Annotated in this window: 115 protein-coding genes and 3 rRNA genes (2 of these 118 running past the window's edge); 83 read left to right on the top strand and 35 right to left on the bottom strand. The window is 42.3% G+C overall.

The features are described 5' to 3' along the window. Positions 1-215, top strand: partial view of a VOC family protein gene (locus tag EJ103_RS15740; protein WP_054983318.1) — the 3' portion only. The gene continues 136 nt to the left of window position 1, outside the view; the window shows 215 of its 351 coding nt (coding positions 137-351); the start codon falls outside the window, past its left edge; it ends in the stop codon at positions 213-215. Here EJ103_RS15740 and EJ103_RS15735 read toward each other — a convergent pair. Beyond that, positions 190-906: a hypothetical protein gene (locus EJ103_RS15735; protein ID WP_126008532.1), complete on the bottom strand. Its 717-nt coding sequence runs from the start codon at positions 904-906 to the stop codon at positions 190-192. The genes EJ103_RS15740 and EJ103_RS15735 overlap by 26 nt on opposite strands. Before the next feature lie 143 nt (positions 907-1,049). Next, on the bottom strand, positions 1,050-1,304 hold the full coding sequence (locus tag EJ103_RS15730) for a Rho termination factor N-terminal domain-containing protein (protein WP_126008530.1): 255 nt from the start codon (positions 1,302-1,304) through the stop codon (positions 1,050-1,052). 228 nt (positions 1,305-1,532) lie between these two features. Here EJ103_RS15730 and EJ103_RS15725 point away from each other — a divergent pair, with 228 nt between their 5' ends. Next, positions 1,533-1,913 carry a hypothetical protein gene (locus EJ103_RS15725; RefSeq protein ID WP_004589368.1) on the top strand — a complete coding sequence of 127 codons (381 nt, stop codon included), beginning with the start codon at positions 1,533-1,535 and terminating at the stop codon, positions 1,911-1,913. 10 nt (positions 1,914-1,923) lie between these two features. On the opposite strand, the gene EJ103_RS15720 is transcribed toward EJ103_RS15725, so the two are convergent. Continuing rightward, positions 1,924-2,364, bottom strand: a complete 441-nt coding sequence (locus EJ103_RS15720) for a hotdog fold thioesterase (protein WP_004589367.1) — start codon at positions 2,362-2,364, stop codon at positions 1,924-1,926. A 177-nt stretch (positions 2,365-2,541) separates the two neighbouring features. On the opposite strand from EJ103_RS15720, the gene lexA reads away from it, so the two are divergent. From lexA to EJ103_RS15695, 5 genes are all read left to right on the top strand, one after another. Then, on the top strand, positions 2,542-3,159 hold the full coding sequence (gene lexA, locus EJ103_RS15715) for a transcriptional repressor LexA (protein ID WP_004588213.1): 618 nt from the start codon (positions 2,542-2,544) through the stop codon (positions 3,157-3,159). Between the two features lie 472 nt (positions 3,160-3,631). After that, a complete protein-coding gene (coxB, locus tag EJ103_RS15710) occupies positions 3,632-4,768 on the top strand; it encodes a cytochrome c oxidase subunit II (RefSeq protein WP_126008528.1) in 1,137 nt (378 codons plus the stop codon). Next, on the top strand, positions 4,768-6,360 hold the full coding sequence (gene ctaD, locus EJ103_RS15705; RefSeq protein ID WP_004588215.1) for a cytochrome c oxidase subunit I: 1,593 nt from the start codon (positions 4,768-4,770) through the stop codon (positions 6,358-6,360). Before coxB ends, ctaD begins: the two co-directional genes overlap by 1 nt. Beyond that, positions 6,360-6,890, top strand: coding sequence for a cytochrome c oxidase assembly protein (locus EJ103_RS15700; protein WP_126008526.1), 531 nt, complete (start codon positions 6,360-6,362; stop codon positions 6,888-6,890). The genes ctaD and EJ103_RS15700 overlap by 1 nt, the downstream gene beginning before the upstream one ends. A gap of 35 nt (positions 6,891-6,925) precedes the next feature. Then, complete coding sequence (locus EJ103_RS15695) at positions 6,926-7,801, top strand: cytochrome c oxidase subunit 3 (protein WP_004588217.1); 876 nt, start codon at positions 6,926-6,928, stop codon at positions 7,799-7,801. Here EJ103_RS15695 and EJ103_RS20390 read toward each other — a convergent pair. Continuing rightward, positions 7,701-8,012, bottom strand: coding sequence for a DUF2909 domain-containing protein (locus EJ103_RS20390; protein WP_126008524.1), 312 nt, complete (start codon positions 8,010-8,012; stop codon positions 7,701-7,703). The two genes, EJ103_RS15695 and EJ103_RS20390, sit on opposite strands and share 101 nt — an antisense overlap. Before the next feature lie 14 nt (positions 8,013-8,026). On the opposite strand from EJ103_RS20390, the gene EJ103_RS15685 reads away from it, so the two are divergent. The 13 genes from EJ103_RS15685 (at position 8,027) to EJ103_RS15625 (ending at position 20,510) form a co-directional block, all read left to right on the top strand. After that, a complete protein-coding gene (locus tag EJ103_RS15685) occupies positions 8,027-8,767 on the top strand; it encodes an SURF1 family protein (protein ID WP_126008521.1) in 741 nt (246 codons plus the stop codon). Then, positions 8,757-9,251 (top strand): transmembrane cytochrome oxidase associated protein, encoded by a 495-nt coding sequence (locus EJ103_RS15680; protein WP_126008519.1) that lies wholly within the window; start codon positions 8,757-8,759, stop codon positions 9,249-9,251. The genes EJ103_RS15685 and EJ103_RS15680 overlap by 11 nt, the downstream gene beginning before the upstream one ends. 30 nt (positions 9,252-9,281) lie before the next feature. After that, on the top strand, positions 9,282-10,271 hold the full coding sequence (locus tag EJ103_RS15675) for a COX15/CtaA family protein (protein ID WP_126008517.1): 990 nt from the start codon (positions 9,282-9,284) through the stop codon (positions 10,269-10,271). Between the two features lie 12 nt (positions 10,272-10,283). Continuing rightward, positions 10,284-11,213, top strand: a complete 930-nt coding sequence (cyoE, locus tag EJ103_RS15670) for a heme o synthase (protein ID WP_126008515.1) — start codon at positions 10,284-10,286, stop codon at positions 11,211-11,213. Next, complete coding sequence (locus EJ103_RS15665) at positions 11,210-11,827, top strand: SCO family protein (RefSeq protein WP_096740286.1); 618 nt, start codon at positions 11,210-11,212, stop codon at positions 11,825-11,827. Before cyoE ends, EJ103_RS15665 begins: the two co-directional genes overlap by 4 nt. A 163-nt stretch (positions 11,828-11,990) precedes the next feature. Beyond that, a complete protein-coding gene (locus EJ103_RS15660) occupies positions 11,991-12,263 on the top strand; it encodes an STAS domain-containing protein (protein WP_004588224.1) in 273 nt (90 codons plus the stop codon). A gap of 8 nt (positions 12,264-12,271) precedes the next feature. Beyond that, positions 12,272-12,634 (top strand): response regulator, encoded by a 363-nt coding sequence (locus EJ103_RS15655; protein WP_029773320.1) that lies wholly within the window; start codon positions 12,272-12,274, stop codon positions 12,632-12,634. A 14-nt stretch (positions 12,635-12,648) separates the two neighbouring features. Further along, on the top strand, positions 12,649-14,736 hold the full coding sequence (locus EJ103_RS15650) for a chemotaxis protein CheA (protein ID WP_126008513.1): 2,088 nt from the start codon (positions 12,649-12,651) through the stop codon (positions 14,734-14,736). Next, entirely contained in the window at positions 14,733-15,218 is a 486-nt protein-coding gene (locus EJ103_RS15645; protein WP_004588228.1) for a chemotaxis protein CheW, read from the top strand. The genes EJ103_RS15650 and EJ103_RS15645 overlap by 4 nt, the downstream gene beginning before the upstream one ends. Before the next feature lie 48 nt (positions 15,219-15,266). After that, a complete protein-coding gene (locus EJ103_RS15640; protein WP_126008511.1) occupies positions 15,267-17,972 on the top strand; it encodes a methyl-accepting chemotaxis protein in 2,706 nt (901 codons plus the stop codon). Between the two features lie 60 nt (positions 17,973-18,032). Continuing rightward, positions 18,033-18,863: a protein-glutamate O-methyltransferase CheR gene (locus EJ103_RS15635; RefSeq protein ID WP_054983326.1), complete on the top strand. Its 831-nt coding sequence runs from the start codon at positions 18,033-18,035 to the stop codon at positions 18,861-18,863. Beyond that, positions 18,847-19,470 carry a chemoreceptor glutamine deamidase CheD gene (cheD, locus tag EJ103_RS15630; RefSeq protein ID WP_029774194.1) on the top strand — a complete coding sequence of 208 codons (624 nt, stop codon included), beginning with the start codon at positions 18,847-18,849 and terminating at the stop codon, positions 19,468-19,470. The genes EJ103_RS15635 and cheD overlap by 17 nt, the downstream gene beginning before the upstream one ends. 8 nt (positions 19,471-19,478) lie before the next feature. Further along, positions 19,479-20,510, top strand: a complete 1,032-nt coding sequence (locus tag EJ103_RS15625) for a chemotaxis response regulator protein-glutamate methylesterase (protein ID WP_055255281.1) — start codon at positions 19,479-19,481, stop codon at positions 20,508-20,510. Between the two features lie 3 nt (positions 20,511-20,513). On the opposite strand, the gene EJ103_RS15620 is transcribed toward EJ103_RS15625, so the two are convergent. Next, complete coding sequence (locus EJ103_RS15620) at positions 20,514-21,539, bottom strand: polysaccharide deacetylase family protein (RefSeq protein WP_126008509.1); 1,026 nt, start codon at positions 21,537-21,539, stop codon at positions 20,514-20,516. Positions 21,540-21,581: 42 nt separating this feature from the next. Here EJ103_RS15620 and EJ103_RS15615 point away from each other — a divergent pair, with 42 nt between their 5' ends. Beyond that, positions 21,582-22,853 (top strand): MATE family efflux transporter, encoded by a 1,272-nt coding sequence (locus tag EJ103_RS15615; RefSeq protein ID WP_054983329.1) that lies wholly within the window; start codon positions 21,582-21,584, stop codon positions 22,851-22,853. A 9-nt stretch (positions 22,854-22,862) separates the two neighbouring features. Here EJ103_RS15615 and EJ103_RS15610 read toward each other — a convergent pair whose 3' ends face one another. After that, positions 22,863-23,132, bottom strand: a complete 270-nt coding sequence (locus EJ103_RS15610; RefSeq protein ID WP_029774191.1) for a hypothetical protein — start codon at positions 23,130-23,132, stop codon at positions 22,863-22,865. 6 nt (positions 23,133-23,138) lie between these two features. After that, the gene (nfuA, locus tag EJ103_RS15605) at positions 23,139-23,714 is read right to left on the bottom strand and encodes a Fe-S biogenesis protein NfuA (protein WP_096042447.1); all 576 of its coding nucleotides are present in this window, start codon (positions 23,712-23,714) and stop codon (positions 23,139-23,141) included. Between the two features lie 146 nt (positions 23,715-23,860). Here nfuA and EJ103_RS15600 point away from each other — a divergent pair, with 146 nt between their 5' ends. Then, complete coding sequence (locus tag EJ103_RS15600; protein ID WP_186807279.1) at positions 23,861-26,416, top strand: M14 metallopeptidase family protein; 2,556 nt, start codon at positions 23,861-23,863, stop codon at positions 26,414-26,416. Between the two features lie 8 nt (positions 26,417-26,424). On the opposite strand, the gene EJ103_RS15595 is transcribed toward EJ103_RS15600, so the two are convergent. Beyond that, positions 26,425-27,102: a ComF family protein gene (locus EJ103_RS15595; protein WP_126008501.1), complete on the bottom strand. Its 678-nt coding sequence runs from the start codon at positions 27,100-27,102 to the stop codon at positions 26,425-26,427. 73 nt (positions 27,103-27,175) lie between these two features. On the opposite strand from EJ103_RS15595, the gene bioH reads away from it, so the two are divergent. From bioH to EJ103_RS15580, 3 genes are all read left to right on the top strand, one after another. Next, the gene (gene bioH / locus EJ103_RS15590; protein WP_126008500.1) at positions 27,176-27,913 is read left to right on the top strand and encodes a pimeloyl-ACP methyl ester esterase BioH; all 738 of its coding nucleotides are present in this window, start codon (positions 27,176-27,178) and stop codon (positions 27,911-27,913) included. 89 nt (positions 27,914-28,002) lie between these two features. Further along, positions 28,003-28,311 carry a hypothetical protein gene (locus tag EJ103_RS15585; RefSeq protein ID WP_004588240.1) on the top strand — a complete coding sequence of 103 codons (309 nt, stop codon included), beginning with the start codon at positions 28,003-28,005 and terminating at the stop codon, positions 28,309-28,311. A gap of 5 nt (positions 28,312-28,316) precedes the next feature. After that, positions 28,317-29,177 (top strand): putative metalloprotease CJM1_0395 family protein, encoded by an 861-nt coding sequence (locus EJ103_RS15580; RefSeq protein WP_126008497.1) that lies wholly within the window; start codon positions 28,317-28,319, stop codon positions 29,175-29,177. A gap of 83 nt (positions 29,178-29,260) precedes the next feature. Here the strand turns inward: EJ103_RS15580 and EJ103_RS15575 are convergent, their stop codons facing one another. From EJ103_RS15575 to greB, 4 genes are all read right to left on the bottom strand, one after another. After that, positions 29,261-31,582 (bottom strand): Tex family protein, encoded by a 2,322-nt coding sequence (locus EJ103_RS15575; protein ID WP_126008495.1) that lies wholly within the window; start codon positions 31,580-31,582, stop codon positions 29,261-29,263. Between the two features lie 211 nt (positions 31,583-31,793). Further along, positions 31,794-32,375: a CBS domain-containing protein gene (locus EJ103_RS15570; RefSeq protein WP_004588243.1), complete on the bottom strand. Its 582-nt coding sequence runs from the start codon at positions 32,373-32,375 to the stop codon at positions 31,794-31,796. A gap of 50 nt (positions 32,376-32,425) precedes the next feature. After that, positions 32,426-32,737: a hypothetical protein gene (locus EJ103_RS15565; protein WP_126008493.1), complete on the bottom strand. Its 312-nt coding sequence runs from the start codon at positions 32,735-32,737 to the stop codon at positions 32,426-32,428. Positions 32,738-32,868: 131 nt separating this feature from the next. Beyond that, positions 32,869-33,342 (bottom strand): transcription elongation factor GreB, encoded by a 474-nt coding sequence (greB, locus tag EJ103_RS15560; RefSeq protein WP_126008490.1) that lies wholly within the window; start codon positions 33,340-33,342, stop codon positions 32,869-32,871. Positions 33,343-33,526: 184 nt separating this feature from the next. Here greB and ompR point away from each other — a divergent pair, with 184 nt between their 5' ends. Together ompR and envZ are read left to right on the top strand one after the other, a co-directional pair. Then, positions 33,527-34,246, top strand: a complete 720-nt coding sequence (ompR, locus tag EJ103_RS15555) for a two-component system response regulator OmpR (protein ID WP_004587537.1) — start codon at positions 33,527-33,529, stop codon at positions 34,244-34,246. A gap of 5 nt (positions 34,247-34,251) precedes the next feature. Continuing rightward, positions 34,252-35,568, top strand: a complete 1,317-nt coding sequence (gene envZ / locus EJ103_RS15550) for a two-component system sensor histidine kinase EnvZ (protein ID WP_024033891.1) — start codon at positions 34,252-34,254, stop codon at positions 35,566-35,568. Between the two features lie 45 nt (positions 35,569-35,613). On the opposite strand, the gene EJ103_RS15545 is transcribed toward envZ, so the two are convergent. Beyond that, the gene (locus tag EJ103_RS15545) at positions 35,614-37,656 is read right to left on the bottom strand and encodes a glycoside hydrolase family 97 protein (RefSeq protein ID WP_126008489.1); all 2,043 of its coding nucleotides are present in this window, start codon (positions 37,654-37,656) and stop codon (positions 35,614-35,616) included. 159 nt (positions 37,657-37,815) lie between these two features. Between EJ103_RS15545 and EJ103_RS15540 the strand changes: the two genes are divergently transcribed. Then, complete coding sequence (locus EJ103_RS15540) at positions 37,816-38,439, top strand: methylamine utilization protein (RefSeq protein WP_029773675.1); 624 nt, start codon at positions 37,816-37,818, stop codon at positions 38,437-38,439. After that, a complete protein-coding gene (locus EJ103_RS15535) occupies positions 38,429-39,655 on the top strand; it encodes a hypothetical protein (RefSeq protein WP_126008487.1) in 1,227 nt (408 codons plus the stop codon). The genes EJ103_RS15540 and EJ103_RS15535 overlap by 11 nt, the downstream gene beginning before the upstream one ends. 76 nt (positions 39,656-39,731) lie before the next feature. Here EJ103_RS15535 and speE read toward each other — a convergent pair whose 3' ends face one another. After that, positions 39,732-40,595: a polyamine aminopropyltransferase gene (gene speE / locus EJ103_RS15530; protein WP_054983340.1), complete on the bottom strand. Its 864-nt coding sequence runs from the start codon at positions 40,593-40,595 to the stop codon at positions 39,732-39,734. A gap of 197 nt (positions 40,596-40,792) precedes the next feature. Here speE and speA point away from each other — a divergent pair, with 197 nt between their 5' ends. From speA to EJ103_RS15510, 4 genes are all read left to right on the top strand, one after another. Beyond that, positions 40,793-42,673, top strand: coding sequence for a biosynthetic arginine decarboxylase (speA, locus tag EJ103_RS15525; RefSeq protein WP_126008485.1), 1,881 nt, complete (start codon positions 40,793-40,795; stop codon positions 42,671-42,673). A 64-nt stretch (positions 42,674-42,737) separates the two neighbouring features. Continuing rightward, positions 42,738-43,616: an acyltransferase gene (locus tag EJ103_RS15520; RefSeq protein WP_004587544.1), complete on the top strand. Its 879-nt coding sequence runs from the start codon at positions 42,738-42,740 to the stop codon at positions 43,614-43,616. Between the two features lie 28 nt (positions 43,617-43,644). After that, positions 43,645-44,565 carry an acetyltransferase gene (locus EJ103_RS15515; protein WP_126008483.1) on the top strand — a complete coding sequence of 307 codons (921 nt, stop codon included), beginning with the start codon at positions 43,645-43,647 and terminating at the stop codon, positions 44,563-44,565. Continuing rightward, complete coding sequence (locus EJ103_RS15510; RefSeq protein ID WP_029773670.1) at positions 44,562-45,818, top strand: mechanosensitive ion channel domain-containing protein; 1,257 nt, start codon at positions 44,562-44,564, stop codon at positions 45,816-45,818. The genes EJ103_RS15515 and EJ103_RS15510 overlap by 4 nt, the downstream gene beginning before the upstream one ends. Here the strand turns inward: EJ103_RS15510 and chrA are convergent. Continuing rightward, positions 45,778-46,932 (bottom strand): chromate efflux transporter, encoded by a 1,155-nt coding sequence (chrA, locus tag EJ103_RS15505; RefSeq protein WP_126008785.1) that lies wholly within the window; start codon positions 46,930-46,932, stop codon positions 45,778-45,780. The two genes, EJ103_RS15510 and chrA, sit on opposite strands and share 41 nt — an antisense overlap. A 214-nt stretch (positions 46,933-47,146) precedes the next feature. On the opposite strand from chrA, the gene EJ103_RS15500 reads away from it, so the two are divergent. Then, the gene (locus EJ103_RS15500) at positions 47,147-47,779 is read left to right on the top strand and encodes an OmpA family protein (protein WP_126008481.1); all 633 of its coding nucleotides are present in this window, start codon (positions 47,147-47,149) and stop codon (positions 47,777-47,779) included. Here EJ103_RS15500 and EJ103_RS15495 read toward each other — a convergent pair. Then, positions 47,776-49,554, bottom strand: a complete 1,779-nt coding sequence (locus tag EJ103_RS15495; RefSeq protein WP_126008479.1) for an ABC transporter transmembrane domain-containing protein — start codon at positions 49,552-49,554, stop codon at positions 47,776-47,778. The genes EJ103_RS15500 and EJ103_RS15495 overlap by 4 nt on opposite strands. A gap of 91 nt (positions 49,555-49,645) precedes the next feature. Between EJ103_RS15495 and EJ103_RS15490 the strand changes: the two genes are divergently transcribed. From EJ103_RS15490 to EJ103_RS15470, 5 genes are all read left to right on the top strand, one after another. Further along, positions 49,646-50,044 carry a DUF3224 domain-containing protein gene (locus EJ103_RS15490; protein WP_126008477.1) on the top strand — a complete coding sequence of 133 codons (399 nt, stop codon included), beginning with the start codon at positions 49,646-49,648 and terminating at the stop codon, positions 50,042-50,044. A gap of 17 nt (positions 50,045-50,061) precedes the next feature. Further along, a complete protein-coding gene (locus tag EJ103_RS15485; protein WP_126008475.1) occupies positions 50,062-50,244 on the top strand; it encodes a hypothetical protein in 183 nt (60 codons plus the stop codon). Further along, positions 50,245-50,862, top strand: a complete 618-nt coding sequence (locus tag EJ103_RS15480; RefSeq protein ID WP_004589230.1) for a LysE family translocator — start codon at positions 50,245-50,247, stop codon at positions 50,860-50,862. 165 nt (positions 50,863-51,027) lie between these two features. Then, a complete protein-coding gene (locus tag EJ103_RS15475) occupies positions 51,028-53,901 on the top strand; it encodes a TonB-dependent receptor (protein ID WP_126008473.1) in 2,874 nt (957 codons plus the stop codon). A gap of 22 nt (positions 53,902-53,923) precedes the next feature. Continuing rightward, entirely contained in the window at positions 53,924-58,228 is a 4,305-nt protein-coding gene (locus tag EJ103_RS15470) for an alpha-1,6-glucosidase domain-containing protein (RefSeq protein ID WP_126008471.1), read from the top strand. Positions 58,229-58,314: 86 nt separating this feature from the next. On the opposite strand, the gene EJ103_RS15465 is transcribed toward EJ103_RS15470, so the two are convergent. The 3 genes from EJ103_RS15465 to EJ103_RS15455 form a co-directional block, all read right to left on the bottom strand. Then, positions 58,315-59,064: a MipA/OmpV family protein gene (locus EJ103_RS15465; RefSeq protein WP_126008469.1), complete on the bottom strand. Its 750-nt coding sequence runs from the start codon at positions 59,062-59,064 to the stop codon at positions 58,315-58,317. Positions 59,065-59,251: 187 nt separating this feature from the next. Continuing rightward, positions 59,252-60,577 (bottom strand): basic amino acid/polyamine antiporter, encoded by a 1,326-nt coding sequence (locus EJ103_RS15460; protein ID WP_126008467.1) that lies wholly within the window; start codon positions 60,575-60,577, stop codon positions 59,252-59,254. Positions 60,578-60,609: 32 nt separating this feature from the next. Beyond that, entirely contained in the window at positions 60,610-61,527 is a 918-nt protein-coding gene (locus tag EJ103_RS15455) for a homocysteine S-methyltransferase family protein (protein ID WP_206435485.1), read from the bottom strand. Between the two features lie 249 nt (positions 61,528-61,776). Here EJ103_RS15455 and EJ103_RS15450 point away from each other — a divergent pair, with 249 nt between their 5' ends. After that, positions 61,777-62,316, top strand: coding sequence for a PH domain-containing protein (locus tag EJ103_RS15450; protein WP_126008465.1), 540 nt, complete (start codon positions 61,777-61,779; stop codon positions 62,314-62,316). Here EJ103_RS15450 and EJ103_RS15445 read toward each other — a convergent pair. The 3 genes from EJ103_RS15445 to EJ103_RS15435 form a co-directional block, all read right to left on the bottom strand. Continuing rightward, positions 62,313-64,091, bottom strand: a complete 1,779-nt coding sequence (locus tag EJ103_RS15445; RefSeq protein WP_004589223.1) for an alkaline phosphatase D family protein — start codon at positions 64,089-64,091, stop codon at positions 62,313-62,315. The genes EJ103_RS15450 and EJ103_RS15445 overlap by 4 nt on opposite strands. 66 nt (positions 64,092-64,157) lie before the next feature. Then, entirely contained in the window at positions 64,158-64,502 is a 345-nt protein-coding gene (locus EJ103_RS15440; RefSeq protein ID WP_004589222.1) for a rhodanese-like domain-containing protein, read from the bottom strand. After that, complete coding sequence (locus EJ103_RS15435) at positions 64,502-64,663, bottom strand: DUF2892 domain-containing protein (protein WP_277600532.1); 162 nt, start codon at positions 64,661-64,663, stop codon at positions 64,502-64,504. The genes EJ103_RS15440 and EJ103_RS15435 overlap by 1 nt, the downstream gene beginning before the upstream one ends. 126 nt (positions 64,664-64,789) lie before the next feature. Here EJ103_RS15435 and EJ103_RS15430 point away from each other — a divergent pair, with 126 nt between their 5' ends. Continuing rightward, positions 64,790-65,098 carry a metalloregulator ArsR/SmtB family transcription factor gene (locus tag EJ103_RS15430; RefSeq protein ID WP_004589220.1) on the top strand — a complete coding sequence of 103 codons (309 nt, stop codon included), beginning with the start codon at positions 64,790-64,792 and terminating at the stop codon, positions 65,096-65,098. Between the two features lie 6 nt (positions 65,099-65,104). Here EJ103_RS15430 and EJ103_RS15425 read toward each other — a convergent pair whose 3' ends face one another. Continuing rightward, positions 65,105-65,782 (bottom strand): nitroreductase family protein, encoded by a 678-nt coding sequence (locus tag EJ103_RS15425; protein ID WP_126008463.1) that lies wholly within the window; start codon positions 65,780-65,782, stop codon positions 65,105-65,107. Positions 65,783-65,965: 183 nt separating this feature from the next. Between EJ103_RS15425 and EJ103_RS15420 the strand changes: the two genes are divergently transcribed. Both EJ103_RS15420 and EJ103_RS15415 read left to right on the top strand, forming a co-directional pair. Then, entirely contained in the window at positions 65,966-66,847 is an 882-nt protein-coding gene (locus EJ103_RS15420; protein WP_029773142.1) for an ABC transporter ATP-binding protein, read from the top strand. A 9-nt stretch (positions 66,848-66,856) separates the two neighbouring features. After that, positions 66,857-70,435 (top strand): M1 family aminopeptidase, encoded by a 3,579-nt coding sequence (locus tag EJ103_RS15415; RefSeq protein WP_126008460.1) that lies wholly within the window; start codon positions 66,857-66,859, stop codon positions 70,433-70,435. A 264-nt stretch (positions 70,436-70,699) separates the two neighbouring features. Here the strand turns inward: EJ103_RS15415 and EJ103_RS15410 are convergent, their stop codons facing one another. Together EJ103_RS15410 and EJ103_RS15405 are read right to left on the bottom strand one after the other, a co-directional pair. Beyond that, on the bottom strand, positions 70,700-71,386 hold the full coding sequence (locus EJ103_RS15410; RefSeq protein WP_126008458.1) for a TorF family putative porin: 687 nt from the start codon (positions 71,384-71,386) through the stop codon (positions 70,700-70,702). 277 nt (positions 71,387-71,663) lie between these two features. Beyond that, positions 71,664-72,827, bottom strand: a complete 1,164-nt coding sequence (locus EJ103_RS15405) for a hypothetical protein (protein WP_126008456.1) — start codon at positions 72,825-72,827, stop codon at positions 71,664-71,666. 311 nt (positions 72,828-73,138) lie between these two features. Here EJ103_RS15405 and EJ103_RS15400 point away from each other — a divergent pair, with 311 nt between their 5' ends. The 21 genes from EJ103_RS15400 (at position 73,139) to rrf (ending at position 89,766) form a co-directional block, all read left to right on the top strand. Then, a complete protein-coding gene (locus EJ103_RS15400) occupies positions 73,139-75,109 on the top strand; it encodes an AsmA family protein (protein ID WP_126008454.1) in 1,971 nt (656 codons plus the stop codon). Positions 75,110-75,385: 276 nt separating this feature from the next. Beyond that, positions 75,386-75,754: a 50S ribosomal protein L14 gene (rplN, locus tag EJ103_RS15395; RefSeq protein ID WP_004589211.1), complete on the top strand. Its 369-nt coding sequence runs from the start codon at positions 75,386-75,388 to the stop codon at positions 75,752-75,754. Between the two features lie 10 nt (positions 75,755-75,764). After that, positions 75,765-76,079, top strand: a complete 315-nt coding sequence (gene rplX, locus EJ103_RS15390; RefSeq protein ID WP_004589210.1) for a 50S ribosomal protein L24 — start codon at positions 75,765-75,767, stop codon at positions 76,077-76,079. A gap of 16 nt (positions 76,080-76,095) precedes the next feature. Next, the gene (gene rplE / locus EJ103_RS15385) at positions 76,096-76,635 is read left to right on the top strand and encodes a 50S ribosomal protein L5 (RefSeq protein WP_004589209.1); all 540 of its coding nucleotides are present in this window, start codon (positions 76,096-76,098) and stop codon (positions 76,633-76,635) included. A 10-nt stretch (positions 76,636-76,645) separates the two neighbouring features. Then, the gene (gene rpsN / locus EJ103_RS15380) at positions 76,646-76,951 is read left to right on the top strand and encodes a 30S ribosomal protein S14 (RefSeq protein ID WP_004589208.1); all 306 of its coding nucleotides are present in this window, start codon (positions 76,646-76,648) and stop codon (positions 76,949-76,951) included. A 21-nt stretch (positions 76,952-76,972) separates the two neighbouring features. Further along, entirely contained in the window at positions 76,973-77,365 is a 393-nt protein-coding gene (gene rpsH, locus EJ103_RS15375; RefSeq protein WP_004589207.1) for a 30S ribosomal protein S8, read from the top strand. Positions 77,366-77,378: 13 nt separating this feature from the next. Continuing rightward, the gene (gene rplF / locus EJ103_RS15370) at positions 77,379-77,912 is read left to right on the top strand and encodes a 50S ribosomal protein L6 (RefSeq protein ID WP_004589206.1); all 534 of its coding nucleotides are present in this window, start codon (positions 77,379-77,381) and stop codon (positions 77,910-77,912) included. Between the two features lie 9 nt (positions 77,913-77,921). After that, positions 77,922-78,272 carry a 50S ribosomal protein L18 gene (gene rplR / locus EJ103_RS15365; RefSeq protein WP_004589205.1) on the top strand — a complete coding sequence of 117 codons (351 nt, stop codon included), beginning with the start codon at positions 77,922-77,924 and terminating at the stop codon, positions 78,270-78,272. Between the two features lie 9 nt (positions 78,273-78,281). Beyond that, positions 78,282-78,788 carry a 30S ribosomal protein S5 gene (rpsE, locus tag EJ103_RS15360; protein ID WP_004589204.1) on the top strand — a complete coding sequence of 169 codons (507 nt, stop codon included), beginning with the start codon at positions 78,282-78,284 and terminating at the stop codon, positions 78,786-78,788. Between the two features lie 2 nt (positions 78,789-78,790). After that, positions 78,791-78,973: a 50S ribosomal protein L30 gene (rpmD, locus tag EJ103_RS15355; RefSeq protein ID WP_004589203.1), complete on the top strand. Its 183-nt coding sequence runs from the start codon at positions 78,791-78,793 to the stop codon at positions 78,971-78,973. Between the two features lie 4 nt (positions 78,974-78,977). Beyond that, positions 78,978-79,412 carry a 50S ribosomal protein L15 gene (gene rplO / locus EJ103_RS15350; RefSeq protein ID WP_004589202.1) on the top strand — a complete coding sequence of 145 codons (435 nt, stop codon included), beginning with the start codon at positions 78,978-78,980 and terminating at the stop codon, positions 79,410-79,412. 10 nt (positions 79,413-79,422) lie between these two features. Beyond that, positions 79,423-80,751, top strand: a complete 1,329-nt coding sequence (gene secY / locus EJ103_RS15345; RefSeq protein WP_004589201.1) for a preprotein translocase subunit SecY — start codon at positions 79,423-79,425, stop codon at positions 80,749-80,751. Between the two features lie 22 nt (positions 80,752-80,773). Then, the gene (gene rpmJ, locus EJ103_RS15340) at positions 80,774-80,887 is read left to right on the top strand and encodes a 50S ribosomal protein L36 (protein ID WP_002959476.1); all 114 of its coding nucleotides are present in this window, start codon (positions 80,774-80,776) and stop codon (positions 80,885-80,887) included. A 125-nt stretch (positions 80,888-81,012) separates the two neighbouring features. Continuing rightward, complete coding sequence (rpsM, locus tag EJ103_RS15335; protein WP_004589200.1) at positions 81,013-81,369, top strand: 30S ribosomal protein S13; 357 nt, start codon at positions 81,013-81,015, stop codon at positions 81,367-81,369. Positions 81,370-81,381: 12 nt separating this feature from the next. Next, positions 81,382-81,768, top strand: a complete 387-nt coding sequence (gene rpsK / locus EJ103_RS15330; protein WP_002959471.1) for a 30S ribosomal protein S11 — start codon at positions 81,382-81,384, stop codon at positions 81,766-81,768. 21 nt (positions 81,769-81,789) lie between these two features. After that, positions 81,790-82,410, top strand: coding sequence for a 30S ribosomal protein S4 (gene rpsD, locus EJ103_RS15325; RefSeq protein ID WP_004589199.1), 621 nt, complete (start codon positions 81,790-81,792; stop codon positions 82,408-82,410). Positions 82,411-82,434: 24 nt separating this feature from the next. Then, a complete protein-coding gene (gene rpoA, locus EJ103_RS15320) occupies positions 82,435-83,421 on the top strand; it encodes a DNA-directed RNA polymerase subunit alpha (RefSeq protein ID WP_004589198.1) in 987 nt (328 codons plus the stop codon). 39 nt (positions 83,422-83,460) lie between these two features. After that, positions 83,461-83,862, top strand: coding sequence for a 50S ribosomal protein L17 (gene rplQ, locus EJ103_RS15315; RefSeq protein WP_004589197.1), 402 nt, complete (start codon positions 83,461-83,463; stop codon positions 83,860-83,862). 940 nt (positions 83,863-84,802) lie between these two features. After that, positions 84,803-86,338, top strand: a 16S ribosomal RNA gene (locus EJ103_RS15310). A gap of 288 nt (positions 86,339-86,626) precedes the next feature. Then, positions 86,627-89,513 (top strand): 23S ribosomal RNA (locus EJ103_RS15305). Between the two features lie 138 nt (positions 89,514-89,651). Beyond that, positions 89,652-89,766, top strand: a 5S ribosomal RNA gene (gene rrf / locus EJ103_RS15300). Together the 16S, 23S and 5S rRNA genes form the textbook arrangement of a ribosomal RNA operon. Before the next feature lie 982 nt (positions 89,767-90,748). On the opposite strand, the gene EJ103_RS20385 is transcribed toward rrf, so the two are convergent. From EJ103_RS20385 to hslR, 6 genes are all read right to left on the bottom strand, one after another. Next, positions 90,749-90,925, bottom strand: coding sequence for a PepSY-associated TM helix domain-containing protein (locus tag EJ103_RS20385; protein ID WP_241232281.1), 177 nt, complete (start codon positions 90,923-90,925; stop codon positions 90,749-90,751). Between the two features lie 10 nt (positions 90,926-90,935). Further along, entirely contained in the window at positions 90,936-91,331 is a 396-nt protein-coding gene (locus tag EJ103_RS20355; protein WP_277600531.1) for a PepSY domain-containing protein, read from the bottom strand. After that, the gene (locus EJ103_RS20350; protein ID WP_277600528.1) at positions 91,328-91,864 is read right to left on the bottom strand and encodes a PepSY domain-containing protein; all 537 of its coding nucleotides are present in this window, start codon (positions 91,862-91,864) and stop codon (positions 91,328-91,330) included. The genes EJ103_RS20355 and EJ103_RS20350 overlap by 4 nt, the downstream gene beginning before the upstream one ends. Positions 91,865-92,025: 161 nt before the next feature. Further along, on the bottom strand, positions 92,026-93,564 hold the full coding sequence (locus tag EJ103_RS15290) for a phosphoenolpyruvate carboxykinase (RefSeq protein ID WP_126008452.1): 1,539 nt from the start codon (positions 93,562-93,564) through the stop codon (positions 92,026-92,028). A gap of 261 nt (positions 93,565-93,825) precedes the next feature. Further along, positions 93,826-94,671 carry an Hsp33 family molecular chaperone HslO gene (hslO, locus tag EJ103_RS15285; RefSeq protein ID WP_126008450.1) on the bottom strand — a complete coding sequence of 282 codons (846 nt, stop codon included), beginning with the start codon at positions 94,669-94,671 and terminating at the stop codon, positions 93,826-93,828. A gap of 12 nt (positions 94,672-94,683) precedes the next feature. Next, positions 94,684-95,106 (bottom strand): ribosome-associated heat shock protein Hsp15, encoded by a 423-nt coding sequence (gene hslR / locus EJ103_RS15280; RefSeq protein ID WP_126008449.1) that lies wholly within the window; start codon positions 95,104-95,106, stop codon positions 94,684-94,686. A 213-nt stretch (positions 95,107-95,319) separates the two neighbouring features. Here hslR and gspC point away from each other — a divergent pair, with 213 nt between their 5' ends. The 13 genes from gspC (at position 95,320) to EJ103_RS15215 (ending at position 107,320) form a co-directional block, all read left to right on the top strand. Next, positions 95,320-96,264 (top strand): type II secretion system protein GspC, encoded by a 945-nt coding sequence (gspC, locus tag EJ103_RS15275; protein WP_126008447.1) that lies wholly within the window; start codon positions 95,320-95,322, stop codon positions 96,262-96,264. A gap of 23 nt (positions 96,265-96,287) precedes the next feature. Next, a complete protein-coding gene (gspD, locus tag EJ103_RS15270; protein WP_024032557.1) occupies positions 96,288-98,357 on the top strand; it encodes a type II secretion system secretin GspD in 2,070 nt (689 codons plus the stop codon). Beyond that, entirely contained in the window at positions 98,350-99,918 is a 1,569-nt protein-coding gene (gene gspE / locus EJ103_RS15265) for a type II secretion system ATPase GspE (RefSeq protein WP_126008445.1), read from the top strand. The genes gspD and gspE overlap by 8 nt, the downstream gene beginning before the upstream one ends. Positions 99,919-99,920: 2 nt before the next feature. Further along, a complete protein-coding gene (gene gspF, locus EJ103_RS15260) occupies positions 99,921-101,156 on the top strand; it encodes a type II secretion system inner membrane protein GspF (RefSeq protein ID WP_004588448.1) in 1,236 nt (411 codons plus the stop codon). A 79-nt stretch (positions 101,157-101,235) separates the two neighbouring features. Then, complete coding sequence (gene gspG, locus EJ103_RS15255; RefSeq protein WP_004588447.1) at positions 101,236-101,658, top strand: type II secretion system major pseudopilin GspG; 423 nt, start codon at positions 101,236-101,238, stop codon at positions 101,656-101,658. 50 nt (positions 101,659-101,708) lie between these two features. After that, positions 101,709-102,293, top strand: a complete 585-nt coding sequence (gspH, locus tag EJ103_RS15250; RefSeq protein WP_004588446.1) for a type II secretion system minor pseudopilin GspH — start codon at positions 101,709-101,711, stop codon at positions 102,291-102,293. Between the two features lie 2 nt (positions 102,294-102,295). Continuing rightward, positions 102,296-102,667, top strand: coding sequence for a type II secretion system minor pseudopilin GspI (gene gspI, locus EJ103_RS15245; RefSeq protein WP_024032554.1), 372 nt, complete (start codon positions 102,296-102,298; stop codon positions 102,665-102,667). A 3-nt stretch (positions 102,668-102,670) separates the two neighbouring features. Then, positions 102,671-103,291, top strand: a complete 621-nt coding sequence (gspJ, locus tag EJ103_RS15240; protein WP_004588444.1) for a type II secretion system minor pseudopilin GspJ — start codon at positions 102,671-102,673, stop codon at positions 103,289-103,291. After that, the gene (gene gspK / locus EJ103_RS15235; protein ID WP_024032552.1) at positions 103,291-104,277 is read left to right on the top strand and encodes a type II secretion system minor pseudopilin GspK; all 987 of its coding nucleotides are present in this window, start codon (positions 103,291-103,293) and stop codon (positions 104,275-104,277) included. The genes gspJ and gspK overlap by 1 nt, the downstream gene beginning before the upstream one ends. Further along, a complete protein-coding gene (gspL, locus tag EJ103_RS15230) occupies positions 104,274-105,482 on the top strand; it encodes a type II secretion system protein GspL (protein ID WP_126008444.1) in 1,209 nt (402 codons plus the stop codon). The genes gspK and gspL overlap by 4 nt, the downstream gene beginning before the upstream one ends. After that, complete coding sequence (locus EJ103_RS15225; RefSeq protein WP_126008442.1) at positions 105,479-105,952, top strand: type II secretion system protein M; 474 nt, start codon at positions 105,479-105,481, stop codon at positions 105,950-105,952. The genes gspL and EJ103_RS15225 overlap by 4 nt, the downstream gene beginning before the upstream one ends. Before the next feature lie 3 nt (positions 105,953-105,955). Continuing rightward, positions 105,956-106,714 carry a type II secretion system protein N gene (locus EJ103_RS15220; RefSeq protein WP_126008440.1) on the top strand — a complete coding sequence of 253 codons (759 nt, stop codon included), beginning with the start codon at positions 105,956-105,958 and terminating at the stop codon, positions 106,712-106,714. Between the two features lie 18 nt (positions 106,715-106,732). Beyond that, on the top strand, positions 106,733-107,320 hold the full coding sequence (locus tag EJ103_RS15215; RefSeq protein WP_126008438.1) for a UPF0149 family protein: 588 nt from the start codon (positions 106,733-106,735) through the stop codon (positions 107,318-107,320). Positions 107,321-107,352: 32 nt separating this feature from the next. Here EJ103_RS15215 and EJ103_RS15210 read toward each other — a convergent pair whose 3' ends face one another. Together EJ103_RS15210 and EJ103_RS15205 are read right to left on the bottom strand one after the other, a co-directional pair. After that, complete coding sequence (locus EJ103_RS15210) at positions 107,353-107,559, bottom strand: hypothetical protein (protein WP_004588438.1); 207 nt, start codon at positions 107,557-107,559, stop codon at positions 107,353-107,355. Further along, the gene (locus EJ103_RS15205) at positions 107,559-107,918 is read right to left on the bottom strand and encodes a hypothetical protein (RefSeq protein WP_004588437.1); all 360 of its coding nucleotides are present in this window, start codon (positions 107,916-107,918) and stop codon (positions 107,559-107,561) included. The genes EJ103_RS15210 and EJ103_RS15205 overlap by 1 nt, the downstream gene beginning before the upstream one ends. Before the next feature lie 288 nt (positions 107,919-108,206). Between EJ103_RS15205 and ccoG the strand changes: the two genes are divergently transcribed. Genes ccoG through EJ103_RS15185 form a run of 4 tightly spaced genes read left to right on the top strand, consistent with a single transcriptional unit; the run spans position 108,207 to position 111,970 of the window. Beyond that, the gene (gene ccoG / locus EJ103_RS15200; RefSeq protein WP_126008436.1) at positions 108,207-109,637 is read left to right on the top strand and encodes a cytochrome c oxidase accessory protein CcoG; all 1,431 of its coding nucleotides are present in this window, start codon (positions 108,207-108,209) and stop codon (positions 109,635-109,637) included. Between the two features lie 47 nt (positions 109,638-109,684). Next, entirely contained in the window at positions 109,685-110,659 is a 975-nt protein-coding gene (locus tag EJ103_RS15195; protein ID WP_054983931.1) for a serine/threonine protein kinase, read from the top strand. 30 nt (positions 110,660-110,689) lie between these two features. After that, positions 110,690-111,313, top strand: coding sequence for a thiol:disulfide interchange protein DsbA/DsbL (locus EJ103_RS15190; protein ID WP_126008434.1), 624 nt, complete (start codon positions 110,690-110,692; stop codon positions 111,311-111,313). An 18-nt stretch (positions 111,314-111,331) separates the two neighbouring features. After that, complete coding sequence (locus tag EJ103_RS15185; RefSeq protein ID WP_004588433.1) at positions 111,332-111,970, top strand: thiol:disulfide interchange protein DsbA/DsbL; 639 nt, start codon at positions 111,332-111,334, stop codon at positions 111,968-111,970. A gap of 66 nt (positions 111,971-112,036) precedes the next feature. Here EJ103_RS15185 and trmA read toward each other — a convergent pair whose 3' ends face one another. Beyond that, positions 112,037-113,134: a tRNA (uridine(54)-C5)-methyltransferase TrmA gene (gene trmA / locus EJ103_RS15180; protein ID WP_064387293.1), complete on the bottom strand. Its 1,098-nt coding sequence runs from the start codon at positions 113,132-113,134 to the stop codon at positions 112,037-112,039. A gap of 165 nt (positions 113,135-113,299) precedes the next feature. Between trmA and EJ103_RS15175 the strand changes: the two genes are divergently transcribed. Next, a complete protein-coding gene (locus EJ103_RS15175; protein WP_126008433.1) occupies positions 113,300-114,439 on the top strand; it encodes a DUF5610 domain-containing protein in 1,140 nt (379 codons plus the stop codon). 65 nt (positions 114,440-114,504) lie between these two features. Further along, positions 114,505-115,302 carry a glutamate racemase gene (murI, locus tag EJ103_RS15170; protein ID WP_126008431.1) on the top strand — a complete coding sequence of 266 codons (798 nt, stop codon included), beginning with the start codon at positions 114,505-114,507 and terminating at the stop codon, positions 115,300-115,302. On the opposite strand, the gene EJ103_RS15165 is transcribed toward murI, so the two are convergent. After that, positions 115,265-115,343 carry the final stretch of a hypothetical protein gene (locus EJ103_RS15165; RefSeq protein ID WP_004588429.1) on the bottom strand. The gene runs 401 nt beyond the window's last position, so the window shows 79 of its 480 coding nt (coding positions 402-480); the start codon falls outside the window, past its right edge — the gene reads right to left on this strand; the stop codon is at positions 115,265-115,267. The two genes, murI and EJ103_RS15165, sit on opposite strands and share 38 nt — an antisense overlap.

Below are 115,343 nucleotides of genomic sequence, written 5' to 3'. Positions count from 1 at the left end.
TAATTGGTTTGTTCTCGGGTATGTTTGATAAAAACATGCTGACCTTCAATCCTGGCTGGGATCAAAACGCACAAACCGTTACAGAGTTTAAGGATGTTGATGCGCTTAGCGAATATTTTCAAAACGCTCATATCCAGGTTGAACCTGTGGGTGATAAAAGTTTTATTATTACCGACCCAGACGGCAACCCTATTTTGATTGACCAACACGTGTAAGTTTTTTTAGCCTAACGTTTTGTATTAATAAAATAATACCGCATAAACAAAATAGTACGCTGGTGGCTGCAAAACTGATGAGAAGCGGGTTGTTAAAATCTTCACGCTCGTCGTAATCCATTATGTGTAGCATCCAAAAAAAGTCGAATATGTGCCATAGTGTGCTGCGAACGGTGATAACTTTGCCGTTAATTGCATTTAAATACAGCGTAGTATTAAAGGTGTCGTTAAATTGTACTTGCCACACATTTGTTTTGTATCCCACCTCTCGAGTGCCTTGTTTTAAAAGCGTTGTGCTAATTGGCTTAGCATCGATGAGTAAATGCGCTTGTGCATTAGCGGTAATTTGTATTTTAGTCGGTGGCTGAAAAGGGCGGCCCGTTAAACCATTAAAGCTTTGCTGCTCGCCACTATTAATAACAGTAATAAGCGGGGTCGTTAAAAAGTGCTCAAACACTATTTGCGTGGGGTTAGGCACTTGCGCAGTAATATTATCGAGTGATGTGGGGTAGTCTGCTTGAGTAAATGGGTTTGTAAGTATGCGCTTAGCAAGGTGCTTACCGTGTACGTATTCAAGTGGTATCGCGCTCATTACTAAGCCGCCTAAAAGCCAAGCTAAAATTTGTAAGGCAAGTAAATAGCCTAGCCACTTATGTAGTTTTCGAGCGCGCTTAAATAGTTGTTTTCTCATTTTGTGCTTCTTATTATTTTTAGCGTTAGTGTATTACAGCAGCCCATGCTTTTACTGCGGCATTTTGTCGCAGTTATTCATAAGCTTACTCTAACTTTATAAAAATAATAAAAAGGAGCGGTAAAAAATCAGTGAGGCTGTGTTTAATGCTCACGTAAGGCATTTATTAGCCCTTGTTTGCTCATTTTTGAGCGGCCGCTAATGCCGAGCTCTTTAGCTTTATTGTACAGCTGCTTTTTAGTGCGCTGCTCATACTTTGAGGCTTTGCCGCCTTTAACTGCGGTTTTATGAGTATTGCTATTAGCAATGCGCGCGGCTTTTTGTTTGCTCATGCCTTCATCTCGAAGCGCATCGTACTGATCGTCGTTTTTAATTTGCGGGCCATGATCTGCCATAATTGTCCTCCTGAAGCGTTTAATTACACAGTGTGTGTATAACTTTCATACATAAACGGTAAAATTAAGCGTAACTAGCCTAACCCGTTTTATAAGGCAAATTAGATGCCAATGGCGTTTAAACAGGTATTTTCTATTAATAAAGCCATGTTTAGCGCTTAGTTGATTTGGTATAAAAGTAAAACTGCGTTAAAGTTTGCGATGAAACTATAAGAGGGTAAAAAGCAGACAATGTCGGAAATTCAATTTTTAAATGTAGATCTAGAGCTTGAGTCTAAACAAGATATTAGTGCCCTAGTGGCAGACTTAAAGAAAAACGCGATGGTTTTGCATTATGACAAAGACGAATATCGTCAATTGGCGCGTATTGAAGCCTCAGGTGATATAACCACGCCAGACAAAGCAATCAACCACTTATGTGAATTAATAGAGTCGTGTTCACGTAATGCGCTTAAGCAGTGGCTAAGCTGTTCGCGCAGAACGTTTGATATAGGCTTTGAGTCGGGCACGTCACCTAAGTGTTTTAACCAAGCTCTACATGCAGATACACTGCTACGTATATCTGCAATTGGCGCTGGTATGGAAATAACGATTTACCCTATCGAAAAGTAGCCATAGTTAATTATTTGCGCTCGACAACCGCTGCGGTCATTTTTGATACGCAGCAAAGCTCGCCGCGGCTATTGGTTATTTTTATTTCCCATACAGAACTGCGCTTACCAATATGAAATGCACGAGTAACGGCGGTTAAAGTGCCATTTCGAGAGGCCTTTAAGTGGCTGGCGCTAATTTCCTGTCCAACACAATAAAATTTTGTAAAGTCCACTACAAAGTTAGCGGCGTAGCTTGCTACGGTTTCAGCAAGTACCACATTTGCGCCACCATGTACCATACCAATAGGATTATGATGCTCAGGAATAGCAGGCATGGTAGCCACTAGGTAATCATCTCCTATTTCGGTTATTTCTATGCCCATGGTTTTCATCAGCGTGCCTTGGCCGTTTATTCCCTCATCTAACTGTTTGCAAAGCTCTAATGTGATGGGTTGATGCCAAATACTCATAATTACTCCTTTATATTGAAAGCAAATTTATAGCATTTTAAATACTGAACGTCTGTAATTACCTAAAATTTATCCAGGTGCGGTGTATTTAGCTATTTTAAAGCACAATTTAAATTTGCGATTTTTATTTAACTGTATATACTCACAGTTAAATGTACTGTATGGAAAACCAGTTGTATGCGACCATTAACTAAACGCCAAGCTCAAATACTCGAACTAATAAAAGTTTTTATTAAAGACACTGGTATGCCTCCTACACGTGCCGAAATTGCGCAAACACTCGGTTTTAAAAGTGCCAATGCCGCAGAAGAGCACTTAAAAGCGCTTGCCAAAAAAGGTGTTATTAAAATGAAACCAGGCGCAAGCCGTGGTATTCAATTGGTTGAAGAAGAGGAGCCTGAGCAACTAGGTCTACCATTAATAGGTAGAGTTGCAGCGGGTTCGCCTATTTTGGCGCAAGAGCATGTTGAGAGTCACTGTAAAATAGACCCACTTATGTTTAAACCAGCCGCCGACTTTTTACTGCGTGTTAACGGCATGAGTATGAAAGATATAGGTATTATGGATGGCGACTTACTTGCTGTACACCGTACTCAAACAGCAGAAAATGGCCAAGTTGTGGTTGCACGAGTAGATGAAGACGTAACCGTAAAACGCCTAGAAAAAGCAGGCCGAAAAGTATTATTACACGCCGAAAACGAAGAGTTTACGCCAATTGAAGTAGACCTTGAAAACGAGTCGTTTAATATTGAAGGGTTAGCCGTTGGCGTAATAAGAAATGCCGACTGGATGTAATTTTTAACTATTTTTAAGTAATATCTATAAATGCGCACTTTTTAGTGTGCATTTTTGTTTTAAAAACAGACCTTCCACCATCTCAAAACGCCCTAAAATTATTTAGGCTGTAAACTTTTTTTCACTCATACTTTTATCTTCCTAAGCGTGTTACATCCCTTAATTTTGCTCGTATCTTGGCTGTTAAATAACAATTTAATACGCCGTCATTTAGTCAATTTTAAAATATCACTTGATTGTTTTTTATACTAAAACTTGCTTGTTGTACGTTTTTTAGCTAATCATTAATGTGCTGGACTAACAATAACTCACAGCTTTTTAGTTATGAGAACACACAATATACACAAACCTTTTGTTGTCCTAGCGATACCAATCAAAAATAAGATTGGTAAAAAAATAAAAATAACGAATTGGCGTTTAAGCCGTATGCCTCTTCGCTTTGCATTCGCAATAGCATCAAAGGAGCCGTCACATGGGTAAACTGACCTCTACCTTGTGGCTTGTGTTGATTATGTTCCCGCAGCAAGTGCTGGCTAATAGCCAATACAATATGCGCAAGGGCGTAACCGATATAAGTAATAATGTATATCAGCTACACATGACCATATTTTTAATATGTTGTGTGATTGGGGTGATAGTGTTCGCAATAATGTTTTGGGCACTGATTCATCACCGTAAATCTAAAGGGGCAGTTCCTGCCCAATTTCATGAAAGTACCAAAGTAGAAATTCTTTGGACTGCCATTCCGTTTGTTATTTTAATTGCCATGGCAATCCCTGCCACTAAAACCCTCATTGCGATGGAAGATGCCAGTAAGGCTGACTTAACCATTAAAATTACAGGGTCACAGTGGAAGTGGCATTATGAATATATGGGCGAAGACGTAGAGTTTTACTCTATTTTATCTACCCCTCAAGACGAAATAGCCAACCTTGCTAATAAAAACCCTAATTATTTACTTGAGGTTGATAAACCTTTAGTACTGCCAATTAATCAAAAGGTGCGTTTTTTAATGACCTCTGATGATGTTATTCACTCTTGGTGGGTACCCGATTTTGCCGTTAAAAAAGATGCCAATCCGGGGTTTATCAACGAAACGTGGACCAACATCAACGAAGAAGGTATTTACCGAGGGCAGTGTGCAGAGCTGTGCGGTAAAGACCATGGTTTTATGCCCGTGGTGGTTGAAGCTAAATCGCAAGAGGACTTTAACGCATGGCTTGCAGATGCTAAGCAAGCTAAGCAAAAAGCCGCACTTGCTGATGCAGCATTGCTTGATAAAACAATTCCTAAAGAAGAGCTAATGACACTAGGTGAGCAAGTGTATATGGCAAGTTGCGCTGCGTGTCATCAACCTACAGGTATGGGGTTACCGGGCGTATTTCCTGCGCTAAAAGGCAGCCCCATTGTTTTGGGTGATATAAAAGATCACATTGATGTAGTGATTCATGGCCGACCAGGAACTGCAATGCAGGCATTTGCAAAGCAGCTCTCAATTAAACAACTTGCAGCGGTAATTACCTATAAACGTAATGCGTGGGGTAATGAAACGGGTGATGTCATCCAACCTAGTGAAATTCAGGCAGCACTTGATGCGGAGGCGAACTAATGAGTAGCATAGTAGAACAACCTAACGCCAATGATGCTCACCACGGCCATCACCCAGCCAAAGGTTTTAAACGTTGGTTATACACAACAAACCATAAAGATATTGGCAGCATGTACTTAATTTTTTCGCTGACTATGTTTTTAATTGGCGGTGCAATGGCCATGGTTATTCGGGCTGAGTTATTTCAGCCAGGATTACAATTGGTAGACCCACACTTTTTTAACCAAATGACCACAGTACACGGTTTAATTATGGTGTTTGGTGCTGTAATGCCAGCCTTTACGGGACTTGCTAACTGGATGGTACCGCTCATGATTGGCGCGCCAGATATGGCACTGCCCAGAATGAACAACTGGAGCTTTTGGATTTTACCCTTCGCTTTTTTAATTTTATTGGCCTCGTTATTAATGCCTGGAGGCGGCCCCGCATTTGGCTGGACGTTCTATGCGCCGCTTTCAACAACGTACAGTAACGATAACACTGCAATGTTTGTGTTTGCAGTGCACATTATGGGGATTAGCTCAATTATGGGCGCAATAAACGTAATTGTGACCATTGTTAATTTACGGGCCCCAGGCATGACATGGATGAAGCTACCATTATTTGTTTGGACATGGCTAATAACCGCATTTTTATTAATTGCTGTTATGCCCGTACTGGCCGGAGCGGTCACTATGGTACTCACCGATAAATACTTTGGAACCAGCTTTTTTGATGCGGCAGGTGGCGGCGATCCGGTGATGTTTCAGCACATATTTTGGTTTTTTGGTCATCCCGAAGTGTACATCATGATTTTACCCGCCTTTGGTATTATTTCGACCATAGTGCCTACATTCTCACGTAAAAAACTATTTGGTTATGCCTCAATGGTTTACGCAACCTCCTCTATTGCATTACTGAGCTTTATTGTGTGGGCGCATCATATGTTTACGACCGGTATGCCCGTTGCTGGCGAGCTATTTTTTATGTACGCGACCATGCTGATATCGGTGCCTACAGGGGTAAAAGTATTTAACTGGGTAGCCACTATGTGGCGAGGGTCAATAAGTTTTGAAGTGCCCATGCTATTTAGTATTGCCTTTATTGTGCTGTTTACTTTAGGGGGCTTTTCGGGGCTGATGTTGGCTATAACCCCTGCTGATTTTCAGTATCACGATACTTACTTTGTGGTGGCGCACTTTCATTACGTGTTAGTTACGGGGGCAATATTTTCGATTATGGCGGGGGCTTATTATTGGCTGCCTAAGTGGACGGGCAACATGTACAACATTGCCTTGGCTAAGTGGCACTTTTGGTTGTCGCTGGTAAGCGTAAATGTATTGTTTTTCCCTATGCATTTTGTCGGGCTGGCAGGCATGCCGCGCCGTATTCCCGATTACGCCCTGCAGTTTGCTGATTTTAACGCAATCATAAGCATAGGTGGGTTTGCCTTTGGTTTATCGCAGTTACTCTTTGTGGCGGTGGTAATTAAATGTGCCCGAGGGGGCGATAAAGTCCCTGCAAAAGTGTGGGATGGTGCTGAAGGTTTAGAGTGGGAAGTGGACTCTCCTGCGCCGTATCATACTTTTTCTACGCCGCCGGAAATTAAATAATGACACATGCACCGCTATTAAAGCGCCTAATTCTTATTTGTATAGGTATGTTTGCTTTTGCATTTGCCTTAGTGCCCTTATATGACGTGTTTTGCGACATAACTGGGCTTAATGGCAAGCCGTCGCTTGAACAAGCTAAGCAAAGTACACAGGTTGCACAAAATCGAGAAATAGGTGTGAGCTTTACAACCCATGCGCAAAGTGGTGCGCCGTTTATTGTTAAATCTAAACAATACAGTGTTGATGTGAAACCAGGTGCCATGCGTGAGGTGATGTTTAGCGCAAAGAACACCAGTGATATCGATAAAGTAATGCAAGCGGTACCTTCTGTATCGCCCGGAAAGGCAGCCAAGTACTTACATAAAATAGCGTGCTTTTGCTTTGATCAACAACCCCTAAAAGCGGGTGAAGAGCTTGAGTTTAAGCTGCTTTTTTATGTTGATACCGCACTGCCGAGCGATGTAGAAGAGCTAACTTTATCGTACACCGTATTTGATATTAGTGAGCAGCTAGTAGCAAGTAATAACTAGCCTGCATGTCTAGTGTAAAACTAGGAGCAAGTAACATGAATCAAGATTATGAAAACTACTACGTACCCGAGCAAAGTCCTTGGCCCATAGTGGGCGCGGTGGCGTTATTTTTTATTGCAGTGGGTGCGGCTTTAACAGTCATGAACTTAGAAAGTGAAGGGGGCAGCGGTGTGTACCTGCTATATGCAGGCATTGCAGTGCTGCTGTATATGATTTTTAGCTGGTTTAAAAATGTAATTAGCGAGTCTGATCAGGGCTTATATTCAGCGCAAATGGACCGCTCATTTCGACAAGGAATGAGCTGGTTTATATTCTCTGAAGTTATGTTTTTTATGGCCTTTTTTGGCGCATTATTTTACGCCCGCATATTGTCGGTGCCTTGGCTTGGCGGCGCTGGGAATAATGCGATGACCAACGAGGTGCTTTGGCCTACCTTTGAGGCCGTATGGCCACTACTAACCACACCAGCAGGTGAAACCACGCAAGCTATGGGGTGGCAAGGCTTACCCCTTATTAATACGCTTATTTTATTAGCGTCTTCGGTTACTTTGCATTTTGCTCACGTAGCCATTGAAAACAATAAACGTAAACCGCTAAAAGTGATGCTAGGGGCAACCATTTTATTGGGTGTGTGCTTTTTAGCATTGCAGGTGGAAGAATATATTTATGCCTACAACGACTTAAACTTAACACTAGATGCAGGCATTTACGGGAATACATTCTTTTTGCTGACAGGTTTTCATGGCATGCATGTGACCCTTGGCGCCATCATTTTGTTTGTTGTATTTGTGCGTATTTTAAAAGGCCACTTTACGAAAGATAAACATTTTGCGTTTCAAGCAGCGGCTTGGTACTGGCATTTTGTTGATGTGGTGTGGCTGTGTTTATTTGTTTTTGTGTATGTGTTGTAACGGCTAATGGTGAGTGATTAGCCTTTATAAAACCAAGTTTTACAGCGGCTATCACCATCACCAAAACCACCACAGAAAACAGCACGCGACGGCCTAAAAAATGCGACATAGGCCGACCGCCAGATTTATCGGTCACCATAATAAATAGCGCTCTAAACAAGTTGAAAAGTATAAATAGTAACAGCAGCACAACAATAATTTTAATAATCACTGGGTTGACCCTTTATGCAGTTAATTTTAAGGCGTAAACAAAAGCTTAGCTCATTTATCGCACTTTGCGTTGTGGTAGCTGTGGTGCTGGTATGTGTACGTTTAGGGTATTGGCAATTAGCAAGGGCTGAGCAAAAGCAGCAACAGCTAACAGCTATAGCTAACATGCAAACCCAAGGCGTAATGAGCTGGCAGCAATTACAGGCAATGCCTACAAAGTGGAATAAAACAGGTGTAGTGGTTGAGCTTGCCGGAAAAATAATAAATCAGCAATACTGGCTTTTAGATAACCAAGTTTACCAAGGGCAAGTCGGTTACGATTTATTGGTGTTATTTAAGCCAAGCCAAGCAAGTGACGCTTTACTCGTTAATTTAGGGTGGGTAAAAGCGCCTATTTCACGCAGCGAACTACCTAACATCCAACTTCCTAAACGTAATATTACGTTTAAAGCGCAGATAAAAGAGCGAAATTTAACGAGCTTTAACTTACAAACCAATGCGACAAAACAAGACCTTCAAAAACGAATTCAATCAATAGATTTACAAAAGCTAAGTGAGCAGAGTAATCAATCGTTATTTAATTTTATGGCTTATCGTCAAGGTGCTGGAGATGCGCTAGCTATACCGCATTATAAAGCGGTGGTGATGAGTCCGCAAAAGCACCAAGCGTATGCAGTGCAATGGTTTTTAATAGCCTTAGCCTGTGTAGTGGTGGCCATTTTTGCCAGCAAAAAGAGGACTAACAATGAAAAATAACCCCTTAGTTTTGTTTGTTGTATGTTGCGCTGTACCGCTAGTACTTGCATACGGTGCGCTAAAACTAGACTGGTTGCCGAGCGCCATTACCAATAATGGCGAGTTTTTACAGCACGAAGTAAAGCTTGAAAACTGGCAGCAACATAACCCTAAGCAATGGACAATTGCGCTTAATTACTCCAATAAATGTAACGCTTCGTGCAATGAGCAGCTCAATGCGCTTAATAACTTATATATCGCCTTAGGAAAAAATCAGGGCAAGGTTGATATGGCTGTAATGGGAGCGCCTAAAGTTAAAAACATTCCTTGGAAAACCTTTAACGCGCAACAAAATTTGCAGCCCGCTAGCCTATATTTAATCGATCACATGGGGTTAGTGGTGCTTGAGTATCCGTTTAAAGAGCAGCCACAAGAAAACCGTTTAGTGCAAAAAGGTTTATTAAAAGATTTAAAAAAATTGCTTAATTATTCTCGTTCAAGCTAATTAATAGCGCATTGTTAATGGGAGATTCCTATGTATAAAAATTATAAAAACTGGGTACTTGCAACGGGGTTACTTGCGCTGCTGGTGGTAGGGCTAGGTGCTTATACACGTTTAAGTGACGCAGGTCTTGGTTGCCCTGATTGGCCCGGTTGCTATGGCTTTTTAACTGTACCAAAGCATGAAGCCGATATCGCATTGGCTACCCAAAGTTATCCAGATATGATGTTTGAAACCGCCAAAGCGTGGAAAGAAATGATCCACCGTTACTTTGCAGGCGCGCTGGGGTTGCTTATTTTAGCGCTATTCGTATTGGCTTTTGTAAAGCGCCATTACTCAAACACGCCGGTTAAATTACCGCTAGCCTTATTATTGTTAGTTATATTTCAGGCTGCGCTGGGTATGTGGACCGTTACTATGAACTTGCAACCACTTATTGTGATGGGGCATTTGCTGGGGGGGTTTAGTATTTTATCGCTAATCACTCTTTTATACCTACGTTTAACTACTAAACCCATAGAGGGCGGAGATAGTAGCGCTAAAGGCTATTTTTCATTGAGCTTAGTTGCATTGGCTGTGTTGGTTATTCAAATTGCATTAGGAGGATGGCTTGCAGCAAATTATGCAGCGCCACACTGCAATGGCTTACCGCTGTGTAGTTATGCGCAGCCATTTTCACTCAGTAGTGTGTTTCAGCTGCCGCTTGAGCACAGTAATTATGAGTACGGAGTGCTATCGCAACAGGCGCGTATGTCTATTCATCTACTACACAGAATTTGGGCGCTAGTTACATGTGTTGTGTTGGCGCTAATTATGTGGCGTATATACAGTCAGGCGCAATCTGCAAAAATAAAACACTGTACTGTCAGCGTGCTTGTTGCGCTACTTTGCCAAATTAGTTTGGGGCTTGCAGTGGTGCATTGGCACTTTCCGCTTGGAGTGGCGCTGGCACACAATTTAATGGCAGCTATCTTGTTATTGACTATGGTTAGGTTGTGTTACTACCTAAAAGCACGCACTTAAAGGGGAATAATTATGGCACTCACACTCGACAAAAAAGAACTACAGGTTATTAGCGCACACCCTTTTATTCAACGTGCTTATAATTTACTGCAAGATTACTTAGCTATTAGCAAGTTTAAAGTAGTGGCTATGTTGGTACTTACTGCCTGGGTTGGCTTGGCACTGGCGCCTGATGTAGGGCGAGGCATTGCAGTACAATTTATTAGTTTATTAGGCATTGGTTTGCTCTCTGGCGCTGCGGCGGTAATAAATCATGTTGTTGATAGCGAAATAGATACAAAAATGGCGCGTACACGCCACCGCCCTGTAGCCAAAGGCCGGCTTAGTAAAACCCATGCGCTAAGCTTTGCAGGCGTGATAGGGGTTGCTGGTTTTATAATGCTAATGCTTTGGGCAAACACTCTAACAGCCGTACTTACTTTGTTTGCATTAGTTGGGTATGCTTTTATTTATACCTCTTTTTTAAAGCGTGCCACACCGCAAAACATTGTGATTGGTGGCTTAGCTGGGGCAATGCCGCCTTTATTGGGTTGGGTTTCTGAAACCAATCAAATGGCAGCCGCGCCATGGTTACTCGTAATGATTATATTTACGTGGACCCCACCGCATTTTTGGGCACTGGCAATAGCACGCAAAAGCGATTACGAACGCGCTAAAATTCCTATGCTGCCAGTAACTCACGGTATCGACTTTTGTAAAACTTGTGTTGTGGCTTACACCATATTACTGGCGCTTGTATGTGTATTACCTTATTTAATTGGTATGTCGGGCGGTATTTATTTAGTAGGCGCATGTGTACTCAACGCACTCTTTTTGTATAAAGCGGTTAAGCTTAAATTAGCCCCTCGCGATGACACCGCAATGGACTTATTTCGCTTTTCAATTGTGCATTTAATGGTACTCTTCGTGAACTTATTTATAGATAAATGGCTCCCTTTATGAAGCAGTTACGGATTAGCTTAGTTGTAATTTTTTCGTTTTTATTAGTCGCTTGCTCAGAGCAAAATAGTGCACCCGATGTGCAAGCCTTAGTGTATGAGCAAGCAAAGCCTCTTTCTGATTTTACACTTAACGACCAAAACGGTGAGTTAGTCACCAAAGCGCAATTTTTGGGGCAGTGGAACTTAGTGTTTTTAGGCTATACCAGTTGCCCAGATATTTGCCCATTAACGCTTGCTAAACTAAACAGCGTGTATAAAAAGTTACATAACGAATACCCACTGCAAATTTGGTTTATGTCGGTAGACCCTCAACGCGATACGCCGGAAAAACGCAAAGCGTATATTGATTATTTTAACCCTGACTTTTTAGCTGTTTCGGGTGAGCACAAAAACCTATTCCCGGTGGTTAGAGAGCTTGGCCTAATTTATGCCATTAGTGACTCACAAGAATCAGAATATGCGGTCGATCATAGTGCTTCTGTGGCTTTAGTTGATGAAAATGGAGCGGTAAGAGCCATATTTAAGCCTGAGTTCCAACAAGGAAATGTGCCCCTTATTAATACCACTCAACTCATTAGCGAATTTAAACAAATAGCGGATTACTATAAAAACTAGTTTTAAACTTTTCACGCATTTTAAAAGGAGCTTAGGCTCCTTTTTTGCTTTTTAGCGCCACTTTTAAAAGTTTTATTAATTTTTTTGAGCCTTTTATGGCAATTTTAATAACTAAGGCTAAGCTTTTGTTATGAATTGAATTGACAGGGAAAGTCCTGAAAAAATGCTAAAACTTCCAAGCGAACTTGCGATTATGCAAGTAGAGACTCTTCACCAAGATTTATTACAAGAACTCAATAGTAACAACGATATTTGTTTAGATGTCAGTGAGGTTGTTTCAGCCGATACCGCGTCAATTCAACTTTTGTGTGCCTTACAAAAACACCTACTTACCATACACCATAAAATTGTATGGGTAGGCAGCAGTGATGCACTTCAAAACGCCATTAATCAACTTGGCTTAAGTCAATATTTAACACTTGAAAGTAAAGGTTAGAGGTTTATATGAAGAAAATTTTAGCGGTTGATGATTCTGCGTCAATGCGTCAAATGGTGAGCTTTACGCTTAAAACCGCAGGGTTTGATGTTACCGAAGCAAAAGATGGCAGCGAAGCCCTCGCGATTGCCAAGCAGCAAAGTTTTGATGCGGTAATTTCAGATGTAAATATGCCCATTATGGATGGCATTACGCTTATCAGAGAGCTCAGAGGCCTTCCTGATTACAAATTTACGCCGCTACTTATGCTAACTACAGAGTCAGGATTAGATAAAAAAGTAGAAGGTAAAGCAGCTGGCGCAACAGGCTGGATTGTAAAGCCTTTCAACCCGGATCAGTTACTAGCGGTACTTAAAAAAGTAATTCGTTAACTGAGGAGTGCGGCGTGAGTATAGATTTAAGTCAATTTTTTGAAGTGTTCTTTGAAGAAAGTTTTGAAGGCCTAGATACAATGGAGGCCGAGCTATTAAATTTAGAGCCCGGCGAAGAAGACTTAGAAACAATAAATACTATTTTTAGAGCTGCGCACTCAATTAAAGGGGGCAGTGGCACCTTTGGCTTTAACTCTGTTGCTGAGTTTACCCATGTGCTAGAAACCCTACTGGATCAAATACGCCAAGGTGAGCGCGAACTCACCACCGAGCACGTTAATTTATTGCTTAAAGCTGTTGATTGCTTGCGTGGGTTACTCGGTGAGCTGCAAGCAGAGCAAGAGCCTGATTTATCACACGCTACAACCTTAAAAAAACAGTTTGAAATTGTACTCGAAATGCAAGCCGATTCAGCCCCAAGCGAGGCAAGCGAAGTAACGGCTGCTGCTGAGGTAAATACCTTTCAAATTGATTTTAAACCGCATCATCACCTTTTTAAAACAGGCAACGAGCCTTTATTTATGATCAGCGAATTAGCTGAACTCGGTGAGCTTGAAACACAGGCATTTTTAGACGATATCCCAGATATTAAAGATTTAAGCAGTGACGAGTGCTACTTACACTGGCGCTTTTTTTTAAATACCAGCGAAAAAGAAGCCGCCATTAAAGAGGTATTTGAATGGGTAGAAGATGATGCCGATATAAAAATAGAGCTTTGTGGCGGGTTATTTGATGAAGACACTTCTCACACCGCAAACGCTGATGAAAAGAGCAACGATAGCACAGCTCAAACACAGCCTATTAGCGATGCTAAAAAAGCACCCGACAAACCTAAAAGCAAACCCACAGCCGATAAAAAGCCAACATCAGCACCAGAGTCTACCTCCATAAGAGTAGGAATAGACAAAGTAGACTCGTTAATAAATATGGTTGGTGAGCTGGTAATAACACAAGCCATGTTAAATCAGTTGAGCGAGCAAGAAATTAGCGAATCAACCATTACGTCATTACAAGAAGGTTTGGCACAACTGGCGCACAATACCCGAGACCTGCAAGAAAATGTTATGCGTATTCGTATGTTACCGATTAACTTTGTATTTAGCCGGTTTCCGCGTTTAGTGCGCGATATAGCGCAAAAACTAAATAAACAGGTGGAGTTAAAATTATTAGGCGAGCAAACCGAGCTAGATAAAACGGTAATGGAAAAAATATCTGACCCCATGGTGCACCTAGTCAGAAATTCGCTCGACCATGGCCTTGAAACAATTGAACAGCGGGTTGCCGCAGGTAAAGACCCAGTGGGCACCGTGACCTTAAATGCCTTTCATCAAGGCGGCAATATCGTGATAGAAATAATGGACGATGGGCAAGGCTTAAATACGCAAAAAATTAAAGAAAAAGCCATTGCTAATGGGCTGATCACCGCTGATTGTAATTTAACAGATGATGAAATTAACGAGCTTATTTTTATGCCCGGCTTTTCTACCGCCGATGCGGTTAGCGACTTATCTGGGCGTGGTGTAGGAATGGATGTTGTTAAGCGCAATATTCAATCTTTAAATGGCTCGGTTGAGGTTTCATCAGCGCCTGGCGTTGGCTCTACCTTTACAATTAGGCTGCCCCTTACACTTGCCATTTTAGATGGTCAATTAGTTAAAGTTGCCCAGCATACTTATATTATTCCGCTTATTTCTATTGTTGAATCACTACAGATTGATATCACTAAAGTAAGCCGAGTGGGTAAAGACTTAGATGTACTAAGGCTGCGTGACGAATACATTCCTATTTTACGCTTATATCAAATTTTTAATCATCAAAACGCCATAGAGTCATTAGACAAAACCTTGCTGGTGGTTGTTGAAACCGACAACCAAAAAGTGGGTTTGCTGGTTGATGACTTACTTTCGCAGCAGCAGGTAGTCATAAAAAGTTTAGAGGCCAATTACCAAAAAGTAGATGGGGTGTCTGGAGCAACTATTTTAGGCGACGGGCGTGTATCGTTAATTGTTGATATTAGCGGCTTAATAAAATTATCAGGGCTTAAAAAACCAGGTAGCCAAGAGCTAATCATAGAATCAAAAACACCTCTGGAGGCTTCATGATTAGTGAACAAAGCGAGCTAAACAACAAAATTGATTTAGGGCAACAGCAAGGCGTTAAGCAGTTTTTAACCTTTATTATGGCTGGCGAAGAATACGGCGTAGATATATTAACCGTGCAAGAGATCAGAAGTTGGGAAGAAATTACCGTACTGCCCAACGCGCCGGATTTTGTTAAAGGAGTGATAAACCTTCGCGGCACTATAGTGCCAATAATAGATTTACGCTTACGTTTTGGCCTGCCAAGCACTGAATATGGGCCATTAACGGTTGTTATTGTTGTAAAAGTTATTTTTGAAAACGATTCAAAAATAATGGGCATCGCAGTAGATGCGGTGTCAGATGTTTACAGCATTGCAGAGCAAGACGCCAAGCCCGTCCCTAGCCTGTCTGATTCGAGTAATTGTGAATATGTCGCAGGGTTGGTGAACGTGGGCGAAAAAATGGTCTCGTTAATTGATTTACAAAGAACAATGGATATATAGCCACAGCGCTATGTAGCAACAAAAACAAACATAAAGGTGGTGATGGGCATGGGATGGTTTAGTAATCCGAAGCAGTCAGAATCAAGTAATGACTTAATCGTTAATGCATTAAATAAATCATTAGCGGTTATTGAGTTTGAACCCAGCGGCAGAATAATTACGGCTAATTCAAACTTTTTAAATGCAATGGGATACCGTTTAGAGGAAGTGCAAGGGCAGCACCACTCTATGTTTGTTGAACCAGATGAAGCACAGAGCAGCGAGTATAAAAATTTTTGGCAACGCTTGCGCGGTGGTGAGTTTATTTCTAATGAGTTTAAGCGTCTTGCTAATGGAGGGCGAGAGGTATGGATCCAAGCTACCTATAACCCAATTATTGATAGCCAAGGGCAAGTGCTAAAAGTAATTAAATTTGCTACCGACATTACCGAACAAAAGAAACAGGCCGCTGAAGCGCAAGGCCAACTTGAGGCAATTAGTAAATCTCAGGCGGTGATTGAGTTTAATCTTGATGGCACAATCATTACTGCCAATGACAATTTTTTAAATGGTTTAGGCTATCAACTTAGCGAAATAAAAGGCCAGCATCATAAATTATTTGTCGACCCAGAATACGCTAAAACAAACGAGTATAAACAATTTTGGGATAAGTTAGGACGAGGCGAGTACGACTCGGGCGAGTACATGCGAATAGGCAAACAAGGGCAAGAAATATGGATTCAAGCCTCTTATAACCCTATTTTCGATTTAAACGGCAAGCCTTATAAAGTTATTAAATACGCCAGTGATATCACCGCGCAAAAACAGCTAGAGCGCGAGTCTAAAAAGGCTGCCGATTTAGCAAGTGCGTTAACTGTTTGCCAAGCTAATGTAATGATTGCCGATAAAGACCTAAATATTGTATTTGTAAACGATCAGGTTAAGTTAATGCTCAAAGCGCGAGAAACTGAGTTGCAAGGTGTGCTACCTAGTTTTTCTGTTGATAATTTAATAGGCACGTGTGTTGATGATTTTCATAAGCACCCAGCTCATCAACGCGAACTATTAAAAAACTTAAAACAACCTTATAAAACTGAGTTACGTTTAGCGGGGCTTATTTTTAGTTTAATTGCTACACCGTGGATAAATCATGAAGGTAAGCATTTAGGCACCATTGTTGAGTGGGAAGATATTACCGATAGCGTAGCAAAAGCAGAGCAAGAACGTGCTGAAGCACAAGAAAACTTACGAGTAAAACAAGCGCTTGATACCGTAGCAACAAACACCATGATAGCCGATGCTTCAAATGTAATTGTATACATGAACAACGCGGTTAAATCGATGATGAGTATTGCCGAAGATGATTTGAAAAAGGAGCTGCCAAACTTTGATAGCACCAATTTAATGCAGCAAAACATAGATATATTCCATAAAAATCCGGCTCATCAACAAAACCTACTAGCTAAACTTACAGCAACTTACCGAGCCGAAATAAAAGTAGGCGGGCGCACCTTTGGTTTAGTTGCAAACCCTATTTTTACACCAGAACAAGAACGCATAGGCACCGTAGTTGAGTGGGAAGATAGAACGGGCGAAGTTGCAATAGAAAAAGAAATTGCACAATTAGTCAGCGATGCAGGAAATGGCGATTTAGAAACCCGAGTAGATGAAAAAGGTAAAGAAGGCTTTTTCTTACGCTTAGCGCAGGGCTTAAACAGCTTAGTTGAAATTGTGGATGATGCCGTTAGTGATACCGCGCAAATGCTTGATGCAATGGCCAATGGCGACCTATCAAAACGCATAGAAAAAGAGTATCAAGGCTCGTTTGATAAGCTCAAGCAAGATGCTAATACCACAGCAGATAAATTGACCGATGTGATTAACCGAATTAACTCATCGGCCACGTTAGTGGCCAGTGGCGCAGAGGAAATTTCGCAAGGCAACGCCGATTTAAGCCAGCGTACCGAAGAACAAGCTTCATCACTTGAAGAAACGGCGTCAAGTATGGAGGAAATGACCAGTACCGTAAGGCAAAATGCAGATAACGCAAAAGTCGCTAACGATTTAGCCGAAGAAACCTGTGAGAAAGCAATTCAAGGTGGTGAAGTAGTTAATAGGGCTGTAACGAGTATGTCGGCCATTAACGAGTCGAGTAAAAAAATTGCAGACATTATTGGCGTGATTGATGAAATTGCCTTTCAAACTAATTTACTGGCACTTAACGCCGCCGTTGAAGCAGCCAGAGCGGGTGAGCAAGGCCGTGGCTTTGCCGTTGTTGCTGGTGAGGTGCGTAATTTAGCGCAGCGCTCAGCTGGAGCAGCCAAAGAAATTAAAGAGCTTATTAGAGACAGCGTTGCAAAAGTTACCGATGGCTCTGTGCTTGTAAATGAGTCGGGCGAAACACTCAGAGAAATTGTTTCAAGCGTACAACGTGTTACGCAAATGATTTCGGATATAACCGAGGCCTCTGAAGAGCAAAGCGCAGGCATTGAGCAAGTTAATAAAGCGGTTGCCCAAATGGATGAAATGACCCAGCAAAATGCGGCGCTTGTAGAAGAAGCGTCTGCGGCGGGCGAGTCAATGGCTGAGCAAGCAAACGAGATGCGTCAGTTATTGCACTTTTTTTCACTCGGGCAGCAAGGCATGAACACATTGCCAAATACGCACTTTGAACGCTCAGCGCCCCCTGCGCGCCAACCTAGTGGCTATTTAAAAAATACCCAACCCAAAGGCGAAAACTTTATAGACTCAGCAGATGAATGGGAAGAGTTTTAGTCATTACTGGCTTGCTAGTTAATACCCTAGCAAGCCTGCTTTACAAGGGATGGTATGACAATGAAAGAATTTTTATGTACCGATAAAGATTTTAAAGACATTGCCACTTTAGTTTATAACGCGTGCGGAATTGTGCTTGGCGATCATAAACGCGAAATGGTGTATTCCCGCTTAGCAAGAAGGGTAAGAGAGCATAAACTTAAAAACTTTTCTCAATACTTAGAGTACTTACACAATAATAAAGAGGCTGAGTTTGACGCATTTATTAATGCTATTACCACTAACTTAACCTCCTTTTTTAGAGAGCCCCACCACTTTGAGTTTTTAAAAAACACCATAGTGCCGCAGTTACTTAGCAGTAACAAAGTAACAAAACGAGTACGCGTATGGTCAGCGGGTTGCTCTACAGGCGAAGAGCCTTACAGCTTAGCAATAACCCTTGCCGATTTATTCCCAAGTTCTTGGGATGTAAAAATTTTAGCAACCGATTTAGATTCTAATGTATTAGCCAAAGCACAAGCGGGTATTTATACCGCGGCTAATGTAAATGGCTTAGAAAACAATGTACTTAAAAAGTGGTTTTTAAAAAGCAAAGACGGGCAAACATATAAAGTAAAACCACAGTTAAATAAGCACATTTTTTTTAAACGCCTTAACCTTTTACAAGAATGGCCTATGAAAGGGCAGTTTGACTTAATTTTATGTCGTAACGTGGTTATTTATTTTGATAAAGAAACAAAAGACACCTTGTTTAAACGTTATGCAAATGCACTTAATCGTGACGGTTATTTGTTTTTAGGGCACTCAGAGAGTATGGGAAAAGAGCATTCTGAGTTTAAAAATTTAGGGAAAACCATGTATCAAAAGCAACACAATGCACGCACAGTTTAGGCCGGTGCTCCCAGGGTTTGAACATATAAAACGTTACTGGGATGCAGGGCGCACAAGCGTGGTGGCAAAAATATTACCTGGCGAATTTTATGTCTCAAAAAATGATGAGCTTATTTCTACAGTGCTTGGGTCGTGCATAGCCGCGTGTGTTTACGATGAAAAAGCCGGTATAGGTGGCGTAAATCATTTTATGTTGCCAGTAAAAAAAGGCCTAGAATTAAACAGTGCCCATAGTTTGAGCTGCCGCTACGGAAACTGGGCAATGGAATACCTGATCAACGAAGTACTCAAAGGTGGTGCTGCGCGAAAAAATTTAAAAATAAAACTCTTTGGTGGCGGCAAAATAATTAGCGCAATGACCGACATAGGGATAGGTAATATTAGCTTTGCCAATGCGTATATTCAGGAAGAGTCGCTCAATCTTGTTGCACAAGATATGGGAGGGCCGTGGCCTCGAAAAATTTTTTTTCATCCGCATACGGGCAAAGTCCACGTAAAAAAGCTGAAGAATTTGCACAACAATACAATTGAAAAACGCGAAGTGCGCTACCTGCAAAACCTTAAGCAACAAGATAAAGCCACCGAGACTAACATAGAGCTGTTTTAGGAGCCGTAATGGTTAAAGTTCTGATAATAGATGATTCACCACTGATAAGGCGTTTGCTGAGCGAAATATTATCTCAGGCTAGCGATATCGAGGTTGTTGGCTGTGCTGAAGACCCTTATCAAGCACGAGAAATGATTAAATTGCTCAATCCGGATGTGCTTACCCTCGATGTAGAAATGCCAAAAATGGACGGCATTAGCTTTTTAAGAAACCTAATGCGCTTAAGACCTATGCCCGTTGTGATGATTTCTACACTAACCCAGCAAGGCTCGCCTATCACCTTAGAAGCGCTTGAGCTTGGTGCAGTGGATTTTATTGCTAAGCCAACGGTGAATGTTAAGCAGCAAATGAGTCAATATGCATATGTTGTGCAGCAAAAAGTGCGTGTGGCGGCAGGTGCAAGGGTAAGAAGTTTTAAAAAGGTAAGCACCGTAAGTGAGCCTTTACCTAGCAATGCACAATTTTTATTAAACAAGGTAATAGCGATAGGGGCTTCAACAGGGGGCACAGAAGCAATAAAAGAAGTGCTTATAAAAATGCCGACCAATTGCCCTGCGATCGTGATTACCCAGCATATTCCTCCGGTATTTAGTACCTCGTTTGCCCAGCGTATGGACCGCACCTGTGCAATTAACGTAAAAGAAGCGCAGCACGGCGACAAGCTAACTGCAGGATGGGCTTATATAGCCCCTGGTGGTTTACACTTAAGCATAAAAAAAAGAGGGGCAAGTTTATATTGCGAGCTTGATGATTCTGAGCCTGTTAACCGCCATAAACCGGCAGTAGATGTATTATTTAACTCGTTACTTGAGTGCGGTGCAAAAAACATTGTGGCAGCGTTACTAACCGGTATGGGGAGCGATGGAGCAAAGGGCTTGCTTAGCATTAAACAAGCGGGTGGCTACACCATTGCACAGGATGAGTTTTCTTCTGTGGTGTGGGGAATGCCCAAAGCGGCGGTTGATTTAGGTGCCGCTCACGAAATTGTTGCGCTTGATAAAGTAACCCAGCGCTTATTGCATCAGGCTATAAAGGTGTAATTGCTACTGAATAACCCATGGCTGCGAAAACCAATAGTAACTACCAGGGAACTCAATAGAAGGGGCGGTACAATTAAAGCGTGAACGGCCTTTATTTAGCGCCTTTGGCGAGTCAATTTTTACAGTTGTGTCGTTTATCCAAGTTAACTTAGCCTGCCCAACACTTGAGACATAACACGCAAACTGACTTTTATGAAAATCACCCATTTCAAATTCAATGCTGAGCGTTGGTGGGTTTTGTGAGGTTACACTGTCTTGGTAATCTAGGGTTTTAATACTAAACGCCCGAGAGTTTAATTTTGTAATTAACGTATCTAATTTACTGTAAAAGCCAGAGGCTGGAAAACGCGGTAAGCGGGTAAAGTTAGCGTTTTTATTTACAGCGCCTGAGTGCTGACCAATGCCAATAAAGCCAAGCTCTTCTACAAGCGCTTGTAGTTTGTTATTAAACTCACCATACGGGTACGCTAGGTATTTATAATCGTGGCCTATTTCTTCTTTAATACGCTGTTGAGAATGCAAAATATCTTGTTTTATACGTGCTTGCCACTGTGCATCGCTCTCATCTTTTAGCTTAATATGCAGGTAGTCATGCTGGGCAGTGTGATTGGCAATTAGCGCCCCTTTGCCTGCGAGCTCTTTTAATTTATCCCACCCCATTACGTAGCCTTTGCCTTCATCAATAAGGGTAGGGTTTACAAAAATAGTATAGGGGTAACCAAATTTTTCTAAAATAGGCGCTGCTTGTTCGTAGTTATTGTTGTAACCATCGTCAAAGGTGATAGCGACTGTTTTCTCAGGTAAGGTTTTGCCTTGTTGTATAGCGCTTATTAGCTCATTTAGTGCAATAACATTAAAATTATGCTCTTTTAAGTAGCTCAAATGCTTGGTAAACGTATTTGCGCTTACACTGGTCACAGCCGGAAGGGTTTCGCTTACATGGTGATACTGTAAAATAACCGCCGCATGAGCACGTACAGATAAACAAATGAGAGTAATTAAAACTAAATGAAACAATTTCTTAAACATAATAAGGCACACCATAAAAGCTTGCTGTTGCTAGCGGGTCCAATGATATTATCAAATATTACTGTCCCACTGTTAGGAATTGTTGATACCGCTGTTATTGGCCACTTAGGTAGCGCACATTACTTAGCGGGTATCGCACTTGGCTCAGCTGTTATTTCTATTTTATTTTGGCTCGCCGGTTTTTTACGTATGAGCACCACAGGGTTAGTGGCCCAAGCATACGGGCAAAATAACTTAACACAGTTAGCAGCGCTTTTAAAACGCAGCTTATTACTTGCCGTGTGTGTGGCGTTAGCGCTTATTGCCTTATCGCCCTTGATAAAACAAGCCATTGCATTTTTATCAGGCGCAAATAGCGAGGTTCTTGCTCAAGCATATCAGTATTTTAGTATTCGTATATTTAGTGCCCCTGCCGCACTTTGTAATTTAGTGCTGCTTGGCTGGATGCTTGGCGTACATTATGGGCGAGGGCCATTTTACTTGCTGTTAGTGACCAATATTACCAACATAGTGCTCGATATATATTTTGTGGTGTATTTAGACTGGGCAGTAGCGGGAGCAGCATGGGCGTCGTTAATTGCAGATTACAGCGCGTTGGCTTTTGCGTTGCTACTAGTGATTAAGCTCGCTAAAAAGCAAGGCGTGGAGCTAAGCGTGCCCAACTGGCTCAGTGTTAGCAAAATGGCAGAGCTACTTAGTTTAAATAGAGATATATTTATTCGCTCTTTAATTTTGCAATTATGCTTTAGCTTTATGACCTTTTATGGCGCCCGCATAGGCGAAACAACGCTTGCAGCAAATGCCGTGTTACTTAATTTTTTAATGTTAGTAAGCTTTGCACTTGATGGAATAGCCTATGCAAGCGAAGCCAAAGTTGGTCAAGCTAAAGGCCAGCGAAGCGTTAATAACATTAGATTGTGGGTAAAAATAAGTGTGTTTTGGGGGATGCTTTTTGGCGTGTTATACAGCGTATTTTTTGCTGTGTTTGGCAGCGCTATTATTAAGCTTTTAACCAATGTACCCGAGGTGATAGAAGCTGCGACAAATTACTTACCGTGGGTAATAGTATTGCCTATGTTAGCAATGAGCTGCTTTTTGTTTGATGGCGTATTTGTAGGGCTTACACGGGCAAAAAATATGCGTAACAGTATGATTCTTTCTGCTGCTGTTGGCTTTTTTGGGGTGTTTTGGGTGTTTATAGAGTGGCAAAATAATGCGTTATGGCTGGCTATGAGTTGCTTTATGCTTATGCGCGGCGTTACGTTAATTATTAAGTATTTGCAGTTAAAAGCAACTAATCAGCTGCTAGATTAAGCGAACATGTCATTTCCATAGGTCGGGGTCGTGATCTTTTGGCCCCATATCTTTTAAAACTTGCGAGAAACGATTGGCAAAAATACCGCTATAACCCCATGCAGCAAAAAATAATGCCGGGATTAAAATAACCACACCTATAATTTGTAAGCTAAAGTGGGTGTAGTAGCCAAGGGCAATAAATATCACGGCTAGCACAAACAGTGCTAAGCCGCGAAAAAAGCGCGTTAAACTCAACTTAGGGTTACTCCCTAAGCGATAAATAAGCGGCTTTAACATTATTGCTTAGTAATAAGAGTGATCGCCCGCTTGGTGCTCGGTAATGTCGGCAACACCGGTGATTTCATCAAACTTTGCAATCATTTCTTTCTCGATGCCTTCTTTAAGCGTTACATCGATCATAGAACAGCCATTACAACCACCACCAAATTGAAGTACTGCAATACCTTCAGCGGTTACTTCAACTAGGCTTACTTGGCCACCGTGGTTAGCTAGCTGCGGGTTTACTTCGGTTTCTAGCATGTGTTGAACACGCTCATTTAGCGATGCGTTATCGCCTAGTTTACGTGCCTTTGCATTAGGCGCTTTTAAAGTTAACTGAGTGCCCATTTTGTCGGTAACAAAATCAATTTCAGCTTCTTCTAAAAAAGGAGCGCTTTCTGTATCTACTACGGCATCAAAACCATTAAAGTTAAGACGAATATCGCTGTCTTCTACGGCGTCTTCTGGGCAATAAGAAACACCACATTCCGCTTGTGATGTACCAGGGTTTACAACAAACACACGAATATTAGTTTGTTGTGCTTGATCTGCTAAAAGTTTAGCAAAATGCGCTTGTGCTGTTTCGGAAATAGAAATCATAAAACCGTCTATACTTGACTAAATTACTCGGATACTGCATATCATACTCCGCTCATCGTGTTGCGGCTAGTGTTGAGCGTAAAAAGTTGGCATCTATTTTAAGCAATGCTAGCGTGCAAATAACAAACATTTTTAGAGTGATTTATATGCGCTGGATAGTAACTATAATGGTGGCAATGCTTAGCTTTTCAAGTATGGCAAAACCACTTTCGTATTATTTTGAACAAGATGTAGAGTTTGATAAAACAATACCCACCCCACAAGACGTACTTGGTTACGAAGTAGGTGAGTGGCATGTAAGGCACGACCAACTGGTGCGTTACATGGAAATTCTAGCGCAAAAAAGTAATCGTATAAATTTTGAAGTAATAGGGCGCACACACGAGCAACGTCCGCTTGTGATGCTAAGTATTAGCAGCGCTGAAAAACTAGCTAACTTAGAGCAAATTCGCCAAGCGCACTTAGCCCGTTTAACAAACAGTGAGCAAGCTAAAAACACACAAAATGAGCCTGCTGTAGTTTGGATGGGGTACAGTGTGCATGGCAATGAGTCATCAGGCAGCAATGCCGCTTTATTGGTTGCGTATTACCTTGCTGCAGCGCAAGGCCCAGAAATAGAAAAACTATTAAATAATACCGTTATTTTGCTCGACCCTTCACTTAACCCCGATGGCTTGGCTCGCTTTGCTAATTGGGCTAATAGTAATCGGGGGATGAACTTATCAAGCGACCCTAAAACGCGTGAACACGTAGAAAGCTGGCCAAGTAGCCGTACAAATCACTATTGGTTTGATTTAAACCGCGATTGGTTGTTACTACAACACCCAGAGTCGCGTGCACGCATTGCTAAGTTTCATCAATGGAAGCCAAATATTCTTACCGACTTTCATGAAATGGGCCCAAACAGCAGCTACTTTTTTCAACCTGGCATTGCCAGTCGCAAGCACCCAATTACCCCAGATGAAAACGTAACGCTTACTAAAGCCATAGCCAATTACCATGCTAAAACTTTAGATAAAAATAATGCCCTTTATTTTACCGAAGAAAGCTTTGACGACTTTTATTACGGCAAGGGTTCAACCTACCCCGATGTAAACGGCGGTATAGGTATTTTATTTGAGCAAGCCAGCTCACGTGGGCATGTACAAGAAACCATAAATGGTACGCTTACGTTTCCTTTTACTATTAAAAATCAGTTACTAACAAGCCTATCAACCTTTAAAGCAGCGGTAGATAACCGCGAGGCGCTATTAACCTATCAGGCTAAATTTTATAACCAAGCAATTGATTTAGCACATGATGAAAGTTTTGAAGGCTATGTGGTTGAGGGCGCTAAAGACAACACCCGGATTAAACTATTTTTAAACCTGTTAAAGCAGCATCAAATTAACGCCTATCCACTTACAAAGGCACTAAAAGCCAATGGCAAAAACTTTAGCACCCAGAGTTATTTTGTGCCGTTAGCTCAGCCACAGTTTCGTTTAGTAAAAGCTATTTTTAGTGAGCAAAAAAGTTTTGCCGATAACACATTTTATGATGTGTCAGGCTGGACACTCGCCCATGCTTTTAATTTAGAGTTTGCACAAGTAAAAAGTAGCTGGGGCTTAGAAGTAGCCAGCACTGCGTGGCAAAAAGCAGTTAAACCATCATTTGCTGCGTTAAAGCAAAGTTATGCATTTGGCTTTGCCTGGGACGATTACTTAGCGCCTAAAATGCTAAATAGCTTGCTAAAGCAAGGTATTAAAGCGCGTGTCGCGTTAAGCGCCTTAACAGCTAAAAGCAGCACCACCGAAATAGACTTTGCACCTGGCAGCATTATTGTCCCCGCAGGGCTGCAGACGAACCCTGATTGGGTGGCTATTTTAAACGATGCTCAAACCCAGTTTGGTATTGCGATAAAGCCTATTACCACTGGTCTTACAGGGAAAGGCGCCGATTTAGGCTCGCGCACTATGGCGGTATTAAACGAGCCAAAAGTACTGCTTGTGGGCGGTAAAGGCGTAAGCCAATACGAAGCGGGTGAAGCATGGTATTACCTTGACCGCTTTGTTGGTATTTCTCCGACCATAGTAGAAATGGAGCGTTTAGGTAGCTTAGATTTAAATAATTACAGCCACATTGTACTAGCTAATGGCAATTATTCGGGCTTACCCGATAGTGATAAAGTTGCTATTAAAAGCTGGGTAAGAAAAGGCGGCGTAATTTGGGGCCACAAAGGCGGCGCTAAATTTTTAGCTGATCAGCAATTACTCAAGGCTAATTATTTATCTAGGCAAGATGTAGCCAGCGCTTTTAATACTCAAGGGCTAAATTACGCAGATAAAGATCATTTAGCTGGGCGACAACGTATAGCCGGCGCTATTTTTAATACCGATGTAGACACCACGCATCCACTAACGTTTTCGCTTAATCGCGAAACGCTGCCTGTATTTAAAAATAGTACCTGGTTATTAGAAAAATCATCCGCCCCGTTTGTAAACATACTCACTTACCCGCAAAAACCACTATTAGCAGGGTTTACCGATGGCGTAAATGAGCAGCAAATTGCCGGTGCAGCAGCCATGATGGCCCACTCATACGGGCGTGGCAGTGTTATTGCGATGACAGATAACCCTGTATTTAGAGGATACTGGTACGGCACAAGCCGATTACTTAGTAATGCTTTATTTTTTGGCCACACATTTAGAGTAAGAGGTGATTAACTACCCCTTTAAAGTGGCGTTAAACACGTAGCAAAAGCCCAGACTTGTTTAGCGCCGGCTTGTTTTAATACTCGGGTAGCCGCGTTGAGCGTGGCGCCTGTGGTCATTACATCATCTACAATAACCACCGTTTTACCGCTCATATCTTGTGTGCATACAAAGGCATTTTTTACATTTTTAATCCGCTTGGCTCTAGATAATTGTGACTGTGCTTGCGTGGCTTTATTGCGTATTAGCGCATTACTTATACAAATATGTTTTGCCAAACACGGTTGCCACACTTGGCTTACCTGATTAAACCCGCGTGTTAAAAAGCGCCCTCGGTGCAAAGGTAAAATAATAGCTATGTCGGGCTGGGTAGTTAAATTTTCAAAAAACACCGATAGTTGGCGTTTAATTACTTGTTGCAGCGCTTTTTTATAGTGAATTTGATTATTAAATTTGAGCCGTTTAAGCCAATGCTCAAAAGGGGGCTGATAAAAAGCACAGGCAAAGAGCTTATCAAATTCGCAATGCGGAAACATTTCTACAATATCCGGGCGGTGCAATAAATTACTGTGTTTATTTAAATCAAACACGCTTAAATCCGTTAAGCAATAGTCGCATAATCCCTCTTGAGCACTAATTACTCCCTGACATTGCACGCAATAAGAGGGAAATAACCAATTAAAAAATGAGTGTTGCATTGGCTGCTCCTTGCGTTGCTTTCGTCAATGTAAGCGTTATGATGTGGCTAAGTTTGGTTAAGGTTAGGCAAATATGCAAAGCGAGTTAGTTTTATTACATGGTTGGGGCATGAACCAAGGCGTATGGCAATTAGTGCAGCCAGAGTTAACGTTTTTATACAGTGGCTCGGTGCGCAGCATTGACCTGCCTGGCTTTGGCAACAGCAATAGCTGCCCAAGCCCTTATAATTTACACGATGCAGCTGAAATCGTAAGCGAGCAACTTAGCCCTGGCTCTATTGTAATGGGCTGGTCGCTAGGAGGATTGTTTGCACTTTATATTGCTAAACATTGGCCAAATAAAGTATCAAAAGTCATTTTAGTTGCCTCAAGCCCTTTTTTTGCCGAGGCAGATGATTGGCCCGGAATAAAAACCAGCGTGCTTGAGCAATTTAAAGAGCAATTAGTTAATCACCGAGAAAAAACCATAGAGCGCTTTTTAGCTATTCAGGCCATGGGTAGTGAGTCGGCACGCGATGATATAAAGCAGCTAAAGCACTTGCTAAATCAGTACAGCGCCCCTAAAAGTGAGGCGTTAAGTGCGGGTTTAAATATTTTACAAAATGATGATTTACGCAACGTATTTGCGCATTGCCCAGTGCCTATAAAAGCGATATTTGGCCGTTTAGATGCGCTGGTACCTTACAAAGCAATTAATAAAATGGCAGCACTAAATACTGAGTTTGAATACGAAGTACTAGACAAAGCCTCCCATGCACCGTTTATTTCTCATAAAAAAGAGTTTTTATCTGCCGTTAAATCAATGCTTTAAAATAGCCTAAAGAAAGGTGCTGTTTAAAGCTTTATTTTGCCCATGAAGTGAGCGATAATTAAACAATATTTATTTTTTGGAGGTACAGCATGGCTATTGGTTCAGTATTTAATAGTGGTGTAGAAGGGTTTAATCGTGCAAGCCAAGGTATAGAACGAGCAAGCGCAGAGATAAACCGTGCCACCATTGAAGAGCAAGACGATACGCAACTAGCCCAACAGCGCCAGTTAACAGCTGCGCGACCTGAAGAGGCTGTAACAGCGCCTGTTGCACAACCAGCTCGGGTTGACGAAGCGCTTGTTAATTTAAAAGTTGAAGAGTTTAATGCCAAGGCAAACACGCAATCTATTCAAACTGCAGATGAAGTGCTTGGTACGCTAATCGATATTAAAGTTTAAACGTTATGAATATTGTCACGCCATTTCCGTCTATCAATATAAACACCGCCAATGTTTATACGGAAACCGCTCGGCGTGACAACCAACTGCGCGAAGTTATTCCTGCTCCTGCACCCAATAGCGCCAGTAATACCGAAACCAAAGCGCAAAGCGATGCTGATAAAGCAAAACTGCCAAGCAGTGCAGAAGCTGCCACCTATGATGCAACCGGTAAACTCAGTGATGAGCAAGCTGTTGAGCAGCGCCAGCAAGGCAGCGAAGATTCAGATAGCGAACAGCAACAAAACCAACAAGCAAGCGAAGACACCCCCGAAGAAGAGCAAGATCAACAACAGCTAGAATTAGAACAGCAGCAAATTGAAGAGCTTAAAGCGCGCGATACTGAAGTGCGCGTGCACGAACAAGCTCATGCATCGGTGGGTGGGCAGTATGCAGGCTCACCAAGTTATGAATACCAACGTGGACCAGATGGCACTAATTACGCTGTTGGCGGTGAGGTACAAATTGATGTATCTGAAATCCCCGGCGATCCGCAAGCCACTATAGATAAAATGCAAACGGTACGAGCAGCCGCACTTGCCCCTGCTGAACCTTCTAGTGCCGATAGAGCCATTGCCGCTGATGCAACCCACAAAATGGCCGCAGCGCAAGCTGAATTATCAGCCCCTGCTGACGATGAAGCGCAAGCACAAGAGCCACAAAGTGCGTTATCAATAAACGAAACCAGTACCGCTGAGTCTCAAAACGATACTAATACCGAGCAAGCACGCGACCCAGAAGTAGACGCACGAGCTGGCCGTATTGCTAATTTTTATCAAATGACTAGCTCCCCCCAAAACGAGAGTGGTTTTTCTGCGTTTGGTTAAAACCAGCTAAGCATAATTAAAAAAGCCGCTCAATGAGCGGCTTTTTAGTTTAAGGAGACATCACTTAATGAAGCAAAAGGGTATTATTTTTTTACTTTTGCATTAGCAAATGCATCGGCAAAGGCATTACCCATCATGGCGTTACCGTTATCGCGCTTTGGTTTTGCTGCACGCGGTTGCTGGCCCTGATTACTGCGTTGCTTTTGCGGCGCGGCAGTTGGTTTATTGCTTGTGTCTATTTCATCATCTAAGCGCATAGTAAAGCTAATGCGTTTACGTGGGGCATCTACCTCAACCACTTTTACTTTTACAATGTCACCGGCTTTTACTACTTCGCGCGGATCAGAGATAAACTTATTAGTAATTGCCGAAATATGCACTAGGCCATCTTGGTGAACACCTACATCAACAAACGCACCAAAGTTAGCAACGTTAGAAACCACACCTTCTAAAATCATACCGGGTTTTAGGTCTGTGATTTTTTCTACACCGGCTTTAAATTCAGCAGTTTTAAACTCAGGACGAGGATCGCGCCCAGGCTTATCTAGCTCTTTAATGATGTCGGTAACGGTAGGTAAACCAAACTTCTCGTCGGTGTAGTCATTAGCAACCAGCTTATTTAAAAACTCGCTATTGCCTATTAAGCTATTTACATCAAGGTTGTTACGCTCACAAATAAGTTTAACAACAGGATAAGCCTCAGGGTGAACTGATGAGTTATCAAGTGGGTCTTTACCCTGATTAATACGCAAAAAGCCTGCTGCTTGTTCAAATGCCTTTGGTCCTAAACGCTCAACTTTTTTAAGTTCGCTACGCTTAGTAAACGTGCCGTTAGTGTCGCGGTAATTTACTATATTTTGCGCTAAGGTTTTATTTAACCCCGATACGCGAGTAAGAAGCGGCACCGAGGCCATATTTAAATCAACACCCACAGAGTTTACACAGTCTTCTACCATTGCGGTCAGTGTTTGGCCTAATTGACTTTGCGATACATCGTGTTGGTATTGGCCTACACCAATTGATTTTGGCTCAATTTTAACAAGCTCGGCAAGTGGGTCCTGCAGGCGACGCGCAATAGATACCGCGCCACGCAAAGACACATCTAAGTTAGGAAATTCATTCGCTGCAAATTCAGACGCAGAGTAAACAGACGCGCCGGCTTCGCTTACCATAATTTTGTTTAATTTAAGCTCAGCATTGGCCTTAATAAGTTCACCTACTAGCTTGTCAGACTCGCGTGATGCGGTTCCGTTACCAATCGCAATAAGTTCTACTTTATGCTGGCGACATAGTTGCTCTAATGTACGTAACGATTTTTCCCAGTGATTTTGTGGTGCGTGGGGGAAAATAGTTTGGGTTGTAAGCAATTTACCTGTGCCATCAACTACGGCAATTTTACAGCCAGTTCGCAAACCAGGATCTAGACCAAGCGTGGTACGCGGCCCAGCAGGGGCGGCCATAAGTAAGTCTTTTAAGTTTTTAGCAAATACATCTATAGCGCCGGTTTCGGCTTTTTCTCGCATGGCTGCTAAAAATTCATTTTCTAGGTGTAGGCCAAGCTTTATTTTCCATGCCCATTGCACAACACTTAATAGCCATGCGCTAGCTGCTTTATATTTCACATCTAAGCGGTAGTGATCAGCAATCATTTGCGCGCATAGCTGGGCTGCATTTTCGCTGCTTGGCTCTGGGTTAATACTCAGCTGCAAAATACCTTCGTTACGCGCGCGCAACATAGCAAGTGCGCGGTGAGAAGGGACCTTTTTAAGAGGTTCTTGATGGTCAAAGTAGTCGCGGTATTTGCTACCGGCTTGCTCTTGGCCGTCAATAAGTGTGCTTTGTATAGCGCCGTGTTGGCTAATGTGGCTTCTAAATTTAGCTAATAACTTGGCATCTTCTGCAAAGCGTTCCATTAAAATAAATTTAGCGCCATCAAGGGCTGCTTTGGTATCAGCAATGCCTTTGTCGGCATTTATAAACTGCTGCGCTTGTTGCTCTGGCTCTAAGTTTGCGTCGTTAAATAGCGCATCGGCAAGTGGCTCAAGGCCTGCTTCAATGGCTATTTGCCCTTTGGTACGACGTTTAGCTTTATAAGGAAGGTATAAATCTTCAAGCTCAGTTTTACTTTGTGCGCTGGTTATATCGGCACTAAGTGCTGGCGTTAATTTATTTTGTGATTCGATGGTTGATAAAATAAAGCTGCGGCGCTCTTCCAGCTCGCGCAAGTACGACAAACGTTGCTCTAAAAGGCGTAATTGCGTGTCGTCTAATCCACCGGTAATTTCTTTACGGTAACGCGCAATAAAAGGAACCGTTGCGCCTTCATCAAGTAATTTTGTAGCAGCAACAACTTGTTGCTGTTGTGCATTTAGCTCAGTGGCTAAACGTGCAGAGATATCGCTCATGCATAAACCTTTTAATACAAAAAATAAAACCAGAAAATCCCTCTGGTACTGTTATACCCAGCTTATTAAAGTTGCTATTTAATGAGTTTGGTAGGTATTTATTAGTTGAATAATATCACAGCAGGTTGTAATAAAAAGCTCTTAAAGCAAGCAATTTTGCTTGCTTTAAGATGGTTGGCTTGGCTGAGCTTACAAAGCGTAAAAGCGCGCTTTAGTGAGGGTGCTCTACGCTTTCTAAAACATCACTAAACGTGTGAGCAATAGGGGTAATATGCACTGGAATATGCAATGTTTTAGCTATTTGACGCGCCGAGATTAACCCGCATATTTCGTTATTAGTGGTTGTTGCTAATAAAAACATGCTGCCTTGATGCTCCATTGTTTGTAGTGCATCGCCAATACTTGCATAGCTTAGGCTTTGCATACTTACGCCATTAAGTTGGCTAATAGGTGTCATAATGTAGCGTAAGCTCACTTCATTGCGGCTGGTATTTAAACGCTGTGCAATGGCCGTAATTTTAGCGCTTTGTAGGTCAGCACTTGAAACAATACCAATTAATTTTTGCGCATCATCAGTCACTAATACATAGTCAGAGTGCTCAGCTAGTACTTGTTTAAGCGCCTCGCTAATAGGAGTGTCGTATTGAGCGCGAATTGGCGTTTTTTGGGTAAAGTTATTGATTACAGTTAAAGCCGGAGATGTTAAATCAATAGTGGCTTGTTGATCTTCAAATGTACTTGCAATAACGCCATGAGAAATATTTTGGGTACGTAATTCTTTAAAGTTAGACATAGTAGTCACCTTATTAGTTATAAAATTTAATCAAAAAGTAAAATTGTGAATTAAATTAAATAGCTAGGTGGACCACGTTGATATGCCGTACTAAAAGGACGGCTTAGGTTTGTACTTTGGTAAAAAGATGAAACAGCATTAGGTAGCGGTTGAAACAACCTAATAGCAAATGCATTAACATGAGAATCTAAGTCAATGTCGGGGGTTGCTTGGTCAGGAAATTCACAAGCGATAAAATGATTAGATATACTGGCGTTATCTATACTTACTTCGGTGGTATTGGCATGCAGAGTCAAACTCACACTCATTAAAAGTGCAAACAATACGGCATTACTACATATGCGCTGTACTAAGTTTGACATAGCCACTACCTTAAAAATCAGGTTAAAGATAAACCTGCTAAACCAATATATATCCTACTGAGATATATTACACAATAAAAAATTTACCTGATCTGAATCAAAGTAGTTATTTATTAATAATGTTATGGGGACTATTTTTGATATTCAATACTATTTACATACCATTTTTTTTTACCTTGCGGTGTAGGTACCTCAAAATCATCGTCTACTTGTTTTTTTATCAGGGCGCGCGCCATAGGTGAGTCAATTGATATGTAGTCTTTACGGTCGTATATTTCATCAGGCCCTACAATTCTAAATTTTTTAACCTCGCCTTGCTCGTTTTCTATTTCTACCCATGCGCCAAAAAATACTTTACCGTCTTGCTGCGGCGAGTAATCAATAACTTTTAAATCGGGTAAGCGTTTGCGCAAATACCGAACACGACGATCAATTTGGCGCAGTAAGCGTTTATTATATTGATAGTCTGCATTTTCTGAGCGATCGCCAAGGCTTGCCGCCCAACTCACTATTTTAGTGACTTCAGGGCGTTTAACGTTCCATAAATGGTCATGCTCTTGCTGTAATTGTAAGTAACCTTCGCGGGTTATTAAATTTGTTTTCATGGGCTTTTATTCATTAACTCTAATGCTGTGCACGTTATTAAAATTGCTAAAATTTGTCGAGTGTAAACTTTAATATTATAACTTTGAAATGTTCAGTAACAATCTAAGCGCGCAATTAGATTTTGATTATTAAGTTTTTCATTTATATTAACTATTAATTGGAAATAAAAATAAGAAACACGCAATGGGACACGAAACCACAAAAGTATTAGTTGTAGATGACGATATGCGCCTGCGCAGCTTACTAGAGCGTTATTTAGTAGAGCAAGGCTTTATTGTTAGAACCGCCGCAAACTCAGAGCAAATGGATAGACTCATTGAGCGAGAGAACTTTCACTTAATGGTGCTTGATTTAATGCTACCTGGCGAAGATGGTTTATCTATTTGCCGCCGGCTACGCCAAAAAGAAAACGAAATCCCTATTGTGATGCTGACAGCAAAAGGCGATGAGGTCGACCGTATTATAGGCCTTGAACTAGGCGCAGACGACTACATCCCGAAACCGTTTAACCCGCGCGAATTACTGGCTCGCATAAAAGCTATTTTACGCCGCCGCGCCAAAGAAGTGCCGGGCGCACCCGCAGCGGAAGAAAACTTAATAGCCTTTGGGCAATTTACGCTTAATTTAGCCACGCGCGAAATGAGCGAGGGCGATAAAACCATTTCACTCACCAGCGGTGAATTTGCCGTACTTAAAGCCCTTGTATCGCACCCGCGCGAGCCACTGAGCCGCGATAAACTAATGAACCTTGCCCGTGGGCGAGATTACAGTGCGCTTGAGCGCAGTATTGATGTGCAAGTATCGCGACTGCGCCGCATGATAGAAGTAGATGCTGCCAACCCGCGCTATATTCAAACTGTATGGGGTTTGGGTTATGTGTTTGTTCCTGACGGTGATAAGTAGTTTATATGGGATTTTTTCCGCGTAGTGCGTTTGGCCAAACTGTATTTTTAGTGGCCGCTTTACTGCTAATTAACCAAATAGTGTCGTATGTAACGGTAAGCTTTTACGTTGTAAAACCAACCATAGAGCAAGTAAATTTAATGCTCGCAAAGCAAATTAAAACGGTATTTATAGACTGGGAAGACGGCGTAGAAATAAACGACGAAGTATCTGAAAAGTTTTTTGAAATTACAGGTATAGAAGTGATGACGCAGCGCGAGGCAATGCGCCAAGGGCTGGGTCAAACCCGAGAATACTCGATGCTGTCGCGCAGTATGTCTGAGCAATTAAATGGTTCTGCTCGGGTGCGTATTAGTCAAACCGACCCGCTGATTTATTGGGTAGAAGCGCCGCAAGCACCCGGTTACTGGGTAAAAGTACCGCTTAGCGGGTATCAAGAAAATAACCTCGAATTTTTAACGTTTTACTTATCAAGTATTGGTTTTTTAAGTGTGTTAGGCGGCTGGCTATTTGCTCGGCACTTAAACCGCCCATTAAAGGCGTTGCAGCAAGCAGCCGTGAAAGTGGGTAAGGGCGATTTTAGTAGTAAGCTTGAAGAAGAAGGCTCCAGTGAAGTTATAGAAGTTACCCGTGCATTTAACCAAATGTCGCGCGGTATTGCCGCTCTTGAAAACGATCGCCGTTTACTCATGGCCGGTGTTTCTCACGATTTACGCACTCCGCTTACTCGTATCCGCCTTGCCACCGAAATGATGAACGATGAAGATGACTACCTTCGCGAAGGCATCATTTACGACATTGAAGATATGAATGGCATTATCGATCAGTTTATTGAGTATTTACGCCACCACAAAACAGATGAGCTTGCTTGCGAAGATATAAATGCGCTAGTGACTGAAGTGGTTAATTGTGAGCTTAAACAGCAACGCGTTATTACCTTTAAAGGCAACCCCAGCGTAGGGCTTGTCCCGTTAAGTAGTGTGGCTATTAAGCGTGTAATTACTAACATGATTGAAAACGCGCTGCGCTATTCAGACGGCGATATAGAAGTATTAAGCTACTTTAATTCAAACAAAAAATACGTTGTGATAGCGGTAAACGATAACGGCCCCGGTATACCAGAAAGCGAACTAGAATCGGTGTTTGAGCCTTTTAAACAAGGTGACACTGCGCGTGGTAGTGAGGGGAGTGGTTTAGGCCTTGCCATTATTAAGCGTATTATTGATATGCACGATGGTAAAGTTAAGCTAGAAAACCGCCCAGAAGGCGGCCTAAGTGCACAAATTTATTTACCTATAAAAATACAAAACTCTGCACAGTAAGCTGTGCAGAGTTGGCTATTTCCATAACGTTAATAGTATTAAAACTTAAAGTGCTTTAAAGCGGATTGCTGTACCACCACTTGTTGCTAGTTTTAAAGTTAGCTTATCGTTTGCGCTAACTACGCGCTTTTCGATATCTAAATCGTACGGATTGTTTTTCCATTCAGCGTTTTTACCGTCTTGGTATATGTGCGCTTCAAACTTTTTACCCTTTTCTAAAAAGTCGAGTTTTACCTCAATAGTTCGGGCTTTCTCGTCGGTTACGGCGCCTAAGTACCAATCGTTTCCTGAGTATTTATCGTGTTTGCGCTCTTTACGGGCAAAAACAATAAAGTCGCCCACTTCGCCATCAAGCGCAATACTTTGCTGCCAATCGGTTGGTACGTCTTGAATAAATTGAAATGCATCAGGCTTGGCTAAATAGTTTTTAGGTAAGTCGGCGGCCATTTGAATCGGGCTATACAGCACAACATAAAGTGCAAGCTGCTTGGCAAGCGTTGTTTGTGGGCGGTTTGTATCATCGCCTAAGCCATTAAAGCCCATATCGAAAATGCCAGGGGTAAAGTCCATAGGCCCTGCCAGCATACGGGTAAACGCCAGCATAGGAATGTGCTCTGGTGGGTTGGGCGGCGTGCCCCATGCATTAAACTCTTGGCCGCGTGCCCCTTCGCGCGCAATCCAGTTTGGGTAGGTACGGCGCAGGCCGGTGTCTTTTATCGGCTCGTGGGTGTTAATACTAATTTTATGTTTAGCAGCCAGCTTTACGTTGTAAAGGTACTCGTTAACCATAAATTGGCCGTCGTGCCACTCATGACGGGCAATGCCGTTTTCGTCAATGCGTTTTATGTTTCCGCCATCCGCTACATAGCCCGTTTTAACTTGGCTTACGTTTGATTTTTCGTAAAGGGCAAAGGCATCCTCCATTTGGTCACGGTAGTTACTTACATTACCCGATGTTTCGTGGTGGCCAATTAACTGCACGCCTTTTTGTTTGCCGTATTGAGTAAGAGCCGCTATATCAAAGTCGTCGTAGGGTTGTGTAAAACTAAATACATCGCCATTAAAAAACCAGTCACCATCCCAGCCTATGTTCCAGCCTTCTACTAGTACGCCATCAAAGCCATATTCTGCGGCAAAATCCATGTAGTACTTAGTGGTTTGTGTAGTGGCACCGTGTTTTTCGCCGCTGCCCCAGGTTTGCGTGTTTATATGCATGCCCCACCAAATACCCACGTATTTGCCAGGTTTTACCCACGACACATCGCCTAGTTTATTAGGCTCGTTTAAATTTAATATTATGTCTGAATTGACTAAGCCTACCGCGCTGTCGGCAATTTGAATGGTGCGCCAAGGGGTATTAAACGCACCTTGTTTTTTAACGGCAATGCCGTCTGACCACGGTGTTAAATCGGCATTAAATGTACCTGGGCGGCGTTGATTAAGCACCATGCCTGCGTAATCAATTAAGGCTGCTTCATGAATGCTTATATGGGTACCGTCATTGGTTTTTAAGGTAAACGGCGTGTGTGCAAGGGGGACGTCATTTAATGCGGTGGTGTTGTAAACGTATTCGTATCGGTTCCAGCCGCGGGCGGGTATCCACCAGGCGGTGGCATTGTTGTTATTGTTAATGGCAAATTCGGTGAGCTCTTTGGTAATGTGTGTTTGCTCAAAGCCTGCTTGTTTTGGTACTTCGTATCTAAACCCAACGCCACTATCAAAAGCTCTAAAGCGCACTGTGTAGGTTGCACCATTAGGCTCGTTTTTTGTAAACGTAACCGCAACTTCGTTGTGTTTATCAGTAACCGTTTGTCGCTCGCCCCAAGGTTGTTGCCACTGGGTATTTACGCTTTGCTGCTTAACATGGGTAATTTTAAAACCATCGCTAAATGCGGCTTGGGTTTTAAATTCAAAACCCAAGCGCGATGCGTTTATAGCTGGTTTGTTTTTAAAGCTAATAGCGTAGCTGGGTGTGCTATTTTCATCTGAAATAGTCACTTTTATTTGTGAGTTTGGTGATTCAACTACAGCGGTTTGTGCAAAGCTATTGCCAGCAAACGCCAGTAGTAAAAGTGCGGATGTTCTCATTGTGTGTCCTTTGATGAGTCGGTGGTGACCTTTAAGGATAATGGCAGTGAGTTGTTAATACGACTGTCTACATACGTATTCAATGTTTTAAAAAATAGAAAGAATTTAACGGTTTAATCGGTCTATAATGTAAACAAATTGATAATAGCGATTAGCCCCATGATAAAACCCTTACTAAGTGTGTTACTGCTATGTATGAGTACTTGCGCAGCAGCAACAACAATAACTATAAAAAATGCCAATAATCAGCCTTTAGCAAATGCGGTTGTGTGGCTAAGCGGGGCATCAATTCAGGCCGGCAATCAAGCAAGTAAAACCTACGCAATGAGCCAACAAAACCGCGAGTTTACGCCGCGTACGTTAGTTGTTCCGCAAAATGCAAAGGTAGAGTTTCCTAATGCCGACTCTATCATGCACCACGTCTATTCGTTTTCTAAAGCTAAAACCTTTGAGTTGAAACTTTACAAAGAACAGCCTAAAGCGCCCATAACGTTTGATCAAACAGGGGTGGTTGAGCTTGGCTGTAATATTCATGACTGGATGCTGGGCTATATTGTGGTGGTTGATAGCACCGTTTTTGCAATTACCGACGACAACGGTATGGTTAATTTAACTGCCCCTAATGGGCAATACAGCATGAGTGTATGGCATTCTGGCTTTAGCGATATAAGCAACGTAGAAACCCACAGCGTTAATGTAAGCGAGTCACCTATACACTACACCGTAAAGCAGGCCATAGCCGAGCAAATAGACTTTGCTACGGATGAATTTGATGACTATTAAGCGCAAAAATACAGTATTACTTGGCTTACTTTTTATGAGCCTACCGGCTTTTTCGCAAGTTAAAGGGCTTATTCAGGTACGTGCGGTTGCAAGCGATGATACACAAAGCTTTCAAGATGGCGGTATTGGTTTATATCGCCATGGAGATAGCAGTGATAGCATTTTGTTATCGCAAGGAATTATAGACTTTAAGGCCGATTTAAGTAGTGCGTGGAGCGCACATGCCGTTGTTAATGCTAATCAAGAGCCGAAAACCACATTAGGTTTAAGCCAAGCGTATTTACAGTATCAGCCGTTAGTAAACAGCCGTTATAAATGGCATGTAAAGCTCGGTGGGTTTTATCCTAGTATGTCGCTAGAAAACCCCGATATAGGCTGGACCTCGCCTTACAATTATACTAATTCGGCCATAAACAGCTGGCTTGGCGAAGAGCTTCGCACCATAGGTGGTGAGCTTAGTATTAAGCGCCCAGGTAAACGTTTTAATTCTAAGCATAGTTTTAGTGTGAGCGCTGCTATTTATAAAGGGAACGACCCAACAGGGACGCTGCTTTCGTGGCGCGGATTTGCGCTGCACGACAGGCAAACAACATTTAACGAAAGTGTACAATTTGCACCTATTGCGGCATTAAATAGTGACGAATTACGTTGGCAAGCTAACCAAGTACTGCCTTTTGAAGAAGTAGATGGCCGCTTTGGCTACTATGCCGGTGTGCATTGGGATTATTTAAAACGCTCGCAGTTTAGGTTTTATTATTACGATAATAACGCCGAGCCCAGCATTTTTAATCGCACAACAGGGCAGTATGCTTGGCATACTCGCTTTGGCAGCTTAGCGTGGTTATATAAATTTACAGGTAAAACTCGTTTGATTGCCCAGCTACTCGATGGTAAAACCGAAATGGGGGCTAATAAGCTTATTTATAACCGTTTTTATAGCCATTATTTAATGCTCAGCCATAAAGAAGGTAAGCATAGGTTATCGCTTAGGTATGATTATTTTAAAGTAGATGACGATGACACCACCGCTTTTGACCCTAACGCCAGCCACGGCGAAGGCTTAACAGCTACGTGGCGTTACCAATTAACCGATATGGTACAAATAGGTGTTGAAGGCTCGGCGCTGCATAGCTTTGTACAAAATAGGCCGGGTAGTGGGTTTGCTCAGCGAATATCGCAGCAGCAACTTATGGCTAACGCTCAATGGCGCTTTTAACTGTGGCACTTTTAAAAAATAGATTTTAAAAAAGGGAGCTTTTAAAGCTCCCTTTTAGTTTCAAAAAAAGTGTGAATTATTTTTTATCAAATGCGCGTTTCATAAAGTTTGGTGTAGCAAGTGCGCCGTGATGAATGCCGCTGTTGTAGTATTCGCTTTGCTGTGCAACTTGCTCAGCATCGGCTTCTCTAAAGCCATTAAATGCTTGTGATTTACGAGCAAGCGTTACTGACCATAAACCGCTTGGGTAAATTGGCTGTGGAAATGGCAGTGTTTGTAAGTCGTTAAAGCCCACACTTAGCATGGCCTCGCGCATTTCTACTAGCAGTGGCATATGCATTAATGGCGATTCGCTTTGCTGCACTAAAATACCACCAGGGCGTAATGCGTTTAAGCAGCTAGTGTAAAACGCGTGGTTAAATAATCCCTCGCCTGGGCCTACTGGGTCTGTACCATCAACAATAACAACATCAATAGACTCGCCCGCAGCGTCACGCATGTATTTAATACCATCATCAAACATAACAGTTGCGCGTGCATCGTTGTTAGACTCACAAAGCTCTGGGAAGTATTTTAACGACATTTGCGTGACTACTTCGTCTATATCTATTTGCGTTACGGTTTCTACACCTGGGTGTTTTAAAACTTCACGTAATGTACCGCAATCGCCACCGCCAATAATTACCACGTTTTTAGGATTTGGGTGCGCTAAAAGTGCAGGGTGGCTAATCATCTCATGGTAAAAAAAGTTTTCGCGGGTAGTTACCATAGTACAGCCATCGATGATCATTAAATTACCAAAGTCTGTGGTTTCGAACATTTCTACCTTTTGAAAAGGAGACTGTTTTTCATCCAACTTTTTGTTGATACGTAATGAAAATGCGCTGCCATCGCGGTCGCTAATTTCTGTAAACCACTTACTTTGATCTAAATTTGCCATAGTTGCTTTTACACTTTTTAAGTTGAGTATGAAAAAAGGGCAATTCTGCCAGTGCTTCGCGTTTTGCTCAATGAAATTTTAACTGCTTTGCCAATAAAGTTAGCCAGTATCGAGTTAAAGTTCAATTTTTGTTAGCGTAGGGGGTAGTGACGTATTAAAATGCGCCTTTATAGCTAATTGATTAAAGAAGAGTTGCCATGACTTGGGGTTTAGAAACAGCACGCGCTACATATAATGTTGCTCATTGGAGCGATGGCTATTTTGATATTAACGCACAAGGCGAGTTGGTTGCCTACCCAGATGGTGACCAATCTAAAAATGCGATTTCTTTAACGCAGCTCACAGAGCAATTTAAGCAGCAAGGTTTAACATTGCCGGTGTTGGTGCGCTTTACCGATATTTTAAAAAATAGAGTAGATACACTCACTCATGCATTTACCTTAGCGCGCAGCAGCCGCGAGTACCAAGGCAAGTACACGTGTGTATACCCTATAAAAGTAAATCAGCAACGCTCGGTGGTCAGTAAACTATTGGCGCACCCAAGTGGTTTAGTTGGCCTAGAGGCCGGTTCAAAACCTGAGCTTATGGCAATTTTAGGGGTAGCCGATAAACCCATTACTATTGTGTGCAATGGCTATAAAGACAGTGAGTTTTTACGTTTAGCCTGTATTGGTCAAGCCATGGGGCACAGCGTTAAAATAGTCGTCGAAAAACTCTCAGAGCTGACGACCTTACTTGAAGAAATAGATAACCTAGGCATAGAGCCTGCCATTGGTATACGTATCCGCTTAAACTCAGTAGGCAAAGGTAAGTGGCAAAATACCGGGGGCGAAAAAGGCAAATTTGGCTTAACTGCAGGCCAAGTGCTTAGTGCTGTTGAGGTGCTTAAAAAGCATAATAAATTACATTTAATGCAAATGGTGCATTTTCATATTGGCTCTCAAATTGCCAACATACGCGATATACACCGCGCCCTGCGTGAGTGCGCGCGCCACTTTGCTGAACTTACCCAGCTAGGAGTGCCGCTCAATACAGTTGATGTAGGCGGTGGCTTAGGGGTTGACTACGAAGGCTCAGGCTCACGCAGTGCTTGCTCGATGAACTATACCGTTGAAGAATACGCACGTAATGTGGTTAATGCTCTTGCTGAGGTGTGCGACCAACATCAACTTACGCACCCAGCCATTATCACCGAATCAGGGCGTGCTTTAACAGCGCACCACGCGGTGTTAATTACCGATGTAATAGACGTAGAAAAAGCGCCAAATCATCCAAATCCAGAACCGCCACTTAAAAACAGTGCGCTAGTGCTTGATGAAATGTGGCAGTGTTTACAGCGTTTAAACCCGCGTATGGCGCTAGAGATTTACCACGATGCGATGCACTTATTTAGCGAAGCGCACGACCAATACGTGCATGGGTTAGTAAGCATGCTAGAGTGGGCGAAAATAGAGCAATTATACTTTACTATTTTGCACCGAGTACGCGCATCACTTAGCAATAACGCGCGAGCACACCGTGAGGTACTTGACGATTTACACGAAAAGCTAGCCGATAAGCTATTTGTTAACTTTTCACTGTTTCAGTCGTTACCTGATGTATGGGGCATTGAGCAGTTGTTTCCAGTTATGCCAATCGAAAATTTAGATAAACCGCTTACCCAGCGCGCTATTATTCAAGATATTACCTGTGACTCTGATGGGCAAATTCGTGAGTACGTAGAAGGCGCGGGCATAGAAACCAGTTTACCTATACCTGAGTACCAGCATGGCGAGCAATACCATATAGCCATGTTTATGGTAGGGGCTTACCAAGAAATTTTAGGTGATTTACATAACTTATTTGGTGACACCGACTCAGTGCATGTAGAGCTTAACGACAACGGTTATGTATTAACCAATGCCATTAAAGGTGATAGCGTTAAGGATGTATTAAAGTTTGTTGACTATGATAGCGCCATTTTGGCACAAAACTTTGAATTATTGGTCAACAAGCTAGCAGTGTCTGAGCAGTGTAAAGCAGGGTATTTAGCCGAGCTTAATGCCGGGCTTGAAGGTTATACTTACTTCGAAGATTAACCGTACACTCTCAGAATTAAAAGCGTCGCTGTTTGGCGCGCATTGTTTAAAGGAAAGTAAATAAATGTCAGTAATCCGCAGTGTATTAAGTATTATGCTTTATACAATAAACACACTTATTTGGTTTGTGCCTATTTTTGTTTGTGGGCTATTAAAATTAATCCCTATCAAGCCTATGCAAAAGCTTTTAAGCTGGGTTGCTAAACAGTGCGCCACTATTTGGGTGTCGGTTAATAGCATTAACCAACGCTTATTCACGCCAACCAAAATTAACGTTACCGGCCTTGAAGAAACCAAATTAAAAGACTGGTACTTAGTGATTGCTAATCACCAAAGCTGGGTAGATATATTAGTACTGCAACGTGTATTTAATCGTAAAATACCTTTTTTAAATTTCTTTTTGAAAAAAGAGTTAATTTACGTGCCAATTTTAGGTCTTTGCTGGTGGGCGCTCGACTTTCCGTTTATGACCCGTACCAGCAAAGCGCAGCTAAAAAAGAACCCAAAGCTACGTGGTAAAGACATAGAAACAACCCGCAAAGCCTGTGAAAAATTTAAAGAAATGCCAGTAAGCATTGTTAATTTTGTAGAAGGTACACGTTTTACAACACAAAAACATGCTCGCCAAAATAGCCCTTTTCCGCATTTATTAAAGCCAAAAGCAGGCGGGATCGCATTTGTAATGCAAGCCATGGGTGAGCAGATATCTAAAGTGGTTAATGTGACCATTCATTACCCCGATGGCATCCCTACGTTTATGGACTTTGCCGGCGGCAAAGTGAAGCAAATTAATGTGCATGTAGACATTCGCCCAGTAAGCGAGGAGTTGATTGGTGATTACACTGGCGACTCTGAGTTTAGAGTCGGCTTTCAAAGTGAATTAAACCGTTTATGGGAAGAAAAAGAGCACACGCTTTTGCAGCTCGAACAAAACCATAAATAATAAGGTAATAAAAAATGGGCTTACAATTATGCTAAAAAAGTGGTTACCAAATTGGCTCAATGGCTTAATTGTAGGCTGCGTGATTTTTTCAAATGTAATCATTTTTGGCACCTTAGTATTACTGCTAGGCTTAATAAAGCTTGCCCTGCCTTTTTCTATAATTAACACCATACTGCATAGCGTGTACCGAGGCTGGTGTAACGGCAATCGGTTTGGCTTGTGGCTGGGCTGCGCCAACATAAAAGTAAACATTAACGGCGATGTAAACCCAAAAAGTTGGTACTTACTAATTTGTAACCACATGAGCTGGTTAGATATTGTGGTACTTAGCTCAATTAATGCTTTACCTGCACCAAAGTTTTTTTTAAAAGACGAATTAAAGTATGTGCCATTTATTGGCTCTGGTGCATGGGCTATGGGCATGCCTTTTATGAAGCGCGTAACTAAAGCGCAGCTTGCTAAAAACCCCAAGCTTAAAGGGCTAGATGTTGAGCGTACCAAACAAAGCTGTCGTAATTTTAGGAATAATCCCACCACTATAATTAATTTTGTTGAAGGTACCCGCTACACGCACGCAAAGCATGCAAGCCAGCAAAGCCCGTTTAAACATTTACTCAAGCCCAAAGCGGGCGGCATTGCCTTTGCACTTGAGGTACTTGGCGAGCAATTTGACGCCATGCTAAATACCAGTGTGGTGTACAGCGGCAGCACAAGCCATGTTTGTCGTAATATTTTAAAGGGCGAGCTTGATTCAATTTATGTTTCTATTGACGTGGTTGCTATAAACCAGCAAATGTTAGGTAGCTACCAACACGACAAAGCATTTAGAAGCCACTTTCAAAAGTACGTTAATGAGCTATGGGTTGCTAAAGACGCGCAACTTGCCAGCATTTATGCCCAACACGATTTACCTGAGCCACCCATTTGTAAGGAAATAGAAACACTATGACCAATACCCACCTGCAGGAGCTAATCGCTCCTTGGTTTGAAAAAGTACCCGACGCAGATTTTTTAAGTGCAATTACTGCAGCCTCTATTGGTGTTTTTTCGTTGTTAGTGGTGTATTTATTTACACGCCGATTAATGCTGCCAGGCATTCAAAAAGTGGTAACTAAATTATCTCCAGAGCGCATAGGGTTACTTTCTCCGTTGCTCACAAAACTTAATAAGCGCATAGCCGGTATGCTATGTAGCGTGCTTTTTTTAGCAACCTTCGACAGCGTTTACCCTGTTAATGAGCTCAGTGCCGAAATACTAAAAACCATTGGCCAAGGTATATTAATTATTCATGTAGGCTTTATTTTTAGCAGCATTGTAAGCATTGCCGGCGCTATTTATAACCAGCTAGATTTTGCCCGCGAAGTGCCAATTCAGGGCTTATTACAAGTTGTTAAGCTGATCACCTTTATTGTGTGTGCAATTTTAATAGTCAGCATTGTGCTTGAAAAATCGCCTACCTATATTTTGTCGGGTTTTGGTGCGATAGCCGCTGTTACTTTATTGGTTTTTAAAGACACTATTTTAGGCTTTGTAGCCAGTATTCAAATTGCGGCAAACCGATTAGTTACTTACGGCGATTGGATTCAAGTAGAAAACTACGGCGCCGACGGTGAAGTAATAGACTTAGGGCTAAACACCGTAAAAGTGCGTAACTGGGATAACACTATTACGACTATTCCTACTTATATGCTGGTAGCAGGGTCGTTCAAAAACTGGCGAGGAATGCAAGAGTCTGGCGGCCGACGTATTAAGCGCTCACTTAATATTGATATGCACAGCATATGCTTAGTAAGTGACGAATTTAGAAAACAAATAGATGCAGCTATACCACTGCATGAATATATACGTGTTGCCTCGTTGCCTGATCCGGTCTCTAACTTAGGCTTGTTTCGCCGCTACGCCGAGGGCTATTTAAAGCAGCATAACAGAATAAATACCTCACTGACGCTCATGGTGCGTGAGCTACAACCAATGAACCACGGATTACCGATTGAGTTTTATTGCTTTAGTGAAGACAAACGCTGGATATCTTACGAGCATTTACAAGCCGAAATTATGGATCACTTATTGGCAGTGTTGCCAGTATTTGGTCTTAGAGCGTATCAAAGTGTTAGCGGGCAATTAAGCCCGCCAAATGCACAGCAAACCGATAAGCCGACCTTTAAAGTAATGGCAAATAGTGCTGAACAAGGCCCACACTAATAAATAAAGCTAATAGCCACCAAATAGGTGGCTTTTTCATTCTTAGCCATGCAAAAGCGGCAATAACCAGTGCAACCTGCCATAGGCTGTGAACGGCTGATGTCCAAATAGGTGAGTACAAAGCCGCCGCTAAAAAGCCGACTACGGCAGCGTTAAGCGCAGCAATAGAGCTTGCAAAGCGAGGTTTACTTGCCAGGTTTAACCAGCTTTTTTGAAACGCCAGCATTAATAAAAAACCCGGTGTAAAAATAAGTAGGGTTGCAGCTATGGCCCCTATTAAGGGTTGCTCTGAAGAGAGTTGCGCGCCTAAGTAAGTAGCTATTGTAAACATGGGGCCAGGGATAGCTTGAGCACTGGCATACGCACTTAAAAATTGATCGTTACTTAGCGCTGGTACGCCAGCTTGCAATACAGGCAATACCACGTGTCCGCCCCCAAATACCATAGCGCCCGCTTGGTAAAAAGGAGCAAACAAAGCAAGGTCATCACCTAAAGGTATAAAGCTAATAGCGAGTAGTAATACAAATAAGCCTAAAGGGAGCCACCTAAACGCGCTTTTAGTATCTGCTTTAGGATCAATCTGGGTGTTGAGTTGTAACAGAGGCCAAATTGCGCCTATAGCAGCGGCACTCACTAAAATAGCTATTTGCGTGCCAAGTAAAGGAAATAGTAATAAAGCCAAGGTACTCATTACTGCGATAAGCTTGAGCGCAGCGCTTGTACAAAAGCTTTTTGCCATAGTGAGTGTTGCATCGGCCACAATAACAACCGCAAACAGTTTTAAGCCCGCAATAATAGCAAAGTAAACAGCATCAAACTGATGCGCGCTTACCGCTAATAACAACATGATTAAAAAAGACGGTAAGGTAAAGGCTATAAATGCGGTAATGCCACCAATAACCCCCGCCCGCTCAACACCAATTGCAAAACCCACTTGGCTTGAACCAGGCCCGGGCAGCGCTTGGCTTAAACTAATAAGCTGCGCGTAGCGGGTATCGCTTAACCAGTTTAATGTGTCTACAAAGTGGCGTTTAAAATAGCCTAAATGGGCAGCAGGGCCACCAAAACTCATGCAGCCAAGTAAAAAAAACTGTCTAAAAATAGCGACTAACATTGAGCTCATATCCTTTTAAAAGTTCATTAAATTGTCACAAAGGAGTATGACACTTTTATTAAATGCATACATTAATTCGTAATCTACAAATAATACCAATCCACTTAATTAAGTGGATTGGTATAAAGCGAACTGCTTTTAACATGCTCTTCATAGTTTGTTCATACATGTATTTGCATACTCGCTTTATAATTCTTAATGAATAGGACATCACATGACTTTAACTAAATCACTTTTGAGCGTAACCGTAGTAGCTGTATTACTAAGTGGTTGCGAAATGAACAACACAGGCAAGGGCGCCGCAATTGGCGCAGCCGCAGGTGGCGTATTAGGTAAAGCAACGGGTAATCATAAAGACAAGCGTATCTTTATTGGTGCAGCTATTGGCGCACTAGCGGGTGCTGCTGTAGGTGATTACATGGATAAGCAAGAAGAAGCGTTTCGTGATGAGCTAGCAGGCTCAGGGGTTGAAGTTGTACGTGAGGGCGATAACTTACGTTTAGTTATGCCATCTAATATTACCTTTGCGACAGACCAATCTTATATTTCATCAGGTTTTAACGATACTCTAAACGCCATTGCTAAAGTGATGAACAAATACGAAAAAACCTACCTAAGCGTGGAAGGTCACACAGATAGCACAGGTAAAGACAGCTACAATATGAACCTGTCGCGTGAGCGCGCGCAAAGCGTTAAAAATTACTTAGTGAACCAGCAAATTATGGCTGCACGTATTAGCACTACAGGCTACGGCGAAACCCGCCCAATAGCCACTAACGATAACGCTAACGGCCGTGCTCAAAACCGCCGTGTAGAAATTCAAATAGTGCCAAACACAGAAGGTTAGTTTTTGTTGAATTGCAATTCACAAAGACGCTGATACAAAGGGGAGCTTGCTAGCAATTGCTGGTGGCTCCCTGTTGCTTTTATTTCCCCATTTTCCATTACTACAATCACATCGGCATGTTTAACCGTTGCCAGCCTATGGGCAATAATCAACGTTGTTCTATTTTGCATTAAATGCTCAAGCGCGGCTTGTACGTGGTGCTCACTTTGCGCATCGAGTGCACTGGTGGCTTCATCTAAAAGCAGTATTTCTGGGTCTTTTAAAATAGCGCGTGCCAATACAATACGCTGCTTTTGCCCACCCGAGAGTCTTACGCCTTGCTCACCTAAAAAGCTGTTATAACCTTGCGGTAATTGCTTAATAAATTCATCGGCATGAGCATGTTTTGCGGCCGCATATACTTGCTCGTCAGTGGCGTTTGGGTTGCCGTAACGAATGTTGTGCATTACATCTGAGCTAAATAAAATAGGGTTTTGTGCCACCATGCCCATTTTGTTCCTCAGGGTGGTAAGCGATATGTCTTTAATATTTACATCATGAAATTTAATCGCGCCGTGAGCAGGGTCGTAAAAGCGCTGTAGTAATTCAAATAACGTCGTTTTACCTGCGCCAGAGGGGCCTACAATAGCCACTGTTTTACCTTGCTCTATAGTTAAACTTATTTTATTAAGTGCGCTTACATCGGGGCGAGATGGGTAATTAAAGCTAATATTTTCAAGTGCAATAGCGGGGCTATCAGTCTTTATTAATAGCTTTTCGTCTTGTGGAGTGACAGGGTTTTCTATTTCACTTTTAACGGCCAGTAATTCAAGTAGGCGCGCTGCCGCCCCAGCAGCTCGTTGTAGCTCGCCGTAAACCTCGGCTACGGTAGCCACCGACATTGCTACCATAATGGCGTAAAACACAAATGCACCTAGCTCGCCACCTGTCATGGTGCCTGCCAGTACGTCGCTGCCGCCTACCCAGAGCATTACGCTAATCGCACTAAAGGTTAAAAATATTACCGCAGCAATTAAAAAAGAGCGCTGTTTAATACGGCTCTTGGCAACGTTAAAGGCTTTTTCAGTTTCAAGTGCAAAGGCGTGTTGCTCACGCTGTTCGTGGCTATAGCTTTGTACTACTTTAATGTTTTGAATGATCTCGCCGGCATAGGTGCTTATATCGGCTATTGCATCTTGGCTAGAACTTGCAAGTTTGCGAACCTTTTTGCCAAAAACCATCATCGGCACTAATACTAGCGGCACACACGCAACCACTACGAGCGTAAGCTTTAAGTTAGTCACTAACAGCATTACCAAGCCACCCACTAACATTAATGCACTGCGCAGCGCCATAGAAAAGGAAGAGCCAATAATCGATTGCAGCAAGGTGGTGTCGGTTGTTAAACGCGACATAAGCTCGCCACTGCGGTTTTCTTCAAAGTAACTTGGGTGCAAGGTAACAATGCGATTAAACACTGCTTTGCGAATATCGTTACTAACTCGTTCGCCAATCCACGACATTAAATAAAAGCGGCTAAAGGTGCCTACAGCCAATAAGCTAATTAAACCAATAAGTACCAATACAGCTTGTTGAAGTTGCGCTTGAGAGCCAGCAATAAAGCCATGATCTATGACAAATTTAACCCCTTGCCCTAATGATAAGTTAACACCAGCGGTGACTAAAAGGGCGCCAAGTGCGGCCACTACCATCCATTTATACGGTTTAATAAACGCAAAAATAGGTAATAAACTACTAAAAGCGGCTTTTTCGGGCTTAGGGCTTGTTTTTGACATAGTGGATTCTTTTTAAAGGTTAAGGTATAGATATGGCACTAAGATAATAAAAATCAATACTTTTAAACATTAGCATCAATAAGGAAACGTTATGACTACTGCAACCGTAAGTGGAGAATTTAATGTAAATCTGGCCCCAATAGAAGGCTACGCAAGCGGCCAAAACGGCGTTAATTTAGGGCGTATGTCGATAGATAAAACATTTAAAGGTAGCTTAAATGCCACCAGCCAAGGCGAAATGCTAAGCGCCATGACTCCTACACAAGGCAGTGCCGGTTATGTTGCCATAGAGCAAGTAATAGGCGAGCTTGAAGGTAAACAAGGCAGCTTTGTTTTACAGCATTTTGGTACTATGGATAAAGGCCAAGACAGTCTGATTTTAAATGTAATTCCCGACTCAGGCACTCATGAGTTAGATGGGTTAACGGGCAGTATGAAAATACGTATTGAGCAAGGGGTTCACTACTACGATTTTGAATACACGTTATAAAATACACAAGGATTAAAATGCAAAAAGTAATCGAATTTAGGAAGACCCGTTTTTTGGGTGGCGTAGATATAGCCGCATTGAATGACCGCATACAGGAATTAAACCAAGATGGCTGGAAAGTAATAAACGCAGTGCCATTGACAGGTTTTTATGGCCAAGTGCACGGTTATACATTACTTATTGAAACTGACGAGCTTTAAATGACATTTACAGTATGGTTAAGCCTAGCGGCTATTTGTATGATGGGCGCAATGTCGCCAGGGCCAAGTTTAGCGGTGGTTTTAAAGCACTCACTTAACGGCAGTATGAAAAACGGTATGCTTGCAGCGCTCAGCCATGGTACTGGTGTTGGGTTATACGCAGGTGCATCGTTATTAGGGCTAGGCGCTTTAATGATGCAGTTTCCGACTGTTTATCAAATACTGGTGTATTTAGGCGCAGCTTATTTGGCGTATTTAGGTATAAAAATATTGCTAGCAAAACCCAGCAATAACGAACTTGAAGTACAAAAAAGTGAAGTAAGTGCGGGCCAAGCTTTACAAGATGGTTTTGCTATTGCCTTTTTGAATCCCAAGCTCGCTATTTTCTTTTTAGCCTTGTTTTCGCAGTTTATTGACCCTCAGCTACTTACTTTAAGCGTGGGCATAATTATGTGTTTAACCGTGTTTGTAATTGATACCGGCTGGTATTTGCTGGTGGCGTTGCTGACAGAGGTTTCAAAGAATCGCTTTGGCTTTACCAAGCAAAGTCCGTGGCTTGATAAAATACTAGGAGTCGTATTTATTGCCCTTGCGATAAAAGTGGTGCTAAGCCTTTAAAGCGCGTTCCCGATGCAGGGCGCGAGCCTACATGCTCCTGCAGCCTAACCCTCATGCCCTGCATACGTATTCATCACATTATTTTTACCTTTTAGTTACAATTTGTAGGTTGTGTTTTAAACAACACAGCAACACCTGACAACAATAACTCAAAGGTTCACACACATGGACAAGTTTAAACTAAGTGCACTTATGCTGGCTTTATTTGCCGCTAATAGTGCATTGGCTGCAAACGAAGACTCAACAAATCAATCACCCAGCACACAAGCTGAAGATTTAGAAATTATTGAAGTGCGAGGCTTTAGTCGCAGTTTAATTCAATCTTTAAATCAAAAGCGTTTTAGCGATACGGTGTCAGAACAAATTTCTGCCGATGATTTAGGGGCACTGCCTGATATTTCAATGGCCGATGCACTTACCCGATTACCCGGTATTTCAGCGGTACGAACGGGCGGACAAGCGGCGCAAATTAATATACGCGGGCTGTCGGGCGGGTTTGTATTTTCAACACTTAATGGCCGCGAGCAAGTATCTACAAGTGGCAGCCGCAGTATTGAGTTTGACCAATATCCGTCAGAATTAATTAGCTCTGCGGCGGTATACAAATCGCCAAAGGCATCACTTATTGAAGGTGGCGTGGCCGGTACGGTAGAGCTTGAAACCGCCAGCCCACTTAATAATGATCAAACGCATAAATTTGTAGCTAATGTGCGCGGTATGTATAACGACCGCGCCTCAGAGGTATCGGATGCCACTGAATTTGGCGACCGAATTAGTTTTTCGTATCAAGGCAAATATCTAGACGACACGTTAGGCGTAGCGCTGGGCTATGCGCGTTTGTTTCAGCCAAGTGTAGCAACGCAGTTTATTGGCCTTGCGTACAACGACACAAAAGACGTTGATGGCGCAGCTAACGACACCAATGGCCCTTTAGCTAACCCAGAAAACGAATACATTAGCGAAGGCTTTGAGCTACAGCATTTAGGCGGCGAAGAAACCCGTAATGGTTACTTAGCAGCTATAGAGTGGGCGCCGGTAGATAACTTTAAATTAAAAGGTGATGCGTTTTTATCGCGCTTTGATAAAGAGTCATTTGCCCGCGGCCTGAGGGTTAAATTAGGCGGGCCAACAGCTGCATATGCTAACGCTCAGCTCGATGGTAATGCCGTAATAGGCGCAGCGGTTAACCGCACTTCGCAAAGCTATACCCGCGTTGAAATAGTTAACGACGACAACCAAGACTTTGACGAAGTCGACAGTTTTGGTGTTAATGCCGATTGGCAGGTAACCGATAGATTAAGCGTAAATGCCGATGTGTCGCTTTCTCGCGCAAAAAGTAATTTTAGAAATGGCTTACTGTGGAGCTTAGTAGCAGAAGATGCCAATGCAGAAACGCCAGTATTTGATAACAACGTAGCAATTAACTATCAATTAAACGGCTTAAATTTACCTGACGTTGGGTTTAATCAGGCGGCCGCCTTTAGTGATATAGACCGTGTAATGGTCAGTAAATACGGAATTTACCCAGATCAAACAGAAGATGAAGTAACTGCATTTAGGCTCGACTTTAAATACGAGCTAGAAAGCGACATATTTAGCTCAGTAGAGTTTGGTGCGCGCTACTCAGATAGAGAGTACAGCCGTAAACGATCGGTATTTGAGTACGGTAACGACGGGGCGTTTTCAGCAACGCAACCCCCTTTGCGTTTAACCGACGATATGGCCTCTGTGGTTGACTGGCAGGGTGAGTTTAGTTATTTCCCATCGTATTTAGCCATTGACTTAGACAAAGCACTTAACGCATGGTTTCCAGATGGTACGCCAGAGCCTGTTCAAACATGGGGCAACGCCGATGGCGTAGACGACGCGCAAGGTTACACAACTAACTATTCGTGGTCAGTGCTGCAAAGCGGCTCGGTGTTTGAAGATGTGCTAGCTGCGTACGTTATGGTAAACATTAACACGCAAATTGCCGGGCTCGACCTATCGGGCAATGTGGGTGTGCGCCGCGTTGAAACCGACCAATCTGCAACGGTACTAGAGAACGTAGCAGGCGATGCACGCTTAGGTGCGCAAAATATTGTTGATGAGAACGGCATTGTAAATAATTTATACGCACCTAATGTATTAGGCACTAAATACACCGACTACTTACCATCATTAAATTTAAACCTGCAACTTAACGATAATTCACTTGTACGCTTTGCTGCGGCTAAAGTAATGTCGCGTGCGCCAATTAACCGCTTAGCGGGCGATGCCAGTGCAAATGTGAGTGATGATGGGATTATTAATGGTTCAAGTACTAATAACCCATTTTTAAAACCCTTTTATGCCGACCAATACGACTTATCTTACGAATATTATTTTGAAGAAGGTAATGGCACTATCGCTGCGGCGTTATTTTATAAAAATATAGACTCGTTTGTTGAAACCTTATCAATCGAAAACTTCGACTTTAAAGGTAATGGCTTTAATGTACCCGACTTTATAGAAGACCCTGTCAGTGGCGAGCAAGTTGCCACAACTAACGGTATTTACACCACGGCAGTTAATAACGGTGAAGGTGGCTACATTAGAGGGCTAGAGCTTGCGTATACGCAAGTGTTTACCTTTTTACCTTCGCCATTTAATGGCTTAGGCGCTAACGCAAGTTACTCATACACCGAAAGTGAAATTGAATCGATTACCAGTTTAGGGGGCGACACATTAGCGCAATCTTTACCTGGGCTGTCTAATAATGTGCTTAATGCCACGGTGTTTTACTCAATGGATGATTTTGAAACCCGCCTTAATGTGCGTTACCGCGATGAGTTTGTATCAGAGCAGGTTGCCATTAACGAGCAAGTGGTTAATTTTGATGCCGAAACCGTAGTCGACTTTCAAACCTCTTATCGCTTTAGCGACTCGCTAACAATGCTTTTGCAAGTTAATAACTTAACCGATGAACCAACCCAAAGTTACTTTGGCTCAGAGCAACGAACAGGGACGACTCAGTACTTTGGTCGTCAGTTCTACCTTGGTTTTACATACAGTCATTAATTAGCAAACGGAGCGTTTAAAAATGAAAATTATAACTATGTCTAAATATTTGCTAATAACGTTAGCGTTAATGCTATTAGCAGCGTGTGGTGGAACAGATGATGTTGAATCTGGTGAACCATTACTTACCTGTAATGTGCCACAAGTCCCTAATGAAGCGGGAACACAATGTGTCGATCCTGAACCTATATCGTGCCCCGCACCGACAATACCTGATGAAAATAACGAAAGCTGTGTGGTTGGCGCCGACCCAACCCTGCCAGACCCTGTGGTATTTGCAGGGGAAGGAGAGGCGGTTTTATTTTACAACCGCTTAGCCGATGATAACTACGAAGGCTACCGATTACATTCGTGGAATAACGAGGTATGCGATGCTTATGCACCGCCATTTGATACCAGCGATTGGGCTAACGGCCACGAGTACGATGGTATTGACCCTAACTATGGTGCGTACTGGATAATTAACCTTAAAGAGGGTTATAACGAATGTGCCAATTTTATTATTCATATTGGTACAGAAGGGTCAGGTAAAGCGTTTGGTGATGTGGATTTAACCATGCCGCTGATGCAAGACGATGAAACCTTTCAACGTATGAACTTTACCATTCATGGTGAGCCTTCGGTGTTTGAATATCCTATTTTAAGTTTGGGCGAACGCGCAGTCGCTATAGCAGGTGCTTCAGCGCATTGGATTGATTTAAATACTATTTTGTATAAACCAAGTAACGAGCTTACAAGCCTAATTAAGTTGCATTCATCAGCTACGGCTCAGCTTGAAGTGGATATTGATACTGGTTTAAACGGCGATACTGTTACGCTGCAATCAAGCAGTTTAACTGATGAGCAAGCGGCAAAAGTACCGCATTTAACCACTTGGAACGCATACGAAGGAAGTTGGGATACAAACACGGCTAAAGCGCTTATAAAATCGCAGCTTGTTATTGCCGGTTACGATAGTGAAGGTAAGCTGCTAGAAGCAAGCTATGTACAAACCGCTAAAGCTCTCGATGCCCTTTACACACAAGGCGAAGACGACGCTAACGAAGCTGTACTTGGCGTAACTTATGGCAATAACGCGATTGATGTGACTGTGTGGGCACCCACCGCTAATAACATGGTGCTAAACGTGTTTGATGATGCAAAAACACAAGTGCACTCTATACCAATGACATTAAATACACAGACAGGTATTTGGCAAGCAAGTTTAGATATGCAATACGACCGCCACTACTACCGCTTTAATTTTGATGTTTACCACCCACTGACTCAGCAAATAGAGTCGCTTTGGAGTACAGACCCTTACTCACTCAATGTATCTACCAATGGCTTATACAGCCAGCTGATTAATTTAGCCGATGATGACACTAAGCCAGAAGGCTGGGATGAGCGTATCGTGCCTACTATTACTAACCCAGAAGATGCGGTTATTTATGAAGGTCATGTACGTGATTTTAGTGTGCGTGATCAGTCAGTAAGCGAAGCAAACCGCGGTAAATACCTTGCATTCACTGAGCTTGAAAGCGTGCCAATGCAGCACCTTAAGCAATTAGCAGATAAAGGCTTAACACACTTTCATTTACTGCCAGTGACTGATATTGGCACCATTGAAGAGGATGCCTCGCAGCGTGTGGAAATTACAGACACCTTAGGTAAATTATGTGAGCGTATTAACGATGAAGCTGATGCATGTAAAATCGAAGATAAAAACAGCACCATTGTCGATATTATGCAAAGTTACCTACCTGGCTCAGACGATGCACAAGCATTAGCCAGTGCGATGCGTGATTTAGATGGCTTTAACTGGGGTTACGATCCGCATTACTTTATAGCGCCTGAAGGCTCGTATGCCTCAAGCCCAGAGGGCATTGCCCGCGTTAAAGAAACCCGCGCCATGGTGCAATCACTGCAAGAAGTAGGACTTCGTGTTGTACTGGATGTGGTTTATAACCACACAACATCATCGGGTATTTGGGATAAGTCGGTATTTGATAAGCTAGTACCGGGTTACTACCATCGCTATAACGAAGTAAGTGGTGAAATAGAGCGCTCAACGTGTTGTGAAAATACAGCTACAGAGCATGTAATGATGGATAAGTTTGTTACTGATTCATTGGTTATTTTAGCGCGTGAATTTGGCTACGACAGTTTTAGATTTGATGTAATGGGGCATATGCCTAAATCATCAATATTAGCTGCGCGTGAAGCCGTGCAAGCAGTTGACCCTGATAACTATTTTTACGGTGAAGGCTGGGATTTTGGTGAAGTAGCTAACAATCGTTTATTCACACAAGCTAAACAGGCTGATATGGCAGGCTCAGAGGTGGGTACATTTAACGACCGTATTCGTGAAGCCGTGCGTGGTGGTGCAATGTTCAGCAATAACCCGACAGATGGCAACCTAGCCGAACAAGATACGTTACGGTTATCGCTGGCGGGCAACTTACAAAATTACATTTTAAAAGACTTTAAAGGTAACTCATCTAAGGGCAATAGCTTTACTTGGAATACTCAGCCAACAGCGTATGCACTAGACCCAGCGGATAGCATTCATTACGTATCAAAACACGATAACGAAACACTGTGGGATCAGTTGCAATACAAACATGCATCAAGCATGAGTATTGAGCAACGTGTGCGCGCGCACAACATGGCATTGTCTATTCCACTTATGAGCCAAGGCATTCCTTTTATGCAATTGGGCGCTGATTTACTGCGTTCTAAGTCAATGGATCGTGATAGCTATAATGCCGGTGATTGGTTTAATGCTGTTGATTTAACCAAAGAGAATAATAACTGGAACATTGGTTTACCAAACGCAGAGAAGAACCAAGAAAAATGGTCTGAAATTATGCCTATATCTGCTAATCCAGATGCACAGGCAATGCCGCAAGACATAGCTTATGCAGGTGATGTATTTAACGAGTTTTTACAAATACGTAGCAGCAGCCCACTATTTAGATTAACCACAGAGCAAGATGTCATTGAGCGAGTGGGTTTTCATAACGTAGGTAAAGCGCAGCAACATGGCTTAATTGTAATGAGCATTGATGATGGCGAAGGACTCACAGACTTAGACCCAGCATTTGACGCGCTTGTAGTGGTGATTAACGCAACCGAGCAAACCCTTAGCCATACTATTGCCACCGCGGCGGGTTTTGAATTACACGATGTATTAAAAAACAGTGTTGATGCAAGCATGGCCAGCGCCAATTTTGCCCAAGGCGATAACGAAGGCACATTTACTGTACCGCCTTACACATTAGCTGTTTTTACTAAAAACCAAGGTGAGAGCCAAGGTGTTGGTTTAAGTGCAAATGCAACCGTAGGCGCGCCTGATGTAGTACCTTATGGCAGCACCGCTGTGTTTGTGCGCGGAACTTTAAACGACTGGGGCACACGTGATGTATTTGAATATATTGGTGAGGGAGAATACCGTATAGCAATTGCACTAAGCGCTGGCGATTACGAATTTAAAATTGCCTCAGAAGATTGGTCTACAGTTGATTTTGGTGCGCTTACTGACGCTGATAAAGAGGTAGTTGAAAATCAAAGTGAGCCATTAACGCGCTCAGGTGCAAACATGACCTTTAGCGCTGCTATTGATGCAACCTATGTATTTTCGCTTGACGCTTCAAACCCTGAAAATCCAACGCTTACTTTATACAACGAAGAGCCATTTGTAGGCACCGCTATTTATGTGCGCGGTACGCTTAATGATTGGGGAGTAACCGATGAGCTAAGTTATAAAGGTAAAGGCATTTACACCTTTACTAAAACACTGAGCGCTGCAAGCTATGAATTTAAAATCGCATCAGAAGATTGGAGCACGGTTGATTATGGCTCGGCTGAGGGTGATGCCAGTGTAATGGTTGGCACCGCTGAGCAGTTGTCGGTTGCGGGGGCAAATATGACCATAGACATTGCCGAGCAAGGTGAATACCAATTTATATTTGACGCCAGTGATTTAAATAACGTATCGCTAAAAGTGCTCAACGGTGAAATGTTTGCACAAACACCGGTGTTTATTCGCGGCAGCTTAAATGACTGGAGTACTGATAACCCACTTATGTACGAGGGTGATGCAATTTACTCTGCTTCTATTGAATTAGAAGTGGGCGACTACGAATTTAAAGTAGCGTCTGAAGATTGGAGCACAGTGGATTACGGTGGAGCAGGCGATACGCCGGTAGTGGTAATTGATGAACTAACACCACTTGAAGCGGTAGGTGCCAACATAACACTGAATATTACCGAACAAGGTACCTACACGTTTAATGTAATAGGCCCAGATAGAGAAAATGTAAGCATACTTATCAACAAGCAGTAGCAGTTATATTTTCCCAAACCTAAGCCGAGCATAGCCCTGTATGCTCGGCTTTTTTAATGCTTAATTAATGCCTAACAAAAGGGGCATTAAAAACGATAGTTAACCGACATCATCACAGTCGTGGTGTTATCGGTATCAATAATGGGTGAGTTTTCAATATCAGAATCGAGCTGCTTATAGTTAAGCATGGCATTTACGTTCCAGTTTTTATTAATGTAATACATTAAAAATAAACCCGCATTGTAGTTAACCGTAGAACTAAGTTCGTAAGGCGCATAGGTGGTAGATTCGCCCTGTGCTACACCATAATAATAGTTAGATACATCACTGCTATTTAGCTCAACACCCACAGAAGGAACGAGCATTAGTTGTTTAGATAACTTAATAGGGTAACTGTAATTGGTTTTAAATTTAGCGCCATCGCCGTGGCCTATTACATCATGGGTAGCACTGGCGCTTATTTTACCAAAGCTTGCAGTGTAACTAACCTGCGTACCAGCGTAGAGTGATAGCTTTCTATCGTCTAAGGCTTTTATGGCTGCAAGGTCTGAATCTGAGGTATCAAAGTTATCACCTGGCTCTAAAACTAATGACCAGTTAAAACCTTGCTGCTCCACTAATTTATAATCAAGCGACAAACCTTTAAAACTAAGCCTTTCGCCTTCGTAAGTAATGATAGGTAAAAATAGCGTTTCACTGTCGGTACCTGCATAAGGTGAGCTGGTAGAAATGACACCGCCCCCTAATGAAAACTGCGACTCAGCTTGAGCAGTAATACTGCCAAGTGCAAGTGTGCCAACTAATAACCGTAGTGAGTTTTGTATATAAGTGTTCATAGGAGCCTTGGTGTTAAGTAAAAAGTGAAAATTGTTTGCGATAAGTAAAGTGTGCCGCAACGCTATTAGGCTTTAGTGTAGCTATATTTTTGATTGGCGTTTGTAAGAGAGTGTATGAAAGTTTATCTGAATGTAAGTGGATTAATACTCAGGCTTTTAATAAAGATAAAACCTGAGTATGGGTGCTTTAAGCGTGTTGATTTAATTTAAATTGTTTACGGCTATACATAAATAATAGCGTGCCTGGAATATATAAAATAAGTGAAAGCGCTAATGTGTTTAGCCCCGCAGCATAAACAAGCCATAAACCATACACACTTGCGCCTAAACCCATTAGCTTAATGGGTACCGAGAGCTTTTGTGCAAAGGCGACTTTTACCATATAGGCGGCAACTAAAAAGTACGGCACCAATATCATAGACGTTGATACAAGCACTAAGGTGTTATAACTCTCGCCAGTAAATAAAATAAGCACTAAGCAAAGTTGCACTGTAAGGCTGGTTAAAGTTAATGACGCTATAGAGGTTCCGTTATGATTTTGCTTTTTAAAAACGTTAGGAAATGCGCCGTATTTAGCCGCGCTGTTAGGCACTTCGGCGGCGTAAATAATCCAACTTAAGTAAGAAGCCAGTACCGACACAATAAGCCCCGCATTTATAATAACTTTGCCTGTAGTGCCACTCATCATGGCCATAATGCCCGCCATTGAAGGGTTACTAAGTTGGGCAATAGTGCTTTGGTTCATTATCCCAAATGACAGCATGGTAATAGCAATATATAAAATAAGCGCTGCAACAACGCCTATCACCGTGGCTAGGCCAATATCTTTACGGTTTTTGGCACGAGCAGAGAGCACAGCAGCCCCTTCAATACCGGTAAATACCCATAAAGTAATAAGCATGGTATTTTTTACTTGATCAATAAAGTCTGTTTGCACACTCACATGGCTTTGATTTGCCTTAAATACGTTAGGGTCAAAATAAGCATAAGCAAAGCCGATAAATAGCAACAGCGGGATCACTTTAGCGATAGTGCCAAGCAGGTTGATGAAAGAGGCCTGTTTAATGCCCTTAACAATAATTAAATGCACAGCCCATAAAATAATAGATTCGCAAATAAACGCCATAAGGGTATTACCCTGGCCAAATAGAGTGAATGTTGGCGTATCTACAAATGCGCCTAAAGCAGCAAAAGCCACGACTAAATAACCCACCACCCCAATGGTGGCGCAAAGCCAATAGCCCCATGCAGATAAAAAGCCCGCTAGTTCGCCAAAGCCTTCTCTAGCATAAATATAAATGCCGCCGTCGAGCTCTGGCTTAGCGCGAGATAATTGTAAAAAACACCCTGCAAGCAATAAAATACCTACACCGGTGATAAGCCAGCCTACTAAAACAGCATTTACACCAGCCACTTCGGCCATATTTTGTGGCAGACTAAATATCCCAGCCCCTACCATTGCACTAAATACCAGCGCGGTAAGTGCGACTAATCCAATTTTATTTTCTTTCATTTTACTACTTACATGTAAGCTAATAATTAGCGTTATAAAGAGGCAAAGTGCTGATTTAACGTTGCAATGTGTTCAGGGCCTATGCCGCAGCAGCCACCAATTATGCTAGCACCTTGTTGTTGCCATTGCTTAGCCCATTGCAAGTAAGAAAGCGGGGTTAAGTCTTTGCGAACCTCATCTAACCCTTCGTTAGCTGTGGCTTCTTTAGTTTGTGGCGCAAATGCATTTGCGTAAGCACCCACTTGAACATGCTCTGCTTTTTGTGCTTTTAGTTCCTTTTGGGTTAGAACTAAAGCTTGCTCTATTACCTCAGGCTGGCAGCAATTAAATAAAATGCCTTTTACATTTTCTTTTAGCATTGCAGTGACCGCATCTTGCACCGACTCGCCCGAGCGCAGCTTGGCTTGCTCGTTGGGGTTTTCATCGTCAAGGGTAAAGGCAACCCACACAGGTTTTTGATTATCACTTACTTTACTGATTAGTGCTTTAATATCGAGCGCTTCTTGAATGAGGCTTTGGGTTTCTATTAACCACAGGTCGGCATAAGGTGCTAGGCCTTCTATTAAAGGCGTGGCAATGCGTGTTAGTTGCTCTGCTTGGTATAAATCTGGGCGATATGAGCCAAACATAGGAGGTAAACTTGCCGCTATTTTTGTGCCTTTATTGTGTTGCTCGACCGCTTTTTGAGCTGCTAGTCCGGCGGTTGCAGCCAGTGATTTAGCAGATTGGTTAAAGCGTTCTTCGCCAATATGAAAAGGCACTAATGCATAGCTATTTGTGGTAATAACAGTGGCACCACTTTGTATAAAGTTACTATGAGCCTGCGTTACTTTGTCAGGGGCTTCTATTACTGCCAATGCTGACCACTCAGGTTGCTGAAATGGCGCACCAATACGAGTGAGCTCTCTGCTCATGCCGCCATCGAGTAAAGTTAGAGTATGAGTTGTCATTATGTTCCCTTTGTATGAGATAATTTCACTTTGGATGTTTAGACGTCTATAAAGCCATTAGCCAGAATATAAAGCACACAATTAGGTTAAACAACCCTATAAATTAAAATAATGGGCGTATTAACTAAGCGTTATCATTGCTTAACAACCTCGTTAAATTGCATTGAAGTAATTGATCACGTAACTTAAACAAGCAGTGTATTTTACTAGCAGTAAAGCGCTGTGTTTGAGTAGATTAAGGATAAACCAATGAGCAACTCTATTTTAAAAAGTGCCAGCTTTGATCCCAAAGTGAAGCAATATTGGATGACCATGGCATGCTTTTTTAGTGCCCTTGCATTAGTGACCATTCCACTTATACCTGTGGTGTTATTTGTTGTATGGCTGGTGGCGGGTAAAATATTGGCCGCTATGTCGGCGCAATTACTCACGCAAAAGCTGGTTGTTAAACGCGGCATTTTATTTAAAGAAGAAAAATCTATACCGCTTGAAAAAATAACCGATGTGGGGCTGAACCAAGGGCCGCTTATGCGCTTTTTTAGGTTATACCGCTTAAGCTTTGAAACCGCAGGGCAGTCGGGTCATGGTGCATTAGTGTCATTACTTGGTGTTGAAAATGCCAGTGAGTTTAGAGAAGCCATACTTGAGCAAAAAGATAACTTAGCTGCGCAAACCCCTAAAACACAGGAGCTTGCTGAAGAACACCTCAACCAAGCATTACTTGCTCGCTTAGTTGAGGTAGTAGAGCGCATAGATACGCGTTTGGCAGCTTTAGAGGCGAAGCGTTAAGCGTTTTGTAATTGAGCCTGACCAGCCAGCATACTTAGCTCTTTGGTACGGCTTTCAACAACCTGATATTCGCGCGCTTTAATTGTACTTATATAATTCCACTTAGCACTGGCTTTTGCAGGTGTAAATGTAACGGTTAAATAGCCGCGCTCCACTAAATTATTATAAGCAAGGTCATCAACTAATAAGGCAATTACTTGCTCTATTTGCGCTACGGTTTGCGCATCTTGTGTGTTTAGCGCTAAATATTCTTCAAGCCCTGGTGATGAAACCGATGCCGTTGCAAATTCCACCCCAGCATTTTGTGAGGCTGCAATAGGGTTACTGGCATCAGTTTTAAGCTGTCCAGCCCACCCGTTATGAGTATCTCCGGCTAAAACTACTAAGTTTTTTTGTGCTGCAATAGCGGTACCTAATAATACTTCTCGCTCGTAGGCATAGCCATCCCACGCATCAAGGTTATACGGTATGGTGGTTTGAACACGGGCAAGCTCTGCCTCGGTTACACTTGGGTCGCCCGCTAATACACGGCCTTTAATTTGCGCCAGCTCTGCAAATAATACATTGGCCTGTGCGAGCAATTCACTTGGATCGCCTCCGTTTGCCTGTGCACTTTGTAAGCTAGCAAGTAGTAACATGACCTCTACTGGTAAGTGCATTTTTGTCATTAGCACCTGTTGCCCTAGCACTTGCCACTGTGTGCTTGAGGTAGTGATGGCATCGCTAAGCCAGGTAAGTTGTTCGCTGCCTAATAATGCACGGTCAGTTGCACCTATTGCTGCAGCAAATGCGCTTTGCCCTGCAGGGGAGGTAAGGTCAAAATCACTATAGTTAAGCTGCTCATCACGCGCTAATACACGAGTATCTAGCATGTATAAAGAGACTAAATTACCAAACTCAAAGCGTCGGTAAATACGTTCTTTGTCGGCTACATTACGAATTGGCATCCACTCAAAGTAGGCTTGTAGTGCATTGAGTTTACGTTGGCTAAATTCGCCTTCACCTTCGTTATGGTTTTCTGCGCCTTCGCGCCATGTGTCGTTGGTGATTTCGTGGTCGTCCCACACTGTTATAAATGCACAGTGGCTATGGGCTGCTTGTAAGTCGGCATCGAGGCGATAATTTGCATAGCGTTTTCTATAATCGGTCAGTGCGATAATTTCGCTGCTGTTATCTAATGGTAGCAGGCGGTCTAACTGTGCGGCGTCTTCGGTTGCATAACCCGTATTGCTGTATTCGTATATGTAATCACCTAAGTGCAGTACCGCATCTAAATCGCTTTGCTTAGCAATTTCGCCATACACATGAAAATACCCGGCAGGGTAATTTGCGCACGATACAACGGCTAATTTCACCTGATCAACCGCACCGACAGGAAGCGTTTTTCCTTGTCCGATAGGGGAGGTTTTTCCGTGTGCATTGAAGCGATAGTAATAAACGGTGTTGGCATCAAGCCCTTGTAAATCAACTTTAAGAGTAAAGTCGGTGGTATCACTGATATGTGTTTCACCATCGTGAACAATATTTGTAAAGCTTTGGTCGGTGGCGGCTTGCCATTGTACTTTTAACGATTTAGTTGTTACATCGAGTGGGGTTACACGGGTCCAAATAATTAAGCTATCGCTTAGCGGGTCGCCGCTGGCAACGCCGTGGTCAAAGCTAACGGGTGTGTCGTCATCATCGTCAAAACGACAACCTGTTAAACCAAGTGATAATACGGCAGCGCCAAATCCTGCTGCCGATGCTTTTAAAAAACTTCTCCGTGTAAATGCCATTGCTTTGTACCTGTAAAGTGTAAAAAGCAAAGTGTAGGCAATTTAGGTTACTTTTTTGTGAAGCAATTAAAAAACTTCACTTACTTGCGTTGCATTACACGTAATAACGGTAACGTTTTCGTAGCCTACGCGGGTTAGCGCTTCTGCACCTAAGGTGGCGCGGGCACCGCTGGCACAATGTAAGTAAATAGGGCGTGCAGCGTCTTTTTCTATTTCCATTAGCTTCATTTCGAGTAATCCGCGTGGAATATTTATTGCCCCTACCGCAGCTACATTGGCATGCTCAGCGGGTTCGCGTACATCAATAAGTAAACCTTTATTTTGTTCTAGCTCTTGCTTTGCTTGCGCTGCATCAATACGGCGTTGGTTAGGTGTGATAATTTTTAGTAAATCAGGAATTGAAGTAAGCATTAGTCTGTAAATCCTCTTTTGCGCAAAAAAGTCATTAATGGGCACCATTTAGTGTAGGCGGATTGCACTAAGTTAATACCAATAAATAACGTTAAAAATTGAAAGTTACTATCAACAAAGTAGCTTAAAAGCACAGAAATTGTAACGGCACTTCCGCCAATTAAGAGTATGGCGTCACTTATTTACATGAATTGATCTTAATATTAGTTTTTTCTAATGTTAATTATATTAGAACTTGCTAATGTAAAAGTCTATAATTAAAACACCCAAAATAATTAAGTATCGCAATGAATATTGAACAACTTGCAGAAAACGCTCAGCAGGCAGAGCAATTTTTAAAATTAATGGCAAATAAAAACCGTTTAATGATTTTATGTAGTTTATTGCAAGGTGAACAAAGTGTGGGTGAGTTAAATCAAAATGTTCCGTTGGCACAGTCTGCTTTGTCTCAGCATTTGGCGAGTTTACGTAACGCCCAGCTAGTGGCAACTCGCCGTGAGGGACATACAATTTATTATTCGTTAATTGACCCAAAGGTTGAGTCGATTATTACGTTACTATACGAATGGTTTTGTAAGCAAAGTACGGCTGAGTAATTTGCTTTAAATAAAAGTGGCAATCTCATCAAGCGACTTTTTATCAAGTGCATGGGCAGGTACAGTTGCATCGTCACTTGGGTAGCCCGCAATAAGTAACATGTAAGGACGTTCGTTGTCTTTGTCGCGCTTACAAATGTCGGTTAAAAAACTCATTGGTTTAGGTGTATGGGTAAGCGTAGCTAAGCCGCAGCGGTGCAGGGCTTGTATTAAAAACCCAGTAGCCAGCCCTACTGATTCGTGCACATAATAATTGGTGTTTTTATCATCCGTATTCACACCGCCTTTTTTTTGACTAAATACGGCAATAAGCCAAGGCGCATACTCTAAATAGGGTTTATTGGCGTCGGTACCTAACGGCTTTAGCGCATCAAGCCACTCTTCTCCTGCTCTGCCTTCATAAAAAGAGCGCTCTAGTTTTTCGGCGGCCTCTCTTATTTGTTTTTTTACATCGCTACTGTTTATAGCTACAAAATGCCACGGTTGATGATTCGCTCCACTTGGCGCGGTACCTGCTGCTTTTATACAGGCTTCAATTATATTTTTAGGCACAGGTCGGTCGCTAAAGCTGCGAATACTATGGCGGCGCTGGCTGGTTTGTAAAAATTCGTTTGCGCGTTTTAGCATTTCATCGTGAGGGTATTCTATAAAATCGTTTAGTGGTTGGCTTTGATGTTTTTGCATGGCTTTACGCTTTTTATAAAGTGTGTGTGGTTTTTATACCGACTGAATAAATGCGAGGCAAGTATTATTACCTGTTGTGTTTATTTATTGTTACAAAATTAACCATGGTGTAACTTATGTTCCTTTTTTTAATGTGGTATAAAAAGCGCAATAAAAAAACTATTAAAATTCAAGGAAGTAAAAATGCTATCAATAACAGGGTTATCTAAAACCTACGATAATGGCGTACATGCACTACAAGGTGTTGATTTATCTATAGGAAAAGGAATGTTTGGGCTGCTTGGGCCAAATGGGGCCGGTAAATCATCACTAATGCGTACTATTTCTACGTTGCAATCTGCCGATTCGGGTTCAATCACGTTTGATGGTATTGATGTTTTTAAAGACCCACAGGCTTTGCGCCAACGTTTAGGTTATCTCCCGCAAGATTTTGGTGTATACCCACGTGTTAGTGCTTACGACTTGCTAGACCATATGGCTGTTTTAAAGGGCATTCATAATAAAGGCGAGCGTAAAGAGTCGGTAGAAGGCTTGCTTGCACATACTAATTTATATCAACATCGCTCAAAAGCGGTAAGTGGCTTTTCGGGCGGTATGCGCCAGCGTTTTGGTATTGCACAAGCCTTACTAGGTGACCCTGATTTACTAATTGTTGATGAACCAACAGCAGGGTTAGATCCTGAGGAGCGAAATCGTTTTCATAACTTGCTAGTAAGCTTAGGCGAGCAAAAAGTCGTTATATTATCGACTCACATTGTTGAAGATGTGGCAGAGCTGTGCCCAAACATGGCCGTACTGGCAGGCGGAAAAATACTATTAGAGGGTAACCCCATTGCCCTTACCGATAAACTCCAAGGTCAAATTTGGCGCAAAGCCATGAGCCAAGAAGAAGCACTAGAGCTTGAGCCGCAACTGCCTGTTATTTCAAAACGCTTATTTGCTGGGCAAACCATATTACATGTATTAGCCAATGAAGCCCCTGAAGGTTTTGAGCTCAGCAGTGCAAACCTAGAAGATGTGTATTTTTCTACGTTGCTTAATCATCGTAACAGCCAAGTAGCATAAGGGGGCGCTATGTTTTTTAATATGCTCGCGTTTGAGCTGCGCTATTTTGTGCGCCAGCCTTCGTTTTATGTGACCTCATTAATATTCTTTTTTATGGCGTTTTTTATAAGCTCCAGTAGTAAGTTTCCGCTAGGTGGGGCTAATGTTCATATGAACTCGCCTTATACCATTATGGTTTTAACGGTTACCTTTTGTACGCTTGCTATGTTTTTAGTGGTTAACTTTGTTGCAAGCTCAGCGATTCGCAACAGCGAGACCAAAATGGATGAGCTGGTGTTTAGTAAGCCCGTTAACCCGCTTGCTTATCAATCAGGGCGTTTTTTTGGTGCTTATTTGGTTGTGCTCGTTGTTTTTTTAACTGTGCCACTAGGCGTATTTTTGGGATCTCAGTTTGGCTTGTTGGTTGGCTGGCTCGATAGTGAGCTAGTAGGCCCTAATAAGTTTATATATTACACTGCGCCTTTTTTATATTTGGCGGTGCCAAGCTTATTGGTGCTCAGTGCTATTTTTAATAGTGTGGCGGTTTATTTTAAAACCATAATGGCGGTATATGTAACGGCCGTGGTGATCTATATAAGTTACCAATTGGCGAGTATCTATTTTGACGATTTAGCGTTTAGAAATATTGTTGTTTACGCAGACCCATTTGGCACTGGTTCATTAATTGACTTAACCCGTTACTGGACTGTAAGTGATAAAAATACTGAAGTGTTAACGCTTTCGGGCGATTTTTTAATTAACCGTATTTTATGGGTAGCAATAAGTTTAGCGATGTTTTTTGGCCTCGGAAAGTTAGGTAATCGCGTAGTCACTAAAAAGCAAAAAAAGCAATTTGCTGTTTCTACGTTTGTAAAAAACAAACAAGCAGCACTTATTAGCAGCGCTAAAAATTACAAGTCAAAAGGGGTCAATACGCAATCGCAATTAGTAATGCGCAGCTTATTTGAGCTTAAGCAGGTTATATTAAGTGCTCCTTTTATGATTTTAGCGGGTGTCAGTATTATTACATTACTCGCACCTCTTTTTGCGCCTATTGGCGCATATGGCACAACAGATTGGCCGCTCACACAAAACATGGTGGGCATTATTCAAAACGCCTCCGCTATATTTATGTTTATTATTATTGCTTATTACAGCGCAGAGCTGGTTTGGCGAGAACGCCACAGTGGTATGGGCGATATTGTTGACAGCTACCCGGTGCATAACAGTGTGTTTTGGGTATCTAAAATTATTGCGCTAATCACTGCAGTTTGTGGCCTTTATTTAGTAGGCATGATGTTTACCATTGCAGTGCAACTATTTAAGGGGCAATTTAACCTAGAGCTTGGCCAGTACTTATTTAGGTTGGGCTACCTTACATTACTGCCTTTAATTATGATGGCTATATTGGCGTTCTTTTTACAAATAATTAGCCCTAATAAATACATAGGTATGGGTTTATTTATTCTGTATTACATTGCTCAAATGGTAATGGGTGCTTACGGGTTTGAGCATCATATGTATCATTTTTCACAAAGCAGCAGCGTACCGTATTCAGACATAAACGGTTACGGGCATTTTTTACAAGGCGCGCATTGGTATACCCTATATTGGGGTGCATTGAGTGTGTTTTTAGCTATTGTAGGGTTTGCTTTATGGCACCGTGGTCCATCGCAAACATTACGTACGCGTTTATCTTTAGTGCGTTACAACATGTCTTTAAAAGGCCAGGTTGCAGCCGTTATAAGTTTATTGGTATTTGTGGGCGCGGGTTATAACATTTATTACAACACTCGTGTAATCAACGAGTTTGTAACAAGTGATGATAACGAAGCGCTACAAGTAAGGTATGAGCAAGAGTTCTCACAATACAAAGACTTGCCACTGCCTATAATAACTGATGTTGATTTACACATTGATATTTACCCTAAAAAGCGTGCTTTAAACGCTGTGGCTAAAATTAAGTTTACCAATACCGCAAACGAGCCAATAACCCGTGTGTTAATTATCGAGCCTAGCCAATCTAAAAGCTGGGATGTAAAAATGGCGGGCGGAAAAATAGTTGAGCGTTTAACCGATTTTGGCATGGTATGGTTTGAGTTTGAACAACCGCTAATGCCTAATGAAGTACGCGAAGGTGAGCTTTCAGTTTCTCGTGAACACGACGGTTTTGTTGATAGAGGATCTGATACTCAACTCGTGCATAACGGTACATTTGTAAATAATAGAGAATTATTACCAAATTTTGGTTATCAAAAGTATTTTCAAATTGCGGATAAGTATGAGCGCCGTAAGCACGATTTACCCGAGCTTGAACGTGCACATAAACTAGAAGACAGCCGCTATTATACGCAAAATGAGTTTGGGCCTGCTAATGGCTTTATAAACTACAAGGCAACAGTAACCACCGATGAGTCACAATTTGCTATTACACCTGGTTACTTAAAAAGTGAAAGTGTAAAAGACGGACGACGTACTTTTGTTTATGAAATGGATTCCCCTATTATAAACTTTTATTCTGTGCTTTCGGCAGAGCTTGAAAGCAAAAAGGTTGAGCACAGCGGTGTAAATATTGAGGTGTACTACCACAAAGATCATGCATGGAATGTTGACCGTATGATTGAGTCAGTACAAGACTCAATAGATTACTACACGCAAGCCTTTGGGCCATATCAGCATAAGCAGTTACGTATTATTGAATTTCCTAAGTATCGCTCGTTTGCGCAAAGTTTTGCCAATACGGTACCTTACTCAGAAAGTATTGGCTTTATTACAGACTTAAGAGATGAGAGTAAAGTTGACCTACCTTACTATGTAACCGCACATGAAGTTGCACACCAATGGTGGGGGCATCAAGTATCTGGGGCTAATGTAGAAGGCAGCGCCGTTATTTCTGAATCGCTCTCCCAATACAGTGCGCTTATGGTGCTAAAAAAACGCTTTGGCGCCGAGAAGCTTCGTAAATTCTTAAAGTACGAGTTAGATAAATACTTAATGGGCCGCACAGGCGAAGCCTTTGAAGAAATGCCGCTGTATAAAACGCAGTCTCAACAATATCTTCATTACAATAAAGGCTCAGTTACGATGATGGCTTTGTATGACCGATTAGGTGAAGAGCGCTTAAATGCCGCACTTAAAGCGTTTTTGAATGAGTTTAAATACCAATCAACGCCATACCCAACCACACTTGATTTACTTAGCTATTTAAAGCGAGATACAACACAAGCTGAACAACGTTTTATTGATGATCAGTTTAAATATATAACGCTTTATGAGCTTGAAATGAAAGCAGTGACGGTTACAGATGATGTTGATAGCGAAGGTTTTTATACAGTAACACTGAGCGTTGAAGCAACTAAGCAGCATGCCGATGGACAAGGTGAAGAAACCGAGCAGCCGCTCGATGAGCTAATTGATATTGCATTATTTAGCGATGATCCTGAAAACCTACTCGCTGAAGACTTTGTGATTTACTCGCAAAAGCATCAAATAGTCTCTGGTACTAATGCTATTGAGCTAAAAGTAAAAGAAAAGCCAGTGTACGCAGGGGTAGACCCATACATTAAGCTTGTAGATAAAGACAGTAAAAATAACCTAGCTAAGTTTTAACGATTAGCTGAAAGGCCGCATTTAATGCGGCCTTTTTTGTTTTGGCGAATTGCTAATACCAATGCGCAATAAAGCTTAATAAAGCGAATTAGCATATTGGTAAAAAGAGGTAATAGCAGCGAGGAGCTCGGCGGTTAACTGAAGTGGGTTTTATAGTAAGGTGCTTTAGTCGCTAAAATTAAAAGGCGCTGTGAGTATTTAGGTGCCCTAAACGAGAAAAGGGCCAAAAGGCCCTTAGTGTTGCAGCAAGTAACACATTTTGTTTTAAAGCGTAAAGTCTACAGCGTAGCCTACGTAAACTTTAACATCTGACTCATCCATGTCGGTGTCAGATACGCCAAAAGTAAAACCATCTTTTGATACAGAGATACCGTAATCAATAATATTATCATCACCTATAAAGTCGCCAGAGTAGTGACCTAAGTGCAGCGCAACCTCAGTACCATTGCTGCCAACAGCAAAGCTGTAATCGGCATTTAGGTATAATGAATCGCCAAAGTCGGTGCCATCTCCATCTGCCGCTGAAGTGGCAAGGATTGCAGCGCCAAAGGTGAAACCTTCTGAGCTGATGCTACCGTAAATTTCAGAGAAATCAGCATCTGCCTCAGAAGCTGCATCTGGGTAAGCGTAATAAATGTAACCTACATCGTAGCTAAATGTGTCGTTAATATCGCCACCAAAACCCGCGTAAACATCAAGCTCATAAGTCATTTCATCGGCCCATGAAGCATTTGATGCCCAAGTACCTACATAAAAGCCTGACTCGTCAGCGTAATCAATACCGCCAGAAATAGCAGCATCGCCCCCAGTTTGCTCTTGACCACGCCATAAGTAGTTAGACGTAGCCGCTGCGTTTGCTGTTACTTCTGCATGTACGGCTGTTGATGTTAAAGATGTAGCACCTAATAAAGCTATTGCGCTAATTGCGATGGTTTTTTTTAGTTTTAGCATGTCCATTTCCCGTTATATGATTTTTATCGCCTAGGTTTTTATTCTCTTATTGGCAACCCTTTGACTGGCGGTGTTTTATTGTTTAACTGGGAATGCAATTGCACTGTATGTGCCAGCTTAAAATAATTTCTATAAAACTGGTTTTTTACTTTTATAAAACAATATGTTGAGAAGTTTTAGAAGAGGGAATGATTGAGGAGGTTAATTAAAAAACGCACACTGCTGGTGCATAAATTAACCTAACTGCACCAGAAAAATACAGTTAGGTTAGGTAGATTTAGCCAAATATAGTGCGCATAAGACTAATTGTTTCGTTTACTCCGCGGCCTTTTTGTACTTCGCTAATAATAGAGTCGCGTTTGCTACGAATATGCTCGGGAATGTCATCGGCTGCAAGTGCACGGTCTACAAGTATTTCGGCAGACTCTTTACCTCTACGCTGTGGTTTTCCCGCACTTGTTGTGCTGCGTTTAGGTTTATTTAATAGCTTAATATAATTTGAGTTGTCGGCCGTACTGGCATCTGCATAGTAAAAAAAGCATGGTAATAACGCTTTTATACTAACTAGTTGCTCTTCTAGTTCATTGCTGCCATTAGCCATTTTAAACCACGACATAGCATGAATGCTTTGTACTATATCTTGCCAGTAGCGCTCAAAGTCGCGATTGTTTAATTTTGTAATACCTAAAGCTGCGCATAATGCATCAAGACGGCTATTACTAATCGGCGTAAACACATCTGGGCGGCGCATTGCTAATAAACGTGTAGCAGGGGCAAGGGTTGGTTTTTCATCGCTACCGTTAAAGGCAAGTAAATAAGCAACGACAAACTGTTGGTAATCAGCTTCGCTCACATCACCTTCAAGCGGGATGTTAGCAAGTGCTTCGTCAAACGCGCCAGGCAAGTCGGCTAGCATTTGATGAAAACCCTTTGCACTTTTTGTTGATGCGAACCATTCAACATCAAAGTTATAGGTGCTTGGGTCGAGCGTGGCAGTGTGTTTACCACTAAATGCCAGTAAATCCTCTGGGATCATATCTTTTAGTGCTTGCTCACGAATGCTGTGCATATACGTGGTAAGGCGAAGCTGTTCGTCCAGTGCAATAAGTTCTTTGTGTTGCTCTACAAACATACTAATAACAGGCCAAGGTGCTACACGTAGTGTTTTGAGCTGTAAAAAGCTAATTGCTGAGGTTAGCTGGTCGTGCAGCTTTTTTAAAACTGGCAGTTGTTGTGGCTCTAGTAAATCGTAATTTATACGGTCTTTACTTGCACTTAGCAGCTCATAACACCAGCCTAAGAAATCCTCTGGGTGGTTTTCTACTTTCACGGCCATTAGGTTTAGGCTTAGTTCTGAAGCTTGCTTCAAGATGTTTTGGTAAATTTGACTTTCTTGTTCGCCTAGCGCCATTTTTGACGGTGAAATTAGCAGTTTTTTCATGCCTTGTAGAGTCTCCGAGTAGATACATTTTTTAGCTGCTTTATTTTAGCGCAAATACGCCAATAGCAACAGGGCCGTGCATCATACCTAACAATTCAAGGGATGCAATGTTGTAGGGTTTAATACTTGGTTAGATTTAAACTTGATGAGCTTTCCTTTTAGTCACCAATTTCGCAACGTTTACTTTTAAGCATAAATTCATTTCAAATTAAATAAATTACAATAAAGTGCTTTTTTGTCACAACGACAATGATTTTAAAGCTAACACTCGCTATGATAAGAACATTATTTGCACGTTTGAAAGGATGATCATGAAGACCTTACTCAAAATTGTTGGTGTAATACTCTTACTTTGTATTGCGTTAATTATTGCCGCTCCGTTTTTAATCCCAACCGATACTATTTTTAATAAAGTATCTGAGCAGGTTGAAAAAACAACAGGGCGCACACTTACTATTAAAGGTGATAAAACGCTTAGTGTATTTCCTGCATTAAAGTTAGAGCTTAACGATGTGCACTTTGCAAACATGCAGACAGGCTCACGCGACGACATGGCAAGTATGGAGCAATTAGCTGTACATATACCATGGTTATCGTTATTTGGCGGCGAATTCAAACTAGATAAGTTTGTTATTAACGAGCCCAATATTTTATTAGAAACTGATAAAAACGGTAAAGCTAACTGGCAGTTGTTTGATGCTGTAGCAGAGCAGCCGCAAGAGCAAACTCAATCAGGCGAGTCAGTTAAACTACCAGAGAACTTTGATGTAGAGTTAGGTGAAGTGGCTATTTACGGTGGTACGTTTACTTACCTAGATGGGCAAACAGGCGCTAAACAACAAATTAGTGACTTGGAATTGGCTATTTTACTTCCTTCACTACGTAAGACACTAGAGATCAAAGGCGGCATTACATATATGCAAGAGCGCTTTGAGCTTGATGTAAAACTTGATACGCCGGCAAAGGCAATTGAAGGGGCGACATTTGAGGTTACTCAAAGCGTAGACTCTCGCTTGGTCGATCTTACTTTTAACGGCAGTATTGCTCGCCAAGGTAAAGATATAAAAGGCGAGTTAGCGCTAAGTGGCGACTCTGTTAAGGAGCTAGCAACTTGGCAAGGGGTAGACTTAAACGCTAAAGAAAATGCGTTTAATGCGTTTAGTGTAAACGGTAAAATGCATCTTATAGATGATACGTTTAACTTAGAAGAGCTGATTGCTACCCTAGATGAATTAGAGATTAAAGGAAAAAGTGAAGTAAACTTAGGCAATAAACTAGCGGTTAATGCCAATATAGACCTAGGTATGCTTGATTTGAATCCCTACTTACCGGAGGCAGTCGCTAAGCAGCAAGCACCGCAAAGCGAAGAACCTAAAGCCGCGCAGCCGATTGTTTGGGACGATACTAAAATTGATTTAAGCGCATTAAATGCACTTAATGCTAATGTAGTTATTCGCTCAAGCGGTTTAAAAGCTAACGATATTGAGCTAGGTGCTAATCAATTTACAGTCGATTTAAATAACAGCGTTGCTAAATTAAGCTTAGATAGCTTTAAAGCATATGAGGGCATTGGTAAAGGGGTTATCAACATAAATGCGCAGCAAACGCCGTATAAAATAAGCACAAATTTTGATTTAGCCGACATAGACGCACAACCGTTACTCACTGATGCGGCTGGCTTTGATAAGCTCATGGGTAAAGGGTCATTAAATTGGAATTTAACCACAACTGGGCAAAGTCAAAAAACCTTTATTAATGCATTAAATGGCAATGTTAGCTTTGAATTTGCCGATGGTGCTGTTAAAGGCGCAAACGTGGCTGAAATGGTTCGCAAAGGCAAAGAGCTTATTACGGGTAACCTTGGTGCTGTGAGTGAAGGGCTTGATACAGGCTTTGAAAAATCAGAGCAAACAGATTTTTCTGCGCTCACCGGTAGCTTTAACTTTACTAATGGCGTGGGCCGTAATAACGACCTATCGCTGATGAGCCCACTTATTCGTATTACAGGTGAAGGCGATGTAGATTTGCCTAAAACGAATGTTGATTATCGCTTAGTGACCGGCATTGTTGATTCGATTGAAGGGCAAGGCACTACAGATGATAGTACAGGCTTTAAAATCCCACTGCGTATAGAAGGCCCATTTCATGACGTTGGCTTTAAGCTAGATGTAAGCAACGCGCTTAAAGATGAAGCAAAGCAGAAGCTCGATGACGCCAAAGAGAAAGCAAAAGAAAAAGCCAAGGACAAGGTCAAAGATAAACTAAAAGGCCTATTTGGCTAACTATTAAACCCCACTAATAAATAATTAAGGCGCTATTTGCGCCTTGATTGTTTTATAACCACTTGTAAAATAGCTACATAGCGGTTTTTATTCAGTTTTAATCTGTTCTTCCCTTAAATTAATTAAAAAATAACCTACCACTCACTAGCCAATGCTGGTACAATTGCCCGCCCTTAAGAGACAACTCTGTTGTTTTTTGAGTGGGATTTAATCGAAGTGCCTTGATTTTAAACAAATTTAAGGCAAGTTGTAATTACTACACCGGAGGTCATTAACATGATCCAAATGCAAACTCAGCTGGAAGTTGCTGATAACAGCGGCGCTCGCAAAGTGCAGTGTATAAAAGTCCTTGGTGGTTCACACCGTCGCTATGCGGCAGTTGGCGATATCATTAAAGTTTCTGTGAAAGAAGCTATTCCTCGCGGTAAAGTGAAGAAAGGTGATGTTAAAAACGCGGTAGTTGTGCGTACCAAAAAAGGCGTTCGTCGTCCGGACGGTTCTCTGATCCGTTTCGATAGCAATGCGGCTGTTATCTTAAATGATAACTTGCAGCCAATTGGTACTCGTATCTTCGGCCCTGTGACTCGTGAACTTCGTAATGATAAGTTCATGAAAATTGTTTCACTAGCCCCAGAAGTACTGTAAGGAGTCTATCATGGCAGCAAAAATCCGTCGTGATGACGAAGTAATCGTACTAGCAGGTAAAGACAAAGGTAAGCGCGGCAAAGTGCTTTCAGTTGTTACCGAGTCTGGTCGAGTATTTGTCGAAGGTATTAACTTAATCAAGAAACACCAAAAGCCGGTTCCACAATTGAACCAAGCTGGCGGCATTGTTGAGAAAGAAGCGTCTATCGACGTATCAAACGTTGCGATCTACAACTCGGAAACGAGTAAAGCAGATCGTGTAGGTTTCAAGATTGAAGATGGTAAGAAATTACGTATCTTTAAATCTACTGGTAAAACTATCTAATAGTTGGAGTAGAATGATGGCGAAACTGCATGAAGTATATAAAGACAAAGTAGTTGCTGAGCTTCAAGAGAAGTTTGGTTTCAGCTCTGTCATGCAAGTCCCTCAGATCGAAAAGATCACATTAAATATGGGCGTGGGCGAAGCCCTAGCTGACAAGAAGATTTTAGATAACGCTGTTGCGGATCTAGAAGCTATCGCTGGTCAGAAACCTTTAATCACTAAAGCACGCAAATCTGTTGCTGGCTTCAAAGTGCGTGAAGGCTACCCAATAGGCTGTAAAGTAACCTTACGCGGCGAGCGTATGTGGGACTTTTTTGAGCGTTTGGTATCAATCGCTATCCCACGTATCCGTGACTTCCGTGGTGTGAGTGCTAAGTCTTTTGATGGACGTGGTAACTACAGCATGGGCGTACGTGAACAAATCATCTTCCCAGAAATTGATTACGATAAAGTAGACCGTGTACGCGGTATGGATATCACAATCACAACTTCTGCGAAATCTGATGAGGAAGGCCGTGCGTTGTTAGAAGCGTTTAACTTCCCATTCAAGAAATAAGGGTAGGGTTATGGCAAAGAATTCTATGAAAGCGCGCGAAGCAAAGCGCACTAAACTAGTTGCTCAGTACGCTGAAAAGCGTGCAGCACTAAAAGCTATCATCAGCGATGTTAACGCATCTGAAGATGATCGTTGGGACGCGGTACTTAAGCTTCAAGCTTTACCACGTGATTCTAGCCCTGCACGTCAACGTAATCGTTGTAACATTACGGGCCGCCCACATGGTTTCCTTCGCAAATTCGGCATGAGCCGTATTAAAGTTCGCGAAGCAGCTATGCGCGGTGAAATTCCTGGCCTTAAAAAGGCTAGCTGGTAATAGTATCACGGGAGTAAGACTATGAGCTTGCAAGATCCTATCGCGGATTTGTTTACACGTATCCGTAACGGTCAATCAGCGAAGAAAGTATCTGTAACGATGCCAACTTCAAAGCTGAAAGTAGCAGTAGCTAAAGTATTAAAAGACGAAGGTTACATCGCAGATTTCGCTGTAAACAGCGAAGCGAAACCTGAGCTTTCTATCGAGTTGAAATACTTCGAAGGCAAAGCTGTAATTGAAAATATCCAGCGTGTTAGCCGCCCTGGTCTACGTATCTATAAGAAACGTGACGAATTACCGAAGGTAATGGGTGGTCTTGGTATCGCTATCGTATCAACTTCTAAAGGCCTAATGACAGACCGCGCAGCACGTAGTGCTGGTGTTGGTGGTGAAATCATTGGCTTTGTAGCTTAATCGGAGGGGAACTATGTCTCGCATAGCAAAGGCACCAATCAATGTTCCTGCCGGTGTAGAAGTTACATTAAAAGGCCAGGACATCACAGTTAAAGGCAAAAACGGTGAACTTACTCGTACTATCAACAACGCTGTTGAAGTACAAGTTAACGACAACGTTATTACAACTTTACCTCGTGAAGGCGTAGCTAATGCATGGGCTCAAGCAGGTACTGCTCGCGCTCTAATCAACAACATGGTTGTTGGTACGCATGAAGGTTACGAGAAGAAACTTCAGTTAGTAGGTGTTGGTTACCGTGCTGCAGCTAAGGGTAAAGTTTTAGACTTAACACTTGGTTTCTCGCACCCGGTTAATTTCGAAGTTCCTGAGGGAATTACGATTGAAACTCCAAGCCAAACAGAAGTTCTAGTTAAGGGCGTAGATAAGCAGTTAGTTGGTCAAACAGCTGCTAACATTCGTGCATACCGTAAACCTGAGCCTTATAAAGGTAAAGGTGTTCGTTATTCAGATGAGAATGTACGCCGTAAAGAGGCTAAGAAGAAGTAAGGTAAGACGATGGATAAAAAAACAGCTCGTCTACGTCGTGCTAAACGCACTCGTAGAAATTATATTGAACAAGGCACAACGCGTCTTGTTATCCACCGCACGCCACGTCACATTTACGCTCAAGTAGTTAATGCTGAGGGTACTGTACTGGCTGCTGCTTCTACTGTTGAGAAAGCTATTAGCGAAACAGTTAAAGGCACAGGCAACGTTTCAGCTGCACAAGCAGTTGGTAAAGCGGTTGCAGAACGTGCGGCTGACAAAGGCATCGAAAAGATTGCTTTTGATCGCAGTGGCTTTAAATATCACGGCCGTGTGAAGGCGCTAGCTGATGCTGCGCGTGAAGCCGGTTTGCAATTCTAGGAGTAGACAATGGCTAACGTAGAAGCAAAGCAACAACAGCCTGATTTAGCTGAAAAGCTAATCGCGGTAAACCGTGTGTCTAAAGTAGTTAAAGGTGGTCGTATCTTTAGCTTCACTGCACTAACTGTAGTTGGTGATGGCGCAGGTAAAGTAGGTTTTGGTTATGGTAAAGCTCGTGAAGTTCCAGCTGCTATTCAAAAAGCAATGGAAAAAGCACGTCGCAACATGATCAATGTAGACCTAAATGGCAACACATTACAGCATCCTGTTAAAGGACGTCATGCTGGCTCACAAGTGTTCATGAAACCAGCATCTGAAGGTACTGGTATCATCGCAGGTGGTGCTATGCGTGCAGTACTAGAAGTTACTGGTGTGCAGAACGTACTTTCTAAATGTTACGGTTCTACCAACCCGATCAACGTAGTACGTGCAACGATTCAAGCTCTAGAGAACATGAACTCTCCTGAGTCAATCGCTGCTAAACGTGGTCTGCGCGTAGACGAAATTCTGGGGTAACCATGGCAAATAAAACTGTAAAAGTAACACAAGTAAAGAGCTCTATCGGTCGTTTACCGAAGCATAAAGCTACATTACGCGGTCTTGGTTTACGTCGTATCAACCACACTGTTGAGTTAGAAGACACAGCATGTGTACGTGGTATGATCAACCGAGTTTCTTACATGGTTAAGGTAGAGGGTTAATTTCATGCATTTGAATACACTTTCACCTGCTGCAGGTTCTAAAACTGCTCCAAAACGTGTTGGTCGTGGTATCGGTTCTGGTCTTGGTAAGACTGGTGGCCGTGGTCACAAAGGTCAAAAATCACGTTCTGGCGGTAAAGTACGCGTTGGTTTTGAAGGCGGTCAAATGCCTATGCAACGTCGTCTACCTAAATTTGGTTTCACTTCACGCAAATCGTTAGTATCTGCAGAAGTAAACCTTTTTGAAATCGCTAAAGTTGAAGGCGATGTGGTAGACCTAAACGCGTTACAAGCAGCTGGTCTAGTTAAAAAGAACGTTCTGTTCGTTAAAGTTGTTAAATCTGGCGAAGTTTCACGCGCTGTTACCGTTAAAGGCCTTAAGGCTTCTAAAGGTGCTCGCGAAGCTATTGAAGCTGCCGGAGGCAAGGTAGAAGACTAAGGAAGTACTAATGGCTAAACCAGGTCAAGATACACAAAGTGCACAAAGTGGACTTTCGGAATTGAAGCGTCGATTACTATTTGTTTTAGGTGCTATCATTATTTACCGTCTAGGTTCATTTGTGCCAATCCCTGGGATTGACGCCGCTGTACTTGCCGATTTCTTCGAGCAACAAAAGGGCACCATTGTTGAGATGTTCAACATGTTTAGCGGTGGTGCGCTTGAGCGAGCTTCAGTGTTAGCACTGGGTATTATGCCGTATATCTCGGCTTCGATTATTACGCAACTATTAACGCATATGTATCCTCCGTTTATAGAGCTTAAGAAAGAAGGTGAGCAAGGGCGTAAAAAAATTAGCCAGTACACACGCTACGGCACGCTTGTGCTTGCTACTATCCAATCAATCGGTATTGCAACTAGCTTACCGGGCATGATGGAAGGGTTAGTTGTTAACCCGGGTCTCGGTTTCTATTTCACCGCAGTGGTGAGTTTAGTAACTGGTACTATGTTCCTAATGTGGTTGGGCGAACAAATAACAGAGCGCGGTATCGGTAACGGTATCTCAGTTCTAATATTTGTTGGTATTGTAGCTAACCTGCCGTCTGCTATTGGTTCGACAGCCGAAATGGCGCGCCAAGGTGATTTGAATGTTTTTGTACTGTTGATGGTTGCGGTTATAGTATTCGCTGTTACTTATCTTGTAGTGTTTTTCGAACGTGGACAACGTCGTATCGTTGTTAACTACGCTAAACGCCAACAAGGTCGTCAAGTATTTGCTGCTCAAAGCACGCATTTACCACTAAAAGTAAACATGGCGGGTGTTATTCCACCAATCTTCGCTAGCAGTATAATTCTGTTCCCTGGTACAATTGCAAGCTGGTTCGGCCAGGGTGAAGGTCCGGTCGCTGATGTGCTACAAGCTATTGCAACAACGTTGACTCCAGGTCAGCCTTTGTATGCGATGGTGCTAGCAGCAGCTATCATCTTCTTCTGCTTTTTCTACACAGCGTTGGTTTTTAACCCGCGTGAGACAGCAGACAACCTGAAGAAATCTGGCGCATTTATCCCAGGTATTCGTCCAGGTGAGCAGACATCTAAATACATTGATAAAGTGATGACACGCCTGACATTGGCAGGTGCTTTGTATATAACCTTTATCTGTCTGGTGCCCGAATTCATGACTATGGCATGGCAAACGCCATTCTATTTCGGCGGTACATCAATTTTGATTATCGTTGTAGTAATCATGGACTTTATGGCACAAGTACAGACTCACCTGATGTCACATCAGTATGATTCTGTGCTGAAAAAAGCGAACCTTAAAGGCTACGGCCGATAAGGTCAGTTTACGGAGTTGAGCAATGAAAGTACGTGCTTCCGTTAAGAAAATATGCCGTAACTGTAAAGTTATTAAACGTGCTGGTGTAGTACGCGTAATTTGCAGTGAGCCTAAGCATAAGCAAAGGCAAGGCTAAGTAAACAGTCGTGCAGGCTGAGATTTCTCGGCCTGTGTTTTTAGTTGTGATTTGGTCTTCGTTTGAGTATCCTTACGGGCTTTTCAAACTTTTGATTACCAAATTCAAATATAGGAGATGTGTTAGTGGCCCGTATCGCTGGCATTAACGTCCCTGATCATAAACATGCAGTTATTGGTTTAACAGCTATTTATGGCATAGGTAAGACTCGCTCTAAGGCTATCTTAGAAGCGACTGGTATCGCCGAGACCACAAAAATCGGTGAACTTTCAGACGAAACTCTTGACGTACTGCGTGATGCAGTTGGCAAGTACACTGTAGAAGGTGACCTTCGTCGTGAAGTTACTCTAAATATCAAGCGCCTTATGGACCTTGGTTGTTTCCGTGGCCTACGTCACCGTCGCTCTTTACCACTACGTGGTCAAAGAACAAAGACTAACGCGCGTACCCGTAAGGGTCCTCGTAAGCCTATTAAGCGATAAGGGGATAGTATTATGGCTAAGACACCAATTCGTCGTAAAAAGGTTAAAAAGCAAGTTGCTGATGGTATGGCTCATGTTCATGCGTCTTTCAACAACACTATTGTAACAATTACCGACCGTCAAGGTAATGCACTATCATGGGCTACTGCCGGTGGTTCAGGTTTCCGTGGTTCACGTAAATCTACACCATTTGCTGCTCAGGTTGCTGCAGAGCGTGCAGGTACTGCTGCTCAAGAATACGGTTTAAAAAATCTAGAAGTTTTCATTAAAGGTCCAGGTCCAGGTCGTGAATCTGCTGTACGTGCTTTGAATGCTGCTGGTTACCGTATCACCAACATTACTGACGTGACGCCAATACCACACAATGGTTGTCGTCCACCGAAGAAACGTCGCGTTTAACAATAGGTTAGGAGAAATAACATGGCAAGATATTTGGGCCCTAAGCTCAAGCTGAGTCGTCGTGAAGGTACTGACCTGTTCCTTAAGAGCGGCGTAAGAGCTATCGACTCTAAGTGTAAACTTGAGACTGCACCTGGTCAGCACGGCGCTCGTAAAGGTCGCTTATCTGATTACGGTTTACAATTACGTGAAAAGCAAAAAGTACGTCGTATCTACGGTGTATTAGAAAAGCAATTCCGTAATTACTACAAAGAAGCTGCTCGCCTTAAAGGTAATACAGGTGAAAACTTGTTACAGCTTTTAGAGCAACGTTTAGACAATGTTGTATATCGCATGGGTTTTGCTAGCACACGCGCTGAAGCACGTCAGTTAGTAAGCCACAAAGCGATTTTAGTTAATGGTCGTGTTGTGAACATTCCTTCATACGTAATTGCTCCAGAAGATACTGTAGTAATCCGTGAGAAGTCTAAAACACAAGCACGTATCATCGCTGCTCTAGAGTTGGCTGAGCAACGTGAAAAGCCGACTTGGGTTGAAGTTGACGGTAAGAAATTGGAAGGTAGCTTTAAGCGCCTACCTGAGCGTTCAGATCTGTCTGCGGACATTAATGAACAACTAATCGTCGAACTTTACTCTAAGTAAAGTTAAGAGTTAAGAGAGGATAAAATGCAGGGTTCTGTTACAGAATTTCTAAAACCAAGGTTAGTCGATATCGACGCTATCAACCCAACGCGTTCTAAAGTAGTTTTAGAACCACTAGAGCGTGGCTTTGGCCATACTCTGGGTAATGCCTTACGCCGTATACTGTTATCATCTATGCCTGGATGTGCAGTAACTGAAGTTGAAATCGACGGTGTATTGCATGAGTACAGCGCGAAAGAAGGCGTACAAGAAGACATCATTGAAATACTACTAAACCTAAAAGGTCTAGCAGTAACGTTAGAAGGCAAAGATGAAGTTTTTCTGACCCTGACTAAATCTGGTGTAGGCCCTGTGACTGCGGCTGATATTCAGCACGATGGCGATGTAACAATTGCTAATCCAGATCACGTTATTTGTCATTTAACGACAGATAGCAGCGAGATCAGCATGCGTATTCGTGTTGAGCGTGGTCGTGGTTATGTGCCGGCATCTAGTCGTTTATCCTCTGATGACGATGAGCGTCCAATTGGTCGATTGCTGCTTGATGCATCATTCAGCCCAGTTGAACGTATTGCGTACTCGGTTGAATCAGCCCGTGTTGAGCAACGTACAGACTTAGACAAGTTAATCATTGATATGGAAACAAACGGCACTTTAGATCCTGAAGAAGCGATCCGCCGTGCGTCTACTATCTTAGCTGAGCAATTAGATGCATTCGTAGATTTACGTGATGTAACTGAGCCAGAAGAGAAAGAAGAGAAGCCAGAATTCGATCCTATTCTACTTCGTCCAGTTGATGATCTTGAACTAACAGTACGTTCAGCAAACTGTTTGAAAGCCGAGCAAATTCAATATATCGGTGATTTAGTTCAGCGCACTGAAGTTGAGCTTCTTAAAACGCCTAACCTAGGCAAGAAGTCTCTAACTGAAATAAAAGACGTGCTAGCTTCACGTGGTCTTTCTCTAGGCATGCGCCTAGAAAATTGGCCGCCTGCAAGCCTAGCTGAATAATCTAAATCACTATATTAGTTTAGTTAGAAGGATAGGGTCATGCGCCATCGTAAGAGTGGTCGTCAATTAAACCGTAACAGTAGCCATCGTAAAGCGATGTTCAGCAATATGGCAGGTTCTTTGGTGAAACATGAAATCATCAAAACTACTTTGCCTAAAGCGAAAGAGTTACGCCGTGTAATTGAACCTTTAATCACACTGGCTAAGACTGACAGTGTAGCAAATCGCCGTTTAGCGTTTGCTCGCACGCGTGATAATGAAGTAGTTGGTAAATTGTTCAGCGAAATCGGTCCTCGTAATACAGACCGTCCAGGTGGTTACACTCGTATTCTTAAGTGTGGCTTCCGTGCTGGTGATAATGCACCAATGGCTTATATTGAACTAGTAGGTCGCCCAGCGACTAACGAAGAAGTTCAAGAAGACGCGCAGTCTGCAGAGTAAGTCTTTAAAGAGACACCAAAAAGCCGAGCTTAATGCTCGGCTTTTTAATGCCTAAAATTTGACATCCCTCCAAATAGTTACTTGATAATTACCTATTACCTATTACCTATTACCTATTACCTATTACCTATTACCTATTACCTATTACCTATTACCTATTACCTATTACCTATTACCTATTACCTATTACCTATTACCTTCATTCTGTTAAACCGACTTAGTTAAACCAATGTAGTTATAAAGCCTGCATTCTCAAAAAGCTTAATTAAGCGGTAACCCTCTAAGTAGAGCTTATAAGGTTTGTAAAACATACCCCAGACTGTAGATGTACAGTGTAATTTGGATAGTGGTAAAGCAAATTAGCCAATCAAACAGAGATATTTAATTTTAACTCGCTAATTTAGTGGGCTTAAGGCTACTTTTAGTAGGGTTTTTGAGCATTTAGCTCAAATACTCAGCGAACAGTCATTTATTTCAAGTTTTCTTCAAAAAAGGGTTGATCTGTTTTCGGATCCCCCTATAATGCGACCCCACTGAGACGGCAGAGCGCAACGCATAACGAGGCACGAGCTACTCAGTGAGTCGAGTAAAACTTAGTTTTAAAAACTTTCAAGTTTAACAAAATTAAGTGTTGACAAAAAAATAGGAAAGCGTAAGATGCGCAGCCCTAGCGAGATAAAGTTTAACGCTTTAATCGCAACGTTCTTTAACAATATAAAGCAATCATCTGTGTGGGCACTCGTACAGATTGAGTTCTAACAGCCAAGCTACTTAGGTAGTGAGGCAAACAAATTTAGAGTCTCAATTGAAACTGAGTGACCAACAGCAATAACTTACTTAGGTTTTACTTAAGAAAAGAATTGCAGCACAGTCAATTCAATATCGAAAGATATTAAATAAATTCAGAATTCATTGAGCTGTCGAAAGACATAAAACTTTTTAATTGAAGAGTTTGATCATGGCTCAGATTGAACGCTGGCGGCAGGCCTAACACATGCAAGTCGAGCGGTAACAGAGAGTAGCTTGCTACTTTGCTGACGAGCGGCGGACGGGTGAGTAATGCTTGGGAACATGCCTTGAGGTGGGGGACAACAGTTGGAAACGACTGCTAATACCGCATAATGTCTACGGACCAAAGGGGGCTTCGGCTCTCGCCTTTAGATTGGCCCAAGTGGGATTAGCTAGTTGGTGAGGTAATGGCTCACCAAGGCGACGATCCCTAGCTGGTTTGAGAGGATGATCAGCCACACTGGGACTGAGACACGGCCCAGACTCCTACGGGAGGCAGCAGTGGGGAATATTGCACAATGGGCGCAAGCCTGATGCAGCCATGCCGCGTGTGTGAAGAAGGCCTTCGGGTTGTAAAGCACTTTCAGTCAGGAGGAAAGCGTGGTGGTTAATACCCATCATGTGTGACGTTACTGACAGAAGAAGCACCGGCTAACTCCGTGCCAGCAGCCGCGGTAATACGGAGGGTGCGAGCGTTAATCGGAATTACTGGGCGTAAAGCGTACGCAGGCGGTTTGTTAAGCGAGATGTGAAAGCCCCGGGCTCAACCTGGGAACTGCATTTCGAACTGGCAAACTAGAGTGTGATAGAGGGTGGTAGAATTTCAGGTGTAGCGGTGAAATGCGTAGAGATCTGAAGGAATACCGATGGCGAAGGCAGCCACCTGGGTCAACACTGACGCTCATGTACGAAAGCGTGGGGAGCAAACAGGATTAGATACCCTGGTAGTCCACGCCGTAAACGATGTCTACTAGAAGCTCGGAACCTCGGTTCTGTTTTTCAAAGCTAACGCATTAAGTAGACCGCCTGGGGAGTACGGCCGCAAGGTTAAAACTCAAATGAATTGACGGGGGCCCGCACAAGCGGTGGAGCATGTGGTTTAATTCGATGCAACGCGAAGAACCTTACCTACACTTGACATACAGAGAACTTACCAGAGATGGTTTGGTGCCTTCGGGAACTCTGATACAGGTGCTGCATGGCTGTCGTCAGCTCGTGTTGTGAGATGTTGGGTTAAGTCCCGCAACGAGCGCAACCCCTATCCTTAGTTGCTAGCAGGTAATGCTGAGAACTCTAAGGAGACTGCCGGTGATAAACCGGAGGAAGGTGGGGACGACGTCAAGTCATCATGGCCCTTACGTGTAGGGCTACACACGTGCTACAATGGCGCATACAGAGTGCTGCGAACTCGCGAGAGTAAGCGAATCACTTAAAGTGCGTCGTAGTCCGGATTGGAGTCTGCAACTCGACTCCATGAAGTCGGAATCGCTAGTAATCGCGTATCAGAATGACGCGGTGAATACGTTCCCGGGCCTTGTACACACCGCCCGTCACACCATGGGAGTGGGTTGCTCCAGAAGTAGATAGTCTAACCCTCGGGAGGACGTTTACCACGGAGTGATTCATGACTGGGGTGAAGTCGTAACAAGGTAGCCCTAGGGGAACCTGGGGCTGGATCACCTCCTTATACGATTTAGAACTTATTTGTTCGTAGTGTCCACACAGATGATTGTTAGTTAGTTTTACCCTTTGGGTTTAACTGATTAATATGTTCTTTAAAAATTTGGAAAAGCTGATAATAAAATTCTGATAAATATTCGTATTTATCAAGAGTTTTCAAAAGTAAAAAAGAATGATAGCAGTATCATTCAGTGCCAATTTAATCATTCGTGATTAATTGGTGTCTACTTTAGTATTCAATATTAACTTCTGGCGAAGTTAAACTGTCACTAACAAAGACCCGTTTGGGTTGTATGGTTAAGTGACTAAGCGTACACGGTGGATGCCTTGGCAGTTGGAGGCGATGAAGGACGTATTAACTTGCGATAAGCCTAGTCAAGCTAGTAAAAAGCGCTTGAGACTAGGATTTCCGAATGGGGAAACCCACCTGCTTGCAGGTATCGTTAACTGAATACATAGGTTAACGAGGCGAACGCGGAGAACTGAAACATCTAAGTACCCGTAGGAAAAGAAATCAACCGAGATTCCGATAGTAGCGGCGAGCGAAATCGGAACAGCCCTTAAGCTTATTATGTGTTAATGGAAGGCTCTGGAAAGTGCCACGATACAGGGTGATAGTCCCGTACATGAAAAGACATTTTAAGTGAAATCGAGTAGGTCGGAGCACGTGAAACTTTGACTGAATATAGGTGGACCATCATCTAAGGCTAAATACTCCCAACTGACCGATAGTGAACCAGTACCGTGAGGGAAAGGCGAAAAGAACCCCTGTGAGGGGAGTGAAATAGAACCTGAAACCGTGTACGTACAAGCAGTAGGAGCCTACTTGTTAGGTGACTGCGTACCTTTTGTATAATGGGTCAGCGACTTATATTTTGTAGCGAGGTTAACCGTTTAGGGTAGCCGTAGGGAAACCGAGTCTTAACTGGGCGAATAGTTGCAAGGTATAGACCCGAAACCCGGTGATCTAGCCATGGGCAGGTTGAAGGTTGAGTAACATCAACTGGAGGACCGAACCCACTAACGTTGAAAAGTTAGGGGATGACCTGTGGCTAGGAGTGAAAGGCTAATCAAACCGGGAGATAGCTGGTTCTCCCCGAAATCTATTTAGGTAGAGCCTCGGACGAATACTTACGGGGGTAGAGCACTGTTAAGGCTAGGGGGTCATCCCGACTTACCAACCCTTTGCAAACTCCGAATACCGTAAAGTAATATCCGGGAGACACACGGCGGGTGCTAACGTCCGTCGTGAAGAGGGAAACAACCCAGACCGCCAGCTAAGGTCCCAAAGTCATAGTTAAGTGGGAAACGATGTGGAAAGGCCCAGACAGCCAGGAGGTTGGCTTAGAAGCAGCCATCCTTTAAAGAAAGCGTAATAGCTCACTGGTCGAGTCGGTCTGCGCGGAAGATGTAACGGGGCTAAACTATGCACCGAAGCTGCGGATTCATCTTAGGATGAGTGGTAGGGGAGCGTTCTGTAAGCGGTTGAAGGTGTACCGGGAGGTATGCTGGACGTATCAGAAGTGCGAATGCTGACATGAGTAACGATAATGCGGGTGAAAAACCCGCACGCCGGAAGACCAAGGGTTCCTATCCCATGTTAATCAGGGTAGGGTAAGTCGACCCCTAAGGCGAGGCCGAAAGGCGTAGTCGATGGGAAACGGATTAATATTTCCGTACTTGGTATAATTGCGATGGGGGGACGGAGAAGGCTAAGCAAGCATGGCGATGGTTGTCCATGTGAAAGTGAGTAGGCTAGTGACTTAGGTAAATCCGGGTTGCTGTTAGGCTGAGACACGAGACGAGCACCCAAGGGTGTGAAGTTGCTGATGCCATACTTCCAGGAAAAGCCTCTAAGCTTCAGATTATACCGAATCGTACCCCAAACCGACACAGGTGGTCAGGTAGAGAATACTAAGGCGCTTGAGAGAACTCGGGTGAAGGAACTAGGCAAAATCGTACCGTAACTTCGGGAGAAGGTACGCTCCTATCTGTGATGAGACTTGCTCTCTAAGCGGACGGGAGCCGCAGTGACCAGGTGGCTGGGACTGTTTATTAAAAACACAGCACTGTGCAAAATCGCAAGATGACGTATACGGTGTGACACCTGCCCGGTGCCGGAAGGTTAATTGATGGGGTTAGTTTTCGGACGAAGCTCTTGATCGAAGCCCCGGTAAACGGCGGCCGTAACTATAACGGTCCTAAGGTAGCGAAATTCCTTGTCGGGTAAGTTCCGACCTGCACGAATGGTGTAACCATGGCCACGCTGTCTCCACCCGAGACTCAGTGAAATTGAAATCGCAGTGAAGATGCTGTGTACCCGCGGCTAGACGGAAAGACCCCGTGAACCTTTACTACAGCTTGGCACTGAACATTGAACCTACATGTGTAGGATAGGTGGGAGACTTTGAAGCAGCGACGCTAGTTGTTGTGGAGTCGTCCTTGAAATACCACCCTTGTAGTTTTGATGTTCTAACGTTGGCCCCTGAATCGGGGTTACGGACAGTGCCTGGTGGGTAGTTTGACTGGGGCGGTCTCCTCCCAAAGAGTAACGGAGGAGCACGAAGGTTGGCTAAGTACGGTCGGACATCGTACGGTTAGTGTAATGGTAGAAGCCAGCTTAACTGCGAGACAGACACGTCGAGCAGGTACGAAAGTAGGTCATAGTGATCCGGTGGTTCTGAATGGAAGGGCCATCGCTCAACGGATAAAAGGTACTCCGGGGATAACAGGCTGATACCGCCCAAGAGTTCATATCGACGGCGGTGTTTGGCACCTCGATGTCGGCTCATCACATCCTGGGGCTGAAGTCGGTCCCAAGGGTATGGCTGTTCGCCATTTAAAGTGGTACGCGAGCTGGGTTTAGAACGTCGTGAGACAGTTCGGTCCCTATCTGCCGTGGGCGTTTGAGAATTGAGAGGGGTTGCTCCTAGTACGAGAGGACCGGAGTGAACGAACCGCTGGTGTTCGGGTTGTCATGCCAATGGCATTGCCCGGTAGCTACGTTCGGAACTGATAAGCGCTGAAAGCATCTAAGCGCGAAGCAGGCCTCGAGATGATTTCTCACTAGACTTTTAAAGTCTCTGAAGGGCCGTTGAAGACTACAACGTTGATAGGCAAGATGTGGAAGTGGTGTGAGCCATTAAGCTAACTTGTACTAATTACCCGTGAGGCTTAACCATACAACGCCAAACGCGTTTTGTGACAGAAACAAGCGACAGAAGTTAATAGCTAAAGTAGATAGATACTTAGACTTAAAAAATATTATCAGAATTTTCCAAATTTAGTTGGTACGTGAAAACGGACTGACACCTAATTTGCTTGGTAACCATAGCGTTTTGGACCCACCTGACCCCATGCCGAACTCAGTAGTGAAACGAAACAGCGCCGATGATAGTGTAGCATTTGCTATGTGAAAGTAGGACATTGCCAGGCTCCAAATAAGAGAAACCCGTTACAGCGATGTAACGGGTTTTTTGCTGTCTGGGATTTAATAAATAGCCAGACCCATGGCTAACTCATCAGAGAAGTAAAACAGCTCGAAGGCGAGCCCCACGGAAGGCCGCCCCGACACAATGATAGTGTAGCATTTGCTATGTGACTCTCTACCGCTGTGGGCACTACGACATCGCCAGGCTCCAAATACAAGAAAGTCCGACTCGAAAGAGTCGGGCTTTTTTACGTCTGCAGAAAAGTGAAGTGCGGACAATTAATGTACACTCATCTACTTCTAGAATGTAGGTCGGGCGAGCGTAGCGACTCCCCGCAATGATAATGTAGCATCTGCTATGTGACTCTCTACCGCTGTGGGCACCACGATATCGCCAAGCTCCAAATACAAGAAAGCCCGACTAGTAATAGCCGGGCTTTTTTACGTCTGCAGAAAAGTGAAAAATACATTCCAGATATTATTCGCACAGTCTCCACCACCTCCGTAGCGTGGGTTGAGTATCACGAAACCCGCGGATAAGGCTCACCACACATCTTTGTATGGTAAATATAGTGTTTTTATATATGCGTACCTTAGTCCGCACGACATTTGACAGCGTAGCACACCGACTCCTAATAGCAGATCGCTGCTTAAGAAATGAAGCATTTTTTCTACGTCTCTAGAAAAGTGAAATACCTGCCTTTATATAGTTCCGCCACTCCTTTGTAGCGTGGATTGAGGATCTCGAAACTCGCGATTAAAGCACGCAATATAACTTAAAGTAATGAATTAATTTTAAACAGTTCATAGGGCTTAGCTTATTATCAAGCGTAGCACCTTAAGTTTGGTATAAAGCGGTTTGACTATCTATATAGCTTTTGCTTTGATTTACGCTGGGTAAGCAGCTAGTAACTTAGGACTTAGCTAGCTATACAAGCAGGTTTAGATTGTGAAAAGCTCGTTTGATATATTAAATAAGCTTTGTAATTAGCTTATAGTGTACTTAAATCGTTTCGTTTTAATGAGCCACCTAAAAAGGCCCAGTGCAAATAACAAAGCGGTGGCTATACCTGATAAAACCCACTGAATTCGTAATGGCTGATCGCCAATGCTGCCATTGTGAAGCGGATGCAACCAGTTTTTAAATTTACTGGCAACGCTCATCTTATCTATATTAAAAACACTTATGAGCTCTCCTGTGCTTGCATTTACTTGCACATAACTGTGGAAAGCGATAAGAGGGATCGTTTTTGGTTTTGAACCTAAACCGATATACCGCATTGTGATTTGACGGGGTTTCTACCCATGCTAGCCGTGTATTTGGCATGGCTTTTTGTGCTGTACTAAGAGCTGCTAATAAAGAAATACTGCGCTGGGGCTTTATTATTGCGCTGTTAGGTTTATCTATATTTCCAAGCAGGGCTGTTATTAAAGGATCGGTTTGCTTGGGTATTGCTAGCATTATGCCGGTTGCTGTTAATAAGATTAAAGGCAAAGCAAAAATTAAACCAAGCAACTTGTGCCAGTCATATAACACGCCCAGTAAAGAGCTGCGCGCTTTAAACTTTATAGCCTTAGTCCATAGCCCTTTTTTAGGCCACCAAGCGCATAGGCCTGATATGATATGAGGAGTATAAGGCTACCTATTCCTATATAACCTATAACGATTGTACCAGCGCTACCTGCAAGTAACGAGAAGTGTACGTTATAAATCCAGGTAACAAAGTAGTTACCCCATACATCCTCACGTAATATAAGCCTGCCATCAGGGCTCAGCCAAACCATAAGTGGTGCAAAAGTGTGATCCACTGTTTCGTTTGGGTTGTAATATCTTGCGGGAATATAATGTTTATTTTTAGTGCTTTCTAAACGCCACGAGCCTTGTTTATCTGGGTAGTGAGTTTTTAGTGTTTGATATGCGGTATCCCAATTTATAGGCCTCGCTGTTTCTGTACTTAAACTACTTATATTTTCATCTAGTTCGGGGTAATAAACGAGTATAGAACCTGTTAGAGCAATGAGTGCGAGTACACCCCCGATAGATAAGCCTAGGTATAAATGTACACGTCTTGCTATTTTTCGCCATGAACCATTAAAACGCATAAAAGGGTGACCATTAAAAATATGCAGTAAAGGGATGGCGCATTGTATCTTTGTTTACTAGAAATGAACTGCGACAAAATGTCGCAGCAATAAAATAATTAGCTTAGCAAACAAAAACGCCAGCTTTATAGGCTGGCGTTTAAATCAGGCTTGGTAATTAATTATGCTTTTGGGCCTGCATTTTTTATATCATCTGACACATCGTATTTAGCGAAGTTTTCAGTGAAGTCAGCGGCAAGTTTTGCTGCATATTCGTTATATTTTGCTTTATCTTCCCATGTATTAATTGGGTTAAGTAGCTTGCTATCCACACCAGGGACTTCCACTGGTACGTCTAGATTTAATACATCGATATGCTGAGTTTCTACATTGGCTAATTTACCAGATACGATTGCATCTATTAGAGCGCGGGTTGTTGGAATATCAAAACGTTCACCAGTACCGTATGGGCCGCCTGTCCACCCTGTATTAACAAGGTAAACCTTTGCGCCAAATTCGCGTACACGCTTCATAAGCAGCTCAGCGTAAACACCTGCAGGGCGAGGGAAGAAAGGGGCGCCAAAACACGTTGAGAATGTAGATTCTATATCGCTAGTTGAGCCAATCTCTGTAGAGCCTACTTTAGCCGTGTAACCACTTAAAAAGTGAAAAGCAGCGGCTTCTTCGCTAAGTACAGAAACCGGCGGTAAAACACCGCTCACATCACAGGTTAAAAATACAACAGCTTTCGGCTCGCCAGCACGGTTTTCAACTTTGCGCTTTTCTACGTGCTCTAGCGGGTAAGCAGCACGGCTATTTTGCGTTAAGCTTGTATCGTTAAAGTCAGGTGTGCGTGTTTCATCAAGTACAACGTTTTCTAAAATTGTACCAAAGCGAATAGCATTCCAAATTACTGGCTCATTTTTTTGTGAGAGGTCGATACATTTTGCGTAACAGCCACCTTCGATATTAAATACGCTTCCTGGTGCCCAACCGTGTTCGTCGTCACCAATTAAAAAGCGTGTTGGGTCGGCCGATAAAGTTGTTTTACCGGTACCCGATAAACCAAAGAATAGTGCTGTATCACCCGCTTCTCCTACGTTAGCAGAGCAGTGCATTGGTAATACACCTTTTGCTGGAAGAAGAAAGTTTTGAACGGAGAACATCGATTTTTTCATTTCACCGGCATAACGCATACCAGCAAGTAACACTTTGCGTTGAACAAAGTTAATAATAACAGTGCCGTCGCTGTTGGTGCCATCACGTTGTGGGTCACAAACAAACGAAGGCACATTCATTACCTGCCATTGGGGTAAATCAGATGCATTATAGTTTTTAGGCTCAATAAACATGTTTTTAGCAAAAATATGGTGCCACGCTGTTTCTGTAGTAACAACTACAGGTAGATAGTGCTCAGGGTCTGCGCCAACTTCTAGGTGAGAGGTGAAGTGGTCATTACTTTGCACATGTGCTTCTACGCGAGCCCATAAAGCGTCAAATTTGTCAGCATCGAATGGGCGGTTTACATTGCCCCATTGGATATCATCTTGCGTTGTTGCTTCTTTTACAATGAAGCGATCTTTAGGAGAGCGACCAGTGCGCTTGCCTGTAATTGCAACAAAGGCTCCATTTGCGGCTAGTGTCCCTTCGCCACGACGAATCGCATGCTCGACAAGTTCAGCTGCGGTTAAATCGACAAAACGTGTTGCGCTTGTAGTCATGTTTATACCTAACTATGTGTGAGAGTTTGAACGGGATAGCTCTGGGTTCTTAGTTCCCTTAAGCTGAAATTATAGTAACAGAAGGATTTGAGATATTCGAGCCTGTAAAGGCCCTAAAAACACATATATTTGCTAAAAAACATGAATAATTTCAATGATACCGGTGTCAGTAAATTAACAAAATTCATGACACCGGTATCATCATTTTATAATATAAAACCGCATATTTTGCGGCTTTATATTTGATTATGAGGTGGGGGGCTAATTAAAAATGTTTTTAATATCTTGCTCGTCAAAAACATATTCTTTTAGGCAATAATGGCAGCTAATGTTAACAGCGCCATTTTCAGCAACATCATCAAGTAATGCTTGTTGGCCTACATTAACTAAAGCAGTAATGGTTTTCTCTCTACTACAGCCACATTTAAATGTAATAGCTTGCGGGTCAAATACGCGCGGGTTATCTTCGTGATATAAGCGCGTTAATACGGTATTGGCATCAAGCTCTAATAGCTCTTCGCGTTTAATTGTATCGCTTAAGGCTTCTAAGTGAGTAAAGTCATTAATTGATTTTTGTTTATCAACAGGCAGTACTTGTAAAAACAACCCACAGGCTTTGGCTTTCCCTTCTGTTGTGTCGGTTGCAAACCAAAGGCGTGTTTTTAGCTGTTCTGATTGCTCAAAGTAGCTTTCAATACATTTACTTAATGTATCGTGCTCAAGAGGCACTATGCCTTGATAACGTTCGCCTTTGGTTGGAGTAATGGTAATCACCATATAACCTTTACCTACAAGCTCTTTTACCGTTGAGCCGCTAATCTCGCTTTGCATGCGCGCAATACCACGCATATTTTGTTTATCGTCGCCGTTAATAACAGCGTATTTAACAGGGCCATCGCCTTGTAGCTGAACGGCTATTTCACCCTCAAACTTTAAAGTAGCAGTTAATAAACACGTTGCAACGAGTAATTCACCTAATAATGCTTTAACTGGCTCAGGGTAATTGTGATTAGCTATCATCTCGTTGTAGGCGTGCTCAATTTGAACGAGTTCGCCACGAACATCGAGTTTGTCGAATAAATAACGGTGAAGTAAATCTTGTTGCATGAGCGGCTATACCTAACTTGATTTCATTTTTAAAAGTTCGCGTCGTTGCTTTTTATCGGGCTTTTTATCCGGATGTGGAGCAAAGAAGCTGTTATTTTTGCGTGCGATGGCGTTTTCTTCGCGTTTTGCAATACTTGCATCAGTTTCTTGATACAAGGACTGTGCAATGGGGGCGCTTTGGCGTTTTTCAAGCACTTTAAGTACCTTGATAAGCTTTTCATCAACGCCTTGGGCAAGTTTTATGGTTGCGCCAACCTCCACAATTTTACTCGCTTTAGTACGTTGCCCATTATAATGTACTTTGCCGCCTTGCACCATTTCGCGTGCAAGCGCACGGGTTTTATAAAAGCGCGCAGCCCATAACCATTTATCTAATCGAACTTTTGGCTCACTGTTGTGGTCTGAGTCGGCATTAGTATTATTTTTTTTACTCATTAGGCTTCTTCAATCGACTATTTATATATCGTAAAATTTATCATGAAATCATCGTAGGATGAAGGTATTACGGCGCATGCTGGTTTTTTAGTCAACATTACATTGTTATATTAATCTGTTTACAAAGTTTAATATTAGTGTGCTTGTTGAATGAAAAATGAAAGGGTACTATGGGTACGCGCTTATGCAGTAAATTAAAATAAGAACATTATTATGGAACAGCAAATTCAACAGCTTAAACAATTTTTAACACGGCTACCCCATGCTAAATTAAGCGCAGTAGTTACGCTGTTAGTCGTTGTTTATCTTGCTTATTTACTCTCAAAATTAGTTTGGCTGGTATGGCCACAACCGGTCTCTACACCGCTTACTCCATCTCACTATTCAGCCGCATCGAAGGCTTCTTCTAGTACTACCTCAGTACAAAATATTATAGAGCAATTTTTATTTGGTAAAAAAACTGTAACAAATAAAACCAATACTGCGCAGCAAAACGAAGTAATTAATAATGCACCAGAAACACGCTTAAGTATTAATCTAACCGGTATTGTTGCTGTAAGTAACGACGATAAGGCAGGTATTGCTATTATTGAGTCACAGGGGCGGCAAGTTAGTTACTTAGTTGAAGAGGTTGTACAAGGCACCCGTGCAGAGGTTGCGCAAATACTTCCCGATCGCGTTATTTTAAGTGTAAACGGCCGATTTGAAACGCTAATGCTAGATGGTCTCGACTTTAGTAAAAAAGTATCTATGCCTGTGCTTGCCGCTCGCGAAGCACAAGACATGGGGCCGCAAAAAATAGAACAAAGCGAGTTGCAAATTAACGCAACCGCTGACCCAGATGTAAAAGAAGCAATAATAGAAACACGAGAAGAGCTACTAAGTGAGCCTGGTAAGTTATTTGATTATATTCGTGTTTCACAAGCAATGAGCGATGGCGAGTTAATCGGCTATCGTTTAAGCCCAGGTAAAGAGCCTGCTCTGTTTAAACAAATGGGCCTACAGAATAATGATTTAGCCGTGGCTATCAACGGCTACCAATTAACAGATTTACAACAGGCAATGGCAGCTATTAATGAGCTGCGTAATACCAGCGATGCCACAATTACGATAGAACGTGACGGTGAGCAAATCGATGTGCAATTTAGCCTGCAATAACTTAGCTTTGGAGTTTTAACATAATGGTTCAGGTGCTACACCTCAAAAAAATTAAAAAAGGGTTAGCTAAGTACGCAGCGCTTTTTTTAGCAGCCAGTATTTCGTTGTCGGTTTCAGCTGTTGAATATGCTGCAAACTTTAAAGGCACAGATATCAACGAGTTTATAAACATTGTTGGTAAAAACCTTAATAAAACAGTGATCATTGACCCAAATGTGCGCGGTAAAGTAAACGTACGCAGTTATGAGTTAATGGATGAAGCGCTGTACTACCAATTTTTCTTAAATGTACTCGAAGTGTATGGCTACTCAGCAGTAGAAATGGACAACGGTATTATCAAGATTGAAAAAAGCTCTGACGCTAAAAAATCAAATGTACCGCTAATTACAGAAAACAGTGCTGCATCGGGCGATATGATGATCACTCGTGTGGTACGCGTTAAAAATGTAAGTGTTCAAGAGCTTGGTCCATTAGTACGTCAATTTAGCGACCAAAAAGACGGTGGCCATGTAGCAAACTTTAATGCTGCCAATGTCATGATGCTTACTGGTCATGCAGCGTCGGTTAATCGCTTAGTAGAAATTATTCGCTCGGTGGATCAAGCCGGTGATAAGCGTGTAGATATTGTTAAGCTTAAATATGCAACAGCAGATGATGTAGTGTCGGTTGTTGAAAATATTTACAAAGACAGCGGTAAAGGCAGCGTTCCTGAATTTTTGATCCCTAAGGTGGTTGCCGATGGCCGTACTAACAGCGTAATAGTAAGCGGTGAAGGGCAAGCCCGTACCCGTGCTATAGAACTAATTAAGCGCCTAGATGGCGAACTTGAAAGCCAAGGTAATACCAAAGTATTTTACTTAAATTACGCCAAAGCAGAGGATTTAGTAAAAGTACTGCAGGGCGTAAGTAAAACGCTTGCAGAAGATGGCCAAGGCACAAGTAAAACTCGCACAAACAATAAAAACGATGCCAGTATTGAAGCCCACCCTGACTCAAACTCATTAGTTATTACAGCGCAGCCCGATACCATGCGCTCATTAGAGACCGTGATTGATAGACTCGATATTCGCCGTGCGCAAGTACTTGTAGAAGCGATTATTGTTGAAGTAATGGAATCGGACGGCGTTAACTTAGGTACGCAATGGATTTCAGAAGATGGCGGTATGTTGCAGTTTAATAATGGCTCAACTGTGCCTGTAGGCTCATTAGCGGTTGCAGGTATTCAAGCGCAAGACACCACAACCACACAAACAATAATAGGCACAGAATCAGGTAACGTAACCAGCTACGATGAAACAACTGAGGGTGATTATTCGGCACTTGCCTCGCTACTAAGTGGTGTTAATGGCTTAGCGTTTGGTTTAGTTAAAAACGACTGGGGTGCAATTATTCAGGCCGTTTCAACTGACACTAACTCAAACATACTGGCTACACCTTCCATTACCACCATGGATAACGAAGAAGCGTCGATGATAGTGGGTCAAGAAGTGCCCATTATTACTGGTTCGCAAACAGGCAGTAATAACGATAATCCATTTCAAACCATTGAACGCCAAGAAGTGGGTGTAAAACTAAAAGTAACCCCACAAATTAACGATGGCTCAGCAGTACAATTATTAATTGAACAAGAAGTATCGAGTGTAAGTGGTGCAACCGCTGTTGATATTTCTGTTAATAAGCGCGCCATTACCACAACCGTTATGGCTGATGATGGCGGTATGGTTGTGTTAGGCGGCCTAATTGATGAAGACGTACAAGAAAGTGTATCTAAGGTACCAATTTTAGGTGATATTCCAATTTTAGGTCACTTATTTAAGTCAACTAATACGACCAAACGTAAGCGTAATCTTATTGTATTTATTCGCCCAACTATTATTCGCGATGGCGTTAATATGAATAAGTTAAGCTTTAATAAGTATAACTTTATCCGTGGCGAGCAAATGAAAGAGAAAGAAGATGGTATAGAGCTTATGCCAAATTCAGATGTTCCTTTACTTCCATCTTGGGATGATGAGCTTATTCTGCCACCAACTTATGAAGAGCACTTAAAAGCATTGAGCTCTAAAGAACGTGCAGAGCGTGAAGATGACTAGCGCAATAGAACAAATAAACGAAGACGTGGTTCATCGTAGTGATGAAACACGCTCTGAGGAGTTACTTACAAGTAACGATTTAGTTGAGTTGCCTCCAAAGCGTTTACCTTTTTCGTATGCGCGCAGAGCGGGTGTACTGCTTAGTAAAAATAATGAACAGCAAGTTGTGTATTACCGCGGCGAGCTAGATGTTGAAGTATTGCTAGAAGTGCGTCGCATTGCAGGTAAAGGCTTTACCCTCGAGCAATTAGCTGACGATAAATTTGAGTCACTATTAGAGGCTGCGTACCAGCGCGACAGCTCTGAAACACAACAAATGATGGAAGATATTGGTAATGAGGTCGATTTATTCTCCCTTGCCGATGAGCTCCCACAAACCGAAGATTTATTAGCCGGCGATGATGATGCGCCTATCATCAAACTAATCAACGCCATGTTAAGCGAAGCAATTAAGGAAGGTGCATCCGATATACATATCGAAACCTTTGAGCAAGAGCTCGTGATTCGCTTTAGGGTTGATGGCGTACTAAAAGAAGTGCTTAAACCTAATCGTAAGCTTGCTTCGTTATTAGTATCGCGTATTAAGGTAATGGCGAAACTAGATATAGCAGAAAAACGTATTCCGCAAGATGGTCGTATCAGCCTGCGTATTGCAGGGCGTGCAGTAGATGTGCGTGTATCTACCATGCCATCTAGCTTTGGTGAGCGTGTAGTACTGCGTTTACTTGATAAAAACAATGCCCGCTTAAACCTTGAAGATTTAGGTATGACGCCGCAAAACCGAGAGTTGTTTGCTGATTTAATTAGTAAACCACACGGTATTATTTTGGTTACTGGCCCAACGGGTTCTGGTAAAAGTACCACCTTGTACGCCGGTATGAGCCAAATAAATTCTCGCGATCGTAATATTTTAACGGTAGAAGACCCAATAGAGTACGAAATTCCGGGGATTGGCCAAACGCAAGTAAATACCAAAGTAGATATGACCTTTGCCCGCGGGCTTCGTGCAATATTACGTCAAGATCCTGATGTAGTAATGGTCGGTGAAATACGTGACCTTGAAACCGCGCAAATTGGCGTGCAAGCATCGCTTACAGGTCACTTAGTTATGTCTACGCTACACACCAATACCGCCTCGGGCGCAATTACCCGTATGGAAGACATGGGTGTAGAACCATTCTTGCTGTCATCGTCATTGTTAGGCGTGCTGTCGCAGCGCTTAGTACGTACTTTATGTAATAGCTGTAAAGAAGGTCACACTGCTGATGAACGTGAGTGTGAGCTGCTAGGTGTACCGTTTGATAGCGCACCTACAATTTACCGCGCAGTAGGCTGTGAAGAGTGTAACTTTAATGGTTACCGCGGCCGTACTGGTATTCATGAATTACTGGTGGTTGATGAAGAAATACGCGAAATGATCCACAGCGGTAAAGGCGAGCAAAGTGTTGAAAAATACATTCGCCAAAAAAGCCCAAGCATACGCCAAGATGGCTGTAGCCGCGTACTGGCAGGCAAAACAACCCTTGAAGAAATTCTACGCGTTACCCGTGAGGAAGCCTAACCATGGCGGCGTTTGAATACCGTGCCCTTGATGGTCGAGGGAAAGAGCAAAAAGGCATTTTAGAAGCCGATACAGCTAAGCAAATTCGCCAAGCGCTGCGCGAAAAAAAACTTACGCCGCTTGAAGTTGTCCCTGCAGCAGAAGGGGAAAAACAAGTTAGTGGCGCAAAGACGCCGTTATTAAGTCGTTTTTTTAAACCCAGCGTATCAACCTCCGATTTAGCCCTTATTACACGCCAGCTTGCGACGCTCATTCAATCGGCATTGCCAGTTGAAGGGGCTGTCATGGCGGTGGCAGAGCAATGTGAAAAGCCTCGCTTAAAACGTATGCTGATGTCGGTACGTTCAAAGGTAGTAGAGGGTTATACACTGGCCGATGGCATGAGTGAATTTCCACATGTATTTGACGATTTATACCGAGCAATGGTAGCCGCAGGTGAAAAATCAGGGCACCTTGACCAAGTATTAAATCGCCTTGCCGATTACACCGAACAGCGCCAACACATGCGCAGCCAAATTACTCAAGCCATGGTTTACCCCACCATTTTGGTTATTTTTGCTATTGGTATTGTTTCGGTTTTACTCGGTACCGTTGTGCCTAAAATTTTAAAAACCTTCGAAAAAACTAAGCAAGTACTGCCTTGGACGACCGAATGGGTTATGGCAGGCAGCCACTTTGTACAAAATTATTGGTTTATAAGTTTGTTAGTCATTACTGCGCTGGCAGTAGGCATTAAACATGCACTTAAACAACCTAAAATTCGCTTTTGGTGGGACGACCGCGTACTGCACATGCCTGGTTTTGGTAAAGTAGCGCGGGGTATTAATACCGCGCGTTTTGCACGTACGCTCAGTATTTTATCGTCAAGCTCAGTGCCACTACTTGAAGGTATGCGCATATCGGGTGGTGTATTAGCGAATAAAAAAATGAAAAAATCGGTGGCAGATGCTGCCGATAGAGTCAGTGAAGGTGCAAGCCTAAGAGCGGCTTTACAGCAAACTAAGTTGTTTCCGCCGATGATGCTGCACATGATTGCCAGCGGTGAAAAATCAGGTGAGCTAGAACAAATGTTAGAGCGCGCGGCTAATAACCAAGACCGTGAGTTTGAAAGCATGGTAAACGTATCATTAAAATTATTAGAGCCAGCAATGATTGCCTCAATGGCGGTGATTGTTTTGTTTATAGTAATGGCTATTTTACAGCCAATAATGGCAATGAATAAAGCGGTAGGACTTTAAGCTTTAAGGGGTTAGCTAAGTTAGTATTTACTTAGATGACACCAAATTAAATTATGTTTTTGGAAAATGAGGTATTTACGTGAATAAACAATCAGGTTTTTCTTTACTCGAAGTAATGGTGGTATTGGTTATTATCGGGATGATTATGTCAATTGTGGCGCCTAATATTATGGGCCAACAAGAAGAAGCTGCTATCGATAAAGCACATCTAGATATTCAACAGCTTGAAGATGCAATGAGCTTATACAAGCTTAAAAATAAAAGCTACCCAAGCACAGAGCAAGGCCTAGAAGCATTGGTCAATAAAACCAGCATTGAGCCAATTCCTAAGCGTTTCCCTGATGGTGGTTTTGTAAATGAATTACCAGAAGATCCATGGGGCAACCCGTACCAGCTAATTAGCCCAGGTGAAATTGGCAAGTTTGATATTTTTTCAATGGGACCTGATGGCGAAGCCGGTACCGATGATGATATTGGCAACTGGAACGAAGACGAGCAATAAATGCGACTTAACCAAGCAGTATGGTTAAATACGATTGCACGAGGCTTACTATGCAAGTAAGCCTTAATCGTATGCGCGCCCACCACCGTGGGTTTAGCTTAATAGAAATTTTAGTGGTACTTACTATTATCGCATTTGCGACCAAAATGGTGGTATACAGCTTAGAAGGCGGTGCCGAAGATGAGCTTGATACACAAGCGCTTAGGCTGCATACCACCATTAACATGGCCTCTGAATTTGCTATTTTAAATCAAATAGAACTTGGCTTAATGGTTGAGGAAAACACCCTTGAGTTTTTAGTATTTGATGGCGAAAAATGGATTACCTTTGACCGCGAAGACCTTTACAAGCCCATTGAGCTGGATGAACGGTTAAAACTGACGCTCAATTTAGAAGATTTAGCCTGGTCACAAGAGAACTTACTTGAGCAAGCAAATTGGCGTGAACTAATGAGCGGCGGCGATGACGATAGCTTATTAGAGCTTGAAAAACTAAAAATACCGCAAGTCCTTATTTTATCATCTGGCGAGGTCAGCGCCTTTCAGCTTATTGTTGAATTAAAAGAGCAAAGCGAGCCTGTGTATTACATTGAAGGGGAATTTACAGCCCCTGTTAATTTGCGAAAAGAGCCATAATAATGAGGCTAAATAAAGGCTTTACCTTACTCGAAGTGCTGGTGGCGTTAAGTATTTGTGCTATGGCTGGGATTGCCGCTATGCAAGCAACCGGCGAGCATATAAATCATTTAACAACACTTGAAGAGCAAACGTATGCATCGTGGGTGGCAGAAAATGTGCTTGTGGTGCAGCGTAGTAAAGGTAAAGACTGGCAGGCTAAAAATGGCGCGCGCGGCAGCGAAGTAATGGCGGGCGTTGAGTGGTTTTGGAAGCAAGAAATAGCAAAAACTGCAGACAAAAGCTTTGTAAAAGTGACCATAAATGTTTTTAGCGACGAAAAATACGAGCAATCGGTGTACGAGCTTTCAACTTATTTAAATAAAGGCAGCTAATAAGTGAAGCAGCGCGGATTTACATTAATCGAAGTATTAGTTGCTATGGCTATTTTAGCGGTGGTGATTATGGCTACTCACCAAATTTTAGACTCAACCACCAAAGCAAAAGAAGCGTCTGATGAAAAAATAGCGGAGCTTAATGGTCTACAAACCGCATTTAGGTTAATGGACCAAGACTTTAGCCAAATGACTCAGCGCACTGTACGTAACGAAGCCGGTGATGCGCAAGAGCAATACTTACTCGCAGGGCGTTATATATTAGAAAGCCAATACGATGGTATTGCGTTTGTACGCGATGGCTGGGTAAACCCAATTAACTTGCTGCCTCGCTCTGAGTTACAAGCCGTAGGGTACAGAGTGCTTGATGACAATTTAGAGCGTGTATACAGAGTGTATGTAGATCAGCTTGATAATATGGAGCCGCGGGTCCAAGTTGTTTTAAAAGGTATTGAAGAGCTTAAATTTGAATTTTTAGATGCCAACAACGAATGGCAAGAGCAATGGCAAATAAAAGCCTTACCTAAAGCGGTTGCGGTTACTTTACAACAAATTGAGGCAGAGCCTATTCGTCGTGTTTTTTTAGTACCCGGGCAGGGCAAAAACAGCGGGGAGAGTAATTAATGAATAAGCGCGAATCACGCGGTGCCGCATTAGTTATTGTGCTGTTTATTGTTGCACTGGCCGCGATATTAGCCGTAGAAATGAGTGCTAATTTAATGGTGCAGGTTCAAAAAAGTACTAACCTGCAAGGGCACCAACAAGCAAAGTGGTATGCCTACGGCGGTGAAGAGCTGGCAATAAAGGCACTAAAATTAAGTAAAGACGATGATCCTGACAAAACCTCGTTAGATCAGGTTTGGGCCACACAAGGCGACACCCAATACCCTGTAGATAACGGTACTCTAAGCGGTAAAATTACTGACTTACAGGCGTGTTTAAATTTAAATGCATTAGGGGAAGCGCCAGACCCAAACTCTACCAGCAAAACCAACCCTGCTCATAAAGCACTCTTTGCATTATTAGAAAACATTGAAGATTTACCTGCCGAGGAAAGCGAAGAAGCAATGGCAGACAGTGTATTTGACTGGCTTGATGAAAACAGCATTACCTATCGTTCAGGCGCTGAAGAAGACGAGTATTTATCGCGTGATTACCCTTATATGAGCGCAAATAGTTTATTTGCATCACCTTCTGAGCTGCGTTTGGTAAAAGGTTTTAATCCGCTAGTAATGGAAAAGGTATTACCTTTTGTGTGTGTTATTCCGGGGTCTCCCTTATTATCGATTAACGTCAATACGTTACTTCCCGAACAGGCACTTATTTTAAGTGCCATGATTGACGAATTATCGTTATCGGGCGCAGAGGCCGTTATAGCAGCTCGCCCTGAAACCGGATTTGATAGCGTTGATGAATTTTTTTCCGAGGTACAGCAGCAAGGCGGTACAAATTTAGATTCGGTTAAAGAGCTATTTAGTATTAACAGCGAATATTTTAAATTACAAACGCAGGCGACATTTGTCGATTTGCGTTTTTCGATGACCACATTACTTCATGCCAAAAATGGCGAAGTAACGATACTGGCGCGAAAATTTGGAGGCGTACAGTGACAGAAATACTGCTGATCCGCACGGGTCAAACAGAGCAAGATAAATTAAATTGGTTAATTTATTCACCACAAGAACAAGAAATAATTGCCAGTGGGGAATTAACCGATGCAAGCCGTTTAAGTGAGCTAAGTGAAAAAGCGCAAACACGCGAGGTAGTCGTATTACTGCCTAGCGATCAGGTGCAGCTGAAAACAGTGGCGTTGCCGACTAAATGGAATCGCAAGTTAGAGCAAGCGTTGCCATACATGCTTGAAGAAGATATTGCGTGCGATATAGACGAGCTATTTGTCGCAATTGGCGAGCCCACTATGATTAATGAGCAGCATGCAATTAAAGTTGCCTTAACAGACCGCGTGTGGTTTGAGGCTTGGCTTGCTTTATTTTCAGAGCATAACTTGGCGGTATACACCATTTTACCTGATGCCCTGCTACTGCCTACAGCCGACGATGATACATTAACCGCCATAGAGCTTAATAATCAGTGGTTATTTAAAAGAGGCGATTGGCATATTAGTGCTGTTGAAAATAGCTGGCTAAGGGATTACTTAAGTGCACTTGGCGAGCCGAGCGTAAAGCACTATAGCCCGGCTAATCAGTTTCCTGAAAGTATTAACCTAATTTCGCAAGCAAGCGATTACGATTTACCATTGGCCTTATTTGCTAAACAACTTGCCAGCGTTAAATTTAATTTACGCCAAGGTATGTACCAGCTTAAAAAGAAAAGTGCACTGTGGTGGGGTTATTGGAAAGGCGCAGCCATTATTACCGGTGTTGCTTTATTTGCTACTATTGCCATAAAGCTGGTTGAACTAAATCAACTTAACTCGCGTGTTGAGCTTGCTAAAGCCCAGGTAGTGGATAGATACCAAAAAGCATTCCCCGGAACTAAAGTACGTCCTAACTTAATTAAAAGCCAAATCAGAGGCGCGCTTAAAACCATTAATGGCGAAAGTGAAGCCGGGTTTTTAGATTTGACCAGCCAATTGGTTGGCGTGTTTTCGCAAGTAAACGAATTTACGCCAGAAACCCTACGTTACGATAAACGCCGTAATGAGCTGCGAATACGCGCACGCGCAAAAGACTTTCAAACGTTTGGTAAAGTAAAAAGTATACTTGAGCAACAAGGGTTAACGGTTGAGCAAGGGTCGTTAAATAACGATGGCGATTTTGTAGTAGGCGAAATTAAACTGCGAGGTGCAGTATGAAAAAGCAAATAATACAATACTGGCGCTCTTTAAAAGAGCAAGAGCAGCAATTAATTATGGTTGCTGGTGGTATATTTGTTGTTTTTGTTTTAGTAATGGGAATTTTTAGACCTTTAAATAACGCCATATTTAAAGCTAAAAAGTCGTACGTCACTCAGCAAGAGCTGCTCGTATGGGTTGATGAAAGCATAGTAAAGTTAAAAGCGGCGGGTAACACGCAGGCAATTAGCAATCAAAATATTAGCCAAGTGGTTAATTCAACGCGTAGTCGCTACCGTATTACTATTAGTAAAATGCAGCCTAACGATAACTCGTTACGTTTAACGCTTGATTCGGTAGAGTTTAATCAATTAATAGAATGGTTAGACGAACTGGTTAATCAGCATGGCTTAACAGTAGAGAACCTTGATTTAAGCAAAGATGATAAATCAGGGTTTGTACGTGTAAGCCGCTTAGTACTAGAGAAGTAATTAATGAAAAAAATAATAATATTATCAGTGATATTTTTTATTAGTTTTATTGTGTTTTGCATAATGAAATTACCAGCGGCCATTGCGTTAGACCTAGCTAAGCCGTACTTACCTAAGCAGCTTGAAATAGGGCAAACCGTAGGGAGTGTATGGCAAGGCCAAATGATGCAAGTGCGCTATCAAGACGAGCAGCTAAATAATGTACGCTGGGATATTTCTGGCTGGCAGTTATTTACGGGTAATTTAAATGCTAACTTAAAATTTGGTAATCCGCGTGAGCGTAGCGATATTTCGGGCTATGCTGATGTGAATTACGGATTATTTAATAATGTGGTTAAAGTTACCGATGGTATAATTCGCTCGACCGTGGAGCGTGCCATGCAACGTATTGCACTACCTATACCAGCTACGGCTAAAGGCCGAGTCATTTTAGAGCTTAACGAGTACACCTCAGGTGTGCCTTATTGTGAGTCATTAAAAGGCGAGATTGCTAGCCCAAATATAGATGTTAAAGGCTTTAATGGCTGGTTTAATATAGGGCCTCTGAGTGGCATGCTAAGCTGTAAGTCGGGCGATATAGCTATTTTGGTCGACCCAGATAACACGTTAGGCCTTGAAGCCGACGCAACACTTAAAGCTAACTTTGACTTTAAAGTAGCAGGCTATGTTAAACCTGATGCCAGCTTACCAAAAGATGTACACGACGCGGTTAAGTTTTTAGGCCGCCCCGATGCACAGGGCCGCTACCCACTAAATTTTTAATGTAATAAAAGAGATTTAATGCAATTACCACAGTTTAACGAACAACACGCACAGCAATTAAGTGCATTTTTAAGTACTCAACCTCAGGCTATGTCATTAACACAAAGCCAAGGCTATCTATTTGGGGTTATTTGTTCGCCAAGCCCATTAGAAGTTCACCAGTGGTTAGCGCATATTGTGCCTAATACGGCTAACGATTTAGACGAAGAAATACTGTTTTTATTTATGGCGTTGTACCATCAAATTAGTGAGCAAGTATTTGAAACCGGTTATAAGTTACCCGCCAATTTTGACCTAGACTATACCCAAGCGTGGAGTGAAGGTTTTTTACGTGCAACTCAAGAATACGCACAACCTCTATTAACAGCTCCCGCGTTAGAGCCTGAGTACAAAGAAGCACTAGAGAGTGCGCTAAGTACGCTTAGCTTTTTTGCTGTTGATGAGCAAACAAGAGTGCAAGTTGCGCAGCAAAATAGCATGACACTCGAAGCCTTATATCAGTATCAGTACGAATCAATGGGCGACTTTGCATTAGGTTTTGCCGAGCTTATTGAAGTGGTAGCCATAAACAGTGGGCTGATTACAGATGAAGGGTGGGAAGAGTAGCCTTTAGGTGTATTAAACGGCGCTTAGGATAATTAAGCGCCAAGTTCTAAAATAATATCAGTGCAGCCTTTTTTACACTTAACAACGCCTTTACCCGGCTCGCTGGTGGCTAAATCGAGTGTTAACACCTCGCCGCACTGCTCACAATGCAAGGTTTTTCCTTGCGATAGTTTTTTAAGTATTGTGCGCTGTTTATGAAAAGAGTCACTCGCTTTTTTGTTTAACTGCGAAAAATCCACTACTTAGCTCTCTTTTGTTCTAATGCATCCGATACAATTTTACACACTGTATTTAAACGCTCTTCGTAAAAATATAAATTTAAGTCGCGCTCGCGGCAATAACGTAAATGAAATAACTGCACTGAATCATCAGTGGTAAAGGTTTTTTCAATATATTCGTGCTCAGATTCAGAGAGCTTTAACGCACTGCTAATACGGTTTTTAGCCATATTGGCTGCTGGGCTACGGTTTATTTTGCTCGCATCACTTAAAAAACCCACACCTTCACCTAATAGCTTTTCGCGGGGCTCTTTAACTAGTGGGTGATCAATAGTAAAAAACGCAAGGATCAGAATGACCAATATAATAAACTTTTTCATGAATGCGTAAACCTTGATCTTAATGGGGTAAATTTAGCAAGCAGTGTAATAAACTGCATTTTAAAAGCAAGTAACTGAGATGAATAAATTATTAGCAATCTATACCTGTAATTTTAGCCAGTATTGTTATAATAGCCAACAGCAGTTAGATATTTCTGAAATATCTGAAAGTATTCAAACAGCTGATTATTTAAACTAATCACACTTACCATTAACGAACTACAGTTACAGTATAGAATACGCACATATTGCTACGTTTTTATTTCCAAGCGGCGTTGAGGAACTTCGATGGACAAGCAAATTAAAGTAAAGAATATACCTGCAGAGGTTAAAATCCAAAAACCGGATTTAAGCCGTCAAGACGACAGGTTTAACCCACGTAACCGAATTTATGTTCGCGCAGTAAAAGGGCTTCATCAATTACTTAGACAGCGTATAGGCTTTTTAGGCATGCTTGCCTTTATGCTCTTGCCTTGGATAAATTTTAATGGCCAGCAAGCTGTGTTATTTGATTTAGTAGGCCAAAAGTACAATATTTTTGGGCTAACGCTGTGGCCGCAAGATTTCACTATATTAGCCTTTATATTTATGTTGGCCGCGTTTGCACTCTTTTTGGTTACTACCTTTTATGGCCGAGTATGGTGTGGCTATACCTGTCCGCAAACTGTATGGACCTTTATATTTATTTGGTTTGAAGAAAAGTTTGAAGGCACAGCGAATCAGCGTAAAAAGCTAGATCAACGCCCGATGGACTTTGATAAGTTTTGGCGAAAAACAGCAAAGCACACCAGTTGGGTTTTATTTGCCTTATATACGGCGATTTCGTTTGTCGGATACTTTACGCCTATCCGTGAATTACTCCCTGACTTTGTTACCTTTAACGTAGGTGGTTACGCGCTGGTAAGTATTATTTTCTTTGCAGCGTGTACTTACGCTAACGCAGGGTGGATGCGTGAAATTATGTGTTTACACATTTGCCCCTATTCACGTTTTCAATCAGCTATGTTTGATAAAGACACTTACACCGTAACCTACGATGAAAAACGCGGCGAAAGCCGAGGCCCCCGTTCGCGTAAAATTGCCCACGAAGATTTAGAAATGGGCGATTGTATAGACTGTAACTTGTGTGTACAGGTGTGCCCTACAGGGATAGATATTCGTAATGGTTTGCAAGCCGAGTGTATAAACTGTGGTGCATGTATTGATGCCTGCGATGGTGTAATGGATAAAATGAATTACCCGCGTGGTCTTATTTCTTATACTACAGAGCGCAATCTCGAAACACCTGAAAATAAAACCAACCCACTGCGAGCTAAAATCATAGGTTACACGGTCATACTGGTGGTGCTTACCAGTGCGCTGGTGGCTAACATTGCATTTAGAAAGCCTATGGACTTTGACATAATACGAGACCGTAACCAACTGTATCGTGTTGACTTTAATGGCTTGGTAGAAAACACCTATACATTAAAAGTAATCAACAAGGCGCAGTACGAGCAAACCTTTAATATTGATGTTCAAGGCCTTGAAAACTTTAAGTACATTGGCAAGCAAACATTTACAGTGCAAGCAGGGCAATCGCATAATGTGCCACTGTCACTTGTAATGGACCCGTATGATTTAAAAGTGCCAATGACGGAGTTTAACTTTGTACTTTCACCGGTTAATGACCCAGATGAAAGCATATCGCAACCGAGTAACTTTTTTAAAGCGCGATAAACACACTAACAAAAGCGGGGTAACCCGCTTTTTACATTAAGAAGCCCATGAGTAAATTTAGTTTTGAAGATTTAACGCCCGACTTAATTCTCGATGCAATAGAAAGCGTTGGTATATATGCAGAGTCAGGTTTATTAGCACTTAATAGCTACGAAAACAGAGTCTACCAATTTAAGGCGGAAGATGGCCTGCGCTACGTTGTTAAGTTTTACCGCCCAGAGCGCTGGAGCAAAGCGCAAATACAAGAAGAGCACGACTTTGCATTTGAATTAGCTGAGGCCGAAGTACCCGTTGTTGCACCCATTAAGCACAACGGAGAAAGCTTATTTGAGCACCAAGGTTATGTATTTGTGTTATTTCCAAGTGTAGGCGGGCGACAATTTGAAGTTGATAACCTGGATCAGCTTGATGTAATGGGTCGTTTAATTGGCCGTATGCATCAGGTGGCTAAAAGCAAAGCATTTGAGCACAGACCTACCTTTAGCTGCGAAGAATATTTGCATACAGCTAAAGTTCATCTGCAAAAAAGTAATTTGGTACCTATGGGGATCAGCACGGCTTTTTACACCATATTGGACTTGGTTATTGAACAAGCGCAAGCACAGTATAAAAATGTGCAAGGGATCCGCTTACATGGTGATTGCCACGCAGGTAACATTTTGTGGGCAGGCGAAGCACTTATGTTTGTTGATTTAGATGACGCTCGTCAGGGGCCGGCCATTCAAGATTTATGGATGATGCTCAGTGGCGATCGTCAAACACAGCTGTTACAGTTAGACACCCTTGTAAATGCGTATGAAGAGTTTTGTGATTTTGACCACACTCAACTCAAATTAATTGAACCGCTTCGTGCAATGCGTATTATTCACTATATGGGTTGGGTAGCTAAACGATGGAGTGATCCTGCGTTCGTACGGAACTTTTCATGGTTTGCTGAAGACAAATACTGGGAGCAACAAATTTTAGCGCTTAAAGAGCAGTTTGCAGCACTGCAAGAAGCTCCGCTGAAGTTATTGCCATAAAATTTTATTTAAAAAGTACACGAGATACCAATGCTTAAAAAATTGAAACTGAGCCTACTACTTTTATGTTTACCATTTGCAGCCCTTGCTGCACAGTTTGAAGCCGATAACCAGTATACTGTTATTGATGTAGAAAAAAGCGCAGAGCTGCAAGTAACCGAATTTTTCTCGTTTTACTGTCCGCATTGTTTTAAATTTGAGCCTGTTGCAAAGGCAATTGAAAAAAGCCTACCTGAGGGCACTGAATTTATAAAAAATCACGTTAACTTTTTAGGCGGTGTATCACCACAGGCGCAAAGCAACTTAAGCTACGCCTACTTAATCGGTAAAAAACACGGTCAAGCACAAAGTATCAGCGACCAAATTTTTAAAAGTATTCATGTACAGCGCGCACCTTTAACGCAAATGAAAGACGTTAAAAAATTGCTTGAAGTTAACGGTATCGATAGCGCAACGTTTGATCAAGACATTGCCAGCATGCCAATTATTTCAGCTGAGCGTGCAATGCAAGATAAACAAAACAAATATTCAAAACTAGGTGCGCTAACCGGTGTGCCTACCTTTATCGTAAACGATAAATATAAAATAAACATTAACACCATTAATAACCAGCAAGAACTGAATGAGTTAGTTGCTTTTTTACTAACACTTTAATCTCGGAGAACAATAACAATGATCAAATTAGTTAAAGCAGGTTTACTTGCATTACTACTGCCTATGGCTGCGAGCAGTGTAGCCGCCACTTATGAAGAAGGCGTACATTACGATGTGGTTGCAGAGCGCGCGACTAAAAAGCCAGAAGTAAAAGAGTTTTTCTCATTTTATTGCCCTGCTTGTAATAACATGGAAGCGTTAATTGGTGAGTTTAAGCCGAAGCTAGATAAAGACGTTAAATTTAAAAAGAGCCATGTTGATTTTGTCGGTGTTCGCGATCCAGAAAACCAACAAATGATGAGCCAAGCGCTAGCAACCGCGGAAGTACTTCCGCAAAAAGATAAAATTGTTGCGGCTATTTTTAATCACATTCACACTAAGCGCGCTAAATTTAACGAGCTTGCAGATGTAAAAGATGTATTTGTAGCGCAGGGTGTTGATGGCGATAAGTTTGATAAACTATACAAAAGCTTCTCGGTACGTACATTAAGCTCTAAAATGAAGCGTGACCAAAATTACTTTAAAGAAAAAGGCGCGCTACGTGGCGTACCAACCTTTATCGTAAATGGTAAATACAAATTAAATCTAGGCCGTGAGTCTGGTATTACCGCGCCAGAAGATATTAGTAAATTAATTAACTATTTAGCGAACAAGTAAGGTTTGCTAAAACAAAAAAAGCTCCGTAAGGAGCTTTTTTTATGGAAGTGATTTAAATTTAACTCACTATTTTCTTTGTAAGAAAACACCCGATTCTATGTGGTGCGTATAAGGGAACTGATCAAATATCGCAAAGCGCTTAACATTGTGAGTACGGGTTAAATGATCTAAATCGCGCTCAAGCGTTTCTGGGTTGCACGATATATAAATAATGTTCTCGTAGTTGGCTACTAAGTCACAGGTAAGGGTATCCATACCTGCGCGTGGAGGGTCGACTAAAATAGTTTGGCAATCGTAACTTTTTAAATCTATCCCCTCTAAACGCGAAAAGGTACGTTCACCATTCATTGCCTGGGTAAACTCTTCACTCGACATACGAATTATATCTAAGTTATCTACCTTATTTTTAGCAATGTTGTATTGCGCCGAATGCACAGAAGACTTAGATATTTCAGTAGCCAATACGCGATTAAACGAACCCGCCAATGCAATAGAGAAATTACCATTACCACAGTAAAGCTCCAGCAGGTCATTACTCAGTGGTTTACATAAGTCTTGTGCCCACTCCAGCATTTTTATATTCACTTTAGCATTAGGTTGCGTAAAGCTATTTTCTACTTGTTGATAAATAAGCTCCTGGCCGTTTACGGTTAAACGCTCAGTAACAAAATCATTGCCTAGTACTTCTTTTTGTTTGCGCGCACGACCAATAAAGTCAATATTGTATTTACTGCTCAGTTTTTCTTTCAGGGCTTTTATTTCAGTTAGCCACTGCTCATCGAGTGGTTTGTGATAAAGCAAGCTTACTAAAATCTCGCCACTTAATGACGATAAATAATCGATTTGAAACAGCTTACGGCGTAATACTTCACACGACTTTAAATTATCAATCATCACCTGCATAACTTCACCAACTAATGGCGCGGCAGGGTCAAAGGTGTCGACGCGAATTTTTTCTTTCGTGGCCTGATCAAACATAATATGAAATAGATCATCCCCATCGTGCCATACTCTAAATTCAGCACGTTGGCGGTAGTTAATTGGCTCTGAGCTAAACACCTCTAACGCTTGCACACCAAATCGCTTAAATTGCGACGTAATACGCTGCTCTTTTTCATTTAGCTGCGTATCGTACTGTGTGGTATCTATCTTAATCACTGCCATTAATGCTACTACCTTATCTATGAGATCTATTTATCGGCGCTATTGTAGGGAGCGAGCAGTATTTGTCTAGTTTTGCTGATAATAAAGTTGCTGTTTTTTTAAACATGCACTTTAGTTTTGTCACTATTAGCCGATAATAAGCTAAGTACGTAACGGAGGTGGATCATGAAAATCGGTAATTATGGCTATACGCCAAACAACAACGTAAACAAATTCAATAATAAAGAGGCGCTACAGCAGCCAACAATCCAATCTCCGCAAGAAAGTTCATTACAGCGAGGCAGAGAACTTGCTGCAAAAGTGCTTGGCGACAAAATGGCAGAGCAACTAGGTTTACCTGTTGAGCAAAAACAAGCCGATAAACCTTTATTCGATTTTGATGAAATAGTAAAAAATGTACTCGACTTTGTATCTGGTGCAGTTAATAAAGCCAAAGCCAATGGTGCCGATGACGATAAATTAAAAAATATGTTAGATGATGCGCGCACAGGTGTTCAAACCGGTATAGACGAAGCGGTTGATGAACTAAAAGGCACCGGTGTATTTAACGAAGAAATGCAAGAGGGCATCGACAAGTCAAAAGAAGGCATTTTTGAGGGGCTTGATGAGTTTGAGCAAACCCTATTTAACCCACAAGCGGCCAGTGTTAGCGTAAGCCAAGCACAATATGTAAGTATGAGCAGTAATGCCGAGTATAAGTTTACAACGGCCGAAGGTGATGAGGTCAGTATTAGCTTTGCTGATGCATATGAGTCTCAAACAGCGAGCGGGTATCAACAAAGCAATAACAGCGAATCGTTTGCCAGCTCATCGTCGCAATCTCGAGAGCTGTCTTTTTCAATGTCAGTTAATGGTGATTTAAACGAACAAGAGCAAGATGCTATTAATGCCATGATGGAAGAGCTACAAGGTGTAAGTAAAACATTCTTTAGTGGTGATTTGGATGAAGCATTTGAGAAAGCACAAGAGCTGAGCTTAGGCAGTGAGCAACTCGTTGCATTTTCAATGGATCTTCGCCAAACAAAAACAGTCGCTACCGTTAAAAGTTATGAGCAATATCAGCCAAACCCAACAAAAGAAGTAGCCGATGCGATCGCACCTTTTAATGACGATCTAAAAAATGCATTTGATAAAGCATCGCAACTAGGCCTAGAAGATCAGCTTGCCGGTATTATAGAGTGGCTCAACCAAGATCAAGCCGCAGTCGATCAGCTAGTTGATTACACCCAGGCAATGTTTGAAAACCTAAACCAATTAAATTCAGCGGGCGATGCACTCGACGCGCTAAAGTCTGAGCAAAGCTAAACTACTTTCTTTTATAAATACCTCATGGCAAACTGCCGTTCTTAATAAACAGTAGGAACCAAAGTTTGTCAGCCCACATAATGGTATTTGATTCAGGTATAGGTGGCACCACCGTGCTTGAGCATATTCAAAAGCGTATTCCAGATGCACAGTACAGCTACTTTATGGACAATGCGTTACTCCCTTATGGCGCGCAAACCCAGCAAACTATTATAGGGCGTTTATGCTCACTCATTTATTTTATTGAGCAAAACGCGCTTAATGTCGACCTTATTGTTATAGCCTGCAATACAGCCTCTACATCAGCCTTGAGTGAAGTACGCAAAATTACATCAATACCTATTGTCGGCGTAGTGCCAGCAATAAAGCCTGCTGCTGAAGTAACTCGCACAAAGCACATCGGCTTATTGGCAACCCCCGCCACAGTTGCAAGCCCCTATACTCATACATTAATAAAAGAGCATGCCAGCAACGTAACAGTGAGTTTATATAGCAGTGTTGAGCTGGTGGCATTGGCAGAGCAGTTATTTTTCACTCAGCAGCTAGATATACTCAAACTGCACAAAGAGCTTACGCGTTTGCGCATTAACTCAGATATAGATGTACTTGTACTAGGTTGTACACATTTCCCAATTCTTAGCGATGCTATACAAGCGTACTTTAATAACGCAGTGCAATTACTCGATTCAGGCGCGGCCATTGCTAGCAGAGTAAACTACCTACTAGAGCAGCATAACTTTGGAAATAAATTTACAGACAAAAAAAAGCCGCTGCAATATTATGCAACGGCTGATGTTTTGAGTAATAAGCTAGCTATAAAGCACGTTACACTGATTGATCCGTCTCAGTGCGTAAAGAGCTAGAATCATCTTCTTGTTTTTGTTTTGCCTCACGTACTTTTAAA

It is taken from the genome of Pseudoalteromonas sp. Xi13 (assembly GCF_003952205.1).
In the GTDB taxonomy this organism is placed as follows: Bacteria; Pseudomonadota; Gammaproteobacteria; order Enterobacterales; family Alteromonadaceae; genus Pseudoalteromonas; species Pseudoalteromonas atlantica.
This window is presented reverse-complemented; position numbering and strand designations above follow the sequence as displayed.

What these genes read in the sequence shown, in the direction of transcription:
- EJ103_RS15735 (WP_126008532.1), bottom strand. Translation starts at nt 906, where the DNA reads ATGAGAAAACAACTATTTAAGCGCGCTCGAAAACTACATAAGTGGCTA.
- EJ103_RS15725 (WP_004589368.1), top strand. Translation starts at nt 1,533, where the DNA reads ATGTCGGAAATTCAATTTTTAAATGTAGATCTAGAGCTTGAGTCTAAA.
- EJ103_RS15720 (WP_004589367.1), bottom strand. Translation starts at nt 2,364, where the DNA reads ATGAGTATTTGGCATCAACCCATCACATTAGAGCTTTGCAAACAGTTA.
- lexA (WP_004588213.1), top strand. Translation starts at nt 2,542, where the DNA reads ATGCGACCATTAACTAAACGCCAAGCTCAAATACTCGAACTAATAAAA.
- coxB (WP_126008528.1), top strand. Translation starts at nt 3,632, where the DNA reads ATGGGTAAACTGACCTCTACCTTGTGGCTTGTGTTGATTATGTTCCCG.
- ctaD (WP_004588215.1), top strand. Translation starts at nt 4,768, where the DNA reads ATGAGTAGCATAGTAGAACAACCTAACGCCAATGATGCTCACCACGGC.
- EJ103_RS15700 (WP_126008526.1), top strand. Translation starts at nt 6,360, where the DNA reads ATGACACATGCACCGCTATTAAAGCGCCTAATTCTTATTTGTATAGGT.
- EJ103_RS15695 (WP_004588217.1), top strand. Translation starts at nt 6,926, where the DNA reads ATGAATCAAGATTATGAAAACTACTACGTACCCGAGCAAAGTCCTTGG.
- EJ103_RS15685 (WP_126008521.1), top strand. Translation starts at nt 8,027, where the DNA reads ATGCAGTTAATTTTAAGGCGTAAACAAAAGCTTAGCTCATTTATCGCA.
- EJ103_RS15680 (WP_126008519.1), top strand. Translation starts at nt 8,757, where the DNA reads ATGAAAAATAACCCCTTAGTTTTGTTTGTTGTATGTTGCGCTGTACCG.
- EJ103_RS15675 (WP_126008517.1), top strand. Translation starts at nt 9,282, where the DNA reads ATGTATAAAAATTATAAAAACTGGGTACTTGCAACGGGGTTACTTGCG.
- cyoE (WP_126008515.1), top strand. Translation starts at nt 10,284, where the DNA reads ATGGCACTCACACTCGACAAAAAAGAACTACAGGTTATTAGCGCACAC.
- EJ103_RS15665 (WP_096740286.1), top strand. Translation starts at nt 11,210, where the DNA reads ATGAAGCAGTTACGGATTAGCTTAGTTGTAATTTTTTCGTTTTTATTA.
- EJ103_RS15660 (WP_004588224.1), top strand. Translation starts at nt 11,991, where the DNA reads ATGCTAAAACTTCCAAGCGAACTTGCGATTATGCAAGTAGAGACTCTT.
- EJ103_RS15655 (WP_029773320.1), top strand. Translation starts at nt 12,272, where the DNA reads ATGAAGAAAATTTTAGCGGTTGATGATTCTGCGTCAATGCGTCAAATG.
- EJ103_RS15645 (WP_004588228.1), top strand. Translation starts at nt 14,733, where the DNA reads ATGATTAGTGAACAAAGCGAGCTAAACAACAAAATTGATTTAGGGCAA.
- EJ103_RS15640 (WP_126008511.1), top strand. Translation starts at nt 15,267, where the DNA reads ATGGGATGGTTTAGTAATCCGAAGCAGTCAGAATCAAGTAATGACTTA.
- EJ103_RS15635 (WP_054983326.1), top strand. Translation starts at nt 18,033, where the DNA reads ATGAAAGAATTTTTATGTACCGATAAAGATTTTAAAGACATTGCCACT.
- cheD (WP_029774194.1), top strand. Translation starts at nt 18,847, where the DNA reads ATGCACGCACAGTTTAGGCCGGTGCTCCCAGGGTTTGAACATATAAAA.
- EJ103_RS15625 (WP_055255281.1), top strand. Translation starts at nt 19,479, where the DNA reads ATGGTTAAAGTTCTGATAATAGATGATTCACCACTGATAAGGCGTTTG.
- EJ103_RS15620 (WP_126008509.1), bottom strand. Translation starts at nt 21,539, where the DNA reads ATGTTTAAGAAATTGTTTCATTTAGTTTTAATTACTCTCATTTGTTTA.
- EJ103_RS15615 (WP_054983329.1), top strand. Translation starts at nt 21,582, where the DNA reads ATGATATTATCAAATATTACTGTCCCACTGTTAGGAATTGTTGATACC.
- EJ103_RS15610 (WP_029774191.1), bottom strand. Translation starts at nt 23,132, where the DNA reads ATGTTAAAGCCGCTTATTTATCGCTTAGGGAGTAACCCTAAGTTGAGT.
- nfuA (WP_096042447.1), bottom strand. Translation starts at nt 23,714, where the DNA reads ATGATTTCTATTTCCGAAACAGCACAAGCGCATTTTGCTAAACTTTTA.
- EJ103_RS15600 (WP_186807279.1), top strand. Translation starts at nt 23,861, where the DNA reads ATGCGCTGGATAGTAACTATAATGGTGGCAATGCTTAGCTTTTCAAGT.
- EJ103_RS15595 (WP_126008501.1), bottom strand. Translation starts at nt 27,102, where the DNA reads ATGCAACACTCATTTTTTAATTGGTTATTTCCCTCTTATTGCGTGCAA.
- bioH (WP_126008500.1), top strand. Translation starts at nt 27,176, where the DNA reads ATGCAAAGCGAGTTAGTTTTATTACATGGTTGGGGCATGAACCAAGGC.
- EJ103_RS15585 (WP_004588240.1), top strand. Translation starts at nt 28,003, where the DNA reads ATGGCTATTGGTTCAGTATTTAATAGTGGTGTAGAAGGGTTTAATCGT.
- EJ103_RS15580 (WP_126008497.1), top strand. Translation starts at nt 28,317, where the DNA reads ATGAATATTGTCACGCCATTTCCGTCTATCAATATAAACACCGCCAAT.
- EJ103_RS15575 (WP_126008495.1), bottom strand. Translation starts at nt 31,582, where the DNA reads ATGAGCGATATCTCTGCACGTTTAGCCACTGAGCTAAATGCACAACAG.
- EJ103_RS15570 (WP_004588243.1), bottom strand. Translation starts at nt 32,375, where the DNA reads ATGTCTAACTTTAAAGAATTACGTACCCAAAATATTTCTCATGGCGTT.
- EJ103_RS15565 (WP_126008493.1), bottom strand. Translation starts at nt 32,737, where the DNA reads ATGTCAAACTTAGTACAGCGCATATGTAGTAATGCCGTATTGTTTGCA.
- greB (WP_126008490.1), bottom strand. Translation starts at nt 33,342, where the DNA reads ATGAAAACAAATTTAATAACCCGCGAAGGTTACTTACAATTACAGCAA.
- ompR (WP_004587537.1), top strand. Translation starts at nt 33,527, where the DNA reads ATGGGACACGAAACCACAAAAGTATTAGTTGTAGATGACGATATGCGC.
- envZ (WP_024033891.1), top strand. Translation starts at nt 34,252, where the DNA reads ATGGGATTTTTTCCGCGTAGTGCGTTTGGCCAAACTGTATTTTTAGTG.
- EJ103_RS15545 (WP_126008489.1), bottom strand. Translation starts at nt 37,656, where the DNA reads ATGAGAACATCCGCACTTTTACTACTGGCGTTTGCTGGCAATAGCTTT.
- EJ103_RS15540 (WP_029773675.1), top strand. Translation starts at nt 37,816, where the DNA reads ATGATAAAACCCTTACTAAGTGTGTTACTGCTATGTATGAGTACTTGC.
- EJ103_RS15535 (WP_126008487.1), top strand. Translation starts at nt 38,429, where the DNA reads ATGACTATTAAGCGCAAAAATACAGTATTACTTGGCTTACTTTTTATG.
- speE (WP_054983340.1), bottom strand. Translation starts at nt 40,595, where the DNA reads ATGGCAAATTTAGATCAAAGTAAGTGGTTTACAGAAATTAGCGACCGC.
- speA (WP_126008485.1), top strand. Translation starts at nt 40,793, where the DNA reads ATGACTTGGGGTTTAGAAACAGCACGCGCTACATATAATGTTGCTCAT.
- EJ103_RS15520 (WP_004587544.1), top strand. Translation starts at nt 42,738, where the DNA reads ATGTCAGTAATCCGCAGTGTATTAAGTATTATGCTTTATACAATAAAC.
- EJ103_RS15515 (WP_126008483.1), top strand. Translation starts at nt 43,645, where the DNA reads ATGCTAAAAAAGTGGTTACCAAATTGGCTCAATGGCTTAATTGTAGGC.
- EJ103_RS15510 (WP_029773670.1), top strand. Translation starts at nt 44,562, where the DNA reads ATGACCAATACCCACCTGCAGGAGCTAATCGCTCCTTGGTTTGAAAAA.
- chrA (WP_126008785.1), bottom strand. Translation starts at nt 46,932, where the DNA reads ATGTTAGTCGCTATTTTTAGACAGTTTTTTTTACTTGGCTGCATGAGT.
- EJ103_RS15500 (WP_126008481.1), top strand. Translation starts at nt 47,147, where the DNA reads ATGACTTTAACTAAATCACTTTTGAGCGTAACCGTAGTAGCTGTATTA.
- EJ103_RS15495 (WP_126008479.1), bottom strand. Translation starts at nt 49,554, where the DNA reads ATGTCAAAAACAAGCCCTAAGCCCGAAAAAGCCGCTTTTAGTAGTTTA.
- EJ103_RS15490 (WP_126008477.1), top strand. Translation starts at nt 49,646, where the DNA reads ATGACTACTGCAACCGTAAGTGGAGAATTTAATGTAAATCTGGCCCCA.
- EJ103_RS15485 (WP_126008475.1), top strand. Translation starts at nt 50,062, where the DNA reads ATGCAAAAAGTAATCGAATTTAGGAAGACCCGTTTTTTGGGTGGCGTA.
- EJ103_RS15480 (WP_004589230.1), top strand. Translation starts at nt 50,245, where the DNA reads ATGACATTTACAGTATGGTTAAGCCTAGCGGCTATTTGTATGATGGGC.
- EJ103_RS15475 (WP_126008473.1), top strand. Translation starts at nt 51,028, where the DNA reads ATGGACAAGTTTAAACTAAGTGCACTTATGCTGGCTTTATTTGCCGCT.
- EJ103_RS15470 (WP_126008471.1), top strand. Translation starts at nt 53,924, where the DNA reads ATGAAAATTATAACTATGTCTAAATATTTGCTAATAACGTTAGCGTTA.
- EJ103_RS15465 (WP_126008469.1), bottom strand. Translation starts at nt 59,064, where the DNA reads ATGAACACTTATATACAAAACTCACTACGGTTATTAGTTGGCACACTT.
- EJ103_RS15460 (WP_126008467.1), bottom strand. Translation starts at nt 60,577, where the DNA reads ATGAAAGAAAATAAAATTGGATTAGTCGCACTTACCGCGCTGGTATTT.
- EJ103_RS15455 (WP_206435485.1), bottom strand. Translation starts at nt 61,527, where the DNA reads ATGACAACTCATACTCTAACTTTACTCGATGGCGGCATGAGCAGAGAG.
- EJ103_RS15450 (WP_126008465.1), top strand. Translation starts at nt 61,777, where the DNA reads ATGAGCAACTCTATTTTAAAAAGTGCCAGCTTTGATCCCAAAGTGAAG.
- EJ103_RS15445 (WP_004589223.1), bottom strand. Translation starts at nt 64,091, where the DNA reads ATGGCATTTACACGGAGAAGTTTTTTAAAAGCATCGGCAGCAGGATTT.
- EJ103_RS15440 (WP_004589222.1), bottom strand. Translation starts at nt 64,502, where the DNA reads ATGCTTACTTCAATTCCTGATTTACTAAAAATTATCACACCTAACCAA.
- EJ103_RS15430 (WP_004589220.1), top strand. Translation starts at nt 64,790, where the DNA reads ATGAATATTGAACAACTTGCAGAAAACGCTCAGCAGGCAGAGCAATTT.
- EJ103_RS15425 (WP_126008463.1), bottom strand. Translation starts at nt 65,782, where the DNA reads ATGCAAAAACATCAAAGCCAACCACTAAACGATTTTATAGAATACCCT.
- EJ103_RS15420 (WP_029773142.1), top strand. Translation starts at nt 65,966, where the DNA reads ATGCTATCAATAACAGGGTTATCTAAAACCTACGATAATGGCGTACAT.
- EJ103_RS15415 (WP_126008460.1), top strand. Translation starts at nt 66,857, where the DNA reads ATGTTTTTTAATATGCTCGCGTTTGAGCTGCGCTATTTTGTGCGCCAG.
- EJ103_RS15410 (WP_126008458.1), bottom strand. Translation starts at nt 71,386, where the DNA reads ATGCTAAAACTAAAAAAAACCATCGCAATTAGCGCAATAGCTTTATTA.
- EJ103_RS15405 (WP_126008456.1), bottom strand. Translation starts at nt 72,827, where the DNA reads ATGAAAAAACTGCTAATTTCACCGTCAAAAATGGCGCTAGGCGAACAA.
- EJ103_RS15400 (WP_126008454.1), top strand. Translation starts at nt 73,139, where the DNA reads ATGAAGACCTTACTCAAAATTGTTGGTGTAATACTCTTACTTTGTATT.
- rplN (WP_004589211.1), top strand. Translation starts at nt 75,386, where the DNA reads ATGATCCAAATGCAAACTCAGCTGGAAGTTGCTGATAACAGCGGCGCT.
- rplX (WP_004589210.1), top strand. Translation starts at nt 75,765, where the DNA reads ATGGCAGCAAAAATCCGTCGTGATGACGAAGTAATCGTACTAGCAGGT.
- rplE (WP_004589209.1), top strand. Translation starts at nt 76,096, where the DNA reads ATGGCGAAACTGCATGAAGTATATAAAGACAAAGTAGTTGCTGAGCTT.
- rpsN (WP_004589208.1), top strand. Translation starts at nt 76,646, where the DNA reads ATGGCAAAGAATTCTATGAAAGCGCGCGAAGCAAAGCGCACTAAACTA.
- rpsH (WP_004589207.1), top strand. Translation starts at nt 76,973, where the DNA reads ATGAGCTTGCAAGATCCTATCGCGGATTTGTTTACACGTATCCGTAAC.
- rplF (WP_004589206.1), top strand. Translation starts at nt 77,379, where the DNA reads ATGTCTCGCATAGCAAAGGCACCAATCAATGTTCCTGCCGGTGTAGAA.
- rplR (WP_004589205.1), top strand. Translation starts at nt 77,922, where the DNA reads ATGGATAAAAAAACAGCTCGTCTACGTCGTGCTAAACGCACTCGTAGA.
- rpsE (WP_004589204.1), top strand. Translation starts at nt 78,282, where the DNA reads ATGGCTAACGTAGAAGCAAAGCAACAACAGCCTGATTTAGCTGAAAAG.
- rpmD (WP_004589203.1), top strand. Translation starts at nt 78,791, where the DNA reads ATGGCAAATAAAACTGTAAAAGTAACACAAGTAAAGAGCTCTATCGGT.
- rplO (WP_004589202.1), top strand. Translation starts at nt 78,978, where the DNA reads ATGCATTTGAATACACTTTCACCTGCTGCAGGTTCTAAAACTGCTCCA.
- secY (WP_004589201.1), top strand. Translation starts at nt 79,423, where the DNA reads ATGGCTAAACCAGGTCAAGATACACAAAGTGCACAAAGTGGACTTTCG.
- rpmJ (WP_002959476.1), top strand. Translation starts at nt 80,774, where the DNA reads ATGAAAGTACGTGCTTCCGTTAAGAAAATATGCCGTAACTGTAAAGTT.
- rpsK (WP_002959471.1), top strand. Translation starts at nt 81,382, where the DNA reads ATGGCTAAGACACCAATTCGTCGTAAAAAGGTTAAAAAGCAAGTTGCT.
- rpsD (WP_004589199.1), top strand. Translation starts at nt 81,790, where the DNA reads ATGGCAAGATATTTGGGCCCTAAGCTCAAGCTGAGTCGTCGTGAAGGT.
- rpoA (WP_004589198.1), top strand. Translation starts at nt 82,435, where the DNA reads ATGCAGGGTTCTGTTACAGAATTTCTAAAACCAAGGTTAGTCGATATC.
- rplQ (WP_004589197.1), top strand. Translation starts at nt 83,461, where the DNA reads ATGCGCCATCGTAAGAGTGGTCGTCAATTAAACCGTAACAGTAGCCAT.
- EJ103_RS20385 (WP_241232281.1), bottom strand. Translation starts at nt 90,925, where the DNA reads ATGAGCGTTGCCAGTAAATTTAAAAACTGGTTGCATCCGCTTCACAAT.
- EJ103_RS20350 (WP_277600528.1), bottom strand. Translation starts at nt 91,864, where the DNA reads ATGCGTTTTAATGGTTCATGGCGAAAAATAGCAAGACGTGTACATTTA.
- EJ103_RS15290 (WP_126008452.1), bottom strand. Translation starts at nt 93,564, where the DNA reads ATGACTACAAGCGCAACACGTTTTGTCGATTTAACCGCAGCTGAACTT.
- hslO (WP_126008450.1), bottom strand. Translation starts at nt 94,671, where the DNA reads ATGCAACAAGATTTACTTCACCGTTATTTATTCGACAAACTCGATGTT.
- hslR (WP_126008449.1), bottom strand. Translation starts at nt 95,106, where the DNA reads ATGAGTAAAAAAAATAATACTAATGCCGACTCAGACCACAACAGTGAG.
- gspC (WP_126008447.1), top strand. Translation starts at nt 95,320, where the DNA reads ATGGAACAGCAAATTCAACAGCTTAAACAATTTTTAACACGGCTACCC.
- gspD (WP_024032557.1), top strand. Translation starts at nt 96,288, where the DNA reads ATGGTTCAGGTGCTACACCTCAAAAAAATTAAAAAAGGGTTAGCTAAG.
- gspE (WP_126008445.1), top strand. Translation starts at nt 98,350, where the DNA reads ATGACTAGCGCAATAGAACAAATAAACGAAGACGTGGTTCATCGTAGT.
- gspF (WP_004588448.1), top strand. Translation starts at nt 99,921, where the DNA reads ATGGCGGCGTTTGAATACCGTGCCCTTGATGGTCGAGGGAAAGAGCAA.
- gspH (WP_004588446.1), top strand. Translation starts at nt 101,709, where the DNA reads ATGCAAGTAAGCCTTAATCGTATGCGCGCCCACCACCGTGGGTTTAGC.
- gspI (WP_024032554.1), top strand. Translation starts at nt 102,296, where the DNA reads ATGAGGCTAAATAAAGGCTTTACCTTACTCGAAGTGCTGGTGGCGTTA.
- gspK (WP_024032552.1), top strand. Translation starts at nt 103,291, where the DNA reads ATGAATAAGCGCGAATCACGCGGTGCCGCATTAGTTATTGTGCTGTTT.
- EJ103_RS15225 (WP_126008442.1), top strand. Translation starts at nt 105,479, where the DNA reads ATGAAAAAGCAAATAATACAATACTGGCGCTCTTTAAAAGAGCAAGAG.
- EJ103_RS15220 (WP_126008440.1), top strand. Translation starts at nt 105,956, where the DNA reads ATGAAAAAAATAATAATATTATCAGTGATATTTTTTATTAGTTTTATT.
- EJ103_RS15215 (WP_126008438.1), top strand. Translation starts at nt 106,733, where the DNA reads ATGCAATTACCACAGTTTAACGAACAACACGCACAGCAATTAAGTGCA.
- EJ103_RS15205 (WP_004588437.1), bottom strand. Translation starts at nt 107,918, where the DNA reads ATGAAAAAGTTTATTATATTGGTCATTCTGATCCTTGCGTTTTTTACT.
- ccoG (WP_126008436.1), top strand. Translation starts at nt 108,207, where the DNA reads ATGGACAAGCAAATTAAAGTAAAGAATATACCTGCAGAGGTTAAAATC.
- EJ103_RS15195 (WP_054983931.1), top strand. Translation starts at nt 109,685, where the DNA reads ATGAGTAAATTTAGTTTTGAAGATTTAACGCCCGACTTAATTCTCGAT.
- EJ103_RS15190 (WP_126008434.1), top strand. Translation starts at nt 110,690, where the DNA reads ATGCTTAAAAAATTGAAACTGAGCCTACTACTTTTATGTTTACCATTT.
- EJ103_RS15185 (WP_004588433.1), top strand. Translation starts at nt 111,332, where the DNA reads ATGATCAAATTAGTTAAAGCAGGTTTACTTGCATTACTACTGCCTATG.
- trmA (WP_064387293.1), bottom strand. Translation starts at nt 113,134, where the DNA reads ATGGCAGTGATTAAGATAGATACCACACAGTACGATACGCAGCTAAAT.
- EJ103_RS15175 (WP_126008433.1), top strand. Translation starts at nt 113,300, where the DNA reads ATGAAAATCGGTAATTATGGCTATACGCCAAACAACAACGTAAACAAA.